The sequence below is a fragment of the Azohydromonas aeria genome (assembly GCF_009760915.1).
Taxonomy (GTDB): domain Bacteria; phylum Pseudomonadota; class Gammaproteobacteria; order Burkholderiales; family Burkholderiaceae_C; genus Azohydromonas; species Azohydromonas aeria.
Window position 1 is genome coordinate 1 of the sequence record NZ_VIDQ01000019.1, and the last position, 105309, is coordinate 105309.

The window sequence follows — 105309 nt, forward strand, 5'->3', positions numbered from 1 at the left end:
CTGGCGCTGCGCGGCGGCGCCAGCCGGGCGCCGGGGGCCGCCGCGCTGCGCCGCGCCGGCGCGCTGCTGGGCGTTCCCGCGCGCTGGCGCCGCTGGTGGCCCTGGCGCCCGGCCCCGCTGCCGCTGCTGCTGGCCGACGGGCGCTTCGCCTTCATCGCGCCCGGCGGCACGGGCGCGCCGGTGCTGGCGCTCGAAGGCCCGGCCGTGCCGGCGCTGCAGCGGGACTTCCTCGACGACTGGGCGCAGCGGCTGCAGCCGGCGCTGGCGCCGCGGCGCTTCACGGCGCTGCAGCCGGTGGCCGGGCAGCAGCAGCTGGTGCGGGTGCCCCCTGAGCACCCGCTGGGCGCGCAGGCGCTGCGCGCGGCGCTGCTGCAGGCCGTGACCGTGGCGCAGTCCCGCATCCGCCTGGCCCTGGGCCCGGGCGAGAAGCTGGGCCCGGCGCTGCTGCGCGCGCTGTGCCGGGCCGCCTGGCGCGGCGTGGACGTGGAGCTGCTGCTGCCGCGGCCGGTGCGCGCCACCGCGCTGCTGCAGCGCGCTGGCGCGCTGTGCCGGGTCGTGCCCGGGGCGCCGTCCGCCGCTCCGGCGCTGGCCGTGGTGGACGGCCTGTGGGCCGCGCTGGGCACGCCGCGCCTGGCCGACGAGGCCGCGCCGGTGCTGCTGGACGTGGACGCCGGCGCGGACTTCGAGCGCCAGTTCAAGCGGCGCTTCGACGCGGCGGCCCGGGTGCAACCCTGAACCTGCCTGGGGGGCCCCCGGTGGCCCCGGCGGCGCCCTTGGGAACGCCGCATGCTTGAAGCCCCGCACCGACGCTTCCCCAGAGCCGCCGTGCGCATCGCCTACGTCACCGAAACCTACCCGCCCGAAGTCAACGGCGTGGCCCTGACCACCGAGCGCACGGTCCGGTACCTGCGCGACGGCGGCCACGCGGTGCAGCTGATCCGGCCGCGCCAGCGCGCCGAGGCGCGGCGCGACGACGGCGAGGAATGGCGCACCCCGGGCTGGCCGATCCCGCTGTACCCGGACCTGCGCTTCGGGCTGGCGCGCCAGGCCGGGTTCGAGCAGCGCTGGCAGGCGCTGCGGCCGCACCTTGTGCACCTGGCCACGCCCGGGCCGATGGCGCATGCGGCGCTGCACGCCGCGTGCCGCCTGGGGCTGCCCGTGACCAGCGATTTCCGCACCAACTTTCACGCCTACGCCCGCTATTACCACCTGGGCTGGGCCGAGCCGCTGATCGCCGCGTGCCTGCGGCGCTTCCACAACCGTGCCGGCTGCACCTTCGTGCCGACGCAGGCGCTGGCGCGGCAGCTGCGCCTCAACGGCTTCCAGCGCGTGGAAGTGCATGGCCGCGGCGTGGACACGCAGCTGTTCTCGCCCGAGCGCCGCAGCGCGGCGCTGCGCGCGCGCTGGAACGCCGCCGAGCCGCGCCAGGTGGTGATGCTCTACGTCGGCCGGCTCGCCGCCGAGAAGAACGTGGTGCTGGCGCTGCGCGCGTTCCAGGCGGCGCGGCGGCTACGCCCGCTCACGCGCATGGTGGTCGTGGGCGACGGCCCGCTGCGCGCGCGGCTGGAGCGCGACTTCCCGGCCGCCGAGTTCGTCGGCGCGCAGCATGGCGAGGCGCTGGCGGCGCATTACGCCAGCGCCGACCTGTTCCTCTTTCCCAGCCAGAGCGAGACCTTCGGCAACGTGACGCTGGAGGCGCTGGCCAGCGGGCTGGCGGTGGTCGCGGTGGACCTGGCCGCGGCGGCGCAGCACATCGACGCCGGCGTCAACGGGCTGCTGGTGCCGCCCGACGACGAGGAGGCCTTCATCCGCACCGCCATCCGCGCCGCGGAGATGGCCGAGCTGCTGGCGCCGCTGCGCCACGCCGCGCGCGAGTCGGCGCTCCAGGCGGGCTGGGAGCAGGTGCTCGGCCGCTTCGAGCAGCGCCTGGCGCAGCTGGCGCTGCAGCCCCTGCCGGCGCGGCTATCGCATGTGGCCATGGCCTGAGGCGCGCCGCGCGCGCTGGCTGGAACTCGACCGCCACTGGGCGCGGCGGCTGCACCGCGGCGCCGGCTGCGTGCTGCTGCTGCGGCCGCTCATCCTGGCCAGCCGCCTGGGCGACGGGGGCCTGTGGTACGTGCTCATGCTGGTGCTGCCCTGGCTGGGCGGCAGCCCCGACGGGCTGGTGTGCTCGCTGCAGATGCTGGCCGCCGGCACGCTCAACGTCGTGCTGTACCGCTGGGCCAAGCTGCGCACCGGGCGCGAGCGGCCCTGCGTGGACTGCCCCGACATCCGCGCCTGCACCCGGGCGCTGGACCGCTACAGCTTCCCCAGCGGCCACACGCTGCACGCGGTGAGTTTTTCGATGCTGCTGAGCTGGCACTACCCGGGGTGGGCGCCGCTGGCTTGGGCCTTCACGGCGTTGGTGGCGGCCTCGCGCGTGGTGCTGGGTCTGCACTACCCCAGCGACGTGCTCGCCGGCGCGCTCACCGGCTGCATCACCGCGGGGCTGCTTCTGGCATCGTGGCCGTGGTGAGGAAGCAATTCCGTTTCTTTCTCAACCGCAGTGCCTGGAAGCCTTTCCGTTCGTCCTGAGGTATCGAAGGATGAACGGCCGCCGCTGCAAGGCTGCCATCCGAGCCTGTCGGATTCGGCCTTCGATACCTCAGTCCGAACGGTTCAACGAACCAGCAGTTCCCGGCGTGCGTACCAGCCTCACGGATTCGCCCTTCGATACCTCAGTGCGAACGGGTGAAGGTTCAACGGCCTGACAGGCAACCGCTTTTCACTCCTGCCCCGCCCGCCAGCGCCGCAGCCAGCCCAGTCCTTCGGAAGTCCCGGCGCGCGGCCGGTACTCGGCGCCGACCGGGCCGTCGTAGCCCAGCGCGTCGATGAGGTCGAACAGGTACGGGTAGTGCACCTCGCCCGCGTCGGGCTCCTGCCGGTCCGGCACGCCGGCGATCTGGATGTGGCCGACGCGGCCCGTGGGCAGCCAGCGGCGCAGGCCCGTGGCCAGGTCGCCCTCGACGATCTGGCAGTGGTAGAGGTCGAACTGCACCTTGACGTTGGGCGCGCCCGTGTCGGCGGCGAGCCGGTGCGCCTCCTGCTGGCGCCGCACCAGGTAGCCGGGCACGTCGCGCGGGTTCAGCGGCTCGATCAGCAGCGTCACGCCCTCGGCCGCGGCCAGCGGCGCGGCCCAGCGCAGGTTGTCCAGGTAGGTGCGCTCCAGCAGCTCGCGCGGCATGCCTTCGGGCATCACGCCGGCCAGCACGTGCAGGCGCGGGCAGCGCAGCGCGCGCAGCCAGGGCAGCGCCTGCTGCGTGAAGCCGCGGCGGAACTCGTCCACCCGGTCGGGCAGCGCCGCGATGCCGCGCTCGCCCGCGTCCCAGTCACCCGGCGGGGCGTTGAACAGCGCCTGCGCCAGGCCGTGGCGCCGCAGCCGCGCGGCCACCTCGGCCGGCTCGAAGGCGTAGGGGAACAGGAACTCCACGGCGTCGAAGCCGTCGGCGGCCGCAGCCTCGAAGCGGTCGAGGAAGGCGTGTTCCGTGTACATCAGCGACAGGTTGGCGGCGAAGCGGGGCAAGGCGTCTCCTTCGGGCTCGACGTTCCGGCCGGCAAGCCAACGCCTGGGGCGGCCGGGCCGGGATGGACGGTTCAACCCGCATTGTCGAGCGGTGGCCTGGGCTGCCGGTTGCACGCCGCAGCGGTCGGCCTACGATGCGCCGAGACGCGCGGCCCCCGCGGGCCGTGCGCCGCACAAGGAGGTATCGACATGGAACACAAGCTGCATCTGCTCGAATCGTTCCAGGCGCAGGACGCGCAGGGCAAGCGCTACAAGGTCAAGGGCTACGAGCACCTGATGCGCGAGGACCTGTTCGTCTCGGCCGAGGAGCTGTGGGAGCCCACCGGCCAGGCCGAGTACCGGCTGGACACCGGCGAGCCCCTGGACATGCTCAAGGACGGCACGCTGCGCCTGCGCGGCAGCGACGTGGTGCTGACGCGGCAGTAGGCCAGCAGCCCTTTCCTGGTCAACAGCCCGGCCCCGGCCGGGCTTTTTGTTGACCGAGGCACTCCCGGGCCGATTGACAATGGTTGCCAAGAATTTGAGCATGCCGGCCATGACCAGTACCAGCACCATGAACATCGCCTTGCCGGAAGCACTGCGCGCCTACGTGGCGCAGCGGGTCGAGTCCGGGCAGTACGGCAACACCAGCGAATACATCCGTGAGTTGATTCGCCAAGATCAGCGCGAGCAGGCCGCGGCGCATTTGCGCGCCTTGCTGGAAGAAGGCCTCGCCAGTGGGGTGCCGACGCCGGACACGCCGACCGACTGGGACGAACTCCAGGCATTGGCACGAGGCAACCGCGGGTGAAGCGTTGCCTGTTGCGGCCCCGCGCCCGTGACGACCGGCGCGCCGAAGTCCTGAATTACCGGGAAGTGGCTGGCACCGCGGTAGCTGCCAGGCTCGTCACCGCCATGGCCAAGGCCCTGGAAGAGTTGTCCACGAATCCTGGCATGGGCTCACCGGTGCTGGGCCAGACATTGGGCGTGGAAGGCCTGCGGACGTGGCGGCTCGACGGATTCCCGCTGACGTTCTGGTATTTCGAACGCGACGAACACGTCGATGTCGTGCGCCTCGTCGGCCAGCGCCAGGATCCGGGCCGGCTGATGGATTTCGACGACTGACCGCCGCCTTGGCGGCCCTGCCCGGCTTCAGTCCACCGCCCCGCGCGGCATGCGTTGCGCCACCTCGCGCAGCAGCAGCGGCTGGCGGCCCTGCTCCAGCGCCCGGGCCAGCAGCTCCAGCCAGCAGTCGCGCACGCCGGGATGCACCACGTCGTCGGGGTGCAGCTCGAAGCGCAGCAGCGGCGCGTTGCGCAGCCGCCGCGCCAGCATCGGCACCCACAGCCGCGACAGGCCGCGGCGCCACGCCGCGCGGGTGCTGAACGCCAGGCTCCAGGCGCGCAGCGGCGGCTGGCCGCGCAACCCGACGAAGCGGTCCAGCGTGCAGCTGTAGTCGAAGCCGGCCGCGGCCAGCGCGCGGGCGCTGTCCGCGCCCAGCAGCCACGCCGGCGGCACGAAGCCGTGCAGCGGCCAGCCGCGGCGCGCGAACCAGCGCCGGCCCAGCGCCAGGCGCCGCGCGGCGTCGGCCTGCGGCAGCGCCGCGAACTCGCCCTCGCCGGCGGTGTAGAAGCGCCGCCGCAGCCGCTGCAGCGCCCCGCGCGCGGGCAGCGGGTCGAGATGGCTCCAGCCGTGCAGCGCCAGCTCGTGGCCGCGCGCGAGGGCTGCGTCCATGGCTGCCTCGAAGCTGAAGGTGGACGGCGCGCCGTGCCAGCGCGGCACCACCAGCAGCGTGGCTGGCAGCGACGGCGCCAGCGCGGTGGCCGCCTCCAGCAGCGCCGCGCAGCGCTCCCAGGTGGCCGGCGCCACGTCGTGCACCACCAGCGCCAGCGCGCCGCCCGGGGCCAGCGCGTCGCGCGGCAGGTCCACCGGCGCCAGCGAGACGAAATCGACCGGGCCGGCGGCCGGATCGGGGGCCGCTTCGGCGCCGGGACTCAAGGCAGAAAAGGACATGGCGGACATGGGGCGCTGCCCCATGGGGTGAAGGTGTCAATCAGCGCCCCGGTGCCGGGCAGGCCGGTTTCCGGGGCCCTTTCGGGAGCCGGGCAAGGCACTCTCCCGGGCGGCTCCCAGGGAAGCCGCCCCAGACCGGGCGGTGGGGAATACGGGCAGCGCAGCGCACGGCGCGCGGCCCGCGCCGTTTCAGTGCAGGTCCTTGCCCGACGGCATCCCGCACCAGTGCAGCGCCGGCAGCGTAGCCTCGTCGCCCGTGAGGCGGCTGCCGCGCAGCAGGCGGCGGTAGCGGCCCAGCAACTGCGGCATCACCTGCTCCCAGTCGTGGCGCTCGGCGCAGGCGCGGCCCTGGCGGCGCAGGGGCTCGAGGTCGCCAGCAAACAATGCCGCAATCGCTTCTGCCCAGGCGGCGGGCTTGTCGCTGTCCACGGCAAGCGCGGCGCCGCCCTCGGCCAGCTCGGCCAGCCCGGCGGCCTGACGCACGACGACGGGCGTGCCGCAGGCCATCGCCTCCAGCGGCGCCAGGCCGAAGCTTTCCTGGTCGCCGGCGTGCACGAAGGCGTCGGCGCTGGCCATCAGCCGCGCGAGCTGGCCGGGCCGCGGCTCGTAGGGCAGGCGCCGCACGCGCGCGCCGTGCGGCGGCAGCGGGCCGTCGCCCACGGCCAGCAGCAGCCAGGGCTGGCCCAGGCGGCGCACCGCCTCGGCCAGCAGCGGCAGGTTCTTCTCCGGGGCGAAGCGGCCCACGAACAGCAGCAGCCGCACGTCCTCGCTGATGCCCAGCTCGGCGCGCAGCGCCGGGTCGCGCCGCGAGGGGTGGAAGGTCTTGGTGTCCACGCCCAGCGGCTGCTGCTCGACGTTGGCCAGGCCCAGCGCGCGCAGCTGCTCGGCCATGGAGCGGCTGGGGGCCAGCACCAGGTCGAAGTCGCGGTACATGCGGCCGATGTAGGCGCCCACCGTGCGGCGCACGCTGGCGCGCACCCAGGCGGGCCCGCCCACGAGCCGCGCGGCCATCGCCATCACGTTGCTGTGGCAGAAGGCCACCACCGGCACGCCCAGGCGCTGCCCGGCGTCCAGGCTGGCCCAGCCCAGGCGCAGCGGGTCGCCGGCCTCGATCAGGTCGGGCCCCAGGCGCTCGATGCGCCGCGCCGCGGCACGGCGGTCCAGCGGCAGCCGGTAGCCGCCCAGGCCCGGCAGCGGCAGCCCGCCGGCGTCCTCGAAGCCCCAGCCGCGCGCGCCGGGTGCGAACACGGTGTGCTGCCAGCCCTGCTGCCGCGCCAGCCAGCCGTGCTTGACCTGCAGGTAGCGCTGCACACCGCCGCCGGTCGGGCTCCAGAACATGGTCGTGTCGACCAGGTGGCGGCCTGCATCGTCATCGTCGTCGCGGGCCGGCGGGGACAGGTGTGGAGGCTTCATGCGCGCACCTGTGCAAACGCCATGCCGCACTGCAGCAATTCAAATCGAAACCCCGGCAATGTCCCGGGCACGCTGCCTGCCTGCAGCGGCGCACCCACACCCAAGGAGAGACCTCCATGAGCAACGACGAAGTCATCGACACCCTCAACGACCTGATCGAGACCTGCAAGGACGGCGAGTACGGCTTCCGCACCAGCTCCGAGCATGCCAAGGCGCCCGAGCTCAAGACGCTGCTGCTGGACCGCGCCAGCGACTGCCAGCGCGGCGCCAGCGAGCTGCAGTCGCTCGTGACGCAGCTCGGCGGCGAAGCCGACACCGGCGGCAGCGCGCTGGGCGCCATGCACCGCGGCTGGGTCGCGGTGAAGGCCACGCTCTCGACCTACGACGACAAGGCCATCCTGGAAGAGTGCGAGCGCGGCGAGGACACGGCGCTGACGAGCTACCGCAACGCGCTGGCCAAGCCGCTGCCGCCGCAGATCCAGGCCGTGGTGGACCGCCAGTACCAGGGCGTCAAGCGCAACCACGACCAGGTGCGCGAGTTGCGCAACCGCCTGCGCGCGGCGACCTGAACGGCGCGGCACCCATGACCCGCCGCCTGCGGACGCTGCCGCTGGCCGCAGCGCTGAGCCTGGGCCTGGCCCTGCTCGGCGGCTGCGACCCCAAGTCACCCAAGGTCACGGCCGATGACCGCCCGGCCACGGGCGAGGTCACGCGGGCCGAGGGCAGCGTCACCGGCAGCGGCGGCACCGCCACCGGCGCCGGCGGCGCGGGTGCCACGACGGCGCCGGGCACGCCCTCGGGCTCGCTGCCCGCGGCCTCCGGCCCGGCCGTGCCGGCCGGCAATGAGCCGACGGCCGGGGGCAGCACCGGCGCGCCGCTGGGCGCCGGCGGCGGCCAGGCCACCGGCGGCGCCACGCCCAGCGACACCCACCGCTCCACCACGGGCGAGCCGGGCCGCGACACGGGCGTGTCCGCCGGCACGGCCGCCCCGCCGGGCACGGCGCCGCCTTCCAACGCCGTGCCGGCCGCGAGCACCGCCTCGATGGCGGCCGGCGCGGACGACATGGCCAATCGTCCCGCCGTGGTCCAGCGCCAGCAGGCCGCGCCGGGCGGCGATGCCCCTTCAAAGGACGGTGCGCAGGGCGCCCCGGCCGCACGGCTGAGCAGCGCCGAGCGCACCTTCGTGCAGACCATGGGCGGCCTGCAGCTGTACGAGATGGCCGTGGCGCAACTGGGCCAGTCGCGCGCCAGGGACCCGGCCGTGCGTGCCTTTGCCGAGCAGATGCAGCAGCACCATGCCAAGGCGCAGACGCAGCTGCAGGCGCTGGCGCAGGCGCACCGCGTGGATCTGCCCACGCAGATGCCGGCCGACCGCCAAACCGTGATCGAGCGCCTGGAGCGCACCACGCCGTTCGACGTGGCCTTCGTCAACACCGCCGGCATCCAGGACCACCGCACCAGCATCGAGCGCGTCGAGAAGATGCGCCGCGACGCCCAGGACCCGCAGCTCCAGGCCTGGATCGACCAGACGCTGCCGGTGCTGCGCGAGCACCTGGAGCAGGCCCGCAAGCTGCCCGGAGCCAGCGACCGTTGATCTGAACCCTTCGCCGCCATGTCCGCCCTGCCGCAGCCGCCCCTCGACGAGCCGCTGCCGGCGGGGCTGGTGTGGGTCAGCGACCAGATGCCGGGGCTGCGGCGCGAGCGCCGCGGCGACGGTTTCGTCTACATCGACCCGCAGGGGCGCGAGCTGCAGGACGAGCGGCGGCTGGCGCAGATACGCAAGCTGGCCATCCCGCCGGCCTACACCGAGGTCTGGATCTGCCCGCGGCCCAATGGCCACCTGCAGGCCACCGGGCGCGACGCGCGCGGGCGCAAGCAGTACCGCTACCACCCCGACTTTCGCGCCCACCGCGAGGACCACAAGTTCGAGCGCCTGACCGAGTTCGGCCAGGCGCTGCCGCGCATCCGCGCCCGCGTCGCCGCCGACCTCAAGGCCAGTACCCGCGCCGGCCCCTCGCGCACGCTGGTGCTGGCCACGCTGGTGCGCGTGCTCGACAGCACCGTGGTGCGCGTGGGCAACGACGAGTACGCGCGCAGCAACCGCTCCTACGGCCTGACCACGCTGCGCCGCCGCCATGCCGGGCTGCGCGGCAACACGCTCAGGCTGCACTTCCGCGGCAAGCACGGCGTGGTGCACGAGGTCGCGCTCGACGACCCGCAGGTGGCGCGCGTGGTGCGGCGCTGCCAGCAGCTGCCGGGACAGGAGCTGTTCCATTACGTGGGAGAGGACGGCGCGGTCCACGCCGTGGGCTCGGCGGAAGTCAACGACTACCTGGAACAGGCCGCGGGCGAGCGCTTCACGGCCAAGGACTTCCGCACCTGGCACGGCAGCGTGCACGCGCTGGAGCTGCTGCGGCAGGCCTGCCGCGAGTGCGAAGGGGCTCCCAAGCTGGCGCCCGTGATCGCCGAGGTGGCGCGGCGCCTGGGCAACACCGCGGCGGTGTGCCGCAAGGCTTACGTCCACCCGGCCGTGCTGGCGCTGGCCGAGGACGAGCAGGCCGGCTCGACCCTGTGCCGGCGCCTGGGCGAATCCGTGCGCGCCCACGGCGGCCTGCAGGCCAACGAGTGGCGGCTGCTGCGCTTCCTGCAGCAGCCGCGCAAGCGCCCCGGCGCGGCCTCCCGGCCCCGTGCCGGCGGCACACGCCTTGCCAATGCGGAGCGTCGCTGTTGAGCCCGCCCCAAGTGCAGACTCGTCCCGCTCTCCAGTCCACCGCTTCTCTCCTTCCACTCCCCCGAGGCTGCTCCTTCGCAGCCACCTCAAACGGCCCCCGGGAACATCACCGGGCTTCCAGGGATGTTGCCTTGTCATCCATGCACGAAACACCCCCGACGGATTCCCCAAGCCTCACCCGGGAATATCACCGGGTATCCCTGGAAGTTTCGTCAGCATCCAAATTGTGTGCTCGCGCACATGTCTCGTCGCGCGCCGCGAAGCTGCCGCGACCGCGCGTCTTCACCAACGGCGTGTTCGACCTGCTGCACCGCGGCCACGTCGAGTGCCTGCAGCAGGCGCGCGCGCTGGGCGGCTCGCTGATCGTCGGGCTCAACAGCGATGCCTCGGCACGCTTGCTGGGCAAGGGCCCGGAGCGCCCGCTCAACCCGGAGGCCGACCGCGCCTGCGTGCTGGCGGCGCTGGAGTGCGTGTCGCTGGTCGTGCTGTTCGACGAGGCCACGCCGCTGGCGCTGCTGGAGGAGGTCCGGCCGGAGATCTACGTCAAGGGCGGCGACTACGACGTGCAGCGCCTGCCCGAAGCCGCGCTGATGGCGCGCTGGGGCGGCCGCGCGCTGGCCCTGCCCTACCTGGACGGCCGCTCCACCACGGCGCTGGTGCAACGCATGAGGGCCGTGCCGTGACCGGGGCACCGCCCCGGCGCGGCGCCCTGCGCCCGGCCGCCTTCCTCGACCGCGACGGCGTTATCAACGAGGACCGCGGCTACGTGCACCGGGCCGAAGACTTTCACCTGCTGCCCGGCGTGGTGGAGGCGCTGCGGCTGCTTGGCCGCGAGCACGCGCTGGTGGTGGTCACGAACCAGTCGGGCATCGCGCGGGGCTACTACACCGAGGCGCAGCACCACGCGCTGGGCGAGCACCTGCGCGCGCTGCTGCGCCCGCACGGCGTGCAGATCGAAGCCATCTACCACTGCCCGCACCACCCGGAAGCGGCGCTGGCGCAATGGCGGCTGGATTGCGATTGCCGCAAGCCCGCGCCGGGGATGCTCCTGCGCGCCGCGGCCGAGCTCGGGCTGGACCTGCGCGCCTCGCTGCTGGCCGGCGACCGCGCCAGCGACGTGGCCGCCGGCCGCGCCGCGGGCGTGGGGCGCTGCTTCCTGATCGCGCCGGCCGGATCCGCGGACGGTGCGGACAGTGCCGCCGACGGCGTGTTTGCAAGCCTGCTCGACTGCGCCAAGGCGGTGCTGGCATGACGACGGCCGTGAAGCCCATCCTCGTCGTCGGCGACTGCATGCTCGACCGCTACTGGGAGGGCGCCGTGGACCGCATCTCGCCCGAGGCGCCGGTGCCGGTGCTGCAGGTGCAGGGCGAGACGCGGCGCGCCGGCGGCGCGGCCAACGTCGCGCTCAACCTGGTGGCGCTGGGCAGCGAGGTGCGGCTGCTGACGCTGGCCGGCCAGGACGAGGCCGGCGCGCAGCTCGCGGCCCTGATGGACAGCGCGGGCATCCATTTCGACCCGGTGCGCGACCCGGCGTTGCAGACCATCCAGAAGATCCGCTCGGTGTGCCGGCGCCAGCAGCTGCTGCGCATCGACTTCGAGCAGCCCCCGCCGCCGCAGTGCGTGCGCGCCCTCACCGAGCGCGTGCTGGCGCTGCTGCCGCAGCACGAGTGGGTGCTGCTGTCGGACTACGCCAAGGGGGCGCTGGCGCACAGCGCCGAGATCATCGCCGCCGCGCGGCGCCACGGCTGCAAGGTGCTGGTCGATCCCAAGGGCGAGGACTTCGCCCGCTACTACGGCGCCTGGCTCCTCAAGCCCAACGCCGCGGAGCTGCGCGCCGTGATGGGCCGCTGGGCCGACGACGTGCAGCTGCTGCACAAGGCGCACGAGCTGCGCTCGAAGCTGCGCCTGCAGCACCTGCTGGTGACGCTGGGCGAGCAGGGCATGGCGCTGTGCACGCAGGGCGAAGGCTGCCTGCGCATGCCGGCGCAGGTGCGCGAGGTCTACGACGTCAGCGGCGCAGGCGACACCGTGCTGGCCACGCTGGCGCACACCCTGAGCCGCGGGCTGCCGCTGGAGGAGGCGGTGCGCTGGGCCAACCGGGCCGCGGGCATCGTGGTGGGCAAGTTCGGCACGGCCAGCGTCAGCCGCGAGGAGCTCGGGCTGGACGCTGCGCCGGCGCCATCGGCGACAACCATCGACAACCAAGGAGCCTGAGCATGGGCGTGCTGATCAAGGTGCCGCAAGCGGCGGACGGGGCGCGGGTGACGTGGCTGGACGGCGCCGTGCCGGCGTCCGTGCCGGCGGTCGGGCTCTACCAGCGGGCGCTGCGCGAGCACCGCTCGCTGTTCGCGCGGCTGCAGGTGCTCGAAGGCGCGGTGGCGCAGGCCGCGGCCGTGATGACGCAGGCGTTGGCGTCGGGCGGCAAGCTCATGTTCTGCGGCAACGGCGGCTCCGCCGCCGACAGCCAGCACCTGGCGGCCGAGCTGACCGGGCGCTTCGTGCGCGAGCGCCGCGCGCTGGCGGCCATGGCGCTGACCACCGACACCTCGGCGCTGACCTGCATCGCCAACGACTACGACTTCGACCAGGTGTTCGAGCGCCAGGTGCGCGCGCTGGGCCGCGCGGGCGACTGCCTGGTGGGCATCTCGACCTCCGGCAAGTCGCCCAACCTGCTGCGCGCCTTCGCCGCGGCGCGGGCCCTGGGCATCCACACCGTGGGGCTGCTGGGCCGCGACGGCGGGGCGCTGGCCGCGCTCAGCGACGTGCCGGTGATCGTGCCGGGACAGTCCACCGCGCGCATCCAGGAGGCCCACATCTTCATCGGGCACAGCTTGTGCGGGCTGGTGGAGGAAGGGTTAGGACTGGGTTGAAGGGCCGGGCGCGGTGCGGTGCGCGATTTCCTCGCGCAGCGCCGCCGCCGTGGCCAGCAGTGCCGGCAGCAGCTTGTCGCCCAGCGTGTCCTGCAGCCGCGCAAAGCGGGCCACGAAGGCATCCACGCGCTCGGCCAGCAAGCTGTCTTGGGGCAGCGTCGCGGCCCGATCCAGCGTCATGGGCAGCTCGAACAGCCGGCCATCGGTGTCGGCCAGGTAACGGGCCTCGCGCTCCACCACGCGCGCCAGGAACAGCAGCCGTTCCCGCTCCGCGCCGGCCTCGGGCAGGGTATCGGGTCTCACAGCTGCACCCCCGTCTCGCGCGCCACCCGGTGCACCGGGAACTGCTGCAGGTTGGGCGCCTGCAACAGCACGTCGATGCGGCGTTCGCCCAGGGCCATCTCCAGGTGTGCGCCGATCGAGGCCATCAGCCGCGCCGGGTGCTCCACCGGCTCGGGACACTCGATCAGCAGGTCGATGTCGCCGCCGCGCGCCGCGTCGTCGATGCGCGAGCCGAACAGCCACACCCGGCCGCGGCCGCCGGTGAGGCGGTCCACGACCTGGCGGATGGTCTGGCGTTCAGCAGGGCTCAGGCGCATCGGGACAGTCTAGGCCAGCGGCTGGCGCTTCGGCGCGGGCCCCGCTGCGCCACCGAATGGCTGGCCCGCCGTTCCTTTTCCGCAATCGCGGCAAGGCCGTGAAGCCAAGCAAGGTGTTTGATAGCTGCCCTTGGAACCATGGCGCCACCTGTCGATCGACACGGGCGCCGGCGATAACAACCGGAACTTCACCGGGACCTGCGGTGTCTCTGGCGCAACGGTTTCCTGGACGCCCAAGCAGCATGGCATCTCAGTACAAGCACACTTACCGGGCCGGCAAGGCGGCCCGGCAGCACGCCAACACCGTCGCGAACCTCGGCGACATGGATTCCCCGGGCCTGTTCGAGCGCGTGGGCACCTGGGCCCATTTCGTGGTGGATGCGCCTACCCAGTTCACACGCCCCGACCTCTCAAGCGTGCGGCGGCTGGTCTTCGTCTGCAGTGCCAACCTGCTGCGCAGCGCCTATGCACAAGCGCTGTGCATGCAAGCCGGTGTCGAGGCGGACTCTTTTGGCCTGCACGCGCACACGGGCATGCGCACTTTCGCCACGCCGGCCCGGATTGCGGCAGCCATGGGCGCCCGCATCGACCAGCACCGCGCCCGGCACTGGCGCGACTTCACGCCCGACGAAGGCGACCTGTACCTCGTGATGAAGCCCGACCATGCCCGGCGTCTGCTGATGCTGGGATTTCCACCGCAGCGCATCGCGCTGCTGGGACACTGGTCGCGACCGCGGCGGCTGGAGATCCGCGATGCCCACGGCAAGAGCGAGGCGGACCTGCGCCAGTGCTTTGCGCTGATCCGTTCCGCGGTCGGCAGGCTCGTCCGTGAGGTGCAGGACGCGGCGACTGCGCCCCGGCTGCACGACGGCGGGATGCAGCCTCGTCCGCCGGGCGACGCGGCGCCCAATGCCCCCAAAAGGCCCCTGATGTGGGCAATGGGTGGTGCCGCAGCGGCGGCAAGCCTGGCGGATTTCTGAGCCCGCCCCTTCAATGCCCCTTCCCGGGCGGCGCCTTCAGCACCTCCTCGAAGTACGCGATCGTGCGCGTGAGCCCGTCGCGCAGTTCCACCGTCGGCTCCCACTCCAGCATGCGCTTGGCCAGGGATATGTCCGGGCAGCGCCGGCACGGGTCGTCGGCGGGCAGCGGGCGGAATTCCAGCTTCGAGCGCGAGCCGGTGAGGTCGAGCACCAGATTCGCGATGTCGAGCATGCTCAGCTCCTGCGGGTTGCCCACGTTCACCGGGCCGGTGAAGTCCGGCGGGCTGGCCATCAGGCGCAGCAGCGCCTCCACCGTGTCCGAGACGAAGCAGAAGGCGCGCGTCTGGTGCCCGTCGCCGAAGATGGTGATGGGCTCGCCCTTGAGCGCCTGCACGATGAAGTTGGACACCACGCGCCCGTCGGCCGGGTGCATGCGCGGGCCGTAGGTGTTGAAGATGCGCGCGATCTTCACCGGCAGCTTGTGCTGCCGGTGGTAGTCCATGAACAGCGTCTCCGCGCAGCGCTTGCCCTCGTCGTAGCAGCTGCGCGTGCCGGCGGGGTTGACGTGGCCCCAGTAGTCTTCCCGTTGCGGATGCACCTGCGGGTCGCCGTACACCTCGCTGGTGGAGGCTTGCAGGATCTTCACCTTCAGCCGCTTGGCCAGGCCCAGCATGTTGATGGCCCCGTGCACGCTGGTCTTGGTCGTCTGCACCGGGTCGAACTGGTAGTGCACCGGCGAGGCCGGGCAGGCCAGGTTGTAGATGGCGTCGCACTCGACGTAGAGCGGAAAGGTCACGTCGTGGCGCATCAGCTCGAACTTCGGGTCGGCGATGAGGTGCGCGATGTGCTCGCGCGCGCCGGTGTAGAAGTTGTCCACGCACAGCACCTCGCAGCCCTGCACCAGCAGCCGCTCGCACAGGTGCGAGCCGATGAAGCCGGCGCCGCCGGTCACGAGCACGCGGTGTCCATACAAGCTTCTCATGCGACGGCTCCCGCGGTGGCGTCGTTGACGACCCGGGTCAGCACCCGGTCCCAGTCGGCGGCGAAGCGCCCGATGCCGAAGCGATCCTGCACCGTGCGCTGCGCCGCGTCGCCCCAGCGCCGCGCCAGCGCCGGGTCGCGCAGCAGCTCGTGCATCACCTCCACCAGGCGATCGACGCGGGTGTCGGTGTAGCCGTTGACGCCGTTGGCGATCACGCTGGGCAGCTCCGTGGTGGCCAGCGCCACCACCGGCATGCCGATGCCCATGGCCTCCAGCACCGACAGCCCCAGGCTGGTGTAGCGGATCGGGTTGAAGAAGAAGCGGTAGCGCGCCATGAAGCCCGGCAGCTCCAGGTTGGGCACCTCGCCCAGCCCGCCCACCGACAGCGAGTCCATGCCCACCAGCGCCAGCGGCACCTGCGCCCTCACCTGCTCGTACACGTCCAGCCCCAGGCGGCGCCCGCGCTTGCGCAGGTTGTTGACCACCACCAGCCCCTCGGCCTTGTCGCCGGCGTGCCGCACGCCCGGCGGCAGCTTCACGCCGTGCTCGACGATGCTCACCGGCGCGTCGCCGCTGTCCCACATCAGCGCATTGAAGGGCGTGCAGTGGACCAGGTGCACGCCGTCCACCTCGCTGGCCCAGTGCCGGGTGTTGGTCGGGTGCTGCTGCGGCGGGTCGTGCTCCAGGTAAAGCGCCGGCAGCGCGCGCTGCGCGGGCGTGAGCAGCTGCAGCCGGTCCTCCTCGAAGGCGGCGCGGTGCTGGTAGAGCACGCAATCGAATTCCATGTGCGCCAGCCGGTCCGCCGGCGCCTCGTGCACGTTGTCGCCCCAGGGCAGCGTGCCGACGCGCCCGGCGTGTCCCGGCGGGTGGCCCGGCAAGGTCAGCAGGTAAAAGTCGTGCGGCGCCTGGCTCAGGTAGTAGAGGTAGTTGCCGTGCACGTGCCAGGTGAGCACGCGCAGGCGGCGCGAGGTGGTGGACGAGGCGGCGGCGCCGGGTCGGTCTTGCATCGGCATCGCTCAGCTGTAGACCCGCGGCTCGGGCCGCGGCTGGGTGAGCGCGACGGCCAGGCGGCCCTCGCAGGCGGCGGCGACCTCGGCGGCGCCGATGGCCAGCGCGCAGGCGTGGCCCGTGGGGCAGGCGACGTGCATGCAGGGCCGGCATTCCATGGCCTGCCATAGCACGTGGTGCGCGCCGCGGCCCAGCGGGCGCCAGCGCGACACCTCCGAGCCGCTGGCCACCACCACGCTGGGCGTGGCCAGCGCCGCGGCCACGTGCGAGATGCCCGTGTCGTTGCACAGCAGCAGCCGCGCGCGTGCCACCAGCGCACCCAGCGTCCACAGCGTGGTGCGCCCGGCCAGGTTGACGCTGGGCTGGCGCATGAGCGACTGCAGTTCCCCCACCAGCGCCGCCTCGCCGCTGCTGCCGGTGAGCACCACCGTGCAGCCCTGGCGCGCGAGCCGGTCGGCCACCTCGGCAAAGCGCTGCACCGGCCAGCGCCGGCTCGGCAGCCGCGCCCCGGGATGCACCACCACGTACGGCGTCTCGGCGTCGGCCCCGGGCCACACCGCCTGCAGGTCGCTGAAGTCCTGGGGCTTGAGCGGGAACTCCAGCTCGTCGCCGCGGCGCGCCACGCCGACGTGGTCAAGCAGCCGCAGCAGCCGGTGCACCTCGTGGCCCTCGTTGGGCCAGGGCGTGTAGAGCTCGGGCTGCGGGCAGAAGGCGCCGGGCTCGAAGAAGCCGGCCGTGCGCCGCGCGCCGCAGGCGGCCATGAGCGGGTTGACGATGCGCCCGCTGCCGTGCATCTGGAGCAGCAGGTCGAACTGCTCGCTCTGCATCAGCTGCAGGAACTGCGGCACGTGGCCCTGGTCCACGCCGGACTCGGGCAGCCCGGGGAAGCCGGGGAAGTCGATGAAGCGGTCCACCATCGGCAGCCGCTGCATCAGCTCGCGCGCCCAGGGCAGGCCGATGTAGGTGATCTCGGCCTGCGGATGCGCCGCGCGCAGTGCGCGCAGCGCCGGCACGGCGCACAGCACGTCGCCCAGCATCAGCGCGCGGAACACGCCGATGCGGCGCAGCGGCCCCTCGGCAGCCGGCGCCACGGCAGGCATGCCGAGCGGGCGCCGGTCACGCGGGGGAAAGTAGGACAAGGGGGTCGACATGTCGGGCCTCGGTGACGAAAGAAAGGAGTCCGGAAAGGGTCGGACGGGGTTCAGATGAACAGCACGCGAAAGCGCCAGGCGCCGACGAGGCGCCAGTACATCGCGAGGTAAGGAATGGCGAAGGAGGTGACCAGCATCTCGGCCACGTGCGACGGCGCCCGCGAGGCGCCGCGCAGCCGCTTGGCGGCAAAGCCCAGGATGCCGCCCAGCGCCAGCAGCGCCGCCAGCGCCGCCGCGCCTCCCTGCCCGGCCAGCGCCAGCCCCAGCGCCGCCAGCGTGCCCAGCACGATCAGCACGTAGCGCCACGGCGGGCGGCTGCGGATGCGCTCCTTGAAGAGATGCGGGTGCTTCTTGAACAGCAGCGCGTCGAAGCAGACGTTTTCCTGCTGCCACAGCGAGATGCCCCAGCGCGCCTCGCGCACCGGGTGCACGACGATGGCCTCGGCCGCGCGGCCGACCTCGCCGACCTGCTCCAGCAGCGAGAACTGCAGGTCGGAGTCCTCGCGCCAGGCGCGCTTGAAGCGCTCGTCGAAGCCGCCCACGCGCTCCAGCGCGCTGCGCCGCACGAAGGCGTTGGCGGTAACGAACTCGGCCGTCTCCAGCCCCTGCGTCATGCGCGCATGGTCGGTGGGCGGGCCCAGCACCGGCACCACCACGCGCCCGCTGGCCGCGGCCAGCTTGCGCCCCAGGGCGCGCCAGCCCTGCTCCAGCCAGCGCCGGTCGGGCACGGTGTCGTCGTCGGTGAAGGCGATGATCGGCGCCAGCGTGGCGCGCCAGCCGCGGTTGCGCGCCGCGGCCGGCCCGCGCGTGCCGTGCGGCTGCAGGTAGCGCAGCGCCGGCGCCCCGGGGCGCGCGGCCAGCTCCTCGACCACGGCGCGGGTGTCGTCGCTGCGCCCGTCGTCCACCACCAGCACCTCGAACAGCACCGCATCCAGGCTCTGCTCCAGCAGCGCCTCCAGGCAGCGCCGCAGCAGGTCCGGGCGCCGGTAGGTGGGAATCACGACGGCGATCTCGACGGGATTCATCGGTGAAACGTCTCCGCAGGTCGTTGGGGGCCCGACACCCGGCCGCCGCGGCACACGGGCCGCCGCCCGCGCCGCCCGGCGGCCATCGCGTCAGCCCTTGCGCAAGATGAAATTGCCGATCACCAGCACGTCCAGCGGCGTGCTGAAGAAGGCGTCCAGCGCGTCCTTCGGAGTGCACACCACCGGCTCGCCGCGCACGTTGAAGCTGGTGTTGATGAGCACCGGCACGCCGGTGAGCGCGCCGAAGGCCTTCAGCAGCGCGTGGTAGCGCGGGCTGGCCTCGGCCGTGACGGTCTGCACCCGCGCCGTGAGGTCGGCGTGGCAGGCAGCCGGTATGCGCGCGGCCTGCTCGCGGATCACGTCGTAGATGAAGAGCATGAAGCGCGCTTGCCCGCCGTTGGCCTGCGCCGGCGTGAACCAGTCGGCCAGGTCTTCCTCCGGGACGGCCGGGGCCACGGGGCGGAAGTCTTCGCGGTCCTTGAGCTCGTTGATGCGCGCCTGCATCCCGGCGTGCAGCGGCGAGGCCAGGATCGAGCGCGCCCCCAGCGCGCGCGGCCCGAACTCCATGCGGCCCTGGAACCAGCCGATCACCAGGTCCTGCGCCAGCAGCCGCGCCGTCTCGGCGGCCACGTCGTCTACGCGCCGGTAGCTGAGCTTGGCCCATTTCAGGAACTGCTCGATCTCCTCGTCGCCGTAGCCCGGGCCCCAGTAGGCGTGCTGCATGGACCAGTCCGAGCGCGCCAGCACGGTGGGCACGGCATTGGGCGCGGCGCGGCCCTCCAGCGCTACCTCGCGGCCGGCCGGGGCTGGTTTCCGTTCGTCCTGAGGTATCGAAGGATGAATGGCCCCGGCCGTGGCACCGACATGGGCTGCAACAGCAGCTCCCTGAATTGAGGCCTCTGCCCCTGCCCGCTCGCGCGCATCCACCCACAGCGCCGCGCCCAGCGCGGTGCCGGCGTCGCCGGCGGCGGGCTGGACCCAGACCTGCTCGAACAGCCCGGCGTCGCGCAGCCGCGCGTTCATGACGCAGTTCAGCGCCACGCCGCCGGCCATGGCCAGCAGCGGCTCGCCGCTGGCCTCGCGCAGCCAGGCCGCGAGCTGCAGCGCGCTGCGCTCCAGCACCTGCTGCAGCGAGGCGGCCAGGTCCAGGTGCGGCTGCTCCAGCGCGGCGCCGCGCTCGCGTGGCGGCACCAGCGCCGCCAGGTCGATGGCGCCGATCTCGTAGCGCCCGTCGGGAAACACCTGCACGTGGCGCTGCAGCACCTCGGCAAAGCGCGGCTGGCCCAGCGCGGCCAGCGCCATCACCTTGTACTCGTCGCTGCTGTGCAGGAAGCCGAGGTGGCTGGTGACGCGCTCGTAGAGCAGGCCCAGCGAGTGCGGCATGTCCACCTCGCCCAGCGGGCGGTACAGCCCGTCGGCCCACAGCCCGTAGGCGGTGGTGGCGTCCTCGCCGCGGCCGTCCACGGTCATCACCGCGCAGCGATCGAAAGGCGCGGCCAGGAAGGCGCTGGCCTGGTGGCAGAGGTGATGGTCGATGAAATGCCACTTGAAGGGCCCGTCAAAGCGGCAGCCCCGGAAGCGCTTCTTCAGGTGGTGCGGCGCGCCGTCGGCGAGCTGGCGCGGGGCGTTGCTGACGTAGGCGGCGAACAGCGGGTCCCAGGGGTTGTCCCAGCCCGGCGCCGGTCGCGCCGAGGGTTTCAGGGGCAGCGTGATGGTGTCCCCCGTCAAGCGGCCCCTGATGAAGCGCTCGGGGTCGTAGCTGTAGGCGACGTGGTCCACCTGCGCCAGCGTCAGGCCCGCCTCGGCCAGGCAGTAGTCGATAGCGTGGTAGGGCAGCTCCCAGGCTGTGAAGGGCAGCGGCCGCTTGCCGTGCTTGATGCGGGTGAAGCGCTCTTCCTCCGCGGCGGCGATGAGCTGGCCGTCGCGCGCCAGCGCGGCGGCGGAGTCGTGGAAGGCTGCGTTGATGCCGAGGGTGATCACCGATGGGTCTCCAGGAAGGCCCGGCGCGCGCGCCGGGGGAACGCGGCCAGGTCAGCCCAGCGCCGTGACGGGATGCGGGATGCAGGGGCTGGCCGGGTGCAGCGGCACGCCCGGCAGCGCGGCGTCCATGAGCTCCTGCGCGGCCCGCACCACGGCCTCGGTCGGCACGCGCTCCAGGCAGTCGTGGTGCTGCTCGGGGCACACGCTCTTGAGGCAATGCCGGCACGGCACCGGGTGGTTGAGCACCCGCGCGCGCGCCTGCCAGGGCGTGTGCTGCGGATTGGTCAGCGCGTAGAGCACGACCACCGGCGCGCCCAGCGCCGCGGCGATGTGCGCCGGCGCGCTGTTGTTGCACAGCGTGACCTGGGCGCCGGCGATCAGCGAGGCCAGCTCGCCCAGCGCCAGCTGCCCCGCCAGCGACACGGCCGAGCCCGGGCGCATGGCGGCCATGGCCTGCGCCACCAGCGGCGCCTCGTCGGCGCCGCCGCTGAACACCGCCTGGCAGCCGGTGGCGTCCACCAGCGCCTGCGCCGCCTGCCCGAAGCGCTCGGCCGGGTAGCGCCGCGACGCGGCCGTGGCGCCGGGATGCACCACGACGTAGGGACGCGTCAGGTCGCCGCCGGCCTGCTCGAACTTGTGGCGCATGGTCAGCGCCTCTTCCACGCGGAAGCGGAACATCAGCCGCTGCGCGTCGGCCTGCAGCCCGACGTGGCGCACCAGGTCGAGCTGGCGCTGCGCCTCGTGGCGCATGCCGTCGGCCGGCACCTCGGTGTCGTGCAGCCAGTCGGTCAGCAGCTCGTACGGGTTCTCGCGGCTGTAGGCCAGACGCAGCGGGATGCCGGCCTGCAGGCACAGCAGCGCCGCCGGCAGCGCGCTCTGGGTGCAGACGGTGAAGATCACCGCGGCGTCGAAGCGGCCCGCGGCCAGCCGCGCCACCAGCTGGGCCTCGGCCTGGCCCAGCGGCAGCGACGCCTCCAGCGCGGCGGCCGGGCGCTTGACCCAGGGCGCGTCGAAGGCGATCACGTCGTCCACCACCGGCACGTGCGCGGCCAGCGCCGCGCCGGCGCGCGAGGCCAGCAGCGTCAGGTGCGACTGCGGCAGCGAGGCGCGCAGCGCCACCAGCGCGGGCGTGGTCATGAGCAGGTCGCCCAGGTTGTCCAGGCGGATGGCCAGCACCCGCTTCACCGATTGCCAGCGGCGCTGGCGTTCGCAGGCGGCAGTCATGGCAACACCTCGGCCGCCGCGGCGGCAGGGTCCGGCCCGTGCATGTGCATGTTTTCCGTCATCTCATCACTCCCCAGGATGAAGTTCGCTGTGTCCAGCAGGTCCTTGGCGCGGTGGCGGGGCCGGCGCAGCGGCGAGAACTGCCACAGCGTCTCGTGGCCCACGTCCAGCAGCACCGTGCGGCAGCCGGCGCGCTGGCCGGCCTCGACGTCGTTGAGGATGTCGCCCACCATCCACGACCGCGCCAGGTTCAGGCCCAGCGCCGCCTCGGCCTGCAGCAGCAGCCCCGGCGCGGGCTTGCGGCATTCGCAGCCCGCGCCGGGCGCGTGCGGGCAGAAGAAGAAGCCGTCCAGCGCCACGCCGCCCTCCTCGCGCAGCCGCCGCTGCAGCGCCTGCTGCAGCACGCCGAACTGCGCGGCGCTGAAGTAGCCCAGCGCCAGCCCGGGCTGGTTGCTGACCACGACCAGCGCGTAGCCCGCGCGCTGCAGCGACTGCAGCGCCGGCAGCGCGCGCCGCGTGAAGCGCAGCCGCGCCGGGTCGGCGTTGTAGGGCACGTCCTCGACCAGCGTGCCGTCCTTGTCCAGGAACACCGCCGGCCGCGCCGGCGCGGCCGTGGCGGCGCCATGCCTCATGCCAGCGCCCCCGGCTGCGGCAGCCCCCCGGCGGCGGCGGCGGCCGGCGCCGGCGCCACCGCGGGTTCGCGCGGACGCCGCACCGCCTGGTACACGGCGGCCAGGTCGTCGGCCACGCGCTCCCAGGTGAACATCGCGCGCACGCGGCGCATGCCGGCGCGGCCCAGCGCCTGCGCCAGCACCGGGCTGTCGTGCAGCTGCTGCAGCCGCGCGGCCAGCGCCGCCGGGTCGCGCGGCGGCACCAGGAAGCCCGTGACGCCGTCGGCCACCGAGTACTTGACGCCGCCGACGTCGGCGCCGATCACCGGCACGCCGCAGGCCATGGCCTCCAGCGGCGTGATGCCGAAGGGCTCGTACCAGGGCGTGGTCACGAACACGTCGGCCGCGCAGTAGCACTCGGGCAGCTGCTCGCGCCGGCGCTGCCCGGTGAAGATGACTTGATCGGCCACGCCGCCCTCGCGCGCGATCTCGCGCAGCCGCGCGATCTCGGGCGTGCGCCCCTCGTCGGGCTCGGGCGCGTCGCCGCCCACGATCAGCAGCTTGAGCCTGGGGATGTGCCGCAGCAGCGCCACGGCGCGCACCACGTTGTCCACGCCCTTGCGCGGCACCAGGCGGCCGAGCTGCAGCACCACGAAGTCGTCGCTCGCCAGGCCCAGGCGGCGCCGCGCGCGCGCCTTGTCCACCGGCGCGAACTCCTGCAGGTCCACGCCGCAGGGCACGCAGGCGATGCGCCGGTCCTCGGCGCCGTAGAGGCGCAGCAGGTCGAGCCGGTCCTGCGGGCACTCGGCCACCACGCGGTCGGCGCCGCGCACGATGCGCTCCTCGATGGCGATGCGCTCGGCCGGGAAGCCGTCGCTGGCGCCCTGGTGCTCGCGCCGCACCCGGCCCAGCGCGTGGAAGGTCATCACCAGCGGCAGCCCGAAGGCGGCTTTCAGGCGCAGTCCCACCAGCCCCGACATGAAGAAGTTGGCGTGCACCACGTCGTAAGGGACGCTGTGTGCCAGCAGTTGCCGCGCCGCGCGCGTGAAGGCCGGCATGTGCGGCAGCAACTGTTCCTTGGGCACGAAGCGCGCCGGCCCGGCCGGGATGTGCAGCACGCGCATGCCCGGGCGCACGTCCACCGCCGCGGGCAGCGCCGCGTCGTCGCGGCGCGTGAGCACGTCCACGTGGTGGCCGCGCAGCGCCAGGTGCCGCGCGACCTGCAGCACGTAGGTGTTCTGCCCGCCCGCGTCCACGCCACCCTGCACGGCCAGGGGAGAGGCGTGTTCGCTGATCAAGGCAATGCGCAGCGGCGGTGAACTCATGAGGCCAATCCCATTGCAGCGGTGTCGGTTTGGGGAGGCAAACGCCGTTCCTCGCAGCCCAGGGTGCGGGGGTCGCGCGGTGTGAGGAAGAAGACCCCTTGACAAGCCGCCGCGAGCGGCTCTTTTCCCGGCACTGCGCTTGCCCTGGAGGGCCCAGGCCGGACCCGGGATGTCCAGGTGAAGCCGCCGCGGCCGGGCCGTGCAGGCGTTGCGCGGGCAACGTCCGGCCCGGCCGGCGGCTGGCTAGACTGGCCCGCACGGGGCCGGCGGCCGCTGCGCCGCGGTCCCGCCACAGAACAAGCTCGCGAGGAGGAACGATGACGATGAAGCTGCCGCTGTGCCCGCCGCCGCTGCGGCGGCCCGGCATGCCGCGGCCACGGTCGCACCCGCACGGGAACCGTGCTTGCCCGGCGGCAGGCCTGTGATGAAGCTCGATCGCGCCTCCCGAAGCGGCTGGGGCCCCGGTTGGCCCCGCGCCTCGCTGCGCACCTACCTGGTCGCCATGATCCTGCTGGGCACGCTGCCGAGCGTGCTGCTGATGTCGTGGCAGGTGTTCACCGACATCAAGGCCGGGCAGCGCGAGCTCGATGCGCAGCTGCAGCGCAGCGCCGAGGCACTGGCGCGTGGCGTGGAGCGCGAGCTCACCGCCAGCGTGGAGGCGCTCAACATCCTGGCCGGCGACGGCGCGCTGCAGCGCGACGACGCCGCCGCCTTTGCCGCCTCCTTCACCGACCAGCCGCAGCAGCGCGCCTCCTGGAGCGGCGTGTTCCTGCTGGGCGCCGACGGGCAGCCCCTCTTCGACACCGGAGCGGCGCGCGCGCCGCCCGGCGCCGCGCTGCAGCCGCTGGCGCGCCCGCTGCTGGGCGGCGCGCGCGTGGCCGTGTCGGACCTGATCGCCGGCCCCGGGGCCCAGGCCTACAGCAGCGCCGTGCTGGTGCCGGTGCGGGTGCAGGGCGAGGTGCGCTACGCGCTGGGCGCGTGGATCGACGCCGGCGTGTGGCAGCGGCTGCTGGAGGGCGCGGGCCGGCCCGAAGGCGGCTTCCTGAGCCTCTTCGACGGGCAGCGCCGCCTCATCGCCCGCGCCGCCGACACCGGCCCTGCCGGCGCGGGCGAACTGCTGCCCGAGAGCGCGCGGCAGTTCGTGCGGGACAACCCCGCGGGCGTGATGCGCAACGAGCGCCTGGGCGGCGGCGACACCTACGTCGCCTGGCAGCCCGCGGGCTATGGCTGGGGCGTGGCCGTGGGCGTGGAGGCCGAGCCGCTGGACGCGCGCGCCAGCCGCGCGGTGGTGGCCACGCTGGGCACCGCGCTGGGCTGCCTGATGCTGGGCGTGGCGCTGGCGCTGTGGGTGGCGCGCCGCGTCACGCTGCCGCTGCGCCGGCTGGCCACGGCCGGGCCGCGCCAGCCCATGGGCCGCATCGTCGTCGACGAGATCACGGTGCTGCGCGACGCGCTGGTGGCCGCCGAGGCCCAGGAGGCCGTGGCACGCACGCGGCTGCAGAGCAAGGCCGACGAGTTCGAGACCCTGTTCCACAGCATTCCCGTGGGGCTGGCGGTGGCGCACGACCCGCAATGCCGCTCGGTGCTGCACAACGCCGCCATGGACGCGCTGCTGGGCCCCGCCGCCCCGGCGCAGGAAGTGCGCATGCTGCACCGCGGCCACCTGCTCGAAGCCGGCGAGCAGCCGCTGCAGCGCGCCGCGGCCAGCGGGCAGGCGGTGCGCGGGCTGGAGCTGGAGCTGCAGTTCCCGGACCGGGCGCCGCGCCACGTCATCGCCCATGCCGCGCCGCTGCTCGACGCCGCCGGGCGGCCGCGCGGGGCCATCGGCGCGCTGGTGGACATCAGCGAGCGCAAGCTCGCCGAGGCCCGGCTCACCCATGCCGACCGCCGCCTGCGCGAGAGCCAGCACCTGGTGGACCTGGCGCAGGAGGCCGGCCACGTCGGCTTCTTCCACTACCACGTGGGCACCGACACCGCCTCCTGGACCTCCGGCCACGCCAAGCTCTTCGGGCTGCGCAGCAAGCGCGTGGAAGGACCGCTGTCGGAATGGATCGAGCGCATCCACGCCGAGGACCGCCATGGCGTGCGCCAGGCGCTGGCGCGGCTGCTGCGCCAGCGCGCGCAGCGCCTCACGCTGGAGTTCCGCGTGGCGCTGGCCGAGGGCGAGGTGCGCTGGCTCTCCACCCGCATCGTCATGACCTACGCCGACGACGGCCGCCCGCTGCAGGCCATCGGCATCACCGTGGACATGACCGAGCAGCAGGTGGCCGAGCGCGAGCGCGCCGCGCTGGTGGAGCGCGAGCAGGCCGCGCGGCGCGAGGCCGAGGCCGCCAGCCGCGCCAAGGACGAGTTCCTGGCCATGCTCGGCCACGAGCTGCGCAACCCCTTGAGCGCCATCTCCTCGGCCGTCGAGGTGCTCAACCGCGGCGGCACCGACGAGAAGCTCGCCGTCAATGCGCGCAACATCATCGGCCGTCAGACGCGGCACTTGGCGCGGCTGATGGAGGACCTGCTCGACGTGGCGCGCGTCATCTCCGGCAAGGTGGTGCTGTCGCGCCAGCCGGTGGAGCTGTCGGCGCTGGTGCAGCGCCTGGTGTCCACGCTGCAGCTCACAGGGCAGCTGGCGCAGCACGAGGTGCGGCTCGACCTGCACGAGGTCTGGGTGGACGCCGACGCCACGCGCATCGAGCAGGTGGTCAACAACCTGCTGACCAATGCCGTGAAGTACACGCCCGAAGGCCGCGCCATCGAGCTGCGCGTGGCGCGCCAGGGCGACGCGGCGCTGCTGGAGGTGCAGGACCATGGCCTGGGCATCCCGGCGGCGCTGCTGCCGCGTATCTTCGACCTGTTCGTGCAGGGCGAGCGCACGCTGGACCGGCGTGCCGGCGGCCTGGGCATCGGCCTCACGCTGGTGCGCCGCCTGGTGGAGCTGCACGGCGGCACGGTCGGCGTGGAGAGCTCCAGCGCGGGCAGCACCTTCGGCGTGCGGCTGCCGGCCATCGAGCCGCCGGCGTTGCAGCCGGTGCGCCAGACGCGTGCCGCGGCGCGCCGGCGCCACGTGCTGCTGGTCGAGGACAACGCCGACGCCATGAGCGCGCTGAGCAGCCTGCTGGAACTCGACGGCCACACCGTCACCACGGCGGTGGACGGCGTGGCCGGGCTGGCCGAGCTGGTGAAGTCGCGCCCGGAGGTGGCGGTGATCGACATCGGCCTGCCCGGGCTCACCGGCTACGAGGTGGCCAAGCGCAGCCGCGCCGCCGGCCATGCCGGCAAGCTCATCGCGCTCTCGGGCTACGGCCAGGGCCGCGACGTGCAGCAGGCGCTGCGCGCGGGCTTCGACGCGCACCTGGTCAAGCCGGTGGACCCGGAGGCGCTGCGGCAGCTGCTGGCGGAGCCGTGAGCGGGCCTTGACAACGTGCCGTGACGGCAGGCGCGTGATGGCGGGCAAAAAAAAGCGCGGGCCGCCCGGCCCGCGCCTTCCTCGCTGACGGCGGCGGCGTCAGCGCGCGTCGGCCTCGTCGTCGTCCTCGCCGGCGTCGCCCATGTCGGGCACGTCGCCGCTGTCGTCCGAGGCCAGGCCGCCGCCGTCGTCCTCGGCGTTGGCGTCGGCCTCCTCTTCCTCGTCGAGGTCGTCGTCGTCCTCCAGCGTGGAGGCGTTGACCATGTCGGCGGCGGCGTCCTCGCGGGCCTGGGCCTCCGCGGGCGAGAGCCGGCCGGCATCGTCGTTGAAGTCGCCGTCCACCATCGCGTCGATGTCTGCCACGGTCTGGATGCTGTCGGGGGCGATGTCGGCGGCTTCCTGCCCGGCGTCGCTGCCGGCACTGCGGCGCTCGCCGGTGCCGCGCGAGTCGCTGTCGGCGCCCAGCGTCTCGGGCGAGGTCATGGGCCGCAGGCTGTCGGGCTCGGAGATCGAGTCGAGCGGGCCGCCCGGGTCGAGGTCGTCCTCCAGCCCGGCGATGTCGCTGCCAGAGTCGGTGGTGTCGCTGGGGCCCAGCGCGGCCGTGTCACGGCCCTCGACGGGGATGGGCGTCGAATCGGTGCCCAGGATGGAACTGGTGGCCATGGCGTGCTCCTCTTGCGGTTCGGTGGGTTCGGGTCTGCCCAGCGTCGGCAAGCGCCATGCCCCGGGACACGGGCACAGGCGTTGCCGCCCTGGAGGGCATGCGGCCCGCGTGGCCGCCTCACTTCCCGACCTTTCCGGAGACGTCCATGACCACCCCGCAAGACCCGAAGCAAGACCCGAAGCGCGAAGAGCAGATGGGCAACAACGCCTCCGACGCCGGCACCAACCGGCAGCAGCAGCAGACGCAAGGCGGCGGCAACGCGCAGCAGCAAGGCGGCGGCGCACAGCCCGTGAGCAGTTCCGTCAACAGCGAGCACGGCCACGCCCGCGTCACGCCCGGCGGCGGGCAGAGCGCGCAGCACAGCCAGAGCGCGCGTGGCGCCGGCCAGTTCGGCGACGACCAGGGCGGCGCGGAACTCTCGCAGTCGATGCAGGAGCGCACGCAGGCCGGCGAGCGCAACGACCGCCACCGCGGCGACGACCGAGGGTTGCCGTCGCAGCAGCAGCAGTCCTCGCAGCCGGGCGCGTCGCCCTCCGACCAGCAGTCGCAGCAATCCCAGCAGCAGCAGCAGCAACAGCAGCAGCAGCAACAGCAGCCGCCGCAGAAGCAGCAGCAGAACCTGCAGGACGCGGTGCGCCAGGCGCAGCAGGGAAGCGAGGGTGGCGCGGCCGGCCAGCAGCAGCAGTCGGCCGGCGGCACGCTGCAGCCGGGCAGCAAGGGGCCGCAGAACCCGGCGGTCAGCGGCTCGCACCAGTCGCTGCAGCCCCACTCCAGCGGCCATGACCAGCCCGGCAAGAGCGCCGGCCGCACCAACAGCAACGACGACACGGGCAACGGGCCGCACCGCGGCGGCTGATCGGAAGAAGGAAGCGGTGGGCGGGCACGGCGCCCGCCCACCGCCTCGATACCCGGCGTGGCGCCGTCACGCTCGCCGGAGGCGGACCGCGGCGTTCAGAACGTCTTCTGCGGCCCGCTGTCCGGCGCCTCGGCTTCCTCGCCATCGTGGCGGATGACGCTGATGGTGCCGTCGTTCTCCATGATGGCGCGCTTGACCTGCGACAGCCGCTCGATGCCGTGCTGGCGCAGCTGGGCCATCAGCTCCTCGTGGGTGATGAGCTCGCGGCGCATGTTGCGGCGCTGGATCTTGCCGTCGCACACCAGCGGCAGCGGCCCGGGCTCCAGGAAGCGGCGCGTGGCCGGGAAGCGGAAGCCCACCCAGTCCATCAGCACGTTCCAGCCGGCGATGGTGCCCACGAGCACGAAGCCGTCGGTGATGGTCTCGTACTCGCCGGCCATGGCGTTCTGCGAGGCATCGGCGATGAGCACGATCAGCAGCACGTCGGCGATGCCCAGCGCGCCCACGTCGCGGCGCAGCACCAGGCGAAACAGCAGGAACAGGAACCAGTACACCGCCGTGCCGCGCACGACCAGTTCCAGGGCATGGTCGAAGCCGAACAGCGCGTCCCAGTCCACCATGCGTGCGAAAGCGGCTGGCGGGGCCTGGGCGCGGGTTCGGCCCGGCCTTCAGACCGCCGCGTGCAGGCCTTGCGGCGTGCGCATCAGCCGCGTGGTGTCGTAGCCCTGGGCGCGTGCGTGCAGCAGCAGGCGCTGCAGTTGGGCGTCTTCCATGTGGGGCGAGCGCGACAGCAGCCACAGGTGCTGGCGGTCGGGCGTGCCGACCACGGCGGCGCTGTAGTCCGGGTCCACGTGCAGCACCCAGTACGGCGCCCAGGCGCCGGGCAGCCAGCGCAGCGCCTTGGGCGTGAAGCACACCTCCAGCTTGGCGCCCTCGCCTTCGGTGGTGCGGCCCACGCCGCGCACTTCCTCGAGTTCGCCGTCGCGGTTGCGGCAACTGTTGACCACGCGCAGGCGGCCGCCGCGCAGCAGCGTGTAGGTGGCGGTGACGTCGCTGGCGCAATCGCTCTCGGCGGACAGCGGCAGCCGCGCGATCTCGAACCAGCGCCCGGCGTAGCGGCGCAGGTCCAGCAGCGGCGCGGTGGACACCGGCGTGGCCTGCTGCGCGACCTTGAAGTGCGCCAGGGCCAGCGGCACGGCCGTGGCCATGAGCGTGGCCACGAGCTTGGGGTTGGCGCGGTTGCGCACCGTCAGCGGCAGCAGCGGCCACACCAACGCGCTGAGCTGGGCCCAGGGCAGGCTGGCCAGCCAGCTGCCGGCGCTGCTGGTGGTGGTGCCGGTGGGCACGGCCGGGCTGCGGCGCTGGCGGAAGAGGCGGCGCAGGATCACGCCGCCGATCATGCTGGCCGCGCCGGCGCCCAGCGCGGGCAGCTTCTCGTGCACCTGCTGGCCGATGCGGCTTGCCTGCGCACGCAACCGCTCCTCGCGCGCGAGGATGGCCATCTCGGCGGCCAGGATCTGCTGGTCGAGGCTGGCCGGCACGATGCCGGCCGGGGCCTCAGGGAGTGCCGGATGACGAAGCTGCGCGCTCATCGGGGGCTCCTGCGGAAGGGGAAACGTTCGGGGGCGCCTCGGCGGCGCCGCGGCGCGAGGGCGGCGTGGGCGTGGACAGCGTCAGCCGCCGCATCGTCGCGGGCAGCGCCAGGAAGCGGGCCAGCGCCAGGACGCGCTTGATCGCCAGCCAGGCCGCCCCGAGGTTGAGCAGCAGGATCAGCACCAGCGTCCAGCCCCAGGCCAGCCCGGCCTCGACCAGCGCGATGCCGATGCCCGTCCACAGTGCCAGCCACGCCGTGCACAGCAGCACGCCCGCGGCCACCACCAGGCCCACCATCTGCGCCAGCGCCAGGCCCGAGCGCTTGAGCTCCAGGGCCAGCAGGTGCACGCGGTCGCTGACCAGGCCGGGGAGGTCGCGCAGCAACTGCTTGACGTTGTCGAGCAGCGAGTCGGAGGTCAGCGCCTCCAACTGCGCCTGTGACAGCCCCGCGGCCGGGCCGGAGCCCGTCGCGGTTGCGGTATCAACGGCGGCCGGGGCGGCCGGCTGGGGCTGCTGGCCGTCCATCAACGCGACGACAGCATGCGGCTGATCACGATGCCCGCGGCCGCGGCCACGGCCAGCGAGGCGATCGGGTGCTCGCGCACCGTGTCGCGCAGGCTGGAGACCCACTCTTCCTGCATGGCGCTGAGCTCGTCCTTGCTCATGGGCAGCTTCTCGGTGGCGCTGCCCATGGTGGTGCGGATTTTCTCCAGTGCCGGCGCGGCCTTTTCGGCGAAGCGGTCCACCGCCTCATGCGCGCTTTGCACCATGCGGTCCATCGAGGCGCCGCCCTGTTGCGAGGTGCCGCCGGTGGACATGGCGCTGTTGCCGCTGCCCGACATCCCGCCGCCCGTGGCGGACGTGCCCATGCCGGAAGACGAGGACATGCCCGAGGAGGACGACATGCCCGGCGAGGAGGACGACATCCCGGAGGAGCCGGCGGAGGACAGGCTGCTGGAGCCGTCACCGCTGCTGGAGCCCAGGGTGGAGCCGCTGCCCAGGGTGGAGCCGCTGGAGCTGCCCGAGGTCGGGAAGGGGCTGGAAGTGGAGGCCATGGATTCTCTCCTGTGCTTTGGAACGCTTGGAGTACCGGCCAGCGCCGGTGGAGGGACGTGGCACGCCCCGATGCCAGCTTATACACGGCATCGGGGCGGCCGCAGGGAGCTCGGTAAGGGTTGCCGCAGGCCGCCTAGCGCACGCTGCCCCGGCGCACGAGGTTGACGATGGCCAGGAGCACCACGGCGCCGACCAGCGAGACCAGCAGTGAGCCAATGCTGAACGAGTTGGCGTTGATCGACGGTATGCCCACCAGCGGCGAGATGAACCAGCCTGCGAGCGCGGCGCCGACGATGCCGACGATCACGTTCAGGAACATGCCCTGTTGCGCATCAGTGCGCATCATGAGGCTGGCGACCCAGCCGATCAGACCGCCAACGAACAGCCAGACAATCAGGTTGATCATGGTGCATTACTCCTAGATTTCAGAGAGGTTGCAGAACGGCGCCCTGATGCGCGAGTCCCGTGTCAACCCTTCGGCAAACGGTGTGCCGCAGCGGTGCTGTCGCCCACCTCGGCCTTGAACACGCGCTCGATGTAGGCCAGTGCCTCCTGCTTGCGCTGCGGGCTCTCGGCGGCGGTGCAGTCCGCCGGCGCCCACACGCTGTAGCCGCGCAGGTAGGCATCCATGGCGGTGAGCTGCACGCACATGTCGGCCGAGAGCCCGACCACGATAAGCTCATGGGCATGCATCTGCGTCAGCAACAGCTCCAGCGGCGTCGCATAGAACCCCGAGTGGCGCGGCTTGAGGATGCTCAAGTCGTCCTCACCTGGAGCCAGCAGCCGGGCGATCTCTCCGGCCTCCCCCGGCAGGCCTCGGCAGTAGTCCAGCACGTCGCTGAACTGCGAGCGCCAGGTGCCGTAGTTGTCGTTGGCGTACACGGCCGGCACGCCTTGTTGTGCAAGTACCTGTTTCAAACGTGCCGTGCAGCGCGCAGCCTGCAGCGCCGCGGGCGCCATACTGTCGGCTCCCGGAAACTGCAGCGGGTTGATGAAATCCACCAGCAGCAGCACGCTGCGACTGTGGGGCAGGGAGTTGTCGCCGGCGCCGATTCCCAGCGCTGGCCGATGCGGGGGCTTCACGTCCATGCGCCGTTGCGGCAACTTCGGTTCCTGTGCCCGTGCGGGGGAGTCCCCGGCACTTGAGGAGAAAAGTCTTGAGTCACGCCCTGATCGTCGATGACGACACGGATTCGGCCCAGATGATGGCGGCCCTGATCGCGGCCGAGCATTTCACGGTGGCCACCGCCCACAACCTGCGCGATGCGCGGCGCCAGATGGCGCTGCAGCAGCCCGACCTGGTGCTGCTGGACCTGCAGCTGCCCGACGGCAGCGGCATGGACCTGTTCGACGACCCGACGCTGGTCGCGCACTCCGAGGTGGTGCTCATCACCGGCCACGCCAGCCTGGAAACCTCGGTCCAGGCGCTGCGCCTGGGCGCGGCCGACTACCTGACCAAGCCGGTCAACATGAAGCAGCTGCGCGGCATCCTGTCGCGCGTCATGCGGCCCTCGGTGCTCAAGGACGAGCTGGCCTCGCTCAACGCCGAATGGCAGAAGACCGGCCACTTCGGCCACCTCTGGGGCCGCTCGGCGCCGATGCAGCGCATCTACGAGCAGATCGCGCGCGTGGCCGGCACCGCGGTGAGCGTGTTCATCACCGGCGAGAGCGGCACCGGCAAGGAAGTCGTGGCGCAGACCGTGCACGACCTGAGCCGCCGCCGCAAGCAGCCCTTCCTGGCCGTCAACTGCGGCGCCATCTCGCCCAACCTGATCGAGAGCGAGATCTTCGGCCACGAGAAGGGCAGCTTCACCGGCGCCGACCGCATGCACCAGGGCTTCTTCGAGCGGGCTCATGGAGGAACCCTGTTCCTCGACGAGATCACCGAGATGCCGCTGGAGCTGCAGGTCAAGCTGCTGCGCGTGCTGGAGACGGGCACCTTCATGCGCGTGGGCTCGACCACGCCGATCGAGACCGACGTGCGCGTCATCGCCGCCACCAACCGCACGCCCGAAGCCGCCGTGGCCTCGGGCAAGCTGCGCGAGGACCTGTACTACCGACTCAACGTCTTCCCGATCGGGCTGCCGCCGCTGCGCGAGCGCTCCAGCGACGTGCCGCTGCTGGCCGAGCATTTCCTGGCCGCCGTGTGCGAGCGCGAGAACGTGCGCAAGCGCTTCACGCCCGCGGCGCTGGACAAGCTCGCCGCCTACCGCTGGCCGGGCAACGTGCGCGAGCTGCGCAACGTGGTGCAGCGCGCCTTCGTGATGGCCGAGGGCGAGCAGATCACCGACGAGTGGCTGCCCAGCGACCCGATCCCGGCGGACGGCGCCGCGCCCGCCGGCGCGGCCACTGCCGCCGCCTCACGCGAGGGGCTCATCACCATCCGGCTGGGCACCTCCATGGCCGAGGCCGAGCGCCAGCTCATCCTGGCCACTCTGCGCCACTACAACCAGCACAAGGAGCGCACCGCCGCCGTGCTGGGCGTGAGCCTCAAGACGCTCTACAACCGGCTCAAGGAATACGCCGCCGACGACAAGGTCGAGGGCGGCGACGACGGCGAGACCGGCGCCGCCTCCTGATTCCAGGGCTTGCCGGGCACCACCGCCCGGCCTGCTCCCGGTCCCTGCACGGCCGCCCTCCCGGGCGGCCGTTGCGTTTGGGCACCATGCCGGGCACGGGTGGCGCACGACGCTTGCTGCGCCAGCGCCGGGGCGCCTGCCGCCGCGCCCGGGATGCCGCCATGACCACCGATCCGCCCACCCCCGCCACGCCCTCCCCCGCCGGCGCTTCCGGTACCTCCAACGCCGCCTGGCGGGTCGAGAAGGACAGCATGGGCGAGGTGCGCGTGCCGGCCCAGGCGCTGTGGGCGGCCCAGACCCAGCGCGCCGTCGAGAACTTCCATTTCGGCGGCATCACCATGCCCGCCGCCTTCGTGGATGCGCTGCTGCACATCAAGGCGGCCGCGGCGCTGGCCAACGAGAAGCTCGGGCTGCTGGAGCCGTCCCTGGCACGCGCCATCGCCGACAGCGCCGACGCGCTGCTGGCCGATGCGCAGCGCATGGCGCACTTCCCGGTCGAGGTGTTCCAGACCGGCTCGGGCACCAGCTCCAACATGAACGCCAACGAGGTGCTGGCCACGCTGGCCGCGCGCCGCCTGGGCCGCGCGGTCAGTGCCAACGACCACGTCAACTTTGGCCAGAGCAGCAACGACACCATTCCCTCGGCCATCCACGTCGCCGCGGCGCTGCAACTGGAGCGCGAGCTGCTGCCGGCGCTGGCGCACCTGGCCCGCGTGCTGGAGAACCGGGCGCCGGAGCTGCAGCGCCACGTCAAGACCGGCCGCACCCACCTGATGGACGCCATGCCGGTGCGCTTCGACCAGGTGCTCGGCGGCTGGCGCGCGCAGGTGCAGCAGGCACTCAGCGCACTGGTGCTGCTGCAGCCGGCGGTGGCCACGCTGGCGCAGGGCGGCACGGCCGTGGGCACGGGCGTCAACACCCATCCCGAATTCGCCTCGACGCTGTGCGCGCTGCTGCAGCAGCGCACCGGCGTGCATTTCCAGGCCGCGGCCGAGCGCTTCTCGCTCATGGGCGCGCAGGACACGGCGGTGCAGCTGTCCGGGCAGCTCAAGGCCACGGCGGTGGCGCTGATGAAGATCGCCAACGACCTGCGCTGGATGAACTCCGGCCCGCTGGCAGGCCTCGCCGAGATCGAGCTGCCGGCGCTGCAGCCGGGCAGCTCGATCATGCCGGGCAAGGTCAACCCGGTGATCCCGGAAGCGGTGGCGATGGTGGGCGCGCAGGTCATCGGCAACGACGCCGCCATCACCATTGCCGGGCAGAGCGGCAACTTCGAGCTCAACGTGATGCTGCCGCTGGTGGCGCGCAACCTCCTGGAGAGCCTGCAGCTGCTCGCCGCCGCGGCACGGGCGCTGGCCGACCGCGCCATCGCAGGATTTGCCGTCAACGAGGCCAGCCTGCGCGCCGCGCTGGCGCGCAACCCGGTGCTGGTGACGGCGCTGAATCCGCTGGTGGGCTACCTCAAGGCCGCCGAGATCGCCAAGGCGGCCTACAAGCAGGGCCGGCCCATCATCGACGTGGCCGACGAGATGACCGACCTGGGCCGGGACAGGCTGCAGGACCTGCTCGACCCGGCGCGGCTGACGGAGGGCGGGCTTTGATCGCGATCCGGCCCTACGCCAGCGGGGACCTGCCCACGCTGATGGCGCTGTTCACCGCCGCCGTCCACACCCTGGGCGCGCTGCACTACGGGCCGGCGCAGCTCGACGCCTGGGCGCCGCGCCCGCCCGACGCCGAGGACTGGCGCCGCCGCTTCGAGACGCTGCACACCCTGGTGGCCGAGGACGCGCTGGGACCCTGCGGCTTCATCGCCTGGCAGGACGACGGCCGCATCGAGCTGCTCTACACCGCCCCGCGCTGCGCCCGCCGCGGCGTGGCCACGCGGCTGGTGCAGGCGGCGGAGGACGCGCTCAGTGCCGATGGCGTCACGGAGCTGGTCACGGAGGCGAGCCTGGCGGCCTGGCCCTTCTTCGAAACCCAGGGTTTCACGGTGGTCGAACCCCAGGTCGTGACACGGCGCGACGCGACTTTCACGCGCTTCCTGATGAAAAAGGAAAACGCCGCCTGACGGAGGAACCGGCAGGCGGCGTCGCGGCGCCGGCACGGGGCCATGGCGGCCCCGGGAGCCACTTTCAGGTCAAGGCCAGCTGCTCTCCCGCATCGGGATCACCGTGACCTCGGGAATCACGGTCTCCTCGTCCTGCAGCAGGCAAAAGCGCACCGCCTTGGCCACTTGCACCGGGTCCTGCAGCACGCCGGGGTCGATGTCGGGGAAGCGGTCCAGCAGGAAGGGTGTGCGCATGCCGCCGGCCACCACCGCCGTGACCTTGATGCCCTTGGGCCGCAGCTCCGCATGCAGCGCATGCGACAGCCCCAGCAGCCCCCACTTGGTGGCGTGGTAGGCCGAGGCGTTGGGCCAGGCGCGCTTGGACGCGGTCGAGGCGATGTTGACGATGTGCCCGCCGCCGCAAGGCGACTCGCGCCCCATCAGCGCCGCAGCATGCTTGGCGACGTAGAACGGGCCGCTGAGGTTGGTGCGCACGATGCGCTCCCAGTCGAAGCCCTGCAGCTCGCCCACCGGCACGGTGATGTCGATGGCGGCGTTGTTGACCACGGCGTCGAGCCGGCCGAAGCGGTCGTGCACCCGCTGCAGCAGCTCCAGCACCTGCGACTCCTCGCCCACGTCCAGCGACTCGGCGATGGCCTCGATGCCCTCCTTGGCCAGCTCGGCCGCCTTGGCCTGCGCACGCTCCAGCACCAGGTCGGCCAGCACCACGGTGGCGCCCTCGCTGCCGAGCACCTGCGCGATGGCCGCGCCCAGGCCGCGGGAGCCGCCGGTGATCACGATGCTGCGGCCCTTCAGGGCGTTGCCGGGGGTGGATGTCATGGAAGGTCCTCCTTCGGTTTGAAAGACGTCGAGGTTTCGACGGGAAAGGTTGTGAGGGGAGTAAACGGCGCGCAGCCGCCACGGCATCCGTGGCGGCCGGCAGTGCGGGGGCTTCAGCCGCCCGCGCTGAGCTGGCGCTTTTCCAGCGCCGCGGCGTGGCGCTGCTTGGCGATGGCGCGCAGGTTGGCGGCCAGCGCGGTGGCGAAGGCCTCGTCGAACCACGGGAAGGCGCCGCTGGCGGCCACGACGATGCCGTCGAGCACGGCGCTGCCCCACAGCAGGCTGTCGCCCTCGCGCAGCGCATGCGGGCGCAGCGCCTGCACGCCGTGCGTGTCACCCCGGCTCCAGGCCACGCGCGCCTTGGCACGGGCAAAGGCAGCGTAGTCGGCGTCCCAGCGGCTGCGGTCGCCCACGGCATGCTCCAGCAGCACGGCTTCCTCGAAGGGGCAGTCGGCGGGCATGAGCGCCGGGTCCATGACCACGAGGTACAGGAAGCCGCAGCCGCTGACCTGCGGGTCGGCCATGGCCGGCTCGATCATCGGCAGCGTCATCGCCAGCGCCTGCTCGGCGGCATGGCGGTCGGCGAAATGGCTGCCACGGCGGGAGGGGGTTTTTTCCATGCGCGCCCCGGGGCAACCCACGCTCCCATGGTTGAACTCAGACCTCGATCGGGGGTGACGGCGGCCCGGCGCCCTCGGCGGCCTGTTTGCGGCTTGACGCCGGCACGCCGATGTCCACCAGCTCCGCCAGCAGCCGCCGCGGCTGTGCCGGCTTGGACAGGTGGGCATTGAAGCCGGCGGCCAGCACGCGCTCGCGCGCCACCGCGTCGGTGTAGCCCGACAGCGCTAGCGCCGGCAGCCGCTGCGCCACGGGCACGCCGCGCCGCGACTCCAGGGCGCGCAGCGCGCGCATGAAGTGCAGCCCGTCGTCCTCGGCACCGCCCAGCGCCACCTCGCTCAGCAGCCGCTGCGGCCACATCGCCACCGGCTGGCGCTCCAGCCAGTGCAGCGTCGCGGCGGCGCCGTCGAACAGCAGCACGTCCGCGCCCACGCCTTCCAGCAATTGCTGCAGCGCCAGCCGCGCTTCGGGCCGCGGCTCCAGCACCAGCACGCGCAGACCATCCAGGTCAGGCAGCGGCTCCCGCGCCTCGGGCAGCGCCGCATCGGCCGGCCTCGGCGCCGGCGACGCAGCCGGCTCGGCCGGGGCGGTACCGGCTGCGGGTAGCGCCTCCTGCGGCAGCCCGGCCGCGCCGGCCGGCGCGGGCAGCGCGTCCGTATTCGAGGGCTCAGGCAGCTCCCCGGCCTCCTCGCCCAGCCCCGACACCGGCCGCAGCGGCAGCTCCACCACGTAGCGCAGCCCGTGCGTGGCGCCGGGCGGCTCGATGCCGAAGCGCCCGCCCTGCCGCTCCACGGTGGAGCGCAGCATCAGCGGGTCCAGCGGCGTGTCCAGGCCGAAGGGCGGCGGGCGCGAGGCCTCGGCCGCGCCGGGCGCGGCCAGCGCCGCCGTCGCGTGGCGCCCGTCGGCAATGGTCAGCCGCGCCAGCTCGCCCTGGCGCTCCAGCCGCACCTCGATGCGCCGCCCCGGCGGCGTGGCGCCGATGGCGGCCACGCACAGCTGGCGCGCCAGCTGCGCCAGCGTGCTCGGGTCGCCGGTGACGCTGGCATTGCCCAGGTCGATGTGCGCCGACAGCCGCACCTGCCGCTCGTCGAGCTCCGCCGCCAGCCCGTCCACGGCCTGCGCGATCACGACCGCCAGGTTCACCGGCTGGCGCGCCAGGCGCCGCTCCAGCTTCTCGAACTGCTCCTGCTGCAGCTGCAGGTTCCACAGCTGCGCGTACAGCCCATCGCGCGCCAGCAGCTCCTCGTGGCGGCCGCGCTCGACGATGCGGCCCTGGTCCATGACCACGATCTGGTCGGCGTTGACGATGGTCGAGAGCCGGTGGGCAATGATCAGCGTGGTGCGCCCCTGCGCGATGCGGTCCAGCTCGTGCTGGATGGCGCGCTCGGCGCGCGTGTCCAGCGCCGAGGTGGCCTCGTCGAAGATCATCAGCGGCGGGTTCTTGAGGAAGGCGCGCGCGATGGCGATGCGCTGCTTCTCCCCCCCGGACAGCTTCATGCCGCGCTCGCCCACCACGGTGTCGTACTGCTGCGGCAGCGACAGGATGAACTCGTGCACCTGTGCCGCCTGCGCCGCGGCGATGACCTCGGCCATGCCCGCGCCGGCGCGGCCGTAGCCGATGTTGTAGGCGATGGTCTCGTTGAACAGCACCGTGTCCTGCGGCACCACGCCCACGGCGCGGCGCAGCGAGTCGAGCTGCACGTGCTTCAAGTCCTGCCCGTCCACGGTGACGCGGCCCTGCTGCGGGTCATAGAGGCGCAGCAGCAGCCGCGCCAGCGTGCTCTTGCCCGAGCCGCTGCCGCCGACCACGGCCACCGTCTGCCCGGCGCCGATCTCCAGGCTCAGGTCGTGCAGGATGGGCCGTCCCGGCTCGTAGCCGAAGTGCACGTGCTCGAAGGCGACCGAGCCGCCGCCGAGCCTGAGCGGCGGCACGTCGGGCGCGTCCTGGATGTCCACCGGCTGGTGCAGCAGCGCGAACAGCTTCTCGGTGTTGACGAGGGCGTCGCGCGCCTGGCGGAACACGAAGCCCAGCGCGTTCAGGGGCAGGCAGATCTGGATGATGTAGGCGTTGACCAGTACCAGGTCGCCCACCGTCATCTGCCCGCGCACGGTCTGCTCGGCCGCCAGCAGCATCATCGCCGCGACGCCGGCGGCGATGATGGCGCTCTGGCCGATGTGCAGCCCGGAGAGCGCGCGCTGGTTGCGCACGCCCTCCTCCACCCACTCGCGCAGCACGCCGCCGTAGCGCTGGCGCTCGGTGTGCTCGCGCGCGTGGGTCTTGACGGTCTCGTAGTTGAGCAGCGTGTCCACCATGCGGCCGTTGGCGCGCGAGTCCATGTCGTTGACGCGGCGCTGGTGCAGCGCGCGCGTGCCGGTCTTGGCCATGGTGAAGGCCGCGTAGACGAAGAACGTCACCACGATCACCAGCGTGAACCACAGGCTGTAGCCCGCGGCCATCACCACCAGCACGGCGCCGAACTCGACCAGCGTGGGCACCACCGTGAACAGGCCCGAGCCGAGCAGGAAGCCCACGCCGGCGGTGCCGCGCTCGACGTCGCGGATGAGCGCGCCGGTGTTGCGCTGCACGTGAAAGCGCGGGCTCAAGGAAAGCAGGTGCGCGAAGCAGCGCTCGGCGAAGTCGGTGACGGTGGTCAGCGTCACGCGCGCGAACACCAGGTCGCGCAGCTCGGTGAAGAGGGTGCCGGCAAAGCGCAGCAGCGCGTAGCCCAGCAGCAGGAACACCGGCAGCACCAGCACGGTGGCGTTCTCGGCGCGCGTGGTGGAGGTGACCAGCGTGGCGGGCTCGCTGAAGCGGTCGATGACGGCCTTGAGCAGCAGCGGCACCGCCACGGCCGCGAGCTTGGCCGCCACGAGCAGCGCCATCGCCAGCAGCGTCCGGTTGCGGTGCCGCCAGGCGGCTTGCGCCAGCCCGACGAAGACGTTGGCCTTGCCGTTGCCCGGGGGGGTATCTGCCATCGCCGCGCGGCGGCAAGCCGAATGCCCGGAATGCGAGCGGCATGGGCCTTGCCCGTATGCCGGCTCGTTTTCACCGCCGAGAGGAGTCCCGCATGGGCAACCAGATCAAGACCGAGGCCGACGCCCGCGCCACCATCCCGCTGCGCCCCGCGCAGGAGCAGAAGGCCACCGGCCAGAAGCGCAGCAAGGAGCGCGGCGTGGCCACGCGCAGCAAGAAGAACCCGGGGAAGCGGGCGCACCAGGGGGGGTGAGCCCGTCCGTGAAGCAGTGAAAAAGCCTCCCGCGGGAGGCTTTGCTTTTCCTTGCCCTTCAAGGGTGTCCCGGCTCGGCCGGGGTGCGGGTCAATCCAGCTTCGCCGCCTGGTCCGTCTGCTCGCTCACCGCCTCGCGCGGGTCGCCCTCGCGCTTGAGCTGCTGCTGCAGCGCCAGCATCTGCTCGCCCAGCGTGTTGCGCGCCATGGGCTCCAGCAGCTGCTTCACCTTCGGGAACAGGTGCTCCTCCTCTTCCTTGTGGTGGTGCTCGGCCTGCTCCTTGAGCACGTGGAACTTGGCTTCAAACGTCGGGTCGGCCGGGTCCAGTGCGATCAGGTCGGCCAGCACGCGCTTGAGCGAGAGATGCTCCTCCAGTGACTCCAGCAGGATGTCCTCGGTGCGCTTTTCCTTCACCGCCGGGTAGAACACCTGCTCCTCCGAGGTGACGTGCAGCGTGAGCTCGTCGCCCACCTGCTTGAACAGGGTCTGGCGCCGGCCCTCGGAGCCGTTCATCCAGTCCTTCATCAATCCTTCGAGGCGGCGGTGCTGGCTGGTGAGCAGTTCGATGGCGTCCATGGCGGTCCTCTCCTTTTCGGGTTCGGTGGGTGGTTTCGACAAAGCGTCGATGCGGGACGCGAAGGCAGGCAGCGTGCCCGGGCACCGGGCCGCGGGAGCTTTCCAGGCCTTGCCGGGCGCACGGCTTGCCCCCGGCGCGGCGGCGCGGTACGGGGCCGCAGACACCGCTCCCCCCTGTCCCGGCCAGCCACGGTGGACAGGGGAACGGAACGGCCCGTCCCGCGCGACCACACCACAGACCTGCTGGAGGACCGCCATGAGCCCGACCACTCCCGTCGCCATCGTCTCCACCCCCGGCGAGGACGCCGGCAAGCTCGTGCTGCGCCTGGCGCTGGGCGTGCTGATCCTGATGCACGGCATCGCCAAGGTCATCGGCGGGCCCGGCTTCATCATGGGCCTGCTGACCAAGGCCGGCCTGCCCCCGGTGCTGGCCTACGGCGTGTACGTCGGCGAGGTGGTGGCGCCGCTGCTGCTGATCGTCGGGCTGTTCACGCGCGCGGCGGCGCTGGTCGTGGTGGTCAACATGCTGGTGGCCATCGGCCTGGTGCACATGGGCGAGATCGGCCAGATCACGCGCACCGGCGGCTGGGCGCTGGAGCTGCAGGGCATGTACCTGTTCGGTGCGCTGGCCGTGGCGCTGCTGGGCGCGGGCCGCTACAGCGTCGGGGGCTTGCGCGGGCGCTGGAACTGAAGCGGCGCCCGGCCGCATCAGCCGCATTAGGCTTGGCGCTTTCGACCTGTCCGGCGCCCATGCGGGCGCCGGCTCGCGCCATGGCCCTGACCGAGCACTACTTCCTCCTCAAGCAGGCCCACGTGGGCTTCGTCTACCTCAGCGGCAGCCTGTTCGCGCTGCGCGGCGCGGCGCTGCTGGCCGGCGCGCGCTGGCCGATGGCGGTGCCGCTGCGCATTGCCGCCGTCGCCATCGACACCGCCCTCGTCGTCGCCGCGCTGCTGGTGCTCGCCGCGCTGCAGTGGATGCCCCTGTCGGCCGGCTGGCTGCACGTGAAGCTGGCGCTGCTGGTGGCCTATGTCGGCATCGGCACCTTCGTGCTCAAGCGCGCACGCAGTCGCTTGCAACGCTTGCTGGGCTGGCTGCTGGCGCTGGCGGTGTTCGGGTTCATGATCTCGGTGGCGCGCGCCCACCATCCGCTCGGACTGCTGCACGGCCTGGCCGGGTAAGCCATCCGGGCCGCCGGGCGGCATGCGCGCACCATGGGAACGCGGCTTGCCGCCATCGAGGCTCACATTCCGGAGGCCCACTTCATGAACCAGTTCCTGAGCAAGATCTCGCCCAGCATCACGAACATGATCCGCATGGATCACACCCATGTGCTGGCCACCTTCCACCAGTACGAAGTGGACACCCCGCCCAAGACCAAGCAGGCCCTGGCCAAGACGGTGTGCCTGGCGCTGGAAATCCATGCCCAGCTCGAAGAGGAAATCTTCTACCCCGCCATGCGCGAGGCGCAGAGCGACAACGCCGTGCTCGACAAGAGCGTGCCCGAGCACGACGAGATGCGCACGCTGATCGCGCGGCTGCGCACGCTGGACCCGACCGACCCGGAGCACGACCGCGTCTTCATGTCGCTGATGCGCGCCGTGATGCACCACGTCGCCGACGAGGAGACGACGCTGCTGCCGCAGGCCGAGCTGGGCCTGGCCGACCGGCTGGGCGAGCTCGGCGCGAAGATGACCAAGCGCCGCCTGGAGCTGTCGGCCCCGCACGCCGGCGAGATCGCCTCCAACACCGTGCGCACCATGCCGGCGAGCTCCATGGCGCTGGCCGCCGGCGCGCTGCTCATGGGCGGCTACATGCTCAAGCAGACCTTCCGGCACCGCCGCCACGTGGACTGACGCAGCCGCGGTCCGCCCTCACCTCCCTGACAGACCGGGCCCGCGGGCCCGGTTTTCTTTTGGGCGCTCCCCGGGCTCGCGGCTCCGGCATTCCGTCACGCCCGGGGCCCCGGCGTGGCAAGGGGCGGGCGGAGCCGTGAAGTCCTGGGCGGCGGGGCGGCGGCGGGATCGGGTCCAATCACGGGCATGACGCCGCGGCCCGACGCCCAGCCGATTCCGGCCTGCGGCGGCGCCGCACGATCCCCGTCCGAAAGCCTGCCCCCGTGAACGATCTCGCCCACAACCGACACCTGTTCATCGAAGACCTCGCGCGCCGGCTGCACGCCCTGGAAAGCGGCCAGCGCCGCATGAACGCCCTGGACTACCGGGTGCACGCGCGCATGCTGCGCCACGCCCTGGCCGGCATCCCGCGCCGCCAGCTGCAGGTGCTCATGACCTACGGCGTGGTGTGCGAGGTGATGGACAACCGCGGCTTCGATGAAGCTGCCCTGCTGCAGAGCGCCGGCCCCGGAGCGCGCGTGCTGCGCGAGCACACCGACGCGCTGCTGCGCCGGCTGCGCGACGGCAGCCGCGAGGCGGCGTAAGCGGGCCAAGCCCTGCCTGTCGGCTGACGGCCGATTGCGCGCAACGCTACAGGAACCGCTCCAGCAGCTTCCTCGACCCCTTGTCGAGCGCGAAGCGGTCGGCCCGGAACTGCACGCCGTCAGCGCTGGTGATCAGCAGCAGCCCGCCGGCCAGGCGGCGGATGTCCTCCTCGGCCTTGAGCACGAACCGGGCATCGCCGCGGTCGGTGCGCACCTGCCAGGTGCTGGGCACCGTGAAGGTGGACACCGACAGCAGCTGCTCGATGCGCGGCATGAACTCGCGCGCGGCCAGCTCCTCCTCCACCAGCGCGCGCGCCGCGGGCGTGAGCGCGTCCATGCGCTCGACCCAGGCCAGCTCGTGGCCGTCCGGCCCCACCAGCGACAGCCCCTCCAGCGGCGCCGCGATCGGAAAGGCGCGCACCGGCGTCACGCCCACGTGCTCGCGCCCCTGGGCGTCGGTGAGCACCAGGCGGCCGAAGGCGTTGCGCGCCAGGCGGAAGCCGCTCGCCTCGGTGGCGGTCGTGGTTGCATCGGCCATGGATCACACCTCCCCGGTCTGGCGCGCCACGTGCGCCTCGAGCGCGCGCGGCACCTGCGGCTCGGTATCGACGTTGCGCGCCTGCGCCTCGTACAGCCGCCAGTAGGCGCCCTGCCTTTCCATCAGCTCGTCGTGCGGCCCCACTTCCACCACTCGGCCGCGGTCCATCACCACCAGGCGGTCGGCCTTGCGCAGCGTCGAGAGCCGGTGCGCGATGGCGATGGTGGTGCGGCCCTGCACCAGGTTGTCCAGGGCCTTCTGGATCTCGCCCTCGGTTTCCGTGTCCACGCTGGAGGTGGCCTCGTCGAGGATGAGGATGCGCGGGTCGATCAGCAGCGCGCGCGCGATCGAGATGCGCTGGCGCTCGCCGCCGGAGAGGCCCTGCCCGCGCTCGCCCACCATCGAGTCGTAGCCGTGCGGCAGCCGCAGGATGAACTCGTGGGCGTGCGCCGCGCGCGCCGCGGCCACAACCTGCTCGCGCGTGGCGTCGGGGCGGCCGTAGGCGATGTTCTCGGCGATGGTGCCGAAGAACAAAAACGGCTCCTGCAGCACCAGCCCGATGTGGCGCCGGTAGTCGGCCACGCGGAAGCGCCGGATGTCGGTGCCGTCGACGCGGATGGCGCCGTCGCTGATGTCGTAGAAGCGGCAGATCAGGTTGACCAGCGTGCTCTTGCCCGAGCCGCTGTGGCCGACCAGGCCGATCATCTCGCCGGGGCGGATGTCGAGGTCCAGGCCGCGGATGACGCTGCGGTTGCCGTAGCGGAAGGTCAGCCCGCGCATCTCGATGCGCCCTTCCACCCGGGGCAGCGGCACCGGCTGCGCCGGGTCGGGCACGTTGGAGACGTGGTCGAGGATGTCGAAGATGCGCTTGGCGCCGGCGGCGGCCTTCTGCGTCACGCTCACGATGCGGCTCATCGAGTCCAGCCGCGAGTAGAAGCGGCCGATGTAGGCGATGAAGGCGGTGAGCACGCCCACCGTGATCTCGCTGCGGCTGACCAGCCAGATGCCGAAGGCCCACACCACCAGCAGCCCCATCTCGGTCAGCAGCGTCACCGTGGGCGTGAACAGGCTCCAGGTGCGGTTGAGCCGGTCGTTGACCTCCAGGTTGTGGCGGTTGGCGTCCTTGAAGCGCTGCGCCTCGCGCGCCTCCTGCGCGAAGGCCTTCACGACGCGGATGCCGGGAATGGTGTCGGCCAGCACGTTGGTGACCTCGGACCAGACGCGGTCGATCTTCTCGAAGCCGGTGCGCAGCCGCTCGCGCACGGCGTGGATGAGCCAGCCGATGATGGGCAGCGGCAGCAGCGTCACCAGCGCCAGCCACGGGTTGATCGAGAACAGGATCACCGAGGTCATGGCGATCATCAGCACGTCGGTGGCGAAGTCCAGCGCGTGCAGCGACAGGAAGACGTTGATGCGGTCGGTCTCCGAGCCGATGCGCGCCAGCAGGTCGCCGGTGCGCTTGTTGCCGAAGTAGTCCAGCGACAGCGTCAGCAGGTGCTCGTACGTCGTGGTGCGCAGGTCCGCCCCGATGCGCTCGCTCACCAGCGCCAGCAGGTACGTGCGCGCCCAGCTCAGGCCCCAGGCCAGCAGCGCCGAGCCCAGCAGCCCGGCCAGCAGCCAGCCCACCAGCGAGGTGTCGATGGCCTGGCCGTTCTGGAACGGGATCAGCACCCGGTCCATCAGCGGAATGGTCAGGTACGGCGGCACCAGCGTCGCGGCGGTGGAAGCCAGCGTGAGCAGGAAGCCCGCCAGCAGCCGGCCGCGGTAGGGCCGGGCGAAGCGGCCCAGGCGCAGCAGCACCCAGGTCGAGGTCGGCTTCGCCGGTCCCTTGACGCCGGCCTCCCGGGCCTCGGCGGCGTCGGCCGCGGCGGCCTCCTCGTCCTCGGCCGAGAGCAGCCCGGCGCGGCGCGACTGCTGCTGCTCGAAGGCGGCGATCAGGCGCTGCGCCGCCGGCCCCTGCGCCAGTGTGAAGCGCCACAGCGCCAGGCGCCGGTGCGCGTCCAGCAGCTCCAGCGTGCCCACGCCGGCGTGGTCGCTCAGGCGCAGCGCCAGGTCGCGCGTGAGCGGCCAGTCCTGCCAGCGCCCGTCGGCCGACACCGCCTGCAGCGTGCGCTCGGACAGCACCAGCGCGCCGCCGTCGGCAAAGCGCAAATGGGCATCGAGGTCAACCTGCAGCGTCGCCAGCACGTTGTCGCCAGCTTCGAGGCGGGAGGGCAAGGCGACGCGCCAGGCGGCGCCGGCCTCGCCGGACAAGGGAGCGGAGTGTGAATTTGGCATGGGCAATGGAGGCCCCCGGCGTGCGCCGCGGGGTCGGAATTCTCGCGCAAGCGGGCAACCGGCACACCTTCACGCGCGCCGCGCGAAAGCCACACCTTCAGCGAGCGGCACAATCCCGCACACGACCGGGACAGCATTACTGACCATGAGCCCCAAGAACGACATCCGGCTGCTGCGCATCAACCACCTGCGCGGGCCCAACATCTGGACCTACCGACCCGCGCTGGAGGTCTGGCTGGACCTCGGCGAGCTGGAGGACTTCCCCTCGCACCTGATCCCGGGCTTCACCGACCGGCTGCTGGCGCTGCTGCCCAACCTGATGGAGCACCACTGCGGCGTCGGCGAGCGCGGCGGCTTCGTCGAGCGGCTGCGCGAGGGCACCTGGGCCGGCCACATCCTGGAGCACGTGGTCATCGAGCTGCTCAACCTCGCGGGCATGCCCACGGGCTTCGGCCAGACGCGCAGCACCTCGCAGCGCGGCGTCTACCGCATGGTGTTCCGCGCCCGCGACGAGCAGGTGGCGCGCGCCGCGCTGGCGCAGGGGCACGCGCTGCTGATGTCGGCCATCAACGAGCGGCCCTTCGACGTGGCCGCCGCCGTCAACGTGGTGCGCGAGCAGCTCGACGACTGCTACCTCGGCCCCTCCACTGCCGCCATCGTCGAGGCGGCCACCGAGCGCCGCATCCCGCACATCCGGCTCAACAGCGGCAACCTGGTGCAGCTCGGCCACGGCGCGCGCCAGCGCCGCATCTGGACGGCGGAAACCGACCGCACCAGCGCCATCGGCGAGGGCATCGCCGGCGACAAGGACCTCACCAAGACACTGCTGGCCGCCTGCGGCGTGCCGGTGCCCGAGGGCCGCGTGGTAGAGAGTCCGTCCGAGGCCTGGGAAGCCGCCGAGGACATCGGCGTGCCGGTGGTGGTGAAGCCCTCGGACGCCAACCACGGCCGCGGCGTGTCGCTGGAGCTGACCGAACAGGCCGACATCGAGGCCGCCTTCGGCATCGCCGACGCCGAGGGCTCCGAAGTGATCGTCGAGCGCTACGTGCGCGGCAACGAGCACCGGCTGCTGGTGGTGGGCGGCAAGCTCGTGGCCGCGGCGCGCGGCGAGAGCCTGTGGATCACCGGCGACGGCCAGGGCAGCGTGGTGCAGCTCATCGACAGCCAGCTCAATTCCGACCCGCGCCGCGGCGAGGCCGAGGACCTGCCGCTGGAGACCATCCGCCTGGAGCGCGAGCCGGTGATGCGCCAGCTGCTGCAGCGCCAGGGGCTGGACGGCGACTCGGTGCCGGCCGCCGGCCGGCGCGTGCTGGTGCAGCGCAACGGCAACATGGCCTTCGACTGCACGCACGAGGTGCATCCGGAAGTCGCCGCCATGGCCGTGCTCGCGGCCAAGGTGGTGGGCCTGGACATTGCCGGCATCGACCTGGTGGCCGAGGACATTTCCAAGCCGCTGGAGGGCCAGCGCGGCGCCATCGTCGAGGTCAACGCCGGCCCGGGCCTGCTGATGCACCTGAAGCCCGCGGTGGGCACGCCGCAGCCGGTGGGCCGCGCCATCGTGGACCACCTCTTCGCCGAGGGCGAGAGCGGGCGCATCCCCATTGTCGGCGTGGCCGGCACGCGCGGCACGCACGTCACGGCGCGGCTGGTGGCGTGGCTGCTGCACCTGCGCGGCACGCCCGTGGGCCTGGCGTGCCGCGACGGCCTGTTCATGGAGAACCGCCTGGTGCAGGGCGGCCACCGCGCCGACTGGGCATCGGGCCACCGGCTGCTGATGAACCGCCGCATCGAGGCCGCCGTGGTCGAGAACGGCCCGCTGTCGATCCTGAGCGACGGCCTGGCCTACGACCGCTGCCACGTCGGCATCGTCACCGACCTCGAAGGCGCCGAGCTGCTCGCCGACCACGACATCCGCGACGCCGACCAGCTGCCCAAGGTGCTGCGCACCCAGGTGGACGTGGTGCTCGACGACGGCGTGGCCGTGCTCAATGCCGGCGACGAGCGCGTCGCGGCGCTGGCCGCGCTGTGCGACGGCGAGTCGATCCTGTACGCGCTCGACGCGGACAACGCCGCGCTGGCCGCGCACGTGGAAGGCGGCGGCCGCGCCGTGCGGCTGCAGGGCCGCGGCGCCGAGCTGCTGGCACCCGACGCGCAGCCGCAGCGCATCGAGCTGGGCCCCTGGGGCGAAGGCGCCCGGGCCGAGGCCGTGCTGCCCGCCGTGGCCGCCGCCTGGGCGCTGGGCATCGCCCCGGCCCTGATCCGTGCCGGCATCGAAACCTTCGATGCCGAGCTGGCGCGCAACCCGAATCCGAACCGCTGATGAACGTCTCACGCATCCGGGCCCTGCGCGGCCCCAACCTCTGGAGCCGCCACACCGCCATCGAGGCCGTGGTGGCCTGCGAGGGCGCCGAAAACGCCCTTGCCGACATGCCCGGCTTCGAGTCCCGGCTGCGCCAGCGCTTTCCGGGGCTGGCCACGCTGCCGCGCGGCGCCGGCCTGGCGCACGTGCTCGAAGCCGCCACGCTCAACCTGCAGGCCCAGGCCGGCTGCCCGGTCACCTTCAGCCGCACCCAGCCCACGCTCGATGCCGGCGTGTACCAGGTGGTGGTCGAGTACACCGAGGAGGCCGTGGGCCGCATGGCCTTCGACACCGCGCGCGCGCTGGTGGACGCGGCGCTGGCCGACGCCGCCTTCGACCTCGACGCCGCGCTGGCCGCGCTGCGCGAGAAGGACGAGGACGTGCGCCTGGGCCCCTCCACCGGCTCCATCGTCGCCGCGGCGCTGGCGCGCGGCATCCCGTACCGGCGCCTGACCGAGGGCAGCCTGGTGCAGTTCGGCTGGGGCGCCAGGCAGCGCCGCATCTGGGCCGCCGAGGTGGACACCACCAGCGCCGTGTCCGAGTCCATCGCGCAGGACAAGGACCTGACCAAGAAGCTGCTGGCCGCCGCAGGCGTGCCGGTGCCCATCGGCCGGCCCGTGGCCAGCATGGACGAGGCCTGGGAAGTCGCCAACGAGATCGGGCTGCCGGTGGTGCTCAAGCCGCTGGACGGCAACCAGGGCAAGGGCGTGACGGTCAACGTCGCCACGCGCGAGCACATGGAGATCGCCTACCGGGTGGCCGCCGAGATCGGCGAGGTGCTGGTCGAGAAGTTCCTGCCCGGCAGCGACTACCGGCTGCTCGTGGTCGGCGACCGGCTCGTGGCCGCGGCGCGGCGCGACCCGCCGCAGGTCGCAGGCGACGGCGTGCACACCGTGCGCGAGCTGGTCGAGCAGGTCAACGCCGACCCCAGGCGCGGCGACGGCCACGCCACCTCGCTGACCAAGATCCGCCTGGACGACATCGCGCTGGCGCGGCTGGACGTGCAGGGCCTCACGCCGGAGTCCGTGCCCGAGAAGGGCCGCCGCGTGACGCTGCGCAACAACGCCAACCTCTCCACCGGCGGCTCCGCCACCGACGTCACCGACGACGTGCACCCGGAAGTGGCCGCGCGCGCCGTGGCGGCGGCGCAGATGATCGGGCTGCACATCTGCGGCGTGGACGTGGTGTGCGAGAGCGTGCTGCGCCCGCTGGAGGAACAGAGCGGCGGCGTGGTCGAGGTCAATGCCGCGCCGGGGCTGCGCATGCACCTGTCGCCCTCGTACGGCAAGGGCCGCAACGTGGGCGAGGCCATGATCGGCCGCCTCTACGCGCCGGGCGACGACGGGCGCATCCCGGTGGTGGCCGTCACCGGCACCAACGGCAAGACCACCGTGACGCGGCTGATCGCGCACCTGTTCGCCAGCGCCGGCCTGCGCGTGGGCATGACCAACACCGACGGCGTCTACGTCAACGGCCGCCAGACCGACAGCGGCGACTGCAGCGGCCCCAAGAGCGCGCGCAACGTGCTGCTGCACCCGGAGGTGGACGCGGCCGTGTTCGAGACCGCGCGCGGCGGCGTGCTGCGCGAGGGCCTGGGCTTCGACCGCTGCAGCGTGGCCGTGGTCACCAACATCGGCGCGGGCGACCACCTGGGGCTGAACTACATCACCACGGTCGAGGACCTGGCGGTGCTCAAGCGCGTGATCGTGCAGAACGTGGCCGAGAGCGGCTACGCGGTGCTCAACGCCGCGGACCCGACCGTGGCGGCCATGGCGCACGTGTGCCCGGGCAAGGTGATCTTCTTCGCCGCCGACCGGCACCACCCGCTCATGGCCACGCACCGCGCGCAGGGCCAGCGCACCGTGTTCGTGGACGGCGACGCCGTGATCGCCGCCGAGGGCACCTGGCGCGAGAGCCTGCCGCTGCGCGACATCCCGCTGACGCGTTCCGGCTCGATCGGCTTCCAGGTCGAGAACGTGATGGCCGCCGTCGCCGCGGCCTGGGCCTCGGGGTTGAGCTGGGACGCGGTGCGCCGCGGGCTGGCCAGCTTCGTCAACGACGCGCACAACGCGCCGGGGCGCTTCAACGTCATGGACTACCGCGGCGCCACGCTGATCGCCGACTACGGCCACAACCCCGACGCCATGCGCGCGCTGGTGGCGGCCATCTCGACCATGCCGGCGAAGAAGCGCTCGGTGGTAATCAGCGGCGCCGGCGACCGGCGCGACGAGGACATCACCGAGCAGACGCAGATCCTGGGCGCGGCCTTTGACGAGGTCGTGCTCTACCAGGACCAGGCGCAGCGCGGGCGCGCCGACGGCGAGGTCATCGCGCTGCTGCGCCAGGGCCTGCAGGGCGCGGCGCGCACGCGCCACGTCGAGGAGATCCGCGGCGAGTTCGTCGCCATCGACTCGGCGCTGTCGCGGCTGCAGCCGGGCGACCTGTGCCTGATCCTCATCGACCAGGTGGAAGAGGCGCTGGCGCACCTGGCGCAGCGCTGCGCCGAGGCCGCCTGAGAGGCCTGGAGCCCGGGGCGGCACGCGTGACCGGGCCGTCATGAACGCCGCCGCGCCGCAGGACCTGACGCAGCTCGCGGCCCTGGCCGCGGCGCTGGGCTGGGCCAGCGGCATGCGGCTCTATGCCGCGGTGTTCCTCACCGGGCTGGCGGGCTGGCTGCAGTGGGTCACCCTGCCGCCAGGACTGCAGGTGCTGCAGTCGCCGCTGGTGCTGGGCGCGGCGGGCGTGATGCTGCTACTGGAGTTCATCGCCGACAAGGTGCCGGCGGTGGACTCGCTCTGGGACGCCGTCCACACCTTCATTCGCATCCCGGCCGGCGCCGCGCTGGCCGCGGGGGCGCTGTCCGGCGCCACCGGCACCGACACGGCCAGCTGGGCCGTGATCGCCGCCCTGGCCGGCGGCACGCTGGCCGCCACGGCGCACGCCGGCAAGGCCAGCACGCGCGCGGCGGTGAACACCTCGCCGGAGCCCTTCTCCAACCTCGCCCTGTCCCTGGCCGGCGACGCCGCCGTGCCGGGGCTGCTGTGGCTGTCGTGGGCGCATCCGCTCGCCCTCTTCGGCGTGCTGGCGCTGGGCGTGGCGCTGGCCCTGGGACTCACCTTCACGCTGTGGCGCTTCGTGCGGCGCAAGCTCGGGGCGATGCGGCGCTGACGGGGCCCAGCGAATATTTCACTATCTGGTTTCAAACATGCCAGAACATTTCACGGACATTTTTGACATGCCGCCGAACAAATCACCAAGGCGGTGGCGGAACGAAGGTCAGCCCAGGAAGCGCGCCGCCAGCGGCATCAGCAGCGCTGCCAGCAGCACCTGCAGCCCCAGCGCCATGCCGGCGTAGGCGCCGGCGTCGGGGTGCACCTGCAGGGCACGCGCCGCGCCAATGCCGTGCGCGGCCGTGCCCAGCGCGAAGCCACGCACGGCCCAGTCGCGCACGCCCAGGCCGTCGAAGAGGTACTTGGCCGACAGCGCGCCCACCATGCCGGTGAGCACCGCGAACAGCGCCGCCAGCGCCGGGATGCCGCCCAGGCGCTCGGCGATGCCCATGGCCACCGGCGCGGTCACGGACTTCGGCGCCAGCGAGCGCAGCACGTCCGCCGGCAGCCCCAGCGCCCAGCCCAGGGCCAGCGCGCTGCCCGCGGCCGCCGTGCCTCCCGCCAGCGCCGCCAGCACCAGCGCCGCGCCGCGGCGGCGCAGCGCCTCGCGCCGCAGCCACAGCGGCCAGCCCAGCGCCACCACCGCCGGCCCCAGCAGCACGTGCACGAACTGCGCGCCGGCGAAGTACGCGGGATACGGCGTGCGCGTGGCCAGCAGCAGCAGGCCCAGCATCGCCACCGACCACAGCACCGGGTTCGCCCACGGCGCGTGGCCCACGCGGGCGTAGAAGGCCTGCGCCAGCACGTAGGTCACGAGCGTGGCGGTGAGCCCGAACAGCGGCGTGGAGGCCATGTAGACCCAGAGCTGCACGAAGTCGGCCATGACGTCAGTCCTCCTTGTCGGTCGCCGACGGCGCGTCGCCGGCGCCGGCCGAGCGCGCCAGCAGCGCGCGCAGCACCAGCGCCGTCACGGCCATGCCCACCCAGGTGGACAGCACGATGGCCAGCAGCAGCTTCCAGCCGTACTGCGACAGCAGCGCCAGGTGCGTGATCACGCCCACGCCCACCGGCACGAACAGCAGCGACAGGTGCGCCAGCAGCGCTTCCGCCGCCGCCGCCACCGGCGCGCGCAGCGCCTCGACGCGCAGCGCCACGAGCAGCAGCGCCAGCCCCAGCACCGGCCCGGGCAGCGGCAGCTGAAAGCCGCGCGCCAGGGCTTCGCCCAGCGCCTGCAGCAGCAGCAGCAGGGCCAGTCCGCGCAGCGCTTCCATGGCGGCTTCAGCCCCGGCGCGCGGCGCGGGCCTGCACGGCGGCGCGGCCCTGCGCCGGGTGGTCGGTGAAGAAGCCGTCCAGGCCGGCGTCGAGGAAGGCGTCCAGGCAGCCGGCGAGGTCGCCGTGCGCGGCCGGGTCCGTGCCGCGCCAGAACTGCGCGGGCAGGAAGCGGTTCTCGGCGCGGAAGGTCCAGGCATGGACCTGCAGCCCGGCGGCGTGCGCCCGCGCCACCAGCGGCGTGGGCGTGCCGAGCACGCCGCCCAGGCGGCGCGGGATGACGAGGTCGGCATGCACGCCGAGGGCCTGCGCGTAGCGGGCGACCTCGCCGAGACCGGCGGGCGTGAGCAGGTCGGCGTAGCGGCGCTGGTCGCCGCTCAGCGTGAAGTCCCGGGGCGCCCCGCCGGGCTCGACGAGCTGCACCAGCGGCAGCTCCGTCATCTCGCGCAGCGCGCGCAGGTTGGCGACCTCAAAGGACTGGATGAACACCGGCGCGCGCGGCCCGCGCAGCCCCGCGCCGTGCAGCGCGCGCACCAGCGGCGGCTCCAGCGCCAGGCCCAGGGACTGGAAATGGCTCGGGTGCTTGGTCTCCGGGTAGAGCCCCACCGGGCGCCCGGGGCGGTGCGCGTTGACCTCGGCCAGCAGCGACAGGATCTGGTCAAGGCTGGGCACGGCGAAGCGGTCGTCGAAGGCCGTGCCGCGCAGCGCGGGCAGCCGCTCGCGCGCGCGCAGCGTCTGCAGCTCGGCCCAGGTGAAGTCCTCGGTGAACCAGCCGATGCGGGCGTGGCCGTCGATGGATTTCTTGCGGCAGCGCGCGGCAAATTCGGGACGGTCGGCCACGTCGGTGGTGGCCTCGCGCAGCGAGCCGTCGGGGTGGAGCAGCGCCAGCGCGTTCTCGTGGCGCGCCACCAGCACCCCGTCACGGGTGCTGACCAGGTCGGGCTCGATGAAGTCGGCCCCCTGTTCGATGGCCAGCGCATAGGCCGCCAGGGTGTGCTCGGGCCGGCATCCGCTGGCCCCGCGGTGGGCGATCACGAGGGGGTCCATGGGGCGCAGCATCGCACGCAGGGGGGCTTCCACGAGAGGCTCGAAATGCGCGCCGGGCTCGCGCCGCAAGAGCGGAAAAAGCCCGTCGCACGGGGGTATCCCGGACAAGACCCGCGGCTTGGCAAGGCCCATTCCCAGGACGCCCAGGAAAGGCCGGGACAACCCTCGTTGGTACGCTCCCACACCAAAGTCCGGACAACCTGAATGGGCGTGGAATAGGTCACGGTTCGCAGTATCGTGAGTGCCAACCTCACTGAAGTTGTGCTGCCTTGAAGCCCTTCCTCTCATGGCGAAAGCTCGGCCGCCTCGTGGTGCCGGGCGTGGGGATCGCGGCTGTCGCAGCAGCCGCGTATGCGCTGATCGAGGAAGTCCAGACCTCCCGATGGCAGGCGCGACAGATCTCCAAGGTCGCCGGCGAGCTGGGCTTCGAAGTGCAGCCCGGCGCCACCGACCAGGTGCGCTATCCCGGCGAAGGCCCGTACGACCTGCGCCTGGGCTACACGCAGTTGCCCATGTTCATCGACCGGCTGCAGCGCCAGGGCTACGCGGTGCAGTCGCAGGCGCGCATGTCGCCGCGCATGGTCAGCCTGGCCGACCACGGCGTGTTCCCCACCTACCACGAGAAGAACCAGGGCGGGCTGGACTTGGTGGACTGCCGCGGCGAGTCGATGTTCGCCGCGCGCTACCCGCAGCGCGTGTACCCGGGCTTCGACGCCGTGCCGCCGCTGCTGGTGCAGGCGCTGCTGTTCATCGAGAACCGCGAGCTGCTCGACGCCAACACGCCGCAGCGCAACCCGGCCGTGGAATGGGACCGCTTCGGCAAGGCTGCGGTGTCGATGGGCATGCGCCTGGTGGGCGACTCCGGGCGCTCGCCCGGCGGCAGCACGCTGGCCACGCAGATCGAGAAGTACCGCCACTCGCCCGAAGGCCGCACCGAGGGCGTGAAGGACAAGCTGCGCCAGATGGCCTCGGCCTCGCTGCGCGCCTACCTGGACGGCCCGGACACGCTGGAGCGGCGCAGGCAGATCGTCACCGACTACATCAACACCGTGCCGCTGGCGGCCAAGGCCGGCTTCGGCGAGGTCAACGGCCTGGGCGACGGGATGTGGGCCTGGTACGGACGCGACTTCGAGGAGGTCAACCAACTGCTCACCGACAGCGGCGAGCTGCCGCGCCCGGATCTTCAGGCGCAGCAGGCACTGGCCTTCAAGCAGGCGCTGTCGCTGATGATCTCGCAGCGCCGCCCCTCGCACTACCTGCTCGACGCCGACACCAACCTCGACGAGCTCACCAACAGCTACCTGCGGCTGCTCACCGATGCCGGGCTGATCAGCCCGGCGCTGCGCGACGCGGCGCTGGCGATCAAGCTGGAACTCTCGCCGCAGCCGGTGGCGCGCGCGCCGCAGCAGAGCTTCGTGGACCGCAAGGCCGCCACGGCCGTGCGCACGCGGCTGTCGGCCATGCTCGACGTGCCGCGCGCCTACGACCTCGACCGCATCGACGTGCGCGCCAGCGCCACGCTCGACACGCCCGTGCAGCGCACCGCCACCGAGCTGCTGCGCGGACTGCGCACGCCCGAAGGCGCGCGCGCGGCCGGGCTCTACGGCCACCACCTGCTCAAGGAGGGCGACGACCCGAGCAAGCTCGTCTTCAGCTTCACGCTCTTCGAGCGCGGCGAGGGCGTGAACCGGCTGCGCGTGCAGACCGACAACTGGGACCAGCCCTTCGACATCAACGAGGGCGCACGGCTGGACCTGGGCTCCACCTCCAAGCTGCGCACGCTGGTGACCTACCTGGAGATGGTGGCCGAGCTGCACGAGCGCTGGGGCAAGCTCGACCCGATCGAGCTGGCGGCGCTGCAGCCGCACGAGCGCGACCACATCGGGCGCTGGGCGCGCGAGTACCTGATGCGCACCGGCGAGCGCGCGCTGCAGCCCATGCTCGACGCGGCGATGCTGCGCAAGTACTCGGCCGGCCCGGGCGAAGGCTTCTTCACCGGCGGCGGGCTGCACTACTTCGCCAACTTCGAGCCCAACGACAACGGCCGCATCATGACCGTGGCCGAGGCGATGCGGCACTCGGTCAACCTGCCCTTCATCCGGCTCATGCGCGACGTGGTCTGGCACGTCATGTACAACTCGCCCACCACCGACCCGGCGCTGTTCACCGACCCGGACAGCCCGCAGCGGCGCGAGTACCTGCAGCGCTTCGCCGACAAGGAAGGCCAGGCCTACCTGCTGCGCTTCTGGCGCAAGTACCAGGGCAAGGACTGGGCGCAGGCGCGCGAGACGCTGCTGCAGGGCGTGCGCGAGACGCCCCCGAAGCTCACCGCGGTGCTACGCACCATCGAGCCCCAGGCCAGCATGCAGGACCTCTCCGACTTCCTGGTGCAGCGCCTCGAAGGCGAGATGCCCGACTACACCGACCGCGAGCTGCGCAAGCTCTACGACACCTACGACCCCGCGCGCATGTCGCTGCACGACCGCGGCTACGTTGCCAGCGTGCACCCGCTGGAGCTGTGGCTGGTGGGCTGGTTGCGCATGCATCCCGAAGGCACCTTCACCCAGGCCGTCGAGGCCAGCGCCAAGGAGCGCCAGGAGGTCTACGCCTGGCTGTTCAAGACCAGGTACCGCGGCGCGCAGGACGTGCGCATCCGCAACCTGCTGGAGATCGAGGCCTTCCTCGACATCCACCGCCGCTGGAAGCGCCTGGGCTACCCCTTCGAATCGCTCACGCCCTCCTACGCCTCGGCGCTGGGCGCCTCGGGCGACCGACCCGCGGCGCTGGCGGAGTTCATGGGCATCCTGGCCAACGGCGGCGTGCGCCAGGGCGCCGCGCGCATCGAGGAGCTGCACTTCGCCGCCGGCACGCCCTACGAGACGCGGCTGGCGCTGCGCGGCAACGCGCTGGAGCGCGTGCTGCCCGAGGAGGTGGCCTTCACGGCGCGGCGCGCCGCCTTCGACGTGGTGGCCAACGGCACGGCGCGCCGGCTCAACGGCGTGCTCAAGCTGGCCGACGGCAGCGTCGTGCCCATCGGCGGCAAGACCGGCACCGGCGACCACCGCAAGGAGAGCTTCGGCCGCTACGGGCAGATGCTGTCCTCGCGCGTGATCAGCCGCTCGGCCACCTTCATGTTCGTCATCGGCGACCGCTACTTCGGCACCATGATGGCCTACGTCCAGGAGCCCGACGCCGCGAAGTACAAGTTCACCAGCGCGCTGCCGTCGCAGCTGATGAAGTCGCTGGCGCCCGCGCTCGTCCCGCTGCTGGAAAAGGGCTCGTGCGAGGTGCCCAGGCGCGAGCCGGAAACGGCCCCCGCCGAGGTGCTGCAGAACGTGCAGGCACCGCGTGCCATCCAGATCCGCGCCGAGGCGCCGGCGCAGCAGGCCGCACGCTGAGCGCGCAGCGGCGCTTCACACCCTCTCCCCGGCCGGGCCCCTCGCGGGCCCGGCGCCGTTTCGGGGCTGTTTCAGGCGCCGTTCGAGGTGCTCACTCCGGCGCCGTGCTCAGCTCACTCAGCGCGCTCGCCGCCGCCGCGCCGCCGCGCCCAGCACGCCCAGCCCCGCCAGCAGCAGCGCCCACTGCCCCGGCTCGGGCACCGGCGTGGCGACGAAGCCGCGCAGCGCGCCGTGGTAGAGGCCGTAGCCCACGATCGCGCCGCCGTCGTTGATGCCCTGCGCCGACAGCAGCGTCCAGCGCCCGGCCTGGTCGGGCGCCACGAGCGTGTTGAGGTCCCAGCGCGTGCCCTCGCGCCACAGGAAGGCGGCCAGATCCTGCTCGCCCACGACCCAGCCGCGCTCGTTGATGTCGAAGGCCTGCCCGAAGCCCCCGTCGGCCAGCGCCGTCATGGCGCCGCCGCTGTAGAGGAACGGCAGCAGCTCGCCGCCGGCGCTGTAGCTGTAGCCCACCACCTGCCCCGCGTCGTTGACGGCCTGCGCCTGGCCGAAGGTGCCGCCCAGCGAGGGCAGCAGCGTGGCGCGGCCGTCCTCCCACACGAAGGGGCGGCGCACCACGTCTCCCGGCATCACCGCGCCGCCGACGACCACGCCGCGGTTGTTGAGGTCCAGCCCCTCGCTGGTGCCGCCGATGCGCAGCTCGCGGCTGGCGGTGCCGTCGAAGTACAGCGTGTGGCCGCTGAGCTGCCCCGTGGCCTGGCCCGCGTCGTTGACGGCATTGGCCACGCCCTGGACGAAGCTGCCGAAGGGCGCGGCCAGGTCGGTCCAGCGCCCGCCGCTCCACAGCACCGGGCGCTGGTTGCCCGCGGCGTCGAGCGACCAGCCCGCGACGTCGCCGCGCGCGTTGAGCCCGGTGGCCTCGCTCCAGCGCCCGCCCAGCGTGCCCAGGCCGCGCAGGCCATCGCGACCGGGCCCCAGCACGGCCTGGCGTGTGCGCGACGTGCCATCGAGCACGGTGCCGGCAATGAGCCCGGCGTCGTTGATGTCCACTCCTACGCTGGCGCTGCGCGGCAGGCCCAGCGTGCCCAGGTTCTGCACCCGGTAGCGCGGCGCCTCCTCGGCCGCCTGCGCCGCGCCGCCCAGCGCGGTGGCGGCGATGGCAACGGTCACTCCCTGCAGCAACGGTTCGATCAGCTTCATGCGGCACCTCCGGCAGCCGCCACGGCATGAGGGGTGCCCGCGCCGCGCCGGCGCAGGGCTCGAATCGTCTCTTACGCGGCTGCAATGAAGCGTGCGGAATTCGCGGGGGCCTCATGCGGCCGGCGCACAAGCCCCCGGCACCGCCTCACACCGCCGCCAGCGCCTGGTCGATGTCGGCCTTGAGGTCGTCGATGTGCTCGATGCCGATGGACAGCCGCACCGTGTCCACCGTCACGCCGGCCTTGGCCAGCTCCTCGGGCGAGAGCTGGCGGTGCGTGGTCGAGGCCGGGTGGCAGGCCAGCGACTTGGCGTCGCCGATGTTGACCAGCCGCGTCACGAGCTTCAGGGCGTCCTGGAAGCGCGCCCCGCCCTCGATGCCGCCCTGCACGCCGAAGGTCAGGATGCCGGAGGCGCGCCCGCCCATGTAGCGCTGCACCAGCTCGTGGTCGGCATGGTCGGGCAGGCCCGCGTAGTTGACCCACTTCACCTTCGGATGCGCCTTCAGGTGCTGCGCGATGGCGAGCGTGTTGTCGCAGATGCGCTCCATGCGCAGCGACACCGTCTCGATGCCCTGCAGGATCAGGAAGGCGTTGAACGGGCTCAGCGCCGCGCCCGTGTTGCGCAGCGGCACCACGCGCGCGCGGCCGATGTAGGCCGCATCACCCAGCGCCTGGGTGTAGACCACGCCGTGGTAGCTCACGTCGGGCTCGTTGAGGCGCTTGAAGCGCTGCGCGTGCTGGGCCCAGGGGAAGCGGCCCGAGTCCACGATCGCGCCGCCGATGGAGTTGCCGTGGCCGCCGAGGTACTTCGTGAGCGAGTGCACCACGATGTCGGCGCCATGCTCGAAGGGCCGGCACAGGAACGGCGTGGGCACGGTGTTGTCCACGATCAGCGGCACGCCGTGGCGGTGCGCGATGTCGGCCAGCGCCTTGAAGTCGGTGACGTTGCCCAGCGGGTTGCCGATGGACTCGCAGAAGATGGCCTTGGTGCGCTCGTCGATGAGCGGCTCGAAGGCAGCCGGGTCGCGCGGGTCGGCGAAGCGCACGTTGATGCCCGAGAGCGGCAGCGTGTGCGCGAACAGGTTGTAGGTGCCGCCGTAGAGCGTGGAGGAGGAGACGATGTTGTCGCCGGCCTCGGCAATCGTCTGGATGGCGTAGCTGATGGCCGCCATCCCCGAGGCCACCGCCAGCGCGCCGATGCCGCCTTCCAGGGCCGCGATGCGCTGCTCCAGCACCGCGGTGGTCGGATTCATGATGCGGGTGTAGATGTTGCCCGTCACCTTCAGGTCGAACAGGTCGGCACCGTGCTGCGTGTCGTCGAAAGCGTAGGCCGTGGTCTGGTAGATCGGCACCGCCACCGCCTTGGTGGTCGGGTCCGGGCTGTAGCCGCCGTGCACGGCCAGGGTCTCGAATTTCATGGCTTGCTCCTCCGTCGAATCAGGGGACTCGCAGTGTAGGCAGCGCGGCGGCCGGTGCGGGCGCACCGGCGCTTGCGCTGGCTCAAAGGCGTCCGGAGCCGGTTTTGAGCCTGCGCAAATCGCGCCTGGTGCCCCGGGAGTCAGATAGCGGCATCGAACACCGAATGACTTCCAGGAGGACGCCATGCATGCACTGAAGGATCTGCTGACCACCGACTACGGCCTGATGAGCGTGGGCGTGATTGCCCTCACGCTGGGCCTGGGCGGCTTCTACCTGCGCTACTTCCTGAACCACATCCGGGACGAGTCGGCCCGCCACGCCGCTTCTCTGGCCGCCAAGCGCTGATCCGGCCTTTCCCCGCTGCCCAGAAGACCCGCGCCCTCCCGGCGTCGTCCGGGAGGGCGCGGTTGCTTCGGCTTCAGCACCGCGCGGCGGCACCCCTGGCGGCCGCCGCGGCCGTCACGGCTGGCGCGCCGGCTCGGCCGATCGGGCCAGGCGCTCGTCCGACTCGTCGTCCGCCGCCGTGGTCGCCTGCTCGCGCGTCTTCCACAGCGACACCAGCACGCCGCCGGCGATGAGCGCGCCCGTCACCGACAGGCTGATCACGGGCGGGATCTTGCCGATGATGTTGACCAGGAAGATCTTGCTGCCGATGAACACCAGCACCAGCGCCAGCGCGTACTTCAGGTAGGCGAAGCGGTGGATCATCGCCGCCAGCGCGAAGTACAGCGCGCGCAGGCCCAGGATCGCGAAGATGTTGCTGGTGTAGACGATGAAGGGGTCGGTGGTGATGGCGAAGATCGCCGGCACCGAGTCCACCGCGAACACCAGGTCGGCGAACTCGACCATGCACAGCGCCAGGAACAGCGGCGTGGCCCACAGCACCGGCTGGCCGCTCACCGGGTGCGGGCGGCGCACGAAGAAGTCGTGGCCGTGCAGCTCGTTCGTCACGCGCATGCGGCGGCGCAGGAACTTGAGCAGCGGGTTGCCCGCCAGGTCCATCGGCTGGGAGGCGCTCATCCACAGCATCTTGATGCCGGTGAGCACCAGGAAGGCGCCGAACAGGTACAGCACCCAGCTGAACTGCGTCACCAGCGCCGCGCCCAGACCGATCATGAGCGCGCGCAGCACGATCACGCCCAGGATGCCCCAGAACAGCACGCGGTGCTGGTACTTACGCGGCACGGCGAAGAAGCCGAAGATCAGCGCGATCACGAAGACGTTGTCCATCGACAGCGACTTCTCGATCAGGTAGCCGGTGAAGTACTCCGTGCCGGACTGCGCGCCGAGCTGGTGCCAGATCCAGGCGCCGAAGATCAGGGCCACCCCGATGTAGCCGGCCGACAGCCACAGGCTCTCGCGCACGTCGATCTCGCGGTCGTCACGGTGCAGCACGCCCAGGTCCAGCGCCAGCAGCAGCACCACGATGGTCAGGAAGCTCAGCCACAGCCACAGCGGCTGGGTCAGGAACGGGGTGTGAAGGAATTCCATTCAGGGTTTCCAGGGGCAGGTATCGGGAAGTGTTGAAGGGGGTGGCGAAGGCGCTGTCCGCGCCGCCCGGGCCAGTGCACCGGGCGGTGCGGGCTTCAGCAGTGAGTCAGGCCGCGGCGCGCGGCGCTTCGACCCAGTCAGGGCGCGGCAGCACGTGGGGCAGGTTCCACCAGGCGGCGACCGTGGCCAGCAGCACGGCCTCGCCCTCGGCGACGTGGCTGTCGGCCTCGGCCAGCTGCTCGCAGCACTGCAGCACGCGCTGCTGCAGCACGGGGTCACTGACCTCGTCGAGCAGGCCGGTCAGCGTCGCCTGGCTGACGCGGCAGACCTCGTCCCAGGTCATCCAGGGCGAGGACTGCAGATCCTCGCAGCAGTCGTACAGCACCTCCATCAGCTCCGAGGGCAGCAGCCCGAGCTGTGCCGCCATCTGCTGCTGCTCCATCGCCATGAACTCGTCGTGGGAGAGGTTCCCGTCGGCCAGCATGGTCAGCGCCACGATGCGGGCGGCGGCCTGGGGGCTGTTGTGCGGGTAGCTGCGCATGAAGAACGCTCCTTGCGTGAAGACTGGTTGCCGTGGACCGGGTGCCCGCCGCGATGGCGGGCACGGGGTGCAAGGTAGGCGGCGGGAACCTTCCATAAAAGCAGCCGATCACAGAGCCACCTTCCACAAAAACCTGAGGAACCCATGGCTCCGGACTTCAGCTACCGGCACTTGCACTATTTCTGGGTCGTGGCGCAGGAGGGCGGCATGGCGCGCGCGGCGGCGCGGCTGGGCGTGGCGGTGCAGACCGTCAGCGCCCAGGTGCGCGAGCTCGAGCGCGCGCTCGGCCACACGCTGCTGCGCCCGCAGGGCCGCGGACTGGCGCTGACCGAGGCCGGACAGGCCGCGCTGCGCCAGGCCGAGCAGATCTTCGCGCTGGGCGCGCAGTTGCCCGCGCTGGTGCGCGAGGCCGCCGGCACGCCCTCGGTGCGGCTGCACGTGGGCCTGTGCGACGGGCTGCCCAAGCTGGTCGTGCACCACCTGCTGCAGCCGGCGCTGGCGCAGCCCGACCTGCGGCTGCTGTGCCACGACGGCGAGTTCGATGAGCTCCTGGCGGCGCTGGCGCTGCACCGGCTCGACCTGGTGCTGGCCGACCACCCCGCCCCGCCGCACCCGGGGCTGCGCATCCACGGCCAGGCCGTGGGCCGCTCCACCATCGCCTGGTACGCCGCGCCGGTGCTGCAGGCCGCGGCGCGCGAGGACTTCCCGCGCTCGCTGGCGCGGCTGCCGGTGCTGCTGCCCACGGGACATTCGGCCATGCGCGGCGCGCTGGAGCGCTGGTTCGAGCGCGAGGGTCTCCAGCCGCGCATTGCCGGCGAGTTCGAGGACAGCGCGCTGCTCAAGACCTTCGGCGCCGGCGGCCTGGGCGTGTTCCCGGCCGTGGAGATGGTGGACGAGGAGTTGCGCCGCCACTACGACGTGGCCCGCGTGGGCCGCTGCGAAGGCGCCGAGCAGTGCTACTTCGCCTTTCGCACCGAGCGCAAGGTGCAGCACCCGCTGGTGCAGCGCGTGCTGGACGCGGCCGATGCCGCAAGGCAGCAGTGACCTATTGCGCAGGAAGGGGCTTTGCGTGCGGCGGGGGTGAATTCGTACCGCGGCGGGGCGCGGCGCATCTCCTAGAGTGTGGGTCCGTCGCCGCGCTGGATCGACTTTCGCGCCGCCCGTCAACAGAACATGACCCAAGAAAAGAACCCTTCCGCAGCCCCATCTCTCGGCCTCCTGGCACGGCTGCCGTGGTGGGTTGGCGTGCTGCTGGCAGCGGCGGCTTTCCTGTCGCTGCACCAGGCGGCCGGCGTCGGCCAGGTGCTGGTGCCGCTGCTGTGCCTGGTGCTGGCCGCCGGCTCGGCCTGGCAGCGCCGGCTGGCGGCGCGGGAGTTGACGCTGTCCAGGAACCCCGAGGCCGACGGCCTGGACACCGTGGACGCCGCCGACCCGCTGCACGCACCCGTGCAACCCGACTTCGAGGACACCGTGCCGCCCTGCCCGCTGTGCCACGGCGCCATGGTGCGGCGCGCGGCGCGCGGCGGGCCGGACGCGGGGCGGGTTTATTGGGGGTGCATGAATGCGCCGGCTTGCGGGGGCAGGCTGGACGTGGAGTGAAGAGTTCCCGGCGTTGATCCAACGCCCTTGCGCCGGCCAAACAGGCCCGTTGCCCCCCGCATCACCCGTTTCCCCGCCCCTTCGCGGCGCACCCTCCTTCGCCGCAGCCTGTCGGCTGTGCAGAAGCAGGTCATGCGAGCCGGGCCATCGATCGCGCCGCGGCGCCGGGAGCCTTCCCTCAGGGGCGGCGCTTCTTCTCCTCTCGTCGCTGCTGGTCGCCGGCGCCCATGCCGGCGCCGCAGCGTGATGCAGGCGCTGCACGCGCCCGGCTTCGGCGACAGCAGCGCCCGCAGCATCAAAGAGCTGGGTCAGGTCGGCCTGCAGGGCTCCGACCGCGACGGCGCGGGAAGCCTTCGGCTACTCGAATCGGGCCGCGGCTTCGCCGACGTGCAGGACATCAACGAGCGCGACTGGATCGTGGGCACCGGGGACACGCCGAACACCGGCGGCCCCGCCGCCTGCCTGGCCGTGCCGGTACCCGAGCCCGGCGCCATGGCGCCGTGGCTGGCCAAGCTGAGGCTGGGGCTGGTGGGCGCTGCGGCCCGGGCCCAGCCCGGGGCGGCGCGCCGGCCTGAGGGTGGCCGGCGCCGCGGCGGATCACTCCACCGTCACGCTCTTGGCCAGGTTGCGCGGCTTGTCCACGTCCGTCCCCCGCGCGCACGCCGTGTGGTAGGCCAGCAGCTGCAGCGGCACCACGTGCAGGATCGGGCTGAGCGCGCCGTAGTGCTCGGGCATGCGGATCACGTGCATGCCCGGGCCGTTCTCGATGCGGGTGTCGCTGTCGGCGAAGACGAACAGCTCGCCGCCGCGCGCGCGCACTTCCTGCAGGTTGCTCTTGAGCTTCTCCAGCAGCTGGTCGTTCGGGGCGACCGTGACCACCGGCATCGCCGCCGTCACCAGCGCCAGCGGGCCGTGCTTGAGCTCGCCCGCCGGGTAGGCCTCGGCGTGGATGTAGCTGATCTCCTTGAGCTTGAGCGCGCCTTCCAGCGCCACCGGGTAGTGCAGCCCGCGGCCCAGGAACAGCGCGTTCTCCTTGCGCGCGAACTCCTCGCTCCAGGCGATGACCTGCGGCTCCAGCGCCAGCACCGCCTGCACCGCGGCGGGCAGGTGGCGCAAGTTGCGCAGGTGCGCGGCCTCCTGCTCGGCCGTGAGGCGGCCGCGCACCTGCGCCAGCGCCAGCGTCAGCAGGAACAGGCCCACGAGCTGCGTCGTGAAGGCCTTGGTCGAGGCCACGCCGATCTCCACGCCGGCGTGCGTGAGGAAGGCGAATCGGCACTCGCGCACCATCGCGCTGGTGGCGACGTTGCAGATGGTCAGCGTGTGCTCCATGCCCTGCGCGCGCGCATGCTTGAGCGCGGCGATGGTGTCGGCCGTCTCGCCGCTCTGGCTGATCGTCACCACCAGCGTCTTCGGGTCGGGCACGCTGTCGCGGTAGCGGTACTCGCTGGCGATCTCGACGTTCGTGGGAATGCCGGCAATCGACTCCAGCCAGTACTTGGCCGTGCTGCCGGCGTAGTAGCTGGTGCCGCAGGCCAGGATCAGCACCTGGCGCACGTCCTTGAACACGTGCTGCGCGCCTTCGCCGAAGAGCTCGGGCTTGACCTGCTCGATGCCTTCGAGCGTGTCGGCGATGGCGCGCGGCTGCTCGAAGATCTCCTTTTGCATGTAGTGCCGGTACGGGCCCAGCTCGGCCGCACCGCTGTGCGCGTGCACGGTGCGCACTTCGCGCTGCACCGCGCGCCAGCCGCCGTCGGCCTGACGCGCGCTGATCCAGCTCTTGCCCGGCTGCAGGTCCACCACGTCGCCCTCTTCCAGGTAGACGATCTGGTCCGTGACACCGGCCAGCGCCATGGCGTCGGAGGCCAGGAAGTTCTCGCCCTCGCCGATGCCCAGCACCAGCGGCGAGCCCTCGCGCGCCCCCACCACGCGCTGCGGCTCGTCGCGGCAGAACACGGCGATGGCATAGGCGCCGCGCAGCCGTGCAGTGGCGCGCTGCACGGCCTCGAACAGGTCGCCCTCGTAGAGGTGGTGCACCAGGTGCGCGATGACCTCGGTGTCGGTCTGGCTCGCGAACTCGTAGCCGCGGCCCTGCAGCTCGGCGCGCAGTTCCTCGTGGTTCTCGATGATGCCGTTGTGCACCAGCGCGATGCGGTCGCGCGAGAAGTGCGGGTGCGCGTTGTGCTCGGCAGGCGCCCCGTGCGTGGCCCAGCGCGTGTGGGCGATGCCGGTGCTGCCGGCCACGCCGTCGTGCGCAATCTGAGTGCCCAGCTCGGCCACGCGCGCGGTGCTGCGCGTGCGCCGCAGCTCGCCGCCCTGGTGCACGGCCACGCCGCAGGAGTCATAGCCGCGGTATTCCAGCCGCTTGAGACCTTCCACCAGCACAGGAACGATGTCACGCCCGGCGACGCCGGCCACGATGCCACACATGTTGAAACTCCCTCGATGTTCGGTGGACGGCATGGTACGCCGGGCACAGCGCAAGGTGCTTGCATATTTCGCCAATTATTGGTAGATAATTTCAAGAACTAAAAATGACGCCAATTTATTTCATTTTCTGGCTTGAAATGAAAGAATGCTCTCAATGATCGACCTGGACGATACCGACTTGAAACTGCTCGACCTGCTGCAGCAGGACGCTGCGCGCTCGAACCAGGCGCTGGCCGAGGCCGCCGGCATCTCGCCGGCGACCGCGCTGCGCCGGGTGCGGCGCCTGGTGGAGGCCGGCGCCATCGAGCGCGTGGTGGCGCTGGTGGCACCCGCGCTGCGCCCGGACAGCCTCACCGCCATCGTCGAGATCACGCTCGACCGCCAGGACGAGGCCAGCCGCGGCGCCTTCGAAGCGCGCGTGGCCGCCGACGCCGCGGTGCAGCAGTGCTGGCGCCTGGCCTCGGGGCCGGACTTCGTGCTGGTGCTGTGGGTGCCGGGCATGAGCGCCTACCAGGCGCTGGCGCAGCGCCTGTTCACGCAGGACGCCAACGTGCGCAACGTGCGCGCGTACTTCAGCGCCCGGCGCGCGAAGTTCGAGCCGCGGCTTGATTTGGGCTCGTCATAGGCAGCCCATGCCGGGAGACGGGCAGGCTGCCAGCCAGGGCATCGTCATGCCCGCGAAAGCGCACTGCGGTCCGGGAACGATTCAACTTCTGGCATCCCGTCAGCCACGACGCTTCGCACCCCGATCCGTCATTCCGGCGAAAGCCGGAATCCACGCGCACCGTAGCCGTGGAACGGCTGACGTCGGCACGTGCCGGCGCCGGCCATCGAGGCACCCCGGCATTCGTGGATTCCGGCTTTCGCCGGAATGACGAAGTAGGTGCGGGATGCCCGTGCTGACGGGATACGAAGTTCTGTCTCCGGCCCGCATCCCTTTCGGGCGACACGGCCCTCAGCCCTTACCTTTTCAAGATCGCCAGCCCCTTGAGGTACTCCCCTTCCGGGTAGGCCAGCGTGGTGGGGTGGTCGCAGGCGGCTTCCAGCCGCGCCAGCAGGCAGCCGTCCACGCCGGCATCGGTGCCGGCGCCGGCCACGATCTTGTGGAACAGGTCCGCGCTCACGCCGCCGGAGCAGGAGAAGGTCAGCAGCAGCCCGCCCGGGGCCAGCAGCATCAGCGCCAGGCGGTTGATGTCCTTGTAGGCACGCGCGGCGCGCTCGGCATGTGCGGCGGTCGGCGCGAACTTGGGCGGGTCCAGCACGATGGCGTCGAAGCGCTCGCCGCGCTGCAGGCAGCCGCGCAGGTGCTGGTTGACGTCAGCATCCACGAACTCGGCGCGGCTCTCGTCGAAGCCGTTGAGCGCCACGTGCGCGCGGGCGCGCGCCAGCGCGGGTGCGGAGGAGTCCACGCTGACCACCTGCTGCGCGCCGCCGGCCAGCGCCGCCACGCTGAAGCCGCCGGTGTAGCTGTAGCAGTTGAGTACGCGCTGCGCGCCCAGCCGCTCGACCCACTGCGCGAAGAGCCGGCGGTTGTCGCGCTGGTCCAGGTAGTAGCCGGTCTTGTGCCCTTCCGCCACGTCCAGCGTCAGCCGCCAGCCGTGCTCGCGGATGGTAACTTCCGTGGCCCCTTCCCCGCGCAGCCAGCCGGTGGCGGGCTCCAGCCCTTCGAGGCCGCGCACGCCCACGTCGGAGCGCTCGTACAGGCGCGTGAGACCCGTGGCCTGCAGCAGCGCGTCGGCGATGACGGGCTTCCAGCGCTCCACGCCGGTGGCCAGGAACTGCGCGCTGAGCACGTCGGCGTAGCGGTCCACGACCAGCCCGGGCAGGCCGTCGGCCTCGCCGTGCACCAAGCGCACGCCGTCGCTGTCGATGGGCAGCCGGCCGCGAAGCTGCACGGCCTGCTGCACGCGGCGCTGGAAGAAGGCGGCGTCGATGCGCTCGGCCTCGTCGAAGCTCCAGGCGCGCACGCGGATGGAAGAGCTCGGGCTGTAGGCGCCCCAGGCCAGGAAGCGGCCGTCGGGGCCTTCCACGCGCACGGTCTCGCCGGGGTCGGCCTTGCCCTTGGCGATGGAGCCCTCGAACACCCAGGGATGCCTGCGCAGCAGCGAGCGCTCCTTGCCCTCGCGGATTCGGATCGATTTCATGGGGCCGGATTGTCCATGCCGGCACCGCGCCACCCCGGTGTCACGGGACTTGCACGGCCGTGAAGCCCGTCACTCCTTCTTCTTCGCGCGCGGATGCGCCGCGTCGTACACCTTGGCCAGGTGCTGGAAGTCCAGGCGCGTGTAGATCTGGGTGGTGGAGATGCTGGCGTGGCCGAGCAGCTCCTGCACCGCGCGCAGGTCGCCGCTGGACTGCAGCAGGTGCGAGGCGTAGCTGTGGCGCAGCATGTGCGGATGCACGTTCGTGGGCAGCCCGGCCTGCAGCGCCTGGCGGCGCAGCCGCGAGCGCAGCTGTGAGTCGGTCAGGCGTGTCCCACGCCGGCTCACGAACAGCGCGCGCTCGCCGGGCGCGGCCAGCAGCGCGCGCTGCGCCAGCCAGCGCCGCAGCGCCGCCAGCGCCGCGCTGCCCACCGGGCCGCTGCGGCGCTTGGAGCCCTTGCCCAGCACGTGCACGGTGGCGTCTGCCAGGTCCACCCAGCCCGCGGCGCCCTCGCCGGGCCCGACGTCCAGCCCGATGAGCTCGCCCACGCGCAGCCCGCAGCCGTAGAGCAGCTCGACGATGCAGTGGTCGCGCGCGGCCAGCGCCGGGTCGGCCTCCGTGGGCTCGTGCTCGGCCAGCGCCACGGCCTGCTCCACCGACAGCGCCTTGGGCAGCGGCTTGCCGGCCTTGGGCGCGCGCAGCCCGGCCACCGGGTTCAGCGCCACGTGGCCGTTCTGGCCCCACCAGCGGTAGAGGCCGCGCCAGGCCGAGAGGATCAGCGCGATGCTGCGCGGCGCCAGCCCGCCGGCATGCAGCGCCGCTATCCAGCCGCGCACGTGGTGCGGCTGCGCCTGGCGCAGCACGACGCCATCGGCGCCGGAGAGCGCCACCAGGCGCTGCAGCGCGTCGCGGTACAGCGCCAGGCTGCGCGGCGCCAGGCGCCGCTCCACCTCCAGGTGGTGCAGCCACTGCTCCAGCTCGTCGGGCAGCGCGGCGGGGGCGGTGGTGTGAGGGACGGAAGTGCCGGGTGCGGCGACCTTGGGACTGCGCGCCATGCTCAATGCGGCAGCAGCCGCGCCAGCGCCGCGGAGGCGATGTCGCCGATGCGCACCAGGAAATCGACGCCCATGTCGCTGGCAAAGCGCGTGGCGTCGGGCGAGCCCAGCATCAGCAGCCCGAAGGCGCCGGCCACGCTGTCGTGGCGCAGCGGGATACAGGCCAGCGACAGCGGCACCGTGCCGTCGTGCAGCCAGCGCGCGGCCTCGATGTCGCCGGTGTTGAGCCCGCACAGCGGCAGCGCCAGGCCGTTGGCGAAGTCGCGCGCCACGCCCGGCTCGGCCAGCACGAAGTTTTCACCCGCATAGGCCGGGTTCACGTTCCACAGGCGCAGCGCGGCCTGCGGCACCAGGAACTGGCTCTTCAGCTCTTCCACCAGCAGCGCGGGCAGCGCCAGCGGGTCGCGTGCCAGCATCACGGCGCGGGTCCAGCGGTGCAGCCGGTCGGCTATTGCCGAGTTCTCCTGGCCGTGGCGGATCATCTCGATGAGCCGCTGCTCCAGCCCCTTGATGCGCTCGCGCAGCATCTGCGCCTGGCGCTCCTGCAGCGACACCGCGCGCGCGCCGTGCGGGCTGGCCAGGCGGATATCGCCCAGCAGCTCGGCATGCCGGTCGAAGAAGCCCGGGTTGAGCGACAGGTACTGCGCGAGGTCGTCCTCGGTGATGCCGTCAATGCGGCCTTGAATGCCGCCGCTCACAGCTCGATCTCCCCTTCGAACACCGTCTGCGCCGGCCCGGTCATGAGCACGTGCGCGTCGCCGCCGTCCCACTCGATGGTCAGCCGCCCGCCGGGCGCGTCCACGTCCACGCGGCGGTCCAGCCAGCCCAGCCGGATGCCGGCCACCACCGCCGCGCAGGCGCCGGTGCCACAGGCCAGCGTCTCGCCGGCGCCGCGCTCGTACACGCGCAGCCGGATGTGCGATCGGCTCACCACTTCCATGAAGCCGACGTTGACCTGGCGCGGGAAGCGCTCCAGCGCCTGGATCTGCGGCCCCTCGATCTCCACCGGCGCATGCCGCACGTCGTCCACGCGCCGCACCGCGTGCGGGTTGCCCATCGACACCACGGCCACCTCGATGTCGTCGCCGTCGCCCAGCGCCAGCGGCCAGAGCTGGAAGCCGTTCAATTCGCGCGGCGCGAGGCCGTCGGGCACGAAGGGGATGCGCGCGGGCTCGAACACCGGCGCGTTCATGTCCACGGTGACGCGGCCGTCGTCCTGCAGCCGCAGCTCCAGCAGCGTGGTCATCGTTTCCACGCGCACCGTGCGCTGCGCGGTGAGGCGCTGGTCGTGCACGAAGCGCACGAAGCAGCGCGCGCCGTTGCCGCACTGCTCGACCTCCTCGCCGCTGCCGCCGTTGAAGATGCGGTAGCGGAAGTCCACGCCGGGCGTGGCGCTCCTTTCCACCACCAGGATCTGGTCGGCGCCGACGCCGAAGCGCCGGTCGCCCAGGCGGCGGTAGTGCTCGGGAGTCAGCGCCAGGGGCTGCCGCGTGGCGTCGATCACCACGAAGTCGTTGCCCGCGCCCTGCATCTTGGTGAAGCGGAGTTTCATGCGCGGGATTATCGGCCGGCGCCCGGGGACGGCCGGCCGATGCCGCAGTGGAAAACGCGCCGGGCTCAGTCCCGCCCAGCCGCGGCGATGGCGGCGAGCAGGTCGTCGTCGCTGCTGCTTTCTTCCCAGCCGCGCGGCAGCCGGATGCGCACGCTGGCCGCGCCGCCGCTGGGCGTGCAGGTGACGGGCACGGTGCCGTCGCCGGCTTCGAGCCTGTCGGCGGCGGCCTCGGTGGCGGCTTCGGACTCGGCCGCGCTGCCGCCGGCGTCGCCCAGCCCGGAGAGGGCCTGCACGCAGGTCCAGCGCGTGTTGTCGCTGTCCTGCACTTCGCGCTGCCTCATGGCGTCATGGGCCCTTCTCAGTCCTCAGCCACGCCGCGTGCTGCCGCCCTCGGGGCCCATCTGGCCGCCGCGGCTGCGCTCCTGGCTGGTGGCGCGCTCGGAGCTGCCCAGGCCGCCCTGCGAATCGACGCGCCCGTCGGTCGAGCCCATGCCGCCCTGCTCGGCGCGGCTCTCGTCGGCGCTGCGGCCGCCGAGCTGCGTGCCGCTGGTCTGGCCGGCTTGGGTGCCGCCCTGCATCTGCTTGTTGGGTGCCGTCTTGTCGCCCTGGGCGTTGGCGCTGCCCTGGCCCTGCTGGGATTGCTGCGCGGACTTGTCGTCCTGCTGGCCTTGCTTGTTGCTCATGCCTGGTCTCCTGCTGTCCGGCCGGCGCCGGGGGATGGTGAGGTCCTGGCAGGGCGGCAACCCGGGTTCCCGGGTGCCGCGGCGGTTTCAGCGCAGGTCAGCCATACAGCGACGCCTCTCCCTCCGGCCGCGTCTTGAACCGCTTGTGAACCCACAGGTACTGCGCCGGGCAGTGGCGGATCTGCTCCTCGATCCAGCGGTTCATGCGCGCGGCGTCGGCTTCGGCGTCGTCGCTGGGCCAGTCGTCCCAGGCGGGCAGGAACTTCACCTTGTAGCCCTGGCCGCCGGGCAGGATCTCCGCCACGACCGGCTGCACCACCATGTTCAGCGCGCGCGCCATCTTCGACGGCGCCAGCAGCGTGGCCGCGGGCACGTCGAAGAAGGGCACGAAGGCCGCTTCCCTGCGGCCGAAGTCCATGTCGGGCAGGTTGAAGAAGGCCCAGCCGCGGCGGATGGCGCGCACCAGCGGCAGCGCGCTCTCGCTGCGCGCGAACACCTCGCCCCGGTTGAAGCGCAGCCGGCCCTTGCGGATCTCGGCGTCCCACACCGGGTCGCTCTGCGCCTGGTAGATCGAGCCCACCTGCCGCTTCTGGAACAGCTGCGTGGCCACGCCGGCCACGTCCAGGCCCACGAAGTGCGGCACCAGCCACATCACCGGGCGCTCGCTGCGCTCGGCCAGGCCCACGTCGCCCTCGATCTGGATCAGCGCCTTCAGCCGCTCCACCGGCGCGTACCACAGCAGCCCGCGCTCCAGCAGGCTGCGAAACAGCCAGCCGAAGTGCTCGCGCACCAGCCGCTCGCGCTCGGCCGGATCCAGGTGCGGAAAGCACAGCGCCACGTTGCGCAGCGCGATGCGGCGGCGGCTGCCGGCGAGCCGGTAGGCCACCGCCCCCACCGCCCGCCCCAGCGCCGCCTGCACGCCCAGCGGCATGCGGTACAGCGCGCGCAGCATCGCGATGCCCAGCTTCGCGCCGACGCTCATCGGGTGGGCCCCTGCCCGGCGCTGGCGGCGGTGGTGGTGGCCGGGGCCGCGGCGCCGCGCGGCTTCTTGTAGCGGTGGTAGCCCCAGAGGTACTGGGTGGGGTCCTGCATGATGAGTCGTTCCATTTCCTCGTTGATGCGGCGCGCGCAGGCCTGCTGCAGCGCCTCGCTGTCGGACTCGCCCGCGCCGGGCAGCGGCTGCGTCGGGGCGCTGACGTGCAAGGTGAAACCCTGGCCGCGCGGCAAGCGCTCCGCCCACATCAGCACCCAGTCGGCGCCGGTCTGGCGCACCAGCTTGGCCGCCAGCGTCATGGTGTAGGCCTCGCGGCCGAAGAACGGCGCCCACACGCCCATGCCGTGGGGCGGCACCTGGTCGGGCAGCAGGCCCACGGTCTGGCCCTGCTTGAGCGTGCGCAGCATCTGCCGCACACCGGCCAGCGTGGCCGGCGCGGTGGCCATGCCCGGGCGCCCCCGCGCCGTCTCCTCCAGCTCGCGCAGCGCGGCCTTGCGCGAGGGACGGTAGAGCACGGTGAGCGGGTGCTCCGGGCCCCAGCGCTCGGCGAAGGCGCGCGCCGTGATCTCGAAGCAGCCCAGGTGCGGCGTGAGGATCACCAGCCCCTTGCCGCGCGCCAGCGCCTGCTCGATGAGCTCGGCGCCCTGCCAGCGGCAATAGGACGAGACCGCGCCGTCGCGCAGCCACAGCCACGGCGCCTCCGCGGCCATGCAGCCGGCCTGCGCCACCGCGGCGCGGCGCTGCGCGGCGGTCAGGCCTGCGAGGCCGGCATTGGCGCGCAGGCGCCGGCGGTAGGCGGGCGACAGCGCCCACGTCAACCACCCGAGGAAACTGCCGACAACGTGCAGTCTTCCCAGCGGCCAAGTGGCCATCCAGCGCAGAAAAGCTTTCATCTCTCAATACAATGGCGGCGTCGCCGGTTTAAAGGACAACTTGCGGGGCGACGCGGGTGCAAATCCCGCCGGGTTTGGAAGAGCCTGACAAATGCCGCTAAAGCGTTCGCCGCCTGACTCCGTTTCGGCTGGCAACGCAGCCAACCAACCCAGGAGTGTAAAAAAGTGGCGAACGACTTCCTCTTCACCTCGGAGTCCGTCTCCGAGGGTCATCCCGACAAGGTCGCGGACCAGATCTCCGACGCGATCCTCGACGCCATCTTCACGCAGGACCCGCGCAGCCGCGTCGCCGCCGAGACGCTGTGCAACACCGGCCTCGTCGTGCTCGCCGGCGAGATCACGACCAATGCGCACGTGGACTACATCCAGGTCGCGCGCGACACGATCAAGCGCATCGGCTACGACAACACCGAGTACGGCATCGACTACAAGGGCTGCGCCGTGCTCGTGGCCTACGACAAGCAGAGCAACGACATCGCCCAGGGCGTGGACCACGCCAGCGACGACTACCTCAACATCGGCGCCGGCGACCAGGGCCTGATGTTCGGCTACGCCTGCGACGAGACGCCCGAGCTCATGCCCGCGCCGATCTACTACGCGCACCGCCTGGTCGAGCGCCAGGCGCAGCTGCGCAAGGACGGCCGGCTGCCCTTCCTGCGCCCGGACGCCAAGAGCCAGGTCACGATGCGCTACGTGGACGGCAAGCCCCACAGCATCGACACCGTCGTGCTCTCCAGCCAGCACGCGCCGGAGATGAGCGACGGCACGAAGATGAAGCCCGAGTTCACCGAGGCCGTGATCGAGGAAATCATCAAGCCGGTGCTGCCTAAGGAGTGGCTCAAGGAGACCAAGTACCTGGTGAATCCGACCGGCCGCTTCGTCATCGGCGGCCCGCAGGGCGACTGCGGCCTGACCGGGCGCAAGATCATCGTGGACACCTACGGCGGCGCCTGCCCGCACGGCGGCGGCGCCTTCTCGGGCAAGGACCCGACCAAGGTGGACCGCTCCGCCGCCTACGCCGCGCGCTACGTGGCCAAGAACATCGTCGCCGCCGGCCTGGCGCGCCAGTGCCAGATCCAGGTCGCCTACGCCATCGGCGTGGCGCAGCCGATGAACGTCACGGTCTACACCGAGGGCACCGGCCGCATCCCCGACGAGCGCATCGCCGAGATCGTGCGCGAGGTCTTCGACCTGCGCCCGAAGGGCATCATCCAGATGCTCGACCTGCTGCGCCCGATCTACTCCAAGACCGCCGCCTACGGCCACTTCGGCCGCGACGAGCCGGAATTCGCCTGGGAGCGCACCGACAAGGTCGCCGTGCTGCGCGACCTCGCCGGCAAGTAAGCGCCTGATCCGCCACGGCCGGCGCCGCCGGCCCTGGCAGCGACGCCCACCGACGCCCGGCCCGGGCTGCCTTCGCGCAGCGCGGGCCGGGCGTTTCGCTTCGGCGGGCACGTGTCGCGCGCCCGCGCCACGGCCATCTCCGGGACTTCCCTAGAATCGACCGGATTTTGTCGCCGCCGCGGCAGGGCCCGCACGGGCCCGCAGTACCGCGTGCGACCAGCCGTCCTCCGGCCTTTCCCGATGCCGGACCACCACGGAGAACCCGCTGATGCCCACCCCCAGCCAGGAAGCCAAACCTTCTTTCCTGCGCCGCATTCCCATGGCCTTCGGGGCCTTCTTCAGCCTGCTGGGCAATGCCGACAAGGCCGCGCGCTACGAGCGGCTGGACGAGCCGCCCGCCCCCGTCGCCCCCCCGCCGCCGCCCGTGGCCGCCCCGAAGCCCGCACCGGCGCCCGTGCCCAAGCCGGCCCCGGCGCCCGCGCCGGTGGCGCCGGTCGTGCTGCGCGAGTCCGGCCCCGACGCCGCGCTGCAATTGCTGGCGCTGCTGCAGCGCGAGGGCCGCTTCATCGACTTCATGCAGGACGACATCAAGGGCTACGCCGACGCCGACATCGGCGCGGCCGTGCGCGTGGTGCACGAGGGCTGCCGCAAGGTGCTCAGGGAGCACTTCCGCATCGAGCCCGTGCGCGCCGAGTCCGAGGGCAGCCGCGTCACGCTACAGCCCGGCTTCGACGCCGCGAGCGTGAAGCTGACCGGCAACGTCGTCGGCCAGCCGCCCTTCACCGGCACGCTGAGCCACCGCGGCTGGCGCGCGGCGGAAGTGAAGCTGCCGAAACTGGCCGAGAAACATGACGCGCGCGTGCTGGCGCAGGCGGAGGTGGAGCTGTGAGCGACGAATCGAATTTCTCCCCTGACAGCGACACCGCGCCCGAGGCCGCCGGCCCGCGCTACGCCATCGGCATCGACCTGGGCACCACGCACTGCGCGCTGTCCTGGGTGGACGTGCAGGGCAGCGACGGCGAGAAGACGCTGCAGGGCTCGATGGACATCCCGCAGCTGACCGCGCCGGGCAGCGTCGAGGACCGCGCGCTGCTGCCCTCGTTCCTGTACCTGCCGCACGCCGAGGAGCTCGCCCCCGGCGACATGGCGCTGCCGTGGACGGCGGACCAGGACTTCATCGCCGGCGATCTCGCCCGCAGCCGCGGCGCCACCACGCCGATCCGCCAGGTCGCCAGCGCCAAGAGCTGGCTGGGCCACACCGGCGTGGACCGCCGCGCCGACATCCTGCCCGCCGGCGCCCCGGCCGAGGTCAGCAAGATCTCGCCGGTGACGGCCTCGATCCGCTACCTGGAGCACCTGCGCAACGCCTGGAACCACGCGCACCCCGAGGCGCCGCTGGAGCAGCAGAGCCTCACGGTCACGATTCCCGCCTCCTTCGACCCGGCCGCGCGCGAGCTCACGGCCGAGGCCGCCACCGCCACCTTCGGCGCGCACTTCACGCTGCTGGAGGAGCCGCAGGCCGCGCTCTACAGTTGGATCCAGGGCAGCGCCGGCTCGTGGCGCAAGCAGGTCAAGCCCGGCGACGTGATCCTGGTCGTGGACGTGGGCGGCGGCACCAGCGACTTCAGCCTGATCGCCGTGGTCGAGCGCGAGGGCAACCTGGAGCTGCACCGCGTCGCCGTGGGCGAGCACATCCTGCTCGGCGGCGACAACATGGACCTGGCGCTGGCGCACGTGGTGGCGCGCAAGCTGGCCGCGGCCGGCACCACGCTGGACCCGTGGCAGATGCGCTCGCTCACGCAGGGCTGCCGCGTCGCCAAGGAGGTGCTGCTGGCCGACGCGAACGCGCCGGCGCAGCCGATCGTGGTGCCCAGCCGCGGCTCGCGCCTGATCGGCGGCACGATCCGCACCGAGCTCACGCGCGAGGAAGTCGCCGCCACGCTGGTCGAGGGCTTCTTCCCGCAGGTCGGCGCCGACGCGCGGCCGGTCACGCGCACCCGCGCCGGCCTGACGCAGGTGGGCCTGCCCTACGCGCAGGACGCCGCCGTCACGCGCCACCTCGCCGCCTTCCTGGGCCGCCAGGCCGGCGCCACCGCCGAGCTCGAAGGTTTCAACCACGTGGCCCCCGAGGGCGCCACCTTCCTGCACCCGACCGCGCTGCTCTTCAACGGCGGCGTGTTCAAGTCGGCGCTGCTGGCGCAGCGCGTGCTCGACGTGCTCAACGGCTGGCTGGCGGGCGAAGGCGCGCCGGCGGCGCGGCTGCTCGAAGGCGCGGACCTGGACCGCGCCGTGGCCCAGGGCGCGGCCTACTACGGCTACGTGCGGCGCGGGCGCGGCGTGCGCATCCGCGGCGGCACGGCGCAGGCCTACTACGTGGCCATCGAGTCGGCCATGCCGGCCGTGCCGGGCATGGAGCCGCCCGTCTCCGCGCTGTGCCTGGCGCCCTTCGGCATGGAGGAAGGCACCGAGGCGGCCGTGCCGGAGATGGAATTCGGCCTGGTCGTGGGCGAGCCGGTGCACTTCCGCTTCTTCGGCTCCAGCGTGCGGCGCCAGGACCAGGTCGGCACGCTGCTGGACTTCTGGGCGCCCGACGAGCTGCATGAGCTGGAGGAGATCCAGGCCACGCTGCCGGCCGAGGGGCGCAGCGCCGGCGAGGTCGTGCCCGTGAGCCTGCAGGCGCGCGTCACCGAGACCGGCACGCTCGAAGTCATCGCCGTGCCGCGCGACGGCAGCGCGCGCTGGAAGGTGGAGTTCGACGTGCGCGGCGGCGGCTCCAGCGGCGAGGAGGCCGGCGCCGAGGCATGAGCAAGGGCGGCGCCGCGGCATCGACTCCCTGCCTGGTCGGCATCGACCTGGGCACCACGCACACCGTGGTGGCCTGGGCCGAGCCCGGCGCCACCGACATCGCGCTGTTCGAGGCCGACCAGCTGATCGCCCCCGGCGAGCTGGGCCGCCGGCCGCTGCTGCCCTCGCTGCGCTACCACCCGGCGCCGGGCGAGCTGGCGGCCGAGGCGCTGCAGCTGCCCTGGCATTCCGGGGAGCCCGCTGTCATCGGCGAGCTGGCGCGGCGCCTGGGCGCGCAGGTGCCCGGGCGGCTGGTGGCCAGCGCCAAGAGCTGGCTGTCGCATGCGGCGGTGGACCGCACCGCGCCGATCCTGCCCTGGGGCGCCGAGGCCGAGGTGCCGCGCGTGTCGCCGCTGCAGGCCAGCGCCAGCTACCTCGCCCACGTGCGCGCGGCCTGGAACGTGCGCTTCCCGAAACGGCCGCTGGAGTCCCAGGACATCGTGCTGACCGTGCCGGCCAGCTTCGACGACTCGGCGCGCCAGCTCACCGTGGAAGCCGCGCGCGAGGCCGGGCTGCCCAGGCTGCGGCTGCTGGAGGAGCCGCAGGCCGCGTTCCAGGACTGGGCCTTCAAGCACCGCGCCGACCTGGCCGCGGCGCTGGGCGGCGCGCGGCTGGTGCTGGTGTGCGACGTGGGCGGCGGCACCACCGACCTGAGCCTGATCCGCGTCGCCGACGGCGGCCGGAAGCTCGACCGCATCGCCGTCGGCCAGCACCTGATGCTCGGCGGCGACAACATCGACCTGGCGCTGGCGCACCTCGCGGAGCAGCGCCTCGGCGGCGAGCGGCTGTCCGCCGGGCGGCTGACACAGCTGGTCGAGCGCTGCCGCGTCGCCAAGGAGACGCTGCTGGCCGAGAACGCGCCGGACAGCGCCAACGTCACGCTGCTGGGCGGCGGCAGCCGGCTCATCGGCGGCTCGAAGACGGTGACGTTCAGCCGCGAGGAAGTGCGGGCGCTGGCGCTGGACGGCTTCTTCCCGCGCGTGGCGCCCACCGACCCGGTGAAGCGCAGCCGCGCCGCGCTGGTCGAATTCGGCCTGCCCTACGCCGCCGACAGCGCCGTGACGCGCCACGTCGCCGCCTTCCTGCGCCAGCACGCCGACGCGGCGCGCCAGGCACTGGGCAGCGACGACGCCTTCCCGGTGCCCGACGCGCTGCTGCTCAACGGCGGCGTGTTCAAGGCGCACGCCATCGCGCAGCGGCTGCTGGAGGTGCTCTCGGGCTGGCGCGGCGCGCCGGTGCGTCTCCTGGCCAATGCCGACCCCGACCTGGCGGTGGCGCGCGGCGCCGTCGCGCACGGCCTGGCGCGCCGGGGTGCGGCGCCGAAGCTCGGCGGAGGCTCGGCGCGCAACTACTGGCTGCTGCTCGACGAGCACCGCGCCGTGTGCGTGCTGCCGCGCGGCACCGAGCCCGGCGTGGAGCTGCCGCTGACCGAGCGCCGCTTCGCGCTGCGCGTGGGCCAGCCGGTGAACTTCACGCTGCTGTCCAGCGTCGGCGGCGCGCTGCCGGCGCCGGGCGCGCTGGTGGACCCGTCGGTGGGCGAGTTCACGACGCTGCCGCCGGTGTCCACGGTGATCGAAGCCTCGGACGCGCGGCGCGAGCTGCCGGTGGGCCTGTCGGCCTCGCTGACCGAGGTCGGCACGCTGGCGCTGCAGGCCACCGACGCCGCCGGGCAGCGCCACGCGCTGGAGATCCGGCTGCGCGGCCTGAAGGCGGCTGAAGGCGCGGACGCGGGGCTGCACCCGCGGCTGGCGGAAGCCGTCGAGCGCATCGACCGCGTCTTCGGCCCGCGCGCCCGGGACGTGACGCCGAAGGAAGTGCGCCAGCTGCGCGCCGCGCTGGAGGCGCTGCTGGGCGCGCGCGAGCGCTGGAGCCTGCCGCTGCTGCGCCGGCTCTTCGACGCGCTGCTGCAGCGCGCCCGCGCGCGCCGGCGCAGCGCCGACCACGAGCGGCTGTGGCTGAACCTGGCCGGCTGGTGCCTGCGCCCGGGCTTCGGCTTCGCCGCCGACGACTGGCGCGTGCAGCAGCTCTTCGGCCAGTTCGAGGCCGGCGTGCAGCACCGCGGCGACGCGCAGGTGGCCGCCGAGTGGTGGACGCTGTGGCGCCGCGTGGCCGGCGGGCTGGACGAGGCGGCGCAAGGGCGGCTGCTGCAGGACTTCGCCTTCAATTTGCAGGGCGAGGGCGAGCGCCCGGCCGGGCTGGTGCCCGGCGGGCGCGAGGACATGCTGCGGCTCGGGGCGGCGCTGGAGCGCATCCCGGCCGAGTACAAGGCCGAGATCGGCGACTGGCTGCTGGCCCAGCTGCCGGCGGCCGTGGCGGGTGCGTCCGGAAAACCGGCTTCAAGGGCCGGCAAGGGAAAGACGGCCGCCGTGAAAGGCGCCTCGCCCGCGGCGCTGGAGCTGTGGACGCTGGGCCGGCTGGGCGCGCGCGCCCCGCTCTACGGCAGCGCGCACGCGGCGGTGGCACCGGCGGTGGCGGCACGCTGGATCGAGGCGCTGCTGGCGCTGGACTGGCGCGCCGTGCCGGCCGCGGCGCAGGCGGTGGTGCACCTGGCGCGGCGCACGGGCGACCGCTCGCGCGACATCGATGAGTCCCTGCGTGAGCGGCTGCTGCAGCGGCTGCAGGAGGCTGGCGCGGCGGCGCAGGGCATCGACCTCGTGCGCGAGGTGCGTGCGCTGGACGAGGCGGCCGAGCAGCAGGCGTTTGGCGACGCGTTGCCGCCGGGGCTGCGGCTGCTGGGCTAGGCAAAGCCCCGTCCGGAATCCCGGACGGCCGCGCGTCCGCCGGTCCGGACCATCGGCCCGCAAGCCGTCCATGGCGACCTATATTCCCTTGTGAATCAATGAGTTAGGACAATGCCGCGTCCTGGCACCGGTATTGCGAAAGAAGCCTTGTCCGGCCACCCCGACCCTTCCCCACCGGCCGCCCGAGGAGACATTCATGGACGCAGTCCAGAAAAAGCCTTTCTACCGATCCCTGTACTTCCAAGTGCTGTCCGCCATCGCCATCGGCGTGCTGCTGGGCCATTTCTATCCGGAAACCGGCGCGGCGATGAAGCCGCTGGGCGACGGCTTCATCAAGCTCATCAAGATGATCATTGCCCCGATCATCTTCTGCACCGTGGTGGTGGGCATCGCCGGCATGGAAGACATGAAGAAGGTCGGCAAGACCGGCGGCATGGCGCTGCTGTACTTCGAGATCGTCTCCACCATCGCGCTGGTGGTGGGCCTGGTGGTCATCAACTTCGTCAAGCCGGGCGCCGGCATGAACGTGGACGTGAGCCAGCTCGACACCAAGGCGATCGCGGCCTACACCAAGCCGGGCCAGATGCAGAGCACCACCGACTTCCTGCTCAACGTCATCCCGAGCAGCGTGGTCGATGCCTTCGCCAAGGGCGAGATCCTGCAGGTGCTGCTGTTCTCGGTGCTGTTCGGCTTCGCGCTGCACAAGTTCGGCGGGCGCGGCACGCTGGTGTTCGACTACATCGAGAAGTTCTCGCACGTGCTGTTCACGATCGTGGGCTACATCATGAAGGTCGCCCCGATCGGCGCCTTCGGCGCCATGGCCTTCACCATCGGCAAGTACGGCGTGAGCTCGCTGGTGCAACTGGGCCAGCTGATGGCCACGTTCTACCTCACCTGCCTGCTGTTCATCTTCGTGATCCTGGGCGGCATCGCCCGCGCGCACGGCTTCTCGATCCTGAAGTTCATCAAGTACATCAAGGAAGAGCTGCTGATCGTGCTGGGCACCTCGTCGAGCGAGTCGGTGCTGCCGCGCATGATGGCCAAGCTGGAGAACCTGGGCGCGCGCAAGAGCGTGGTGGGCCTGGTGATCCCGACGGGCTACTCCTTCAACCTGGACGGCACCTCGATCTACCTGACCATGGCCGCGGTGTTCATCGCCCAGGCCACCAACACCGACATGACGCTGACGCAGCAGCTCACGCTGCTGGCGGTGCTGCTGCTGACCTCCAAGGGCGCCGCGGGCGTGACGGGCAGCGGCTTCATCGTGCTGGCGGCCACGCTGTCCGCGGTGGGCAACGTGCCGGTGGCGGGCCTGGCGCTGATCCTGGGCATCGACCGCTTCATGTCCGAGGCGCGCGCGCTCACGAACCTGATCGGCAACGGCGTGGCCACGGTGGTGGTCGCGAAGTGGACCGGTGACCTCGACAGCGCCCACATGAAGCGCGTGCTCGACGGCGAGACCGTGGCCGAGGCCGAGGCGCCCGAAGCCGTGCTCGACGCGCAGGAAGTGCACATGCCCGTGCCGGCGCGCTGATCCTCCTTCAACGCGTAAGCTGCGCGCCGCCGCGGCCGGCTCCCGCAAGCCGGTTGCGCGGCGCGCAACGTCTTTTGCAGCAGCAGCATCCGCAGTGAAACCCCGCACCCTCCTGGCCTGGAGCGGCGCCTGCCTGGCGCTGGTGGCCGCCTGCGCCTGGAGCGGGCACCGCCTGGCCTGGCGCAACGGCCTGGCCAGCCTGCAGGACCAGGCGCAGCACCGGCTCGACCTGGTGACCACCGCGCTGGACGCGCAGCTGGCGCGCTTCGACTACCTGCCCTCGCTGCTGGAGACCACGCCGCAGGTGCTGCAGCTGCTGCGCGCGCCGGGCGACGAAGGGCTGCGCCACGAGGTCAACGCCACGCTGCGCGGCATCAACGCCACGGCCGGCGCCGACATGCTCTACGTGCTCGGCCGCGACGGCCGGGTGCTGGCCGCGGGCGACGCCGGCCAGACCGGCACGCCGCTGGGGCTCGACCTGTCCTTCCGCCCCTACGTGCGCGACGCGCTGGCGCAGCAGCGCGGGCGCTTCTTCGGCGTGGGCGTCTCCAGCGGGCGGCCGGGCTACTACCTGTCCTTCGCGCTGGCGCCGAAGCCCGCCTTCGAGGCGCCGCCGCCGGCGCCGCTGGGCGTGGCCACGGTCAAGGTCAGCCTGGAGGCCAGCGAGCAGGCCTGGCGCAAGCTGCCCGGCGAGGTGCTGGCGATCGACGAGCACGGCGTGGTGATCCTGGGCACGCGCGAGCACTGGAAGTACCGCCCCCTGCAGCCGCTGCCCGAAGCCGAGCTGCGCGAGGCCGAGCGCACCCGCAGCTACGGCGGAGCCCCCCTCAAGCCCCTGGACTGGCGCGTGCGCGAAGCGCTGCCCGACGCCGGCGGCACGCTGCTGGCGCTCGAAGGCGGGCGCTGGCTGGCCAGCGAGCGCGCGCTGCAGCGCACGCCCTGGCGCCTGGTGGTGCTCGACGACCTGGCGCCGCTGCAGGCCGAGGCCCGGCGCATGGCCGTCACCGGCGCGCTGGCCGGGCTGCTGCTGCCGCTGCTGGGCTTCGCCTGGCTGCAGCGCCGCCGCGTGCTGGCGCAGCAGCGCGCCAGCCGCCTGGCGCTGCAGATGGCCTACGACAGCCTGGAAGCGCGCGTGGTGGAGCGCACCGCCGAGCTGCGCGCGGCGCAGAACGAGCTGGTTCATGCCGGCAAGATGGCGCTGCTTGGACGCATGTCCGCGGGCATGGTCCATGAGCTCAACCAGCCGCTGGCGGCGATGCGCACACTCGCCGACAACGCCTGCGTGCTGCTGCAGCACGGCCGCAATGCCGACGTCGAGGGCAACCTGCAGCGCATCGCCAAGCTGGTGGACCGGCTCGGCGCCCTGACCCAGCGCTTGAAGAGCTTCGCCCACAAGTCGCAGCAGCCGGCCGGTCCGGTGGCGCTGCAGCCGGTGGTGGGCAATGCGCAGTTCCTGCTGTCGCGCCGGCTGCGCGAGGCGGGCGTGGAGTTCGAGTCCGACATCGCCCCGCCGGGCCTGAAGGTGCTGGCCGACGAGGCGCGCACGGAGCAGGTGCTGGTCAACCTGATGGCCAATGCCATCGACGCCATGGAGGGCGCCGACGCCGCGCGCCGCCTGGTGGTGCGCGCGCGCATCGACGGCGCGTGCGCGCGCATCGAGGTCGAGGACAGCGGCCCGGGCATCCGCGAGGACATCCTGCCGCGCCTGTTCGAGCCCTTCGTCACCAGCAAGCCCGCCGGGCGCGGCCTGGGACTGGGGCTGATGATCTCCGCCCACATCGCGCGCGAGTCCGGCGGCACGCTGGCGGCCGGGAACCGGGCCGAGGGCGGGGCGCGCTTCGTGTTCACCCTGCCGCTGGCGCCCGCCGCCGGTTCCCCGCCGCTGCCCGCCGACACGCCGGCCGCGGCGGGCTCGCCCTCCGAGACCCATTCCTGATGCCCGCCACCACCGACGCCCTGCCCGCCGCTGCCGACACCCCCATCCGCGTCCTGCTGGTCGAGGACGACGAGGACGTGCGCCTGGGTAGCGCGCAGGCGCTGATGCTGGCGGGCTTCGACGTGATCGAGGCCGGCAGTGTCGAGGAGGCGCGCGCGCACGTGCAGCCCGGCGCGGCGCTGGTGGTGCTGTGCGACGTGCGGCTGCCGGGCTCGAGCGGGCTGCAGTGGCTGCCCGAATTGCAGGCCGCCGACGCGCAGCTGCCGGTGATCCTGGTCACCGGCCACGGCGACATCGCCATGGCGGTGCGCGCCATGCGCGAGGGCGCCTGGGATTTCATCGCCAAGCCCTGCAGCGCCGACACGCTGGTGGCCGCGGTGCGCCGCGCCGCCGACAAGCGCCGGCTGAGCCTGCAGGTGGAGCAGCTGCGCGCGCAGCTGGAGGGCCGCCGCGGCGTGGAGGCCACGCTCATCGGCGGCTCGGTGCTGATGGAGCGCGTGCGCGCCAAGGTCGCGGCGCTGGCCGCCACCTCGGCCGACGTGGTGATCTACGGCGAGACCGGCACCGGCAAGGAGCTCGTCGCGCGCTGCCTGCACGAGCAGGGCCCCCGCCGCAAGGGCAACTTCGTGGCGCTCAACTGCGGCGGGCTGCCCGAGAACCTGGCCGAGACCGAGCTGTTCGGCCACGAGGCCGGCGCCTTCACCGGCGCCAGCAAGGTGCGCATCGGGAAGCTGGAGCACGCCAAGGGCGGCACGCTCTTTCTGGATGAAATTGAAAGCATGCCCATGGGGCTGCAAGTAAAGCTGTTGCGGGCGCTGCAGGAGCGCAGCATCGAGCGGCTGGGCTCGAACCAGCCGCGGCCCATCGACTGCCGCGTGGTGGCCGCCGCCAAGGAGGACCTGCAGCGCGCCAGCGAGCGCGGCACCTTCCGCGCCGACCTGTACTACCGCATCGGCGTGGCCTTCGTGGAGCTGCCGCCGCTGCGCGCGCGGCGCGAGGACATCCCGCTGCTGTTCGAGCATTTCACGCTGCAGGCCGCCAGCCGCTACCAGCGCGCCGCGCCCCTGGTCACGCCGGCGCAGCTGGCGGCGCTGATGGCGCATCCCTGGCCCGGCAACGTGCGCGAGCTGCGCAACGTGGCCGACCGCTTCGTGCTGGGCCTGCTCGACGACAGCCTGCTGCCCGGCGGCGGTGGCGGCGTGGCGCCCCCGCCGGCCGGCCTGGCCGCGCCGCCGGGCGTGGCCGCCGTGCCGCAGCCCTCGGCGGCGCGGGCGCTGCCGGAGCAGGTGGAGGACTTCGAGCGCGCCGTGATCACGCAGGCGCTGCGCGCGCACGCCGGCGAGGTGGCGGCCGCGGCGCGCGCGCTGGGCGTGCCGAAGCAGACGCTGCACGACAAGCTCAAGCGCCTCAACGTCTCGGCGGCGGCGTTCCGCGGCGACGCCTGAAGCGCCCGGACGGGCGGCGCACGTCCGAGCGCGCCGCTGCGGCATCCCCTGACTGAGGGGCCGCGTCGGGCCGGGCATGGCAATATTTCACGTTGACCGCCACGGTGCGGCCGCCTATGGGCTCCCCCCGACGAGGGAGCCGCCGCGCAGGCAGGAGCCGGTGGAGCCTTCCTTCACCGACCGGCCTTGTCGCGGCCGCGGCGCCGCGGCAATCGTTCGCTCCAGGGGTTGTCCGGGACTGCGGGGATGCCGAACCTGCCTTCCTCGCCCCGCGCGTGACGTCATGGAGCGCTCACAACGAAACACGCTGCCCCGTCAATCGCCCCAAATCCCGATTTCCATCCCGCTGCAGCCCGACCCGCCGGTCGCCCTTCGACCCTTCAAAGCCTGAGGAGCCGACGCCCATGAGCCTTCTTCCGCCGACACGCCGTGCCGCCGCCGCCGCCGTCCTGCTGCTGTCGGGAGCTGCGGCGCTGGCCGCCGGCCCGCAGCCCTCGCAGGAGGATCCGGGTGCGCGGGCGCAGATGGCGCTGATGCTGCGTGCCGACGCCGAGCGCTACGAGAAGGGCGACGGGGTGCCGCGCGACGAGGCCTTTGCCGCGGCGATGTACTGCCGCGCCGCTCGCGCCGGGGATGCCGAGTCGCAGTTCCGCCTGGGCTGGGCCTATGCCAATGCCCGTGGCGTGCCGCGCAACGACGGCTGGGCCGCCTACATGTTCAAGCTGGCGGCCGACCAGGGCATTCCGCAGGGCGCCACGAACCTGAAGCTGATGGGGGGCGCCACGCCCGAGCAGCCCGACTGCATGATCCCGCCCGCGCCGCCGCCTTCTGTGATCACCATGGTCAACGGGCGCACGGCGCAGGGCCTGGTGGCCGACCCGGCGCAGCGCGTGCGGCTGCTGAACACGGCGCCGAAGCACGTGGTGGCGCTGGTCAACAAGCTCGCGCCCAAGTACGACATCCAGCCCGAGCTGGCGCTGGCGATCATCCGGGCCGAGTCCAACTTCGACGCCGGCGCCGTGTCGCCGAAGAACGCGCAGGGGCTGATGCAGCTGATCCCGGCCACGGCCGAGCGCTTCAACGTGCGCGACCCCTTCAACGCGGAGCAGAACATCCGCGGCGGGCTGGCCTACCTGCGCTGGCTGCTGGCGTATTTCGAGGGCGACCTGCAGCTCGTGGCCGCCGCCTACAACGCCGGCGAGGGCACGGTGGACCGCTACAAGGGCGTGCCGCCGTTCGAGGAGACGCGCAACTACGTCACCAAGGTGCTCGAATCCGTGGGGCTGACGCAGCACCACTTCGACCCCAGGGCGGCGCGGCCTTCGGTGCAGCTGGCGGCGATCCGCAAGCCGCGGGTGGAGGCGGTGGCGCACCGGCGCGGGCGGGAGTAGCGAGGCGCCCGGATCAGCCCAGACGTGCCTTCAGGACCGCAACGGGCGGCGTCTGGAAGGCCGGCCGGTCGCGGGCTCCCAGTGATTTCCCGTCTACGCCGCCCGCACTTCGGCCAACAGGTCGGGATGCCTGTCCAGCACCTTCAGCAACTTCACCAGCGCCAGCGGCGGCTTGGTCTTGCCGGTTTCGTAACGCGAAAAGGCATTGACGCCGCCACCGAAGATTTCCGCAGCCTCACGCTGGTCCAGCTGCAGCTTTCTGCGCACGCGCACGATGAACTCCGGGTCCACGCTGGATGCGTTGACCTGTTTGTTGAAGGCCAGCATCAGGTCCATGGTGCGCCGCGACTCGGCCGCATCGAGGATGGACTCGCCGCAGGCCGTGCAGAACTCGCCCGTCACCTGCGGCAGCACCGTTGACTCGCCCTTGTACGCATAGGGCAGATCGCGGGTGTCATGCACCAGCGCCGCTTGTCCGCAATTCGGGCACTGCATGGTCATAACTCCTTGAAAGAGACGATGAGCACGTCGTCGATGACGGTGAACTTCAGGTACACCGCGCCGACGGACGTCACAGGGCGGTAGACGTCCTGCCACACATGGTGGTCGGTGTGGGTCGTCATGCTCTTGTAGAAATCGGCACGCTGCAGTGTCAACACCACAGCCAGCATGCCGTCGAAGTCCAGACCCAGCGCCACGGCGCCTTCACGTGCTGAGCGTGTCGTGCGGACCTTGCCGGCTTGGACCAGCGCCTTCACCACCGAGAGCTTGCAGTGCGGCGTGCTCTTTTCCATCAAGCAACTTTAACCTAGTAGGTTAAATTGCTGAATTGTTTGGCGTGGGATCCTTTACGGATTCCCCCCCACCCGCTGCGGCTCGACCTGGAACAGCTCCGGCGTGCCCGGCAGCACGCGCACCTTGACCCAGTGCACCCGCGGGCTGCCGTAGCCCTGCACGCGCGTGACGTTGGCCAGCTTGGGCTCCGGCGAGCTGTCGCGGTACCAGGGCTGGTCCATGAAGAACTCGTGGTCGTCGCCGTGCAGCAGTAGCACCGGGTGGCCGTAGGCCAGCGCGCGCTGGCGCAGCTTGTCGAGCACGGCGTCGAAGCCCTTGCGCGCCGGGCTGCCCGGGGCGGCCTCGATGCGCGGATTGGCCTGCATCGCCACCACCACGCCCGGCGCGCCGCGGCGCTGCGCGGTGTCGAAGAGCCGGTCCAGCCAGGCCAGGTTGGCGGCCTGCCGGGCCTCGAACTCGGCCTGGCGCTCGGGGTTGGTGGCCGTCACGTCGTCCTTCGGGTCCACGCCGCGCCAGGGCGCCGTGTCGTTCTGGCTGCCCACCACGTGCAGCGTGGCGAAAAGCACGCCCTGGCGCTCGAACATCGCGTTCTCGACGAAAGTGGCATGCGCGGGCATCTCGCGACCCTGCGACTGCAGCGCCATGGGCCGCTGGCCCAGGCTGCGTCCGGGCTCGGCGAAGAACAACTTGCGCAGCAGCGCCAGCCGCTCGGTGGGCACGTAGCTGCCGTTGCTCGGCCGGTGGCAGTCGGTCCACTCGTTGTCGCCGGGGGTGTAGACCACCGGCGGCGCGAAGCGCTGCACCTGCCGCAACCGCTCGCGGTAGATGCCCTCGTCGCAGCGCTCGGCGCCGCCCTTGACGTCGCCCACGTGCAGCACCACGCCGACCTCGGCGTCGGCATTGACGGCGTCGATGAGCCGGTCCACCGCCGCCACCTCGCGCGGGCTGTAGGGCATGTCGCCCATGAGCGCGAAGGCGAAGCCGCCGGGCACGCCGGGTGGCGCGCGGTGCAGCGGCGCGGCGTCGGGCTGCGCGCAGCCGCCCAGCACGGCCGCCAGGGCCAGCACCCAGCCGCCCAGGCGGGCGCGGCGCGGCGCGGCGCCGGCTTGGAAACAGGGAGCAACGGGAACGCGGTCGAACTTCATGCGGGCCTATGGGGCAGGAAACGGGCCGCGTATGCTGCCAGCGCCCAACCCGCTTTCCGTCCCGGGAGATGCCGATGCAACACAGGGAAACGACCTTCCGCAGCGCCGACAAGGTGGTGTCCGCCGAGGAGGCGGTGCAGCTCATCCCCGATGGCGCCACGGTGGCCACCGGCGGCTTCGTGGGCATCGGCTTCGCCGAGAACCTCGCCGTCGCGCTGGAGCAGCGTTTCACGAGCACCGGAACGCCCAGGGACCTGACCCTGGTCTATGCCGCTGGACAGGGCGACGGCGCCAAGCGGGGCCTGAACCACCTGGCCCATGAAGGCCTGCTGAAGCGCGTCGTCGGCGGGCACTGGGGGCTGGTGCCGGGGCTGCAGCGGCTGGCGGTGGAAGGCCGCATCGAGGCCTGGAACCTGCCGCAGGGCGTGATCTCGCAACTGTTCCGCGACATCGCCGCGGGCAAGCCGGGGCAGCTCTCGCGCGTAGGGCTGGGCACCTTCGTCGATCCGCGCCACGGCGGCGGGCGCGTCAACGAGCGCAGCACGGAGGAACTCGTCAGGCTGCTGGACCTCGATGGCGAGGAGGTGCTCCTCTACAAGACCTTCCCCATCGACGTGGCGCTGCTGCGCGGCACCACGGCCGACCTCGACGGCAACGTCACCATGGAGCGCGAGGCGCTGACGCTGGAGGCGCTGTCCATCGCCATGGCCGCGCGCAACAGCGGGGGGCTCGTGATCGTGCAGGTCGAGCGCCTGGCCGAGCGCGGCTCGCTGCATCCGCGTCACGTGAAGATTCCCGGCGTGCTGGTGGACTGCGTGGTGGTGGCGGAACAGCCCGAGTACCACATGCAGACCTTTGCCGAGCCCTACAACCCGGCCTATGCCGGCGAGGTGCGCCAGCCCGCGCAGCGCGTGGCGCCGCATGCCGACACGGGCAGCAGCACGCTCGACGCGCGGCGCATCATCGCCCGCCGCGCCGCGCTGGAGCTGCGCCCCGGCGCGGTGGTGAACCTGGGCATCGGCATGCCCGAAGGCGTGGCGGCGGTGGCGGCGCAGGAGCGCGTGATCGACCTCATCACGCTCACGGCCGAGCCCGGCGTGGTGGGCGGCATCCCGGCCGCGGGCCTGAGCTTCGGCGCGGCGGTGAACGCGCATGCCGTGATCGACCAGCCCTACCAGTTCGACTTCTACGACGGCGGCGGCCTGGACATCGCCTTCCTGGGCCTGGCGCAGGCCGATGCGCAGGGCAACCTCAACGTCAGCCGCTTCGGCCGGCGGCTGGCGGGCGCGGGCGGCTTCATCAACATCAGCCAGAACGCGCGCAAGGTGGTGTTCGTCGGCAACTTCTGCGCCGGCGACGGCAGCGTGCCGAAGTTCCTGCGCGAGGTCGAGCAGCGCACCTATGCCGGGCGCGAGGCCCTCAAGCGCGGCCAGGAGGCGCTGTACGTGACCGAGCGCTGCGTGTTCCGGCTGCACGAGGCCGGGCTGCAACTGGTGGAGATCGCGCCGGGCGTGGACCTGGAGCGCGACATCCTGGCGCGCATGGAATTCACGCCCGTCATCGAGGGCGCGCCGCGGCTGATGGAAGCCTGCATCTTCTCGCCCGCGCCGATGAAGCTGCGCGAGCGGCTGCTGGCGCGCCCGCTGGCCGAGCGGCTGCACCTGGACGAGTCGGGGGAAAGTTTCTTCGTCAACTTCGAGCGCCTGACGGTGCACAGCAGCGAGGACATCGAGGCCGTCGAGCGCGCGCTGGTGCAGCGCCTGGAGCCGCTGGGTCGCAAGCTGCGCGCGGTGGTGAACTACGACCACTTCCAGATCGACGCCGCGCTGGAAGACGACTGGGCGGCGATGGTCGAGCGCACCGCCGGGCGTTTCTATTCGAAGGTCACGCGCTACGGCAGCGCCGGCTTTGCAAGGGCGCGGCTGGCGCAGGCCCTGGCGGCGCGGGGGATCGATCCGCAGGTGTATGCGACGGAGGCGGAGGCGCAGGCGCATTTGAAGGGGTGAGCCAGGCGCTTGGCGGTAGGCCATCGGCACGGGCGCCTGCAACTTGCCTCGTCATTCCCGTGAAGGCGTGCTGCTGTCCGGGAAAAGCGGGGAACGACCGGCAGCCCGACAGCACGGGCATCCCGCTTACTGTTTCGTCATTCCGGCGAAAGCCGGAATCCACGAACGCTGCAATGTCTCGCTGGCCAATGCCAGCATGTGCCCGCGTCAGCCATTCCACCGTAGCGGCGCGCGTGGATTCCGGCTTCCGCCGGAATGACGGATCGGGGTGCGCAGCGTCACGGCTGACGGGATGCCATGGAGTGAGCCTTCCCCGGACAGCAGTGCGCGAAGGCGAGGATGACGAAGTAGAGGGTGAGCCGTATCAGCCTGCGGGCGGCAGGCGACGGCAGCTCATCAATCCTTTGCCGCCTCCAGCCCCCGCTGCCCCAGCGCCAGCACCGCCCCCAGCGCCAGCGCCGCGGCCGAGCAGATGAAGCCCAGCGGCAGCCCGCCGGGCCCGTCGGCGAGCCAGCCCACCAGGGTCGGGCCGGCGATCTGGCCGGCGGCGAAGACAATGGTGAAGGCGGCAATCCCGGCCGGCCACTGCGCCGGCGCCAGGTTGCGCCGCACCAGCGCCGTGGTCGAGGCCACCACCGACAGGAACACCGCGCCGAACAGCGCCCCGGAGCCGAACACCGCCAGCGGATGCGTGCTCCACACCGGCAGCAGCGTCGCCAGCGCCAGCAGCGCGTTGAGCAGCGCCAGCGCCCCGCCCGCCTTCGCCCGCTGCAGCAGCCCCGCCCACAGCCACGACGACGCCACCACCCCCGCGCCCAGCAGCACGTAGAACCCGGTGCGCCAGCCCGGCGCCACGCCCTGCTCGCGCAGCAGCGCGATGATGAAACTCATGTAGCCGATGTAGCCCAGGCCGAACATCAGGTAGCCGGCCAGCGCGAAGGCCAGCGGTGCCCAGCGCAGCCGCGCGAGCGCGGCGCTGCCGGCGGCCGGCGCGCCGGGCGGGTTGCGCAGGCCGCGCGTGGCGGCGGCCGTGAGCAGCGTGGCCGCCAGCGCCGCCGCGCCCAGCAGCAGCCAAGCCCGCGGCCACTGCGGCGCATCGATCACGGCCAGCGGCACCAGCAGCGCCGAGGCCATGATCCCGAGCCCTGTGCCGCCGTAGTACAGCCCCAGCAGCAGCCCGGCCTGCCCGGCGCGCGCCGCCAGCCGCGCCGCCAGCAGCCCGCCGGAGACGAAGCTCGCGGCGCTGGCCACGCCGGTGAGCAGCCGCAGCAGCGCCAGCAGCGCGTCGTGGCGCGCCGCGCCGTGCAGCGCCAACAGCAGCGCCGCCGCGAAGCCGCCGCCCAGCAGCAGCGCGCGGGCATCGAAGCGCGCCAGCGCCCGCGGCGCCAGCAGCGCGCCGACAAGGTAGCCCGCGGCATTGGCGGTGTTCATGGCGCCGCCGGTGAACCAGCTCCAGCCCAGGTCCGCCGCCATCGGCGGCAGCAGCAGCGCGTAGGAGAAGCGCGAGAGGCCCAGCGATACCGCCGCGGCCAGCGCCAGGCCCAGCGCGGCGCGCAGCGCGCCGGCGGGCTCGTCCTTGAGGGGGGTAGCGGCGGCGGGGTCTGGCGGAGGCGGCAGCGGGCGGCTCATGCGCCGATTGTGGTGGCCGGGGCGGCGTCGGCCGCGGCCTGGTTTCAGCCCGCTTTCGCGCCCGGCTCGCGCAGCGCCTGCTCCGCTTCCAGCGCCGCCACCACGTCGGCGAACTGCTCGCGGTTGCGCTCGTTGAGCGCCATGAGCGCGCGGTGCGCGTCCAGCACGGTGGCGCCCAGCGCGGCGTCGTCGGCGTCGCCCAGGCCGCCGACGCTCTCGCCCTCCACCCCCGGCGGCGGCGCGCCGTCGGGGCCGACCAGGCTGAACTCCTCGTCGAAGCCCATGCTCAGCAGCACCTCGGTGATGTCGGGCCGGCCGGTGACGAGCGTGGGCCGCGGCGCGCCGGCCCTGCGCAGCTTCGTGGTCAGCCGCGCCAGCAGCCCCAGGTGCGTGCTGTCGATGGCCTCGGTGTCGCGCAGGTCGATGACGAAGCCCGCCGGCGCCTGCGCGCCCGGCGCGAAGAGCTTTTGCAGGTACGCGTCCAGCGCCGGCGCCAGCGGGTAGCGCACCTCGCCGAGCAGGCGCAGCACGTGGATGCCGTCGGCGCCGCGGGCGTGCAGGATCTGGCCTTCAGCCATGGTGGTCGATCTCCAGCAATGCGATGTCGTCGATGCGCTGGACATGCTCGGGGATGCCCAGGCGCCGCATGAAGTCCTCGATGTCGCCGCCGGCGTCGCCCACCTGCGGCAGCAGCGCCTCGGCGCGCTGCGTGGCCTGCGCCGGCAGCAGCTCCAGCACGCCGTCGGACACCAGCAGCAGCCGGCACTTGCGCGGCAGGTCCACGCAGTAGTCGCGGTAGCGCGCGTTCTCGAACAGCCCGATCGGCCGCCCCGGATGGGCCAGGAAGCGCGGCTCGGCGCCGTCGTGCAGGATCGGGTAGGGAAAGTGCCCGGCGTTGCACCAGCACAGCGTGTCCTCGCGCCGGTCGATCACGCCGTAGAGCATGGTGGCGTGCTTGTCGAGCTCCTCGGCGCAGAAGTCGCGGTTGAGCTGCGCCAGCGCCAGCGCCGGCTGCAGGATGGTCGGGTCGCGCTCGCGGGCATGGGCGCGCAGGTAGCGCCCCACCAGCGTCTTGAGGATCACCGCCACGAAGGCCGAGGCCGCGCCGTGGCCGGCCACGTCGGCCAGGTAGAAGCCGATGCGGTGCTCGTCGAGCGGGAAGTAGTCGATGAAGTCGCCCGAGAGGTAGGCCGAGGGCAGCAGCCGCCGCGTGAAGCGGTAGTTGCCGAAGGCCAGCCCGTCGGGCGGCAGCAGCCGCTGCTGCAGCATGCGCGCGGCCTCCTCGTCCTCCTGCAGCTGGCGCACGGTGTGCGCGAGCTGCCGGTTCATGGCCTCCAGCCGGGCCTGGTAGTCGCGGTTCTGGCGGATCAGCCCGGCGCGGTCGAGCGCGTGCGCGATGGCGCCGTCGAGCACGGCGAAGTCGGCGATGGGCTTGGTGATGTAGTCCCAGGCGCCGACCTTCAGCGCGCGCACCGCCTCGCCCACCAGCGCCATGCCGGAGATGACGATCACGGGCGTGTCGGGCGCGCGCGCGCGCAGCGCCGCCACCACCTCCAGCCCGTTCATGTCGGGCAGGCCCAGGTCGCACAGCACCAGGTCGGGCGCCTCGCGCTCGAACGCCTCCAGCCCGCCGCGGCCGTCGCCGGCCTGCAGCACCTCGTGGCCGCTGTCCTCCAGGTACGCGACGATGCTCAGCCGCACGGCGCGGTCGTCGTCGATGCTCAGGATGCGTGTCATGCGCGGGTGTGCTGCAAATGGAGGCCTGGGGAACCCGGGAGGGTCAGAGCCCGGCAGTCTGATCCCGGTTCCTTCCCGATCAGGAAACGAAGCGTTCCGCACCGCGGCAACTGCAGTGGCTGCAGCACGGCAAAGGCCGTTCATCCTTCGACGCGCCGCAGGCGCGCCCTGTGCTGAGGTATCGAAGCATCAGGACGAACGGAATGGGTCACGGCGCGCCGGCCGCCAGCCGCCGCACCGTGGCCGCCAGCGGCGTCATGTCGCGCAGCGGCTTGTTGAGCAGCGGGATCTCGCCGAGTTCGGCCAGCTCGTCGGGCAGCGTGTACTCCGCGGAGCCGGTGTGCATGGCGAATCGCAGCGCCGGACACAGCGCCGCCAGCCGCGCCACGGTGGTGGCGCCGTCGATGCCGGGCAGGCGCACGTCCATGATGCAGACGTCGAAGCAGCCGCCCGCGCCCACGCGCTCCAGCGCCTCCTCGCCGGAGTTGACGATGGTGACCTCCATGCCGTCGTCTTCCAGGAAGGCCTGCACGCACAGCGCGATCACGGGCTCGTCGTCCACCACCAGCACGCGCGGCGTTTCTGCACTCATCTCACACGCTCCCGCCCTGGCGCAGCGGCAGCCGGACCGTGAAGCAGCTGCCCTCGCCCGGCGTGGACTCCAGCGTGAGGCTGCCCTTGTGGTGGTCGGCGACGATGAAGTACGACACCGACAGCCCCAGCCCCGTGCCCACGCCCACCGGCTTGGTCGTGTAGAACGGCTCGAAGATGCGCCGCTGCGCCGCCGGCGCGATGCCCGGGCCGTTGTCCTCGACGTCGATGCGCACCGCCTCGCCCTCGCGCGCGGCGCGCAGCGTCAGCACCGAGGGACGGCGCCCGCCCTCGGCCATGGCCTGCGCGGCGTTCTTGATCAGGTTGAGCAGCACCTGCTCGATCTCCGTGCGCGCGCAGGGCACCGGCGGCAGGCCGCTCTCGTAGCGGCGCACCACCTCGACCTGCTTGAAGTCGTAGCGCTTCTTGAGGTCGTAGTCGCTGGCCACGAGCCGCACCACGGCGTCGAGCATGTCGGCCACGCCTTCGGGCGCGAAGCTCTCGTCGGCGCGGCGGCTGAAGGCCAGCATGTCGGCCACGATGCGCCCGGCGCGCTCGCCGGCCTCCTGGATCGCCTCGATGAAGCCGACCAGCCCGCGCGCCTCCAGGTAGCGCTGCAGCGCGTCCAGGTCCAGCCCCGCCGCCTCGGCGGCGCGGCGGTTCACCGCCAGCTCGGTGCCCAGGCGGCGGCGCAGGTTCTGGCAGCTCTGCAGGATCACGCCCAGCGGGTTGTTGATCTCGTGCGCCATGCCCGCGGCCAGGCCGCCCACGGACATCATCTTCTCGGTCTGCACCATCATCTGCTCGATGCGCACGCGCTCGGTGACGTCGTCCACGCGGATCACGGCGCCCTCCGCGCCGTCGCCGGCCAGCGGGTAGGCCATGACGTCGGCCCAGCGCGTCTCGCCCTCGCGCTCGAACACCTGGCGCTCGGCACGCACGGGCACCTGGCCCGCGATGGCGCGGCGCACGTTGTCCATCTGCGCCGCGTGCTCGGGCAGCACCTGCGCGAACAGCCGCCCCACCGCCTGCGCCGCGGCCACGCCGGTGGCACGCTCGGCCGAGGCGTTCCACTGCGTGACGCGGCCCTCGCCGTCCACGCCCACGAGCACCGAGGGCATGGAGTCGATGATGTTCTTCAGGTACGAGCGCATGCGCTGCAGCTCGTGGCGGTTGTGGCGGTCGGCGGTGGCGTCGTGCATGGCGCCGACCATGCGCAGCGGCCGGCCCGCCGCGTCGCGGATGACGTAGCCGCGGTCGTCCACGTGGGCCCAGCCGCCGTCGGCGCGCTGGAAGCGGTAGGTGTCGCACCAGCCGCTGCCGCCGCCATCGATCACGGCATGGATGCCCGTGGCGACGCGGTCGCGGTCCTCGGGGTGGATGTGCTCGATCCACCAGCCGGCGTCGGCCCCCAGCGCCTCGGGCGCGTAGCCGAACAGCGCGGTGACGGCCTGGTTCCAGCGCAGCGCGTCAGTGGCAAGGTCCCAGTCCCAGACCGCGTCCATCGTGGCGCGCGCCAGCGCATGGAAGGCGTCATGCAGCGGCGCGGCAGCGCGTGCCGCGCCGGGCGCGCCGGCGGCCGCGGGGGAATGTGGGAAACCCGGCGCGACGGCTGCGCCCGCCGGCTCGTCTGGGTCTGAGTCTTGAATTGGCAGCAGTGTCATCGGAGTGCGGGGATTCTTCCCCCGCCCCGGGACCGTGCCAAACCGACCCGGGAATGCAACCGGTGCCAGTCCGGTTTCCAGTTGTCAGCCGGCCGCCCCTGGGCTATCGGGCACCGGGCTGCAGGGGCGCGCGGCTCGGGGCCAGGCCGTCCTCGTCCGCTCCGGGCTGCTCAAAGAACCCGCAGCCCCGCTGGGCCGCAGGCGCTTGGAGCAGCCCGGCGCGAACGCGTTGCGCGGGCGCTCAATGCAGCGTCACCGGCGCGACGGTCGGGCGCGCGAACTCGCGGCCGATGACGGTACGGGCGTAGAAGTAGTCGAGCCGGGTGCGTGCATCCAGCGCGTCGATGTCCACGTGGCCGGCGGCGTCGCAGGGAAAGGCAAAGACGCGGTCCTGGTCGAGCAGCGAGCTGTAGCGCAGCTCGTAGCCGTCGGCGGCGGCCTGGGCGGGTTCCGGGCGGTTCAGGTTCGAGGCGTTCATGGTGCTCTCCTGGCAGGCGGTGGATCGATGTGCCCCTGGGTTGCGCCATCGGCCGCCGTTGTTCAGGCCTGGAGAGCTTCGCGCCGCGGCTCGCGGGGGTGCGCGTGAAGAAGGTCACGCGGGGCGCCGAACGTCATCCAGGTTGAGGAGGCACCCAGGTCGCCGCCCCTGCGGAAAGGCGAATGCCCGCTGGCGCGGGCATTCACGTTCAACGGCGGGCAGCGGGCACGTCAGCGCAATTCAGCGCACCACCGCGCATCCCCCGCCCGGCCCCGGCTTGAAGCAGAAATCGCCCGTCAGGCTGGAGCTTTCCCAGGGCACCTGCACGCGCCCGGTCTCGCGCGCCACGCTCAGGCGCACCTGCTTGAACAGCATCTCGATGGGCAGCCCCGGCGATTGCAGCGCGCCCAGCAGGTGCTTGGTGTAGAGGCTGTGCGGCTCCTTGGGGTTGTCCAGCGCCACGCCGCCGGGCGCGGTGGAGAAGGCCACCATCGAGCCCAGCGGCGCCTCCACCGGCGCCAGCCCCGAGGGCGTGGCGCCGCGGAACTTCAGCCGCCGCCCGTCCGGGCCCAGGATCTCCGCGCCGGAGAACGGGTTGTTGCGGCAGGCGTCGAGGATGACGATGTTGATGCCCTGCTGCAGCGCGCCCAGCCGCTCCAGCAGCTCGTTGAGGTCGGCGCTCTTGGCCGGCACCTCCTCCTCGGCGCGGATCTCGGTGTCCACCGGCAGCAGGTAGTTGCGCCCCTTCACCTGCAGCCCGTGGCCGGCGTAGAAGAGCAGCCGCACGGCCGCGCCGCGCGTATCGACCGAGAAGCGCCTGAACGCCTCGATCAGCTCGCGCAGCGGCGCGTCGCGCACCAGCGAAACCTCGAAGCCCAGCGCGCGCAGCGCCTCGGACATGGCCTGCGCGTCGGAGGCCGGGTTCTTCAGCGGCCCGACGCGGTAGGCGCTGTTGCCGATGACCAGCGCCACGCGGCGCTCGCGGGCAGCGGCGGTGGAGGGCGCGGGCGCGGCGCGCACGCCCGCGGCGGCCAGCAGCGCGGCGGCGCACAGGGCTCGGCGTCCGGACAGGGGCATGGTTCGTGTCTCCTTCGCTCACTGCCGCGCCGGCAGCCCGTCCACCACCTGCACGCCGTCCACGATCGGGCTGGCCTGCAGCTGCGCCGTGAGCTGCGCGATCTGCTGCGCCGGCACGCGCACGTAGTAGTCGCCCAGCTGCCCCGGGCCGGCAGCCAGGCTGCCGTTGACGCCCACCAGCAGCATGCGGATGTCGCTCTCGCGCGCGTCGGGCTTGAAGTTGAGCTTCAGATACGGCCCCTGCTCCACCACCGCGCCGCCGCGCAGCGCGCGCAGCTCGGTGCTGTCGTCCTCGTGCTGGCCCAGCAGCTGCACGATCACCGCGCCCTGCACCACCGCCAGCGCCAGCGCCCCGCCCAGCGCCGGGCGCAGCGCCGACTGCGGCACCAGCGACGCCAGCCAGCCGCGCAGCCGCGCCAGCGCGCCCGGCTGCGCCGCCGGGCGCGCGCCCGGCTGCGCCCGCCCCTCGGCGCGGATGCGCTGCAGCGCCCGGTCCAGCCCGACCTCGGCCGACACCGCCGGCGCCTCCTCGCGCACCCGGGCCTGCAGCGAGCGCAGCCACTGCACCTCGGCCTGCGCCTCGGGATGGGCCTTCAGATACGCCTCGACGCGCTCGCGCTCGGCCGCGGGCAGCGTGCCGTTGACGTAGAACGGCAGCAATTCGTCCAGGGTGTCGTCGTTCATGGCGCTGCTCCGGTGAGCGATCCGCCGCCTTCGCGCTCCAGCAGCAGCTTCAGGCAGTTGCGCAGCTTCTGCCGCGCGTGGAAAAGCCGGGTCTTGACGGTGTTCTCGGGGCAGGACTGCACCTGCGCCACCTCGGCCAGGGACAGGCCCTCGTAGAACACGAGGTGGATGGCCTCGCGGTGGTCCTCGGACAGCCGCCCCATGCAGTGCTGCACGCCCTCGCGGCGCTGGCGCTGCGCCAGCAGCTCGAAGGCGCCGGCGTCCTCGCTGGCGACGACCTCGGCGATCTCCTGCAGGTCCTCGTACACCGCGTCGGGCTTGCGCGAGCGGAAGGCCATGAGCACCTTGTTGCGCGCGATGCCGATGAGCCAGGTGCTGAACTGCGACTCGCCGCGAAAGCGCGCCGGCGCCTTCCAGACCTCGTAGAGCGTGTCAGCCACGATTTCCTCCGCCTGCGCCTCGTTGCCGAGCTTGCGGATCACGTAGGCGTAGAGCCGGCGCGAAAAAGCCCGGTACAGCTCGCGGAAGGCCGCCTCGTCGCCCTGTCCGATACGGCCGAGCAGCCGCATCACCTCGTCGTTGTCCATGGCGGGAACGCGCCGACGGCACGGATGGGAGTGGAAGTCTCATGGTAGGTGCCGAAGGCGGGATGGGGAAACCTTGCGCGGCGAGACATCACTCGCCGCGGAACTGCACGCGCCGGTTCTCCGGCGCGTCCGGGTCGCGCCCGGGCAGCGGGTCGTGCTCGCCCCGGCCCACGGCCTGCAGCCGCGACGCGGCAATGCCGTGCTGCGCCACCAGGTACTGGCGCACCGCCTGCGCGCGGCGCTGCGACAGGCGCTCGTTGTAGTCGTCGCCGCCCAGCGCGTCGGTGTGGCCCTCGATGACCACGGCCTTGTCCGGCGGCAGCAGCCGGATGCCCTGCGCCAGCGCATCGAGCTGGCGCCGCGCCGCGGGCTCGATGGCGGCGGAGTTGAAGCCGAACTGCACCGGCAGCGCCAGCGCCGGCGCCGCCTGGGCCTGCGCGCCGGCGCCCTGAAGCGCCTGCTGCGCCGGGGCGTCGTCGTCGAGCAGGCGCAGGCCGCGGAACTTGGGCGCCCGGGCGGGCTTGGGCGCGTCGAGGATGGCGGCCACCTCGCGCGGATCGACGGCCTCGTCCGCGCCGTAGAGCCGCACCTGCTGGGCGCGCGCCGGATCGGCTGCGGCCACCAGCGTGACGGCGGCAGCCAGCGCCGCGGCCAGCGTGGCGGGGGTCAGGCGGTTCGTCATGGCGGTGTCCTGGATGGAGAACGGGGGATGCCGCTGGGTTGCGGCGGCGCGGCGGGGGGTTCAAGGCTTTCACCGACCCGGCACGCGGCTCCGGGACCGCGCGGATTCAGCGGGCATTCACCGCAGCTCGTACTCCACCAGCTCGAAGCTGGTCGCCTCGCGCAGCGCCCCGCCCACGCTGGTCGAGACGGTGCTTTTCACCATGCGCCTGACGGCCGGCGCGTACCACACCACCTGCTCCACGCTCACCGCCTTGCCCCCGCGCGGCGTGGCGCGGCCGGTGAGCACGACCTTCAGCGCCCTGAAACGCCCGGCCGCCACCTGCACCTCCTCCTCGCCCTCGACGCGCGCCTGCAGCGCCACGCTCACCTGCTCCACCCGGCGCACGGGCGCGCCCAGCGCCTGCCCGGGCTGCAGCGCGCCGCCCGACGCCAGAAGGTAGGGCGCGAACTCCGGCGGCGTCAGCGTCCAGCCGGGCAGCTCGTGGAAGGCCGGCGCCAGCGCCGCCACCGCCGTGCGCAGCCGGGCGTCGGAGGTGGTGCTCCAGCTCTCGGCCACGCCCTCGGCCGTCACGCCCTCGACCCGGGCGCTGACGAACAGGTCGCCCAGCCGGAACTGGTCCTGCACCCGGTAGCGCCAGCGGTCGCCGACGCGCGGCAGGGCGCCCGCGCCCGGTGCCGCGACCGGGGCCGAGACGGCCGGCGGCGGCACGGCCTGCGGCGCGAGGGCCACGGCCTGCGGCGGCGAGGCCGGCGCCGCACCGAACGCCGCCACCCGCGCCTGCGCCAGCGCGGCAAAGCGGCCCTGCGGGTACTGCCGCAGGTAGGCCCGGTACTCGTCGGCGCGCTGGGAGGCCTGGATGCTGTTCCAGAACGCGATCTCGCCGGCGGCGTCCACGTCCGCCGGCGCCGCGGCCGTCGCCGCCACGCCCGGCACGAAGGCGAACTCGCCCTGCAATGAAGAGCTTTCCCACGGCACCTGCTGCTGCTGCGTCTCGCGCACCACGCCCTCGCGCACGCGCTTGAACACCTGCTCCACCGGCAGCCCCGGCGTCAGCAGGTGCCTGGCAAGGTGCTCGGCATAGACGCCGTTGGCGCCGCTGCCCGCGTCGGCGGCGAGCTTGCCGGGCGCGGTGGCGTACGCCAGCAACGTGCCCACGGGCGCGTCCATCTGCGCCAGGCCCTGCGCCGACACCGTCTTGCCCAGGAACGGGTTGTTGCGGCAGGCGTCGAGGATCACCAGGTTGATGCGGCTGCGCGCATGCCCCATGCGGCCCAGGATGAAGCCCAGGTCGATGCCGGCGATCGGGATCTCGTCCTCGCTGCGGATCTCGGCGTCCACGGGGATGAGGTAGTTGCGGTCGCGCAGCTGCAGCCCGTGGCCGGCGTAGTACAGCAGCGCCACGGTGTTCTCGCCCAGCCGGTTGCCGAAGTCGCGCAGCGCCTGCAGCAGCGCGGCGCGGTCCAGGTCCTGGCGCAGCGCCACGTCGAAGCCGGCCTTGCGCAGCCCGGCGGCCACCAGCTTCGCGTCGTTGACGGGGTTGTCCAGCGGGTCGCTGCGGTAGGCGGCGTTGCCGATCACCAGCGCCACGCGCTGCTCGGTGACCTCGCCGACGCCCGGCGCGGCCGCCGCCGCAGCGGCGGCCAGCAGCAGCCACGGCAGCCACAGCAGCGCCAGCAGCCGGTGCGCCATCGCCCTCATGCGCAGGCTCCGAGCAGCGCGGTGAAGGCGGCCGCGGGCGGCAGGCCGTCGAAGCGGCAGCGCAGCTCGCCGCCGGCGCGGCTGAACCACCAGACGCTGCCGCGCTCCGCGTCCTCTTCCGATGCGGGCGCCGGCCACTCGGCCCCGTCCACCGCCTCGGCCAGCACCCGCTCCAGGTCGTCCACCGTGAAGCGCAGGTCCAGCACCTGGCGCATCGCCGCGTCCAGCGCCTCGAACCAGCGCGGCAGCGCCCGCGCCTGGCCCAGCGCCAGGCCGGGCCGGGCCACGGTGAGCGGGTAGTGGCGGCCGACGCGGTCCAGGCTGGGCATCACCAGCCCGGTCCAGGACGTGGCGCCCAGCAGCCCCGGCGCCAGCCAGAAGCGCACGATCGGCGCCACCAGGTAGCCCTCCAGCCAGCGCGGGCCCAGCGCCTCGCGCGAGGCGTTCAGGCCGTGGCGCAGCCACTCGTCCCAGCCGGCGATGAAGGCGTCGGGCAGGCGGCGCGAGGCGAAGTCGCCCAGGGCCGGCAGCTTCCCCCACCAGCCCGGGGGCAGCGGCGATGACGATGTCAGAGCTGTCTCGGACATGCGAAGGACTCCAGTTCGGCGCGCAGCGCCGGGTTCAGTGCCGACGCGCTGCGCACTTCGAAGCGGGCCTGGTGGCCCTCGACGTCGAAGGTCAGCTCCGCCCGCCCACCCGGCCCCGGCGCCACGCGCACGCGGTCGAGCAGGCGCAGCAGCGCCCAGGGGCCCTCGAAGCTGTAGCCGTTGCCGGAGCCCGCGCGCAGCGTCACGCGCCCCGGCGCGCCGTCGGCCGCCGGCCAGCGCAGCCGCTGCGGCGCTTGTGCGCCGCGCCGGAAGCGCAGCGGCTGGCCGTCGATCTCGATCACGAATTCCGGCAGCGCCGCGTCCAGCGCCAGCAGCCGCAGCTCCAGCTGCACGCCGAAGCGCCGCCCGCCATCGCTGAAGAAGGCCTCGCGCACCTGGCGCGCGCGCTGCAGCCCGGGCGGCGTGGCGCTCTCGCCGTAGGGCAGCAGGCGGCGCTGCACGAAGTCGTCGAGCACGCCGCCGGCGCCGAAGAAGGCGATGAAATCCTCCCGGGACACCTCCTGCGCCGCGCCGCGCGCGAAGGGGTAGCGGTGGTCGAGCACCCGGCTGCAGGCCGCGCCGACCTCGGCCGAAACCTGGCGCGACAGCGGCTCGCGCAGCGCCGCCAGCGCCTGCGCCGACGCGCTCGCGGCCAGCGGCGACAGCAGCGCGTCCACCGGCGCGGGCGCCTGCGCCGCCGCGGCGCTCAGCGCCCTGAAAGCCGGCCCCGGCGGCGGCAGGGTGCGGCGGCGCAGCGCGTCCTCGATCACCGTCAGCTGCTGCCCGGCGCTGCCGAGCTGCGCCAGCGTGTCGTCCAGCGGCGCCGGCTGCCCGGACACGAAGCGCGCCAGCGCCGCGTGGCGCGGCGCCAGCAGCGGCGAGGCATTCACCTCCTGCGCCAGCGCGCGCAGCAGCTGCGCCAGCGCCGCGTCCGGCCGCGACAGCGCCTGCGCCGCCTCGGCCGTGGCTGCCAGCGAGGGCGTGGGCGCCAGGCGCAGGTCGGCGATGAAGGCTTCCCATTGCCGCGCGTGGTCGGCCAGGTAGAGCTGCTCCACGGCCTCGGCCAGCGACGCGGGCGCCGCGGCGCCAGGGGCGGCCGCCGCGACCGGCATGGCGCGCGCGCCGGCCGTGCCCAGCACCCAGGCGCGCTCGCGCTCCAGCTGGCGCAGCGCCTCGTGCGTGCGCTCGCGCAGGCGCTGCGGGTACACGGCGCGCGTGTAGAAGCCGGGCACGCCGTCGTCCAGCGGCCGGCCGCTGGCGCGCGCGAAGTGGCGGGACGCGGCCGGCCCGGCCGCCGCCGCGACGCTGAAGGCCGGCACCGCGGCGCCGTCCTGGCGCAGCCGGTGGTACACGCGCTCGGCCACCGGCACGCTGGCCACCAGCGCCCGCGCCCGGGCCACGAGCTGCGGATCGGCGCCTTCGGGCGCCCCCACCTCGCCGCCGGCCAGCAGCCGCTGCAGGTGGCGGCGCAGCGCCACGCGCTCGGCCACGCCGGCCTTGAGCGTGGCGTCCCAGTCGGCGTTCAGGTCGGCGCGCAGCGCCGTGGCGTCGAAGTTGCGCCCGGCAAAGAGCATCAGGTAGGCGCGCAGCGCCTCGTAGACCAGCTCGACGTGGTCCTGCGCGTCGCTGCGCAGCCGCGTCTCCAGCCGCGCGGCGATGCGCGGCAGGAAGGCGTCCTTGAGCAGCCGCGCGTAGGCGTCGCCGGCCGCGGTGGCCAGCATCTCGCGCTGGTCCAGCCCCAGCGGCCAGGGCACGGCCGCGGCGTCCGGCGCGCCGGCGAAGCGCTCCACGCCGTCGAGCACCGGCACCAGCGCGACCAGGTCGGTGGGCGCCGTGGCGCGCGCGGCCTGCGCCTGCTGGCGCAGCGCGGGCAGCCGCGCCTCGGCCGCGGCGAGGTAGGCGCGGTTGTCGGCCCAGGCGCGCCAGCCCAGCGCCACCATCGCGGCCGCCGCGGCCAGGCTCAGCCCGGCCAGGCTCGAATGGACGAGCGCGCGGCGCCGCTCCCAGCGCAGGTTGGTGCCGGCCAGTCCCGCCTCGGCAAACACCACGTCGCGCAGCAGCCGCGTGACGAAGAAGCTGCGCCCGCTGGGTTGCGCCGGCGCCAGCAGCCGCCCGGACAGTCCCAGCGCACGCGCGATGCCGCCCAGCGCGCGGTCCATGGGCGTGCCTTCCTGCGTCGCGCTGGTGAAGTAGACGCCGCGCAGCATCGGCGAACGGGCACCGGCACCGGTCTGCGGCGCCGGCTCCGGCTCCGGCGCGAAGGTGTCGCGCAGCAGCTCCAGCAGCAGCTCGTGCAGCAGCCGCCACTGCTGCGGGAAGGCGAACAGCGCGGCGCGGCGCTCGCGGTCGGGCTCGCCGTGCAGCCGCTCCAGCAGGTACTCGCCCAGGCGCTTCTCCAGCGCCGCGAGCTCGCTGCTGAGCAGCGGCAGCGGGTCGGCCGGCACGCCCTCGGCCGGCAAGGTGAAACCCCAGACCTGGGCGCGCTCCTCGGCGTTCAGGTCGGCGAAGAACTCCATGAAGCCGGCCAGCAGGTCGGTCTTGGTCACCAGCACGTACACCGGCAGGCGCAGCCCCAGGCGCTGGCGCAGCTCGTCGATGCGCGCGCGCAGCGCCCGCGCATGCGCCTGGCGCGCCCCGGGGCCGGCGCCCAGCAGGTCGGCCACGCTGACGCTGAGCAGCACGCCGTTGAGCGGGCGGCGCGGCCGGTGCCGCTTGAGCAGGTCCAGGAAGCCCAGCCACGCGGCGCGGTCCGCGGCCTGGTGGCTGTCCTGCGTGGTGTAGCGCCCGGCCGTGTCGATCAGCACCGCCTGGTCGGTGAACCACCAGTCGCAGTTGCGCGTGCCGCCCACGCCGGGCAGCGCCGGGTTGCCGTCCCGCGCCTGGGCCAGCGGGAACTGCAGCCCGGAGTTGACCAGCGCCGTGGTCTTGCCCGCGCCGGGCGCGCCGATGATCACGTACCAGGGCAGCTCGTGCACCCAGGACCCGCGCCGCCAGGCGAGCCAGCCCGGGCGCCGCCCGCCCGGCTGCGCCCCCAGGCGCGAGCGGCGCAGCTGCGCCACCGCCTCCTTGAAGCGCCGGCCCAGCAACTCGACCTCGGCCGTGGGCGCGGCGGCCTCGCCGGCCACCAGGCCGTCGAGCAGCCGGGCGTTGTCGCGCCGGGCCCGCAGCGCGCGGCCCGCGGCCCGGGCCAGGCTGGCGGCCAGCAACGCCGCCAGGGCCCAGCCGCGCGCCGCCTCGCCGGCCAGCGGCACCCGCCCGGCAATGGCCACCAGCGGCCCGACCCACCAGATCAGCGCCGCGGCACCCAGCACGCCCACCGCCTGCAGCAGCGGGCGCAGCCCGGGCCAGCGCGGCTCGGCCAGCTTCATGGCGCC

The 105309-nt window shown here is 72.8% G+C and carries 99 protein-coding genes; 41 read left to right on the forward strand and 58 right to left on the reverse strand.

Going from position 1 to position 105309, the window contains the following annotated elements; genetic code table 11:
• The 3 genes from FJ694_RS13390 to FJ694_RS13400 form a co-directional block, all read left to right on the forward strand.
• The coding region (locus FJ694_RS13390; RefSeq protein WP_375140213.1) for a phospholipase D-like domain-containing protein at nucleotides 1–735 on the forward strand (735 nt) is incomplete at its 5' end.
• A 51-nt stretch (nucleotides 736–786) separates the two neighbouring features.
• Nucleotides 787–1986 (forward strand): glycosyltransferase family 4 protein, encoded by a 1200-nt coding sequence (locus FJ694_RS13395; protein ID WP_232540012.1) that lies wholly within the window; start codon nucleotides 787–789, stop codon nucleotides 1984–1986.
• A complete protein-coding gene (locus FJ694_RS13400) occupies nucleotides 1970–2515 on the forward strand; it encodes a phosphatase PAP2 family protein (RefSeq protein WP_157267745.1) in 546 nt (181 codons plus the stop codon). The genes FJ694_RS13395 and FJ694_RS13400 overlap by 17 nt, the downstream gene beginning before the upstream one ends.
• A 249-nt stretch (nucleotides 2516–2764) precedes the next feature.
• On the opposite strand, the gene otnI is transcribed toward FJ694_RS13400, so the two are convergent.
• Nucleotides 2765–3562 (reverse strand): 2-oxo-tetronate isomerase, encoded by a 798-nt coding sequence (gene otnI / locus FJ694_RS13405; protein ID WP_157267746.1) that lies wholly within the window; start codon nucleotides 3560–3562, stop codon nucleotides 2765–2767.
• Nucleotides 3563–3751: 189 nt separating this feature from the next.
• Here otnI and FJ694_RS13410 point away from each other — a divergent pair, with 189 nt between their 5' ends.
• The 3 genes from FJ694_RS13410 (at nucleotide 3752) to FJ694_RS13420 (ending at nucleotide 4666) form a co-directional block, all read left to right on the forward strand.
• On the forward strand, nucleotides 3752–3988 hold the full coding sequence (locus tag FJ694_RS13410; protein ID WP_157267747.1) for a hypothetical protein: 237 nt from the start codon (nucleotides 3752–3754) through the stop codon (nucleotides 3986–3988).
• Nucleotides 3989–4088: 100 nt separating this feature from the next.
• Complete coding sequence (locus tag FJ694_RS13415; protein WP_232540013.1) at nucleotides 4089–4352, forward strand: type II toxin-antitoxin system ParD family antitoxin; 264 nt, start codon at nucleotides 4089–4091, stop codon at nucleotides 4350–4352.
• Nucleotides 4349–4666: a type II toxin-antitoxin system RelE/ParE family toxin gene (locus FJ694_RS13420; RefSeq protein ID WP_157267748.1), complete on the forward strand. Its 318-nt coding sequence runs from the start codon at nucleotides 4349–4351 to the stop codon at nucleotides 4664–4666. Before FJ694_RS13415 ends, FJ694_RS13420 begins: the two co-directional genes overlap by 4 nt.
• Nucleotides 4667–4693: 27 nt before the next feature.
• Here the strand turns inward: FJ694_RS13420 and FJ694_RS13425 are convergent, their stop codons facing one another.
• A complete protein-coding gene (locus tag FJ694_RS13425) occupies nucleotides 4694–5563 on the reverse strand; it encodes a DUF2334 domain-containing protein (protein WP_157267749.1) in 870 nt (289 codons plus the stop codon).
• A gap of 180 nt (nucleotides 5564–5743) precedes the next feature.
• Entirely contained in the window at nucleotides 5744–6967 is a 1224-nt protein-coding gene (locus FJ694_RS13430; protein ID WP_157267750.1) for a glycosyltransferase, read from the reverse strand.
• 116 nt (nucleotides 6968–7083) lie between these two features.
• Between FJ694_RS13430 and FJ694_RS13435 the strand changes: the two genes are divergently transcribed.
• From FJ694_RS13435 to FJ694_RS13465, 7 genes are all read left to right on the forward strand, one after another.
• Entirely contained in the window at nucleotides 7084–7536 is a 453-nt protein-coding gene (locus FJ694_RS13435; RefSeq protein WP_157267751.1) for a PA2169 family four-helix-bundle protein, read from the forward strand.
• 14 nt (nucleotides 7537–7550) lie between these two features.
• Complete coding sequence (locus tag FJ694_RS13440; RefSeq protein WP_157267752.1) at nucleotides 7551–8561, forward strand: DUF4142 domain-containing protein; 1011 nt, start codon at nucleotides 7551–7553, stop codon at nucleotides 8559–8561.
• 18 nt (nucleotides 8562–8579) lie between these two features.
• Nucleotides 8580–9698, forward strand: a complete 1119-nt coding sequence (locus FJ694_RS13445; protein WP_232540014.1) for a DNA topoisomerase IB — start codon at nucleotides 8580–8582, stop codon at nucleotides 9696–9698.
• Nucleotides 9699–9922: 224 nt separating this feature from the next.
• The gene (locus FJ694_RS13450; protein ID WP_232540015.1) at nucleotides 9923–10381 is read left to right on the forward strand and encodes an adenylyltransferase/cytidyltransferase family protein; all 459 of its coding nucleotides are present in this window, start codon (nucleotides 9923–9925) and stop codon (nucleotides 10379–10381) included.
• Complete coding sequence (locus FJ694_RS13455; protein WP_157267754.1) at nucleotides 10378–10950, forward strand: D-glycero-alpha-D-manno-heptose-1,7-bisphosphate 7-phosphatase; 573 nt, start codon at nucleotides 10378–10380, stop codon at nucleotides 10948–10950. Before FJ694_RS13450 ends, FJ694_RS13455 begins: the two co-directional genes overlap by 4 nt.
• Nucleotides 10947–11912 (forward strand): D-glycero-beta-D-manno-heptose-7-phosphate kinase, encoded by a 966-nt coding sequence (rfaE1, locus tag FJ694_RS13460; RefSeq protein ID WP_157267755.1) that lies wholly within the window; start codon nucleotides 10947–10949, stop codon nucleotides 11910–11912. The genes FJ694_RS13455 and rfaE1 overlap by 4 nt, the downstream gene beginning before the upstream one ends.
• Before the next feature lie 2 nt (nucleotides 11913–11914).
• Nucleotides 11915–12568, forward strand: coding sequence for a D-sedoheptulose-7-phosphate isomerase (locus FJ694_RS13465; RefSeq protein ID WP_157267756.1), 654 nt, complete (start codon nucleotides 11915–11917; stop codon nucleotides 12566–12568).
• Here the strand turns inward: FJ694_RS13465 and FJ694_RS13470 are convergent.
• Complete coding sequence (locus tag FJ694_RS13470) at nucleotides 12554–12871, reverse strand: hypothetical protein (protein ID WP_157267757.1); 318 nt, start codon at nucleotides 12869–12871, stop codon at nucleotides 12554–12556. The genes FJ694_RS13465 and FJ694_RS13470 overlap by 15 nt on opposite strands.
• Entirely contained in the window at nucleotides 12868–13167 is a 300-nt protein-coding gene (locus FJ694_RS13475) for a nucleotidyltransferase domain-containing protein (RefSeq protein WP_157267758.1), read from the reverse strand. Before FJ694_RS13475 ends, FJ694_RS13470 begins: the two co-directional genes overlap by 4 nt.
• 203 nt (nucleotides 13168–13370) lie before the next feature.
• Here FJ694_RS13475 and FJ694_RS13480 point away from each other — a divergent pair, with 203 nt between their 5' ends.
• On the forward strand, nucleotides 13371–14147 hold the full coding sequence (locus FJ694_RS13480) for an arsenate-mycothiol transferase ArsC (protein WP_157267759.1): 777 nt from the start codon (nucleotides 13371–13373) through the stop codon (nucleotides 14145–14147).
• 10 nt (nucleotides 14148–14157) lie between these two features.
• On the opposite strand, the gene FJ694_RS13485 is transcribed toward FJ694_RS13480, so the two are convergent.
• The 8 genes from FJ694_RS13485 to FJ694_RS13520 form a co-directional block, all read right to left on the reverse strand.
• The gene (locus FJ694_RS13485) at nucleotides 14158–15129 is read right to left on the reverse strand and encodes a UDP-glucuronic acid decarboxylase family protein (RefSeq protein ID WP_198320820.1); all 972 of its coding nucleotides are present in this window, start codon (nucleotides 15127–15129) and stop codon (nucleotides 14158–14160) included.
• Entirely contained in the window at nucleotides 15126–16136 is a 1011-nt protein-coding gene (locus tag FJ694_RS13490; RefSeq protein ID WP_157267760.1) for a glycosyltransferase family 4 protein, read from the reverse strand. Before FJ694_RS13490 ends, FJ694_RS13485 begins: the two co-directional genes overlap by 4 nt.
• 9 nt (nucleotides 16137–16145) lie before the next feature.
• Nucleotides 16146–17237: a glycosyltransferase family 9 protein gene (locus tag FJ694_RS13495; RefSeq protein ID WP_157267833.1), complete on the reverse strand. Its 1092-nt coding sequence runs from the start codon at nucleotides 17235–17237 to the stop codon at nucleotides 16146–16148.
• A 101-nt stretch (nucleotides 17238–17338) separates the two neighbouring features.
• On the reverse strand, nucleotides 17339–18313 hold the full coding sequence (locus tag FJ694_RS13500; protein WP_157267761.1) for a glycosyltransferase family 2 protein: 975 nt from the start codon (nucleotides 18311–18313) through the stop codon (nucleotides 17339–17341).
• 90 nt (nucleotides 18314–18403) lie between these two features.
• A complete protein-coding gene (locus FJ694_RS13505) occupies nucleotides 18404–20293 on the reverse strand; it encodes a carbamoyltransferase family protein (RefSeq protein WP_157267762.1) in 1890 nt (629 codons plus the stop codon).
• Between the two features lie 51 nt (nucleotides 20294–20344).
• A complete protein-coding gene (locus FJ694_RS13510; protein WP_157267763.1) occupies nucleotides 20345–21517 on the reverse strand; it encodes a glycosyltransferase family 9 protein in 1173 nt (390 codons plus the stop codon).
• On the reverse strand, nucleotides 21514–22149 hold the full coding sequence (locus FJ694_RS13515; protein ID WP_157267764.1) for a D-glycero-alpha-D-manno-heptose-1,7-bisphosphate 7-phosphatase: 636 nt from the start codon (nucleotides 22147–22149) through the stop codon (nucleotides 21514–21516). Before FJ694_RS13515 ends, FJ694_RS13510 begins: the two co-directional genes overlap by 4 nt.
• Nucleotides 22146–23438, reverse strand: coding sequence for a glycosyltransferase family 4 protein (locus tag FJ694_RS13520; RefSeq protein WP_157267834.1), 1293 nt, complete (start codon nucleotides 23436–23438; stop codon nucleotides 22146–22148). The genes FJ694_RS13515 and FJ694_RS13520 overlap by 4 nt, the downstream gene beginning before the upstream one ends.
• A gap of 439 nt (nucleotides 23439–23877) precedes the next feature.
• Here FJ694_RS13520 and FJ694_RS13525 point away from each other — a divergent pair, with 439 nt between their 5' ends.
• Nucleotides 23878–26853, forward strand: a complete 2976-nt coding sequence (locus tag FJ694_RS13525; RefSeq protein WP_157267765.1) for a hybrid sensor histidine kinase/response regulator — start codon at nucleotides 23878–23880, stop codon at nucleotides 26851–26853.
• 99 nt (nucleotides 26854–26952) lie between these two features.
• On the opposite strand, the gene FJ694_RS13530 is transcribed toward FJ694_RS13525, so the two are convergent.
• Nucleotides 26953–27516, reverse strand: a complete 564-nt coding sequence (locus tag FJ694_RS13530) for a hypothetical protein (RefSeq protein WP_157267766.1) — start codon at nucleotides 27514–27516, stop codon at nucleotides 26953–26955.
• Between the two features lie 146 nt (nucleotides 27517–27662).
• Here FJ694_RS13530 and FJ694_RS13535 point away from each other — a divergent pair, with 146 nt between their 5' ends.
• Complete coding sequence (locus FJ694_RS13535) at nucleotides 27663–28373, forward strand: hypothetical protein (RefSeq protein WP_157267767.1); 711 nt, start codon at nucleotides 27663–27665, stop codon at nucleotides 28371–28373.
• A 95-nt stretch (nucleotides 28374–28468) separates the two neighbouring features.
• On the opposite strand, the gene FJ694_RS13540 is transcribed toward FJ694_RS13535, so the two are convergent.
• The 6 genes from FJ694_RS13540 to FJ694_RS13565 form a co-directional block, all read right to left on the reverse strand.
• On the reverse strand, nucleotides 28469–28993 hold the full coding sequence (locus tag FJ694_RS13540; protein ID WP_157267768.1) for a DUF421 domain-containing protein: 525 nt from the start codon (nucleotides 28991–28993) through the stop codon (nucleotides 28469–28471).
• A 48-nt stretch (nucleotides 28994–29041) separates the two neighbouring features.
• A complete protein-coding gene (locus FJ694_RS36695; RefSeq protein WP_198320821.1) occupies nucleotides 29042–29965 on the reverse strand; it encodes a lipocalin family protein in 924 nt (307 codons plus the stop codon).
• The gene (locus FJ694_RS13550) at nucleotides 29931–30491 is read right to left on the reverse strand and encodes a phage holin family protein (RefSeq protein ID WP_157267769.1); all 561 of its coding nucleotides are present in this window, start codon (nucleotides 30489–30491) and stop codon (nucleotides 29931–29933) included. The genes FJ694_RS36695 and FJ694_RS13550 overlap by 35 nt, the downstream gene beginning before the upstream one ends.
• Nucleotides 30491–31021: a hypothetical protein gene (locus FJ694_RS13555; protein WP_157267770.1), complete on the reverse strand. Its 531-nt coding sequence runs from the start codon at nucleotides 31019–31021 to the stop codon at nucleotides 30491–30493. The genes FJ694_RS13550 and FJ694_RS13555 overlap by 1 nt, the downstream gene beginning before the upstream one ends.
• 134 nt (nucleotides 31022–31155) lie before the next feature.
• Nucleotides 31156–31425, reverse strand: coding sequence for a GlsB/YeaQ/YmgE family stress response membrane protein (locus tag FJ694_RS13560; protein WP_157267836.1), 270 nt, complete (start codon nucleotides 31423–31425; stop codon nucleotides 31156–31158).
• Between the two features lie 65 nt (nucleotides 31426–31490).
• Nucleotides 31491–32111, reverse strand: coding sequence for a cysteine hydrolase family protein (locus FJ694_RS13565; protein WP_157267771.1), 621 nt, complete (start codon nucleotides 32109–32111; stop codon nucleotides 31491–31493).
• Nucleotides 32112–32179: 68 nt separating this feature from the next.
• On the opposite strand from FJ694_RS13565, the gene FJ694_RS13570 reads away from it, so the two are divergent.
• The 3 genes from FJ694_RS13570 (at nucleotide 32180) to FJ694_RS13580 (ending at nucleotide 35669) form a co-directional block, all read left to right on the forward strand.
• Complete coding sequence (locus tag FJ694_RS13570; protein ID WP_157267772.1) at nucleotides 32180–33601, forward strand: sigma-54-dependent transcriptional regulator; 1422 nt, start codon at nucleotides 32180–32182, stop codon at nucleotides 33599–33601.
• Nucleotides 33602–33762: 161 nt separating this feature from the next.
• Nucleotides 33763–35202: a class II fumarate hydratase gene (locus tag FJ694_RS13575; protein WP_157267773.1), complete on the forward strand. Its 1440-nt coding sequence runs from the start codon at nucleotides 33763–33765 to the stop codon at nucleotides 35200–35202.
• Nucleotides 35199–35669, forward strand: coding sequence for a GNAT family N-acetyltransferase (locus FJ694_RS13580; RefSeq protein ID WP_198320822.1), 471 nt, complete (start codon nucleotides 35199–35201; stop codon nucleotides 35667–35669). The genes FJ694_RS13575 and FJ694_RS13580 overlap by 4 nt, the downstream gene beginning before the upstream one ends.
• A gap of 69 nt (nucleotides 35670–35738) precedes the next feature.
• On the opposite strand, the gene FJ694_RS13585 is transcribed toward FJ694_RS13580, so the two are convergent.
• From FJ694_RS13585 to FJ694_RS13595, 3 genes are all read right to left on the reverse strand, one after another.
• The gene (locus FJ694_RS13585; protein WP_157267774.1) at nucleotides 35739–36488 is read right to left on the reverse strand and encodes an SDR family oxidoreductase; all 750 of its coding nucleotides are present in this window, start codon (nucleotides 36486–36488) and stop codon (nucleotides 35739–35741) included.
• 113 nt (nucleotides 36489–36601) lie between these two features.
• Nucleotides 36602–37108 (reverse strand): hypothetical protein, encoded by a 507-nt coding sequence (locus tag FJ694_RS13590; RefSeq protein ID WP_157267775.1) that lies wholly within the window; start codon nucleotides 37106–37108, stop codon nucleotides 36602–36604.
• 37 nt (nucleotides 37109–37145) lie between these two features.
• Nucleotides 37146–40082, reverse strand: coding sequence for an ATP-binding cassette domain-containing protein (locus FJ694_RS13595; protein ID WP_157267776.1), 2937 nt, complete (start codon nucleotides 40080–40082; stop codon nucleotides 37146–37148).
• 92 nt (nucleotides 40083–40174) lie between these two features.
• Here FJ694_RS13595 and FJ694_RS36700 point away from each other — a divergent pair, with 92 nt between their 5' ends.
• Nucleotides 40175–40333, forward strand: a complete 159-nt coding sequence (locus FJ694_RS36700; protein ID WP_198320823.1) for a hypothetical protein — start codon at nucleotides 40175–40177, stop codon at nucleotides 40331–40333.
• A 90-nt stretch (nucleotides 40334–40423) separates the two neighbouring features.
• Here the strand turns inward: FJ694_RS36700 and FJ694_RS13600 are convergent, their stop codons facing one another.
• On the reverse strand, nucleotides 40424–40909 hold the full coding sequence (locus tag FJ694_RS13600; protein WP_157267777.1) for a hemerythrin domain-containing protein: 486 nt from the start codon (nucleotides 40907–40909) through the stop codon (nucleotides 40424–40426).
• A gap of 256 nt (nucleotides 40910–41165) precedes the next feature.
• Here FJ694_RS13600 and FJ694_RS13605 point away from each other — a divergent pair, with 256 nt between their 5' ends.
• The 4 genes from FJ694_RS13605 (at nucleotide 41166) to FJ694_RS13620 (ending at nucleotide 43347) form a co-directional block, all read left to right on the forward strand.
• Entirely contained in the window at nucleotides 41166–41600 is a 435-nt protein-coding gene (locus FJ694_RS13605; RefSeq protein WP_157267778.1) for a DoxX family protein, read from the forward strand.
• Between the two features lie 80 nt (nucleotides 41601–41680).
• A complete protein-coding gene (locus tag FJ694_RS13610; RefSeq protein WP_157267779.1) occupies nucleotides 41681–42088 on the forward strand; it encodes a SirB2 family protein in 408 nt (135 codons plus the stop codon).
• An 84-nt stretch (nucleotides 42089–42172) separates the two neighbouring features.
• Entirely contained in the window at nucleotides 42173–42763 is a 591-nt protein-coding gene (locus tag FJ694_RS13615; protein ID WP_157267780.1) for a hemerythrin domain-containing protein, read from the forward strand.
• 263 nt (nucleotides 42764–43026) lie between these two features.
• On the forward strand, nucleotides 43027–43347 hold the full coding sequence (locus FJ694_RS13620) for a hypothetical protein (RefSeq protein WP_157267781.1): 321 nt from the start codon (nucleotides 43027–43029) through the stop codon (nucleotides 43345–43347).
• Between the two features lie 46 nt (nucleotides 43348–43393).
• Here FJ694_RS13620 and FJ694_RS13625 read toward each other — a convergent pair whose 3' ends face one another.
• Nucleotides 43394–43885, reverse strand: coding sequence for a cyanophycin metabolism-associated DUF1854 family protein (locus FJ694_RS13625; protein ID WP_157267782.1), 492 nt, complete (start codon nucleotides 43883–43885; stop codon nucleotides 43394–43396).
• Between the two features lie 3 nt (nucleotides 43886–43888).
• Entirely contained in the window at nucleotides 43889–46162 is a 2274-nt protein-coding gene (locus tag FJ694_RS13630) for a cyanophycin metabolism-associated ABC transporter (RefSeq protein ID WP_157267783.1), read from the reverse strand.
• Nucleotides 46163–46307: 145 nt separating this feature from the next.
• Here FJ694_RS13630 and FJ694_RS13635 point away from each other — a divergent pair, with 145 nt between their 5' ends.
• Genes FJ694_RS13635 through FJ694_RS13645 form a run of 3 tightly spaced genes read left to right on the forward strand, consistent with a single transcriptional unit; the run spans nucleotide 46308 to nucleotide 51689 of the window.
• A complete protein-coding gene (locus FJ694_RS13635) occupies nucleotides 46308–48482 on the forward strand; it encodes a cyanophycin synthetase (protein ID WP_157267784.1) in 2175 nt (724 codons plus the stop codon).
• Nucleotides 48482–51037, forward strand: a complete 2556-nt coding sequence (gene cphA, locus FJ694_RS13640; RefSeq protein WP_157267785.1) for a cyanophycin synthetase — start codon at nucleotides 48482–48484, stop codon at nucleotides 51035–51037. The genes FJ694_RS13635 and cphA overlap by 1 nt, the downstream gene beginning before the upstream one ends.
• Nucleotides 51038–51077: 40 nt before the next feature.
• Entirely contained in the window at nucleotides 51078–51689 is a 612-nt protein-coding gene (locus FJ694_RS13645; protein ID WP_157267786.1) for a DUF4126 domain-containing protein, read from the forward strand.
• A 108-nt stretch (nucleotides 51690–51797) separates the two neighbouring features.
• Here the strand turns inward: FJ694_RS13645 and FJ694_RS13650 are convergent, their stop codons facing one another.
• Genes FJ694_RS13650 through FJ694_RS13660 form a run of 3 tightly spaced genes read right to left on the reverse strand, consistent with a single transcriptional unit; the run spans nucleotide 51798 to nucleotide 53980 of the window.
• Nucleotides 51798–52514, reverse strand: coding sequence for an LrgB family protein (locus tag FJ694_RS13650; RefSeq protein WP_157267787.1), 717 nt, complete (start codon nucleotides 52512–52514; stop codon nucleotides 51798–51800).
• Between the two features lie 4 nt (nucleotides 52515–52518).
• Nucleotides 52519–52902, reverse strand: a complete 384-nt coding sequence (locus tag FJ694_RS13655; RefSeq protein WP_157267788.1) for a CidA/LrgA family protein — start codon at nucleotides 52900–52902, stop codon at nucleotides 52519–52521.
• Nucleotides 52903–52909: 7 nt separating this feature from the next.
• Nucleotides 52910–53980: a glycerophosphodiester phosphodiesterase gene (locus FJ694_RS13660; protein WP_232540018.1), complete on the reverse strand. Its 1071-nt coding sequence runs from the start codon at nucleotides 53978–53980 to the stop codon at nucleotides 52910–52912.
• A gap of 236 nt (nucleotides 53981–54216) precedes the next feature.
• Between FJ694_RS13660 and FJ694_RS13665 the strand changes: the two genes are divergently transcribed.
• Nucleotides 54217–57345, forward strand: coding sequence for a transglycosylase domain-containing protein (locus tag FJ694_RS13665; protein ID WP_198320824.1), 3129 nt, complete (start codon nucleotides 54217–54219; stop codon nucleotides 57343–57345).
• 117 nt (nucleotides 57346–57462) lie between these two features.
• Here the strand turns inward: FJ694_RS13665 and FJ694_RS13670 are convergent, their stop codons facing one another.
• Both FJ694_RS13670 and FJ694_RS13675 read right to left on the reverse strand, forming a co-directional pair.
• Nucleotides 57463–58542: an HAF repeat-containing PEP-CTERM protein gene (locus tag FJ694_RS13670; protein ID WP_157267840.1), complete on the reverse strand. Its 1080-nt coding sequence runs from the start codon at nucleotides 58540–58542 to the stop codon at nucleotides 57463–57465.
• A gap of 145 nt (nucleotides 58543–58687) precedes the next feature.
• Entirely contained in the window at nucleotides 58688–59959 is a 1272-nt protein-coding gene (locus tag FJ694_RS13675; RefSeq protein ID WP_157267789.1) for an O-acetylhomoserine aminocarboxypropyltransferase/cysteine synthase family protein, read from the reverse strand.
• A gap of 184 nt (nucleotides 59960–60143) precedes the next feature.
• On the opposite strand from FJ694_RS13675, the gene FJ694_RS13680 reads away from it, so the two are divergent.
• Nucleotides 60144–60305, forward strand: a complete 162-nt coding sequence (locus FJ694_RS13680) for a DUF3149 domain-containing protein (protein ID WP_157267790.1) — start codon at nucleotides 60144–60146, stop codon at nucleotides 60303–60305.
• Nucleotides 60306–60419: 114 nt separating this feature from the next.
• Here the strand turns inward: FJ694_RS13680 and FJ694_RS13685 are convergent, their stop codons facing one another.
• Both FJ694_RS13685 and FJ694_RS13690 read right to left on the reverse strand, forming a co-directional pair.
• Nucleotides 60420–61451 (reverse strand): TerC family protein, encoded by a 1032-nt coding sequence (locus FJ694_RS13685; RefSeq protein ID WP_157267791.1) that lies wholly within the window; start codon nucleotides 61449–61451, stop codon nucleotides 60420–60422.
• 106 nt (nucleotides 61452–61557) lie between these two features.
• Nucleotides 61558–61992, reverse strand: coding sequence for a TerB family tellurite resistance protein (locus tag FJ694_RS13690; protein ID WP_157267792.1), 435 nt, complete (start codon nucleotides 61990–61992; stop codon nucleotides 61558–61560).
• Between the two features lie 144 nt (nucleotides 61993–62136).
• On the opposite strand from FJ694_RS13690, the gene FJ694_RS13695 reads away from it, so the two are divergent.
• Together FJ694_RS13695 and FJ694_RS13700 are read left to right on the forward strand one after the other, a co-directional pair.
• Nucleotides 62137–63036: a LysR family transcriptional regulator gene (locus FJ694_RS13695; RefSeq protein ID WP_157267793.1), complete on the forward strand. Its 900-nt coding sequence runs from the start codon at nucleotides 62137–62139 to the stop codon at nucleotides 63034–63036.
• 129 nt (nucleotides 63037–63165) lie between these two features.
• Nucleotides 63166–63591, forward strand: a complete 426-nt coding sequence (locus FJ694_RS13700; protein WP_157267794.1) for a hypothetical protein — start codon at nucleotides 63166–63168, stop codon at nucleotides 63589–63591.
• 597 nt (nucleotides 63592–64188) lie between these two features.
• On the opposite strand, the gene glmS is transcribed toward FJ694_RS13700, so the two are convergent.
• Nucleotides 64189–66018 (reverse strand): glutamine--fructose-6-phosphate transaminase (isomerizing), encoded by a 1830-nt coding sequence (glmS, locus tag FJ694_RS13705; protein WP_157267795.1) that lies wholly within the window; start codon nucleotides 66016–66018, stop codon nucleotides 64189–64191.
• A gap of 145 nt (nucleotides 66019–66163) precedes the next feature.
• On the opposite strand from glmS, the gene FJ694_RS13710 reads away from it, so the two are divergent.
• The gene (locus tag FJ694_RS13710; protein ID WP_157267796.1) at nucleotides 66164–66643 is read left to right on the forward strand and encodes an Lrp/AsnC family transcriptional regulator; all 480 of its coding nucleotides are present in this window, start codon (nucleotides 66164–66166) and stop codon (nucleotides 66641–66643) included.
• A 337-nt stretch (nucleotides 66644–66980) separates the two neighbouring features.
• On the opposite strand, the gene FJ694_RS13715 is transcribed toward FJ694_RS13710, so the two are convergent.
• The 8 genes from FJ694_RS13715 to FJ694_RS13750 form a co-directional block, all read right to left on the reverse strand.
• Nucleotides 66981–68162 (reverse strand): class I SAM-dependent rRNA methyltransferase, encoded by a 1182-nt coding sequence (locus tag FJ694_RS13715; protein ID WP_157267797.1) that lies wholly within the window; start codon nucleotides 68160–68162, stop codon nucleotides 66981–66983.
• Nucleotides 68163–68231: 69 nt separating this feature from the next.
• The gene (locus tag FJ694_RS13720) at nucleotides 68232–69215 is read right to left on the reverse strand and encodes a tyrosine recombinase XerC (RefSeq protein ID WP_157267798.1); all 984 of its coding nucleotides are present in this window, start codon (nucleotides 69213–69215) and stop codon (nucleotides 68232–68234) included.
• 2 nt (nucleotides 69216–69217) lie between these two features.
• Nucleotides 69218–69913: a DUF484 family protein gene (locus FJ694_RS13725; RefSeq protein WP_232540019.1), complete on the reverse strand. Its 696-nt coding sequence runs from the start codon at nucleotides 69911–69913 to the stop codon at nucleotides 69218–69220.
• Complete coding sequence (dapF, locus tag FJ694_RS13730; RefSeq protein WP_157267799.1) at nucleotides 69910–70767, reverse strand: diaminopimelate epimerase; 858 nt, start codon at nucleotides 70765–70767, stop codon at nucleotides 69910–69912. Before dapF ends, FJ694_RS13725 begins: the two co-directional genes overlap by 4 nt.
• A gap of 65 nt (nucleotides 70768–70832) precedes the next feature.
• A complete protein-coding gene (locus FJ694_RS13735) occupies nucleotides 70833–71108 on the reverse strand; it encodes a hypothetical protein (protein ID WP_157267800.1) in 276 nt (91 codons plus the stop codon).
• Nucleotides 71109–71132: 24 nt separating this feature from the next.
• Complete coding sequence (locus FJ694_RS13740; RefSeq protein ID WP_157267801.1) at nucleotides 71133–71450, reverse strand: hypothetical protein; 318 nt, start codon at nucleotides 71448–71450, stop codon at nucleotides 71133–71135.
• 97 nt (nucleotides 71451–71547) lie between these two features.
• Nucleotides 71548–72432, reverse strand: coding sequence for an LpxL/LpxP family acyltransferase (locus tag FJ694_RS13745; protein WP_157267802.1), 885 nt, complete (start codon nucleotides 72430–72432; stop codon nucleotides 71548–71550).
• Entirely contained in the window at nucleotides 72429–73337 is a 909-nt protein-coding gene (locus tag FJ694_RS13750) for a lysophospholipid acyltransferase family protein (protein ID WP_157267803.1), read from the reverse strand. Before FJ694_RS13750 ends, FJ694_RS13745 begins: the two co-directional genes overlap by 4 nt.
• 165 nt (nucleotides 73338–73502) lie before the next feature.
• Here FJ694_RS13750 and metK point away from each other — a divergent pair, with 165 nt between their 5' ends.
• The 8 genes from metK to FJ694_RS13790 all read left to right on the forward strand — a co-directional run bounded on the left by metK (nucleotide 73503) and on the right by FJ694_RS13790 (nucleotide 86572).
• Nucleotides 73503–74681: a methionine adenosyltransferase gene (gene metK / locus FJ694_RS13755; protein ID WP_157267804.1), complete on the forward strand. Its 1179-nt coding sequence runs from the start codon at nucleotides 73503–73505 to the stop codon at nucleotides 74679–74681.
• A gap of 268 nt (nucleotides 74682–74949) precedes the next feature.
• Nucleotides 74950–75570, forward strand: a complete 621-nt coding sequence (locus FJ694_RS13760) for a DUF2760 domain-containing protein (protein ID WP_157267805.1) — start codon at nucleotides 74950–74952, stop codon at nucleotides 75568–75570.
• Nucleotides 75567–77486, forward strand: a complete 1920-nt coding sequence (locus tag FJ694_RS13765) for an Hsp70 family protein (RefSeq protein ID WP_157267806.1) — start codon at nucleotides 75567–75569, stop codon at nucleotides 77484–77486. Before FJ694_RS13760 ends, FJ694_RS13765 begins: the two co-directional genes overlap by 4 nt.
• Nucleotides 77483–80266, forward strand: a complete 2784-nt coding sequence (locus FJ694_RS13770; protein ID WP_157267807.1) for an Hsp70 family protein — start codon at nucleotides 77483–77485, stop codon at nucleotides 80264–80266. Before FJ694_RS13765 ends, FJ694_RS13770 begins: the two co-directional genes overlap by 4 nt.
• A 196-nt stretch (nucleotides 80267–80462) precedes the next feature.
• Nucleotides 80463–81800, forward strand: a complete 1338-nt coding sequence (locus FJ694_RS13775) for a dicarboxylate/amino acid:cation symporter (RefSeq protein ID WP_157267808.1) — start codon at nucleotides 80463–80465, stop codon at nucleotides 81798–81800.
• 94 nt (nucleotides 81801–81894) lie between these two features.
• On the forward strand, nucleotides 81895–83736 hold the full coding sequence (locus FJ694_RS13780) for a sensor histidine kinase (RefSeq protein ID WP_157267809.1): 1842 nt from the start codon (nucleotides 81895–81897) through the stop codon (nucleotides 83734–83736).
• Nucleotides 83736–85181: a sigma-54-dependent transcriptional regulator gene (locus FJ694_RS13785; protein ID WP_157267810.1), complete on the forward strand. Its 1446-nt coding sequence runs from the start codon at nucleotides 83736–83738 to the stop codon at nucleotides 85179–85181. Before FJ694_RS13780 ends, FJ694_RS13785 begins: the two co-directional genes overlap by 1 nt.
• A gap of 404 nt (nucleotides 85182–85585) precedes the next feature.
• Complete coding sequence (locus FJ694_RS13790) at nucleotides 85586–86572, forward strand: lytic transglycosylase domain-containing protein (protein ID WP_157267811.1); 987 nt, start codon at nucleotides 85586–85588, stop codon at nucleotides 86570–86572.
• A gap of 93 nt (nucleotides 86573–86665) precedes the next feature.
• Here FJ694_RS13790 and FJ694_RS13795 read toward each other — a convergent pair whose 3' ends face one another.
• From FJ694_RS13795 to FJ694_RS13805, 3 genes are read right to left on the reverse strand one after another with little or no spacing between them, the layout of a single operon-like run.
• On the reverse strand, nucleotides 86666–87067 hold the full coding sequence (locus FJ694_RS13795) for a type II toxin-antitoxin system MqsA family antitoxin (RefSeq protein ID WP_157267812.1): 402 nt from the start codon (nucleotides 87065–87067) through the stop codon (nucleotides 86666–86668).
• A 2-nt stretch (nucleotides 87068–87069) separates the two neighbouring features.
• Entirely contained in the window at nucleotides 87070–87366 is a 297-nt protein-coding gene (locus tag FJ694_RS13800) for a type II toxin-antitoxin system MqsR family toxin (RefSeq protein ID WP_157267813.1), read from the reverse strand.
• A 54-nt stretch (nucleotides 87367–87420) separates the two neighbouring features.
• A complete protein-coding gene (locus FJ694_RS13805; RefSeq protein ID WP_157267814.1) occupies nucleotides 87421–88512 on the reverse strand; it encodes a hypothetical protein in 1092 nt (363 codons plus the stop codon).
• 68 nt (nucleotides 88513–88580) lie between these two features.
• On the opposite strand from FJ694_RS13805, the gene FJ694_RS13810 reads away from it, so the two are divergent.
• Nucleotides 88581–90518: an acyl CoA:acetate/3-ketoacid CoA transferase gene (locus tag FJ694_RS13810; protein ID WP_157267815.1), complete on the forward strand. Its 1938-nt coding sequence runs from the start codon at nucleotides 88581–88583 to the stop codon at nucleotides 90516–90518.
• 396 nt (nucleotides 90519–90914) lie between these two features.
• Here FJ694_RS13810 and FJ694_RS13815 read toward each other — a convergent pair whose 3' ends face one another.
• From FJ694_RS13815 to tssM, 13 genes are all read right to left on the reverse strand, one after another.
• Nucleotides 90915–92147, reverse strand: a complete 1233-nt coding sequence (locus FJ694_RS13815; RefSeq protein ID WP_157267816.1) for a YbfB/YjiJ family MFS transporter — start codon at nucleotides 92145–92147, stop codon at nucleotides 90915–90917.
• 44 nt (nucleotides 92148–92191) lie between these two features.
• On the reverse strand, nucleotides 92192–92725 hold the full coding sequence (locus tag FJ694_RS13820; RefSeq protein ID WP_157267817.1) for an STAS domain-containing protein: 534 nt from the start codon (nucleotides 92723–92725) through the stop codon (nucleotides 92192–92194).
• Nucleotides 92718–93884, reverse strand: coding sequence for a SpoIIE family protein phosphatase (locus tag FJ694_RS13825; RefSeq protein WP_198320826.1), 1167 nt, complete (start codon nucleotides 93882–93884; stop codon nucleotides 92718–92720). Before FJ694_RS13825 ends, FJ694_RS13820 begins: the two co-directional genes overlap by 8 nt.
• Nucleotides 93885–94092: 208 nt before the next feature.
• On the reverse strand, nucleotides 94093–94476 hold the full coding sequence (locus tag FJ694_RS13830) for a response regulator (RefSeq protein ID WP_157267819.1): 384 nt from the start codon (nucleotides 94474–94476) through the stop codon (nucleotides 94093–94095).
• A 1-nt stretch (nucleotide 94477) separates the two neighbouring features.
• Nucleotides 94478–96139 (reverse strand): PAS domain-containing sensor histidine kinase, encoded by a 1662-nt coding sequence (locus FJ694_RS13835; protein WP_157267820.1) that lies wholly within the window; start codon nucleotides 96137–96139, stop codon nucleotides 94478–94480.
• A gap of 241 nt (nucleotides 96140–96380) precedes the next feature.
• Nucleotides 96381–96617: a hypothetical protein gene (locus FJ694_RS13840; RefSeq protein WP_157267821.1), complete on the reverse strand. Its 237-nt coding sequence runs from the start codon at nucleotides 96615–96617 to the stop codon at nucleotides 96381–96383.
• 240 nt (nucleotides 96618–96857) lie between these two features.
• Nucleotides 96858–97694, reverse strand: a complete 837-nt coding sequence (locus FJ694_RS13845; RefSeq protein ID WP_157267822.1) for a caspase family protein — start codon at nucleotides 97692–97694, stop codon at nucleotides 96858–96860.
• 18 nt (nucleotides 97695–97712) lie between these two features.
• Nucleotides 97713–98378: an anti-sigma factor family protein gene (locus FJ694_RS13850; protein WP_157267823.1), complete on the reverse strand. Its 666-nt coding sequence runs from the start codon at nucleotides 98376–98378 to the stop codon at nucleotides 97713–97715.
• Entirely contained in the window at nucleotides 98375–98965 is a 591-nt protein-coding gene (locus FJ694_RS13855) for an RNA polymerase sigma factor (RefSeq protein WP_157267824.1), read from the reverse strand. Before FJ694_RS13855 ends, FJ694_RS13850 begins: the two co-directional genes overlap by 4 nt.
• An 88-nt stretch (nucleotides 98966–99053) precedes the next feature.
• Complete coding sequence (locus FJ694_RS13860) at nucleotides 99054–99647, reverse strand: OmpA family protein (protein ID WP_157267825.1); 594 nt, start codon at nucleotides 99645–99647, stop codon at nucleotides 99054–99056.
• 117 nt (nucleotides 99648–99764) lie between these two features.
• On the reverse strand, nucleotides 99765–101348 hold the full coding sequence (locus tag FJ694_RS13865; RefSeq protein WP_157267826.1) for a caspase family protein: 1584 nt from the start codon (nucleotides 101346–101348) through the stop codon (nucleotides 99765–99767).
• Nucleotides 101345–101935, reverse strand: a complete 591-nt coding sequence (gene tagF / locus FJ694_RS13870) for a type VI secretion system-associated protein TagF (RefSeq protein ID WP_157267827.1) — start codon at nucleotides 101933–101935, stop codon at nucleotides 101345–101347. The genes FJ694_RS13865 and tagF overlap by 4 nt, the downstream gene beginning before the upstream one ends.
• A partial coding sequence (gene tssM, locus FJ694_RS13875) for a type VI secretion system membrane subunit TssM (RefSeq protein WP_157267828.1) occupies nucleotides 101917–105309 on the reverse strand: 3393 nt, incomplete at its 5' end. The genes tssM and tagF, both read right to left, overlap by 19 nt.

Coding starts and splice junctions, on each gene's coding strand:
- FJ694_RS13685 (WP_157267791.1), bottom strand. CDS start 61,451: ATGGAATTCCTTCACACCCCGTTCCTGACCCAGCCGCTGTGGCTGTGG.
- FJ694_RS13510 (WP_157267763.1), bottom strand. CDS start 21,517: ATGACTGCCGCCTGCGAACGCCAGCGCCGCTGGCAATCGGTGAAGCGG.
- FJ694_RS13855 (WP_157267824.1), bottom strand. CDS start 98,965: ATGGACAACGACGAGGTGATGCGGCTGCTCGGCCGTATCGGACAGGGC.
- FJ694_RS13540 (WP_157267768.1), bottom strand. CDS start 28,993: ATGGTGGACTGGGACGCGCTGTTCGGCTTCGACCATGCCCTGGAACTG.
- FJ694_RS13770 (WP_157267807.1), top strand. CDS start 77,483: ATGAGCAAGGGCGGCGCCGCGGCATCGACTCCCTGCCTGGTCGGCATC.
- glmS (WP_157267795.1), bottom strand. CDS start 66,018: ATGTGTGGCATCGTGGCCGGCGTCGCCGGGCGTGACATCGTTCCTGTG.
- FJ694_RS13415 (WP_232540013.1), top strand. CDS start 4,089: ATGCCGGCCATGACCAGTACCAGCACCATGAACATCGCCTTGCCGGAA.
- FJ694_RS13445 (WP_232540014.1), top strand. CDS start 8,580: ATGTCCGCCCTGCCGCAGCCGCCCCTCGACGAGCCGCTGCCGGCGGGG.
- FJ694_RS36695 (WP_198320821.1), bottom strand. CDS start 29,965: ATGAGCGCGCAGCTTCGTCATCCGGCACTCCCTGAGGCCCCGGCCGGC.
- FJ694_RS13625 (WP_157267782.1), bottom strand. CDS start 43,885: ATGGCCGATGCAACCACGACCGCCACCGAGGCGAGCGGCTTCCGCCTG.
- FJ694_RS13475 (WP_157267758.1), bottom strand. CDS start 13,167: ATGCGCCTGAGCCCTGCTGAACGCCAGACCATCCGCCAGGTCGTGGAC.
- FJ694_RS13850 (WP_157267823.1), bottom strand. CDS start 98,378: ATGAACGACGACACCCTGGACGAATTGCTGCCGTTCTACGTCAACGGC.
- FJ694_RS13440 (WP_157267752.1), top strand. CDS start 7,551: ATGACCCGCCGCCTGCGGACGCTGCCGCTGGCCGCAGCGCTGAGCCTG.
- FJ694_RS13410 (WP_157267747.1), top strand. CDS start 3,752: ATGGAACACAAGCTGCATCTGCTCGAATCGTTCCAGGCGCAGGACGCG.
- FJ694_RS13805 (WP_157267814.1), bottom strand. CDS start 88,512: ATGAAGTTCGACCGCGTTCCCGTTGCTCCCTGTTTCCAAGCCGGCGCC.
- FJ694_RS13425 (WP_157267749.1), bottom strand. CDS start 5,563: ATGTCCGCCATGTCCTTTTCTGCCTTGAGTCCCGGCGCCGAAGCGGCC.
- FJ694_RS13750 (WP_157267803.1), bottom strand. CDS start 73,337: ATGAAAGCTTTTCTGCGCTGGATGGCCACTTGGCCGCTGGGAAGACTG.
- FJ694_RS13490 (WP_157267760.1), bottom strand. CDS start 16,136: ATGCAAGACCGACCCGGCGCCGCCGCCTCGTCCACCACCTCGCGCCGC.
- FJ694_RS13815 (WP_157267816.1), bottom strand. CDS start 92,147: ATGAGCCGCCCGCTGCCGCCTCCGCCAGACCCCGCCGCCGCTACCCCC.
- FJ694_RS13745 (WP_157267802.1), bottom strand. CDS start 72,432: ATGAGCGTCGGCGCGAAGCTGGGCATCGCGATGCTGCGCGCGCTGTAC.
- FJ694_RS13840 (WP_157267821.1), bottom strand. CDS start 96,617: ATGAACGCCTCGAACCTGAACCGCCCGGAACCCGCCCAGGCCGCCGCC.
- FJ694_RS36700 (WP_198320823.1), top strand. CDS start 40,175: ATGGGCAACCAGATCAAGACCGAGGCCGACGCCCGCGCCACCATCCCG.
- rfaE1 (WP_157267755.1), top strand. CDS start 10,947: ATGACGACGGCCGTGAAGCCCATCCTCGTCGTCGGCGACTGCATGCTC.
- FJ694_RS13500 (WP_157267761.1), bottom strand. CDS start 18,313: ATGAATCCCGTCGAGATCGCCGTCGTGATTCCCACCTACCGGCGCCCG.
- FJ694_RS13485 (WP_198320820.1), bottom strand. CDS start 15,129: ATGAGAAGCTTGTATGGACACCGCGTGCTCGTGACCGGCGGCGCCGGC.
- FJ694_RS13435 (WP_157267751.1), top strand. CDS start 7,084: ATGAGCAACGACGAAGTCATCGACACCCTCAACGACCTGATCGAGACC.
- FJ694_RS13595 (WP_157267776.1), bottom strand. CDS start 40,082: ATGGCAGATACCCCCCCGGGCAACGGCAAGGCCAACGTCTTCGTCGGG.
- FJ694_RS13830 (WP_157267819.1), bottom strand. CDS start 94,476: ATGAGTGCAGAAACGCCGCGCGTGCTGGTGGTGGACGACGAGCCCGTG.
- FJ694_RS13845 (WP_157267822.1), bottom strand. CDS start 97,694: ATGCCCCTGTCCGGACGCCGAGCCCTGTGCGCCGCCGCGCTGCTGGCC.
- FJ694_RS13720 (WP_157267798.1), bottom strand. CDS start 69,215: ATGGCGCGCAGTCCCAAGGTCGCCGCACCCGGCACTTCCGTCCCTCAC.
- FJ694_RS13835 (WP_157267820.1), bottom strand. CDS start 96,139: ATGACACTGCTGCCAATTCAAGACTCAGACCCAGACGAGCCGGCGGGC.
- FJ694_RS13535 (WP_157267767.1), top strand. CDS start 27,663: ATGACCACCCCGCAAGACCCGAAGCAAGACCCGAAGCGCGAAGAGCAG.
- FJ694_RS13670 (WP_157267840.1), bottom strand. CDS start 58,542: ATGAAGCTGATCGAACCGTTGCTGCAGGGAGTGACCGTTGCCATCGCC.
- FJ694_RS13395 (WP_232540012.1), top strand. CDS start 787: ATGCTTGAAGCCCCGCACCGACGCTTCCCCAGAGCCGCCGTGCGCATC.
- FJ694_RS13860 (WP_157267825.1), bottom strand. CDS start 99,647: ATGACGAACCGCCTGACCCCCGCCACGCTGGCCGCGGCGCTGGCTGCC.
- FJ694_RS13495 (WP_157267833.1), bottom strand. CDS start 17,237: ATGCCTGCCGTGGCGCCGGCTGCCGAGGGGCCGCTGCGCCGCATCGGC.
- FJ694_RS13825 (WP_198320826.1), bottom strand. CDS start 93,884: ATGACACGCATCCTGAGCATCGACGACGACCGCGCCGTGCGGCTGAGC.
- FJ694_RS13690 (WP_157267792.1), bottom strand. CDS start 61,992: ATGCGCAGCTACCCGCACAACAGCCCCCAGGCCGCCGCCCGCATCGTG.
- FJ694_RS13530 (WP_157267766.1), bottom strand. CDS start 27,516: ATGGCCACCAGTTCCATCCTGGGCACCGATTCGACGCCCATCCCCGTC.
- FJ694_RS13760 (WP_157267805.1), top strand. CDS start 74,950: ATGCCCACCCCCAGCCAGGAAGCCAAACCTTCTTTCCTGCGCCGCATT.
- FJ694_RS13400 (WP_157267745.1), top strand. CDS start 1,970: ATGTGGCCATGGCCTGAGGCGCGCCGCGCGCGCTGGCTGGAACTCGAC.
- FJ694_RS13635 (WP_157267784.1), top strand. CDS start 46,308: ATGAGCCCCAAGAACGACATCCGGCTGCTGCGCATCAACCACCTGCGC.
- FJ694_RS13525 (WP_157267765.1), top strand. CDS start 23,878: ATGAAGCTCGATCGCGCCTCCCGAAGCGGCTGGGGCCCCGGTTGGCCC.
- FJ694_RS13645 (WP_157267786.1), top strand. CDS start 51,078: ATGAACGCCGCCGCGCCGCAGGACCTGACGCAGCTCGCGGCCCTGGCC.
- FJ694_RS13865 (WP_157267826.1), bottom strand. CDS start 101,348: ATGAGGGCGATGGCGCACCGGCTGCTGGCGCTGCTGTGGCTGCCGTGG.
- FJ694_RS13700 (WP_157267794.1), top strand. CDS start 63,166: ATGACCCAAGAAAAGAACCCTTCCGCAGCCCCATCTCTCGGCCTCCTG.
- FJ694_RS13790 (WP_157267811.1), top strand. CDS start 85,586: ATGAGCCTTCTTCCGCCGACACGCCGTGCCGCCGCCGCCGCCGTCCTG.
- FJ694_RS13820 (WP_157267817.1), bottom strand. CDS start 92,725: ATGGCTGAAGGCCAGATCCTGCACGCCCGCGGCGCCGACGGCATCCAC.
- FJ694_RS13610 (WP_157267779.1), top strand. CDS start 41,681: ATGGCCCTGACCGAGCACTACTTCCTCCTCAAGCAGGCCCACGTGGGC.
- FJ694_RS13650 (WP_157267787.1), bottom strand. CDS start 52,514: ATGGCCGACTTCGTGCAGCTCTGGGTCTACATGGCCTCCACGCCGCTG.
- FJ694_RS13655 (WP_157267788.1), bottom strand. CDS start 52,902: ATGGAAGCGCTGCGCGGACTGGCCCTGCTGCTGCTGCTGCAGGCGCTG.
- dapF (WP_157267799.1), bottom strand. CDS start 70,767: ATGAAACTCCGCTTCACCAAGATGCAGGGCGCGGGCAACGACTTCGTG.
- FJ694_RS13605 (WP_157267778.1), top strand. CDS start 41,166: ATGAGCCCGACCACTCCCGTCGCCATCGTCTCCACCCCCGGCGAGGAC.
- FJ694_RS13715 (WP_157267797.1), bottom strand. CDS start 68,162: ATGAAATCGATCCGAATCCGCGAGGGCAAGGAGCGCTCGCTGCTGCGC.
- FJ694_RS13550 (WP_157267769.1), bottom strand. CDS start 30,491: ATGGACGGCCAGCAGCCCCAGCCGGCCGCCCCGGCCGCCGTTGATACC.
- FJ694_RS13675 (WP_157267789.1), bottom strand. CDS start 59,959: ATGAAATTCGAGACCCTGGCCGTGCACGGCGGCTACAGCCCGGACCCG.
- FJ694_RS13695 (WP_157267793.1), top strand. CDS start 62,137: ATGGCTCCGGACTTCAGCTACCGGCACTTGCACTATTTCTGGGTCGTG.
- FJ694_RS13465 (WP_157267756.1), top strand. CDS start 11,915: ATGGGCGTGCTGATCAAGGTGCCGCAAGCGGCGGACGGGGCGCGGGTG.
- FJ694_RS13775 (WP_157267808.1), top strand. CDS start 80,463: ATGGACGCAGTCCAGAAAAAGCCTTTCTACCGATCCCTGTACTTCCAA.
- FJ694_RS13600 (WP_157267777.1), bottom strand. CDS start 40,909: ATGGACGCCATCGAACTGCTCACCAGCCAGCACCGCCGCCTCGAAGGA.
- FJ694_RS13785 (WP_157267810.1), top strand. CDS start 83,736: ATGCCCGCCACCACCGACGCCCTGCCCGCCGCTGCCGACACCCCCATC.
- FJ694_RS13430 (WP_157267750.1), bottom strand. CDS start 6,967: ATGAAGCCTCCACACCTGTCCCCGCCGGCCCGCGACGACGATGACGAT.
- FJ694_RS13590 (WP_157267775.1), bottom strand. CDS start 37,108: ATGGAAAAAACCCCCTCCCGCCGTGGCAGCCATTTCGCCGACCGCCAT.
- FJ694_RS13800 (WP_157267813.1), bottom strand. CDS start 87,366: ATGGAAAAGAGCACGCCGCACTGCAAGCTCTCGGTGGTGAAGGCGCTG.
- cphA (WP_157267785.1), top strand. CDS start 48,482: ATGAACGTCTCACGCATCCGGGCCCTGCGCGGCCCCAACCTCTGGAGC.
- FJ694_RS13585 (WP_157267774.1), bottom strand. CDS start 36,488: ATGACATCCACCCCCGGCAACGCCCTGAAGGGCCGCAGCATCGTGATC.
- FJ694_RS13740 (WP_157267801.1), bottom strand. CDS start 71,450: ATGAGCAACAAGCAAGGCCAGCAGGACGACAAGTCCGCGCAGCAATCC.
- FJ694_RS13630 (WP_157267783.1), bottom strand. CDS start 46,162: ATGCCAAATTCACACTCCGCTCCCTTGTCCGGCGAGGCCGGCGCCGCC.
- FJ694_RS13515 (WP_157267764.1), bottom strand. CDS start 22,149: ATGAGGCATGGCGCCGCCACGGCCGCGCCGGCGCGGCCGGCGGTGTTC.
- FJ694_RS13680 (WP_157267790.1), top strand. CDS start 60,144: ATGCATGCACTGAAGGATCTGCTGACCACCGACTACGGCCTGATGAGC.
- FJ694_RS13555 (WP_157267770.1), bottom strand. CDS start 31,021: ATGGCCTCCACTTCCAGCCCCTTCCCGACCTCGGGCAGCTCCAGCGGC.
- FJ694_RS13575 (WP_157267773.1), top strand. CDS start 33,763: ATGACCACCGATCCGCCCACCCCCGCCACGCCCTCCCCCGCCGGCGCT.
- FJ694_RS13810 (WP_157267815.1), top strand. CDS start 88,581: ATGCCGATGCAACACAGGGAAACGACCTTCCGCAGCGCCGACAAGGTG.
- FJ694_RS13565 (WP_157267771.1), bottom strand. CDS start 32,111: ATGGACGTGAAGCCCCCGCATCGGCCAGCGCTGGGAATCGGCGCCGGC.
- FJ694_RS13710 (WP_157267796.1), top strand. CDS start 66,164: ATGCTCTCAATGATCGACCTGGACGATACCGACTTGAAACTGCTCGAC.
- FJ694_RS13615 (WP_157267780.1), top strand. CDS start 42,173: ATGAACCAGTTCCTGAGCAAGATCTCGCCCAGCATCACGAACATGATC.
- FJ694_RS13795 (WP_157267812.1), bottom strand. CDS start 87,067: ATGCAGTGCCCGAATTGCGGACAAGCGGCGCTGGTGCATGACACCCGC.
- FJ694_RS13735 (WP_157267800.1), bottom strand. CDS start 71,108: ATGAGGCAGCGCGAAGTGCAGGACAGCGACAACACGCGCTGGACCTGC.
- tagF (WP_157267827.1), bottom strand. CDS start 101,935: ATGTCCGAGACAGCTCTGACATCGTCATCGCCGCTGCCCCCGGGCTGG.